Origin of the sequence: Streptomyces sp. NPDC002742, from assembly GCF_042888885.1 — a bacterium.
Classification (GTDB): Bacteria; Actinomycetota; Actinomycetes; order Streptomycetales; family Streptomycetaceae; genus Streptomyces.
Map to the genome: position 1 here is coordinate 56,111 of NZ_JBIAQF010000007.1, position 113,157 is coordinate 169,267.

Annotated in this window: 100 protein-coding genes, 2 tRNA genes and 1 riboswitch (2 of these 103 only partly in view); of the genes, 40 read left to right on the plus strand and 62 right to left on the minus strand. The window is 71.0% G+C overall.

The genetic code is table 11. The features are described from left to right. Nucleotides 1–568 carry the 5' portion of a class I SAM-dependent methyltransferase gene (locus ACFYW8_RS14015; RefSeq protein WP_389072786.1) on the minus strand. 191 nt of this gene lie to the left of the window's left edge, so only the first 568 of its 759 coding nucleotides appear in the window; the start codon lies at nucleotides 566–568; its stop codon lies off the left edge, out of view. A 99-nt stretch (nucleotides 569–667) separates the two neighbouring features. Between ACFYW8_RS14015 and ACFYW8_RS14020 the strand changes: the two genes are divergently transcribed. Beyond that, a complete protein-coding gene (locus tag ACFYW8_RS14020; RefSeq protein WP_389072790.1) occupies nucleotides 668–1,297 on the plus strand; it encodes a CGNR zinc finger domain-containing protein in 630 nt (209 codons plus the stop codon). Here ACFYW8_RS14020 and sodX read toward each other — a convergent pair. After that, nucleotides 1,201–1,635, minus strand: a complete 435-nt coding sequence (gene sodX, locus ACFYW8_RS14025; protein WP_389072793.1) for a nickel-type superoxide dismutase maturation protease — start codon at nucleotides 1,633–1,635, stop codon at nucleotides 1,201–1,203. The two genes, ACFYW8_RS14020 and sodX, sit on opposite strands and share 97 nt — an antisense overlap. 145 nt (nucleotides 1,636–1,780) lie before the next feature. Between sodX and sodN the strand changes: the two genes are divergently transcribed. Then, on the plus strand, nucleotides 1,781–2,176 hold the full coding sequence (gene sodN / locus ACFYW8_RS14030; protein ID WP_389072797.1) for a superoxide dismutase, Ni: 396 nt from the start codon (nucleotides 1,781–1,783) through the stop codon (nucleotides 2,174–2,176). Between the two features lie 139 nt (nucleotides 2,177–2,315). On the opposite strand, the gene ACFYW8_RS14035 is transcribed toward sodN, so the two are convergent. Continuing rightward, on the minus strand, nucleotides 2,316–2,513 hold the full coding sequence (locus ACFYW8_RS14035; protein WP_261707949.1) for a hypothetical protein: 198 nt from the start codon (nucleotides 2,511–2,513) through the stop codon (nucleotides 2,316–2,318). Between the two features lie 326 nt (nucleotides 2,514–2,839). Between ACFYW8_RS14035 and ACFYW8_RS14040 the strand changes: the two genes are divergently transcribed. The 6 genes from ACFYW8_RS14040 (at nucleotide 2,840) to ACFYW8_RS14065 (ending at nucleotide 8,127) form a co-directional block, all read left to right on the plus strand. Then, nucleotides 2,840–4,117 carry a DUF2254 family protein gene (locus ACFYW8_RS14040; protein ID WP_389072804.1) on the plus strand — a complete coding sequence of 426 codons (1,278 nt, stop codon included), beginning with the start codon at nucleotides 2,840–2,842 and terminating at the stop codon, nucleotides 4,115–4,117. A 633-nt stretch (nucleotides 4,118–4,750) separates the two neighbouring features. Continuing rightward, complete coding sequence (locus ACFYW8_RS14045) at nucleotides 4,751–5,164, plus strand: SHOCT domain-containing protein (RefSeq protein ID WP_389072808.1); 414 nt, start codon at nucleotides 4,751–4,753, stop codon at nucleotides 5,162–5,164. Nucleotides 5,165–5,351: 187 nt separating this feature from the next. After that, the gene (locus tag ACFYW8_RS14050; protein ID WP_261708013.1) at nucleotides 5,352–5,732 is read left to right on the plus strand and encodes a helix-turn-helix transcriptional regulator; all 381 of its coding nucleotides are present in this window, start codon (nucleotides 5,352–5,354) and stop codon (nucleotides 5,730–5,732) included. 144 nt (nucleotides 5,733–5,876) lie between these two features. Further along, the gene (locus ACFYW8_RS14055) at nucleotides 5,877–6,296 is read left to right on the plus strand and encodes a VOC family protein (RefSeq protein WP_389072811.1); all 420 of its coding nucleotides are present in this window, start codon (nucleotides 5,877–5,879) and stop codon (nucleotides 6,294–6,296) included. A gap of 206 nt (nucleotides 6,297–6,502) precedes the next feature. Further along, nucleotides 6,503–7,339, plus strand: coding sequence for a hypothetical protein (locus ACFYW8_RS14060; protein ID WP_365875739.1), 837 nt, complete (start codon nucleotides 6,503–6,505; stop codon nucleotides 7,337–7,339). 32 nt (nucleotides 7,340–7,371) lie between these two features. Continuing rightward, nucleotides 7,372–8,127 carry a VOC family protein gene (locus ACFYW8_RS14065; protein ID WP_389072820.1) on the plus strand — a complete coding sequence of 252 codons (756 nt, stop codon included), beginning with the start codon at nucleotides 7,372–7,374 and terminating at the stop codon, nucleotides 8,125–8,127. Here ACFYW8_RS14065 and ACFYW8_RS14070 read toward each other — a convergent pair. The 8 genes from ACFYW8_RS14070 to ACFYW8_RS14105 form a co-directional block, all read right to left on the minus strand. Continuing rightward, entirely contained in the window at nucleotides 8,124–8,390 is a 267-nt protein-coding gene (locus ACFYW8_RS14070) for a hypothetical protein (protein ID WP_365875743.1), read from the minus strand. The genes ACFYW8_RS14065 and ACFYW8_RS14070 overlap by 4 nt on opposite strands. Beyond that, entirely contained in the window at nucleotides 8,387–8,734 is a 348-nt protein-coding gene (locus tag ACFYW8_RS14075; protein WP_365875745.1) for a DUF952 domain-containing protein, read from the minus strand. The genes ACFYW8_RS14070 and ACFYW8_RS14075 overlap by 4 nt, the downstream gene beginning before the upstream one ends. Before the next feature lie 10 nt (nucleotides 8,735–8,744). Beyond that, entirely contained in the window at nucleotides 8,745–9,971 is a 1,227-nt protein-coding gene (locus ACFYW8_RS14080; protein ID WP_389072828.1) for an RNA polymerase sigma factor, read from the minus strand. A 5-nt stretch (nucleotides 9,972–9,976) separates the two neighbouring features. Further along, nucleotides 9,977–10,390 carry a YciI family protein gene (locus ACFYW8_RS14085; protein WP_365875749.1) on the minus strand — a complete coding sequence of 138 codons (414 nt, stop codon included), beginning with the start codon at nucleotides 10,388–10,390 and terminating at the stop codon, nucleotides 9,977–9,979. Nucleotides 10,391–10,506: 116 nt separating this feature from the next. Then, nucleotides 10,507–10,767, minus strand: a complete 261-nt coding sequence (locus tag ACFYW8_RS14090; protein WP_389072832.1) for a hypothetical protein — start codon at nucleotides 10,765–10,767, stop codon at nucleotides 10,507–10,509. Between the two features lie 133 nt (nucleotides 10,768–10,900). Next, nucleotides 10,901–11,539, minus strand: coding sequence for a GNAT family N-acetyltransferase (locus tag ACFYW8_RS14095; RefSeq protein WP_389072836.1), 639 nt, complete (start codon nucleotides 11,537–11,539; stop codon nucleotides 10,901–10,903). Between the two features lie 235 nt (nucleotides 11,540–11,774). Then, complete coding sequence (locus ACFYW8_RS14100) at nucleotides 11,775–12,821, minus strand: family 2 encapsulin nanocompartment cargo protein polyprenyl transferase (protein ID WP_389072840.1); 1,047 nt, start codon at nucleotides 12,819–12,821, stop codon at nucleotides 11,775–11,777. Between the two features lie 220 nt (nucleotides 12,822–13,041). After that, a complete protein-coding gene (locus ACFYW8_RS14105) occupies nucleotides 13,042–14,448 on the minus strand; it encodes a family 2B encapsulin nanocompartment shell protein (RefSeq protein WP_365875757.1) in 1,407 nt (468 codons plus the stop codon). Nucleotides 14,449–14,679: 231 nt separating this feature from the next. Between ACFYW8_RS14105 and ACFYW8_RS14110 the strand changes: the two genes are divergently transcribed. From ACFYW8_RS14110 to ACFYW8_RS14120, 3 genes are all read left to right on the plus strand, one after another. Then, on the plus strand, nucleotides 14,680–14,913 hold the full coding sequence (locus ACFYW8_RS14110) for a hypothetical protein (RefSeq protein WP_365875901.1): 234 nt from the start codon (nucleotides 14,680–14,682) through the stop codon (nucleotides 14,911–14,913). A gap of 160 nt (nucleotides 14,914–15,073) precedes the next feature. Next, the gene (locus tag ACFYW8_RS14115; RefSeq protein WP_365875759.1) at nucleotides 15,074–15,664 is read left to right on the plus strand and encodes an N-acetylmuramoyl-L-alanine amidase; all 591 of its coding nucleotides are present in this window, start codon (nucleotides 15,074–15,076) and stop codon (nucleotides 15,662–15,664) included. A 234-nt stretch (nucleotides 15,665–15,898) separates the two neighbouring features. Continuing rightward, nucleotides 15,899–16,801 carry a 1-aminocyclopropane-1-carboxylate deaminase/D-cysteine desulfhydrase gene (locus tag ACFYW8_RS14120; protein ID WP_389073967.1) on the plus strand — a complete coding sequence of 301 codons (903 nt, stop codon included), beginning with the start codon at nucleotides 15,899–15,901 and terminating at the stop codon, nucleotides 16,799–16,801. On the opposite strand, the gene ACFYW8_RS14125 is transcribed toward ACFYW8_RS14120, so the two are convergent. Beyond that, nucleotides 16,783–18,378 (minus strand): Na+/H+ antiporter, encoded by a 1,596-nt coding sequence (locus ACFYW8_RS14125; protein ID WP_389072850.1) that lies wholly within the window; start codon nucleotides 18,376–18,378, stop codon nucleotides 16,783–16,785. The genes ACFYW8_RS14120 and ACFYW8_RS14125 overlap by 19 nt on opposite strands. A 62-nt stretch (nucleotides 18,379–18,440) precedes the next feature. Here ACFYW8_RS14125 and ACFYW8_RS14130 point away from each other — a divergent pair, with 62 nt between their 5' ends. From ACFYW8_RS14130 to ACFYW8_RS14140, 3 genes are all read left to right on the plus strand, one after another. Next, the gene (locus ACFYW8_RS14130; RefSeq protein ID WP_389072855.1) at nucleotides 18,441–18,701 is read left to right on the plus strand and encodes a UBP-type zinc finger domain-containing protein; all 261 of its coding nucleotides are present in this window, start codon (nucleotides 18,441–18,443) and stop codon (nucleotides 18,699–18,701) included. Nucleotides 18,702–19,009: 308 nt separating this feature from the next. Further along, a complete protein-coding gene (locus tag ACFYW8_RS14135; RefSeq protein ID WP_261707968.1) occupies nucleotides 19,010–19,423 on the plus strand; it encodes an anti-sigma regulatory factor in 414 nt (137 codons plus the stop codon). A 17-nt stretch (nucleotides 19,424–19,440) separates the two neighbouring features. Beyond that, entirely contained in the window at nucleotides 19,441–20,556 is a 1,116-nt protein-coding gene (locus ACFYW8_RS14140) for an RNA polymerase sigma factor SigF (protein WP_389072861.1), read from the plus strand. Between the two features lie 97 nt (nucleotides 20,557–20,653). Here ACFYW8_RS14140 and ACFYW8_RS14145 read toward each other — a convergent pair whose 3' ends face one another. Then, complete coding sequence (locus ACFYW8_RS14145; RefSeq protein WP_365875767.1) at nucleotides 20,654–21,106, minus strand: hypothetical protein; 453 nt, start codon at nucleotides 21,104–21,106, stop codon at nucleotides 20,654–20,656. 170 nt (nucleotides 21,107–21,276) lie between these two features. Here ACFYW8_RS14145 and ACFYW8_RS14150 point away from each other — a divergent pair, with 170 nt between their 5' ends. Next, the gene (locus ACFYW8_RS14150) at nucleotides 21,277–22,245 is read left to right on the plus strand and encodes a diacylglycerol kinase family protein (RefSeq protein ID WP_365875769.1); all 969 of its coding nucleotides are present in this window, start codon (nucleotides 21,277–21,279) and stop codon (nucleotides 22,243–22,245) included. 317 nt (nucleotides 22,246–22,562) lie between these two features. Beyond that, nucleotides 22,563–22,820 (plus strand): WhiB family transcriptional regulator, encoded by a 258-nt coding sequence (locus ACFYW8_RS14155; protein ID WP_006380970.1) that lies wholly within the window; start codon nucleotides 22,563–22,565, stop codon nucleotides 22,818–22,820. Nucleotides 22,821–23,088: 268 nt separating this feature from the next. On the opposite strand, the gene ACFYW8_RS14160 is transcribed toward ACFYW8_RS14155, so the two are convergent. After that, the gene (locus ACFYW8_RS14160; RefSeq protein ID WP_389072871.1) at nucleotides 23,089–24,564 is read right to left on the minus strand and encodes a PAS domain-containing sensor histidine kinase; all 1,476 of its coding nucleotides are present in this window, start codon (nucleotides 24,562–24,564) and stop codon (nucleotides 23,089–23,091) included. Nucleotides 24,565–25,152: 588 nt separating this feature from the next. Here ACFYW8_RS14160 and nagB point away from each other — a divergent pair. Continuing rightward, on the plus strand, nucleotides 25,153–25,938 hold the full coding sequence (gene nagB, locus ACFYW8_RS14165; protein WP_389072876.1) for a glucosamine-6-phosphate deaminase: 786 nt from the start codon (nucleotides 25,153–25,155) through the stop codon (nucleotides 25,936–25,938). A 107-nt stretch (nucleotides 25,939–26,045) separates the two neighbouring features. Here the strand turns inward: nagB and ACFYW8_RS14170 are convergent, their stop codons facing one another. The 4 genes from ACFYW8_RS14170 to ACFYW8_RS14185 all read right to left on the minus strand — a co-directional run bounded on the left by ACFYW8_RS14170 (nucleotide 26,046) and on the right by ACFYW8_RS14185 (nucleotide 31,167). Continuing rightward, nucleotides 26,046–27,872 carry a glycoside hydrolase family 3 protein gene (locus tag ACFYW8_RS14170; protein WP_389072878.1) on the minus strand — a complete coding sequence of 609 codons (1,827 nt, stop codon included), beginning with the start codon at nucleotides 27,870–27,872 and terminating at the stop codon, nucleotides 26,046–26,048. Nucleotides 27,873–27,881: 9 nt separating this feature from the next. Beyond that, on the minus strand, nucleotides 27,882–28,754 hold the full coding sequence (locus ACFYW8_RS14175; RefSeq protein WP_365875778.1) for a carbohydrate ABC transporter permease: 873 nt from the start codon (nucleotides 28,752–28,754) through the stop codon (nucleotides 27,882–27,884). Further along, the gene (locus tag ACFYW8_RS14180; RefSeq protein WP_365875780.1) at nucleotides 28,751–29,737 is read right to left on the minus strand and encodes a sugar ABC transporter permease; all 987 of its coding nucleotides are present in this window, start codon (nucleotides 29,735–29,737) and stop codon (nucleotides 28,751–28,753) included. The genes ACFYW8_RS14175 and ACFYW8_RS14180 overlap by 4 nt, the downstream gene beginning before the upstream one ends. Before the next feature lie 146 nt (nucleotides 29,738–29,883). Next, complete coding sequence (locus ACFYW8_RS14185; RefSeq protein ID WP_365875782.1) at nucleotides 29,884–31,167, minus strand: extracellular solute-binding protein; 1,284 nt, start codon at nucleotides 31,165–31,167, stop codon at nucleotides 29,884–29,886. A gap of 449 nt (nucleotides 31,168–31,616) precedes the next feature. On the opposite strand from ACFYW8_RS14185, the gene ACFYW8_RS14190 reads away from it, so the two are divergent. The 7 genes from ACFYW8_RS14190 (at nucleotide 31,617) to ACFYW8_RS14220 (ending at nucleotide 41,569) form a co-directional block, all read left to right on the plus strand. Next, entirely contained in the window at nucleotides 31,617–32,381 is a 765-nt protein-coding gene (locus tag ACFYW8_RS14190; protein ID WP_389072887.1) for a GntR family transcriptional regulator, read from the plus strand. A 253-nt stretch (nucleotides 32,382–32,634) separates the two neighbouring features. Next, the gene (locus tag ACFYW8_RS14195) at nucleotides 32,635–32,922 is read left to right on the plus strand and encodes a DUF3311 domain-containing protein (protein ID WP_389072892.1); all 288 of its coding nucleotides are present in this window, start codon (nucleotides 32,635–32,637) and stop codon (nucleotides 32,920–32,922) included. Next, a complete protein-coding gene (mctP, locus tag ACFYW8_RS14200) occupies nucleotides 32,919–34,529 on the plus strand; it encodes a monocarboxylate uptake permease MctP (protein ID WP_365875786.1) in 1,611 nt (536 codons plus the stop codon). Before ACFYW8_RS14195 ends, mctP begins: the two co-directional genes overlap by 4 nt. A gap of 295 nt (nucleotides 34,530–34,824) precedes the next feature. After that, nucleotides 34,825–34,970, plus strand: a riboswitch (cobalamin riboswitch). Between the two features lie 133 nt (nucleotides 34,971–35,103). Further along, nucleotides 35,104–37,485 carry a ribonucleoside-diphosphate reductase subunit alpha gene (locus ACFYW8_RS14205; protein WP_389072896.1) on the plus strand — a complete coding sequence of 794 codons (2,382 nt, stop codon included), beginning with the start codon at nucleotides 35,104–35,106 and terminating at the stop codon, nucleotides 37,483–37,485. After that, nucleotides 37,485–38,504, plus strand: a complete 1,020-nt coding sequence (locus ACFYW8_RS14210) for a ribonucleotide-diphosphate reductase subunit beta (RefSeq protein WP_389072901.1) — start codon at nucleotides 37,485–37,487, stop codon at nucleotides 38,502–38,504. The genes ACFYW8_RS14205 and ACFYW8_RS14210 overlap by 1 nt, the downstream gene beginning before the upstream one ends. A gap of 379 nt (nucleotides 38,505–38,883) precedes the next feature. Beyond that, nucleotides 38,884–40,974: a putative Ig domain-containing protein gene (locus ACFYW8_RS14215; protein ID WP_389072906.1), complete on the plus strand. Its 2,091-nt coding sequence runs from the start codon at nucleotides 38,884–38,886 to the stop codon at nucleotides 40,972–40,974. A gap of 136 nt (nucleotides 40,975–41,110) precedes the next feature. After that, nucleotides 41,111–41,569 (plus strand): hypothetical protein, encoded by a 459-nt coding sequence (locus tag ACFYW8_RS14220; protein WP_389072910.1) that lies wholly within the window; start codon nucleotides 41,111–41,113, stop codon nucleotides 41,567–41,569. A gap of 105 nt (nucleotides 41,570–41,674) precedes the next feature. Here ACFYW8_RS14220 and ACFYW8_RS14225 read toward each other — a convergent pair whose 3' ends face one another. The 10 genes from ACFYW8_RS14225 to ACFYW8_RS14270 form a co-directional block, all read right to left on the minus strand. Then, nucleotides 41,675–43,045 (minus strand): cytochrome P450, encoded by a 1,371-nt coding sequence (locus tag ACFYW8_RS14225; RefSeq protein ID WP_365875796.1) that lies wholly within the window; start codon nucleotides 43,043–43,045, stop codon nucleotides 41,675–41,677. Further along, nucleotides 43,042–44,124: an epi-isozizaene synthase gene (gene cyc1, locus ACFYW8_RS14230; protein ID WP_389072916.1), complete on the minus strand. Its 1,083-nt coding sequence runs from the start codon at nucleotides 44,122–44,124 to the stop codon at nucleotides 43,042–43,044. The genes ACFYW8_RS14225 and cyc1 overlap by 4 nt, the downstream gene beginning before the upstream one ends. 341 nt (nucleotides 44,125–44,465) lie before the next feature. Continuing rightward, nucleotides 44,466–45,116: a peptide deformylase gene (def, locus tag ACFYW8_RS14235; RefSeq protein WP_365875800.1), complete on the minus strand. Its 651-nt coding sequence runs from the start codon at nucleotides 45,114–45,116 to the stop codon at nucleotides 44,466–44,468. Nucleotides 45,117–45,175: 59 nt separating this feature from the next. Further along, the gene (locus ACFYW8_RS14240) at nucleotides 45,176–46,156 is read right to left on the minus strand and encodes a hypothetical protein (RefSeq protein WP_355844684.1); all 981 of its coding nucleotides are present in this window, start codon (nucleotides 46,154–46,156) and stop codon (nucleotides 45,176–45,178) included. A gap of 153 nt (nucleotides 46,157–46,309) precedes the next feature. Continuing rightward, nucleotides 46,310–47,617 (minus strand): HD-GYP domain-containing protein, encoded by a 1,308-nt coding sequence (locus ACFYW8_RS14245; RefSeq protein WP_389072926.1) that lies wholly within the window; start codon nucleotides 47,615–47,617, stop codon nucleotides 46,310–46,312. Beyond that, nucleotides 47,614–48,972, minus strand: coding sequence for an HD-GYP domain-containing protein (locus ACFYW8_RS14250; RefSeq protein WP_389072930.1), 1,359 nt, complete (start codon nucleotides 48,970–48,972; stop codon nucleotides 47,614–47,616). The genes ACFYW8_RS14245 and ACFYW8_RS14250 overlap by 4 nt, the downstream gene beginning before the upstream one ends. A gap of 193 nt (nucleotides 48,973–49,165) precedes the next feature. Then, entirely contained in the window at nucleotides 49,166–49,468 is a 303-nt protein-coding gene (rsrA, locus tag ACFYW8_RS14255; RefSeq protein ID WP_328448430.1) for a mycothiol system anti-sigma-R factor, read from the minus strand. Next, on the minus strand, nucleotides 49,465–50,157 hold the full coding sequence (gene sigR, locus ACFYW8_RS14260) for an RNA polymerase sigma factor SigR (RefSeq protein WP_326790805.1): 693 nt from the start codon (nucleotides 50,155–50,157) through the stop codon (nucleotides 49,465–49,467). The genes rsrA and sigR overlap by 4 nt, the downstream gene beginning before the upstream one ends. 276 nt (nucleotides 50,158–50,433) lie before the next feature. Further along, on the minus strand, nucleotides 50,434–51,078 hold the full coding sequence (locus tag ACFYW8_RS14265; RefSeq protein ID WP_389072940.1) for an alpha/beta family hydrolase: 645 nt from the start codon (nucleotides 51,076–51,078) through the stop codon (nucleotides 50,434–50,436). Nucleotide 51,079: 1 nt separating this feature from the next. Continuing rightward, the gene (locus tag ACFYW8_RS14270) at nucleotides 51,080–51,901 is read right to left on the minus strand and encodes an SOS response-associated peptidase (RefSeq protein ID WP_389072943.1); all 822 of its coding nucleotides are present in this window, start codon (nucleotides 51,899–51,901) and stop codon (nucleotides 51,080–51,082) included. A 50-nt stretch (nucleotides 51,902–51,951) separates the two neighbouring features. Between ACFYW8_RS14270 and ACFYW8_RS14275 the strand changes: the two genes are divergently transcribed. From ACFYW8_RS14275 to ACFYW8_RS14290, 4 genes are all read left to right on the plus strand, one after another. Continuing rightward, a complete protein-coding gene (locus ACFYW8_RS14275; protein WP_365875811.1) occupies nucleotides 51,952–52,683 on the plus strand; it encodes a M50 family metallopeptidase in 732 nt (243 codons plus the stop codon). A 186-nt stretch (nucleotides 52,684–52,869) separates the two neighbouring features. Beyond that, complete coding sequence (aroA, locus tag ACFYW8_RS14280) at nucleotides 52,870–54,210, plus strand: 3-phosphoshikimate 1-carboxyvinyltransferase (protein WP_389072948.1); 1,341 nt, start codon at nucleotides 52,870–52,872, stop codon at nucleotides 54,208–54,210. 16 nt (nucleotides 54,211–54,226) lie between these two features. Continuing rightward, the gene (gene rsgA / locus ACFYW8_RS14285; RefSeq protein WP_261707996.1) at nucleotides 54,227–55,240 is read left to right on the plus strand and encodes a ribosome small subunit-dependent GTPase A; all 1,014 of its coding nucleotides are present in this window, start codon (nucleotides 54,227–54,229) and stop codon (nucleotides 55,238–55,240) included. A 124-nt stretch (nucleotides 55,241–55,364) separates the two neighbouring features. Next, nucleotides 55,365–55,688 (plus strand): multidrug efflux SMR transporter, encoded by a 324-nt coding sequence (locus ACFYW8_RS14290; RefSeq protein ID WP_365875815.1) that lies wholly within the window; start codon nucleotides 55,365–55,367, stop codon nucleotides 55,686–55,688. Nucleotides 55,689–55,825: 137 nt separating this feature from the next. Here the strand turns inward: ACFYW8_RS14290 and ACFYW8_RS14295 are convergent, their stop codons facing one another. Then, on the minus strand, nucleotides 55,826–56,431 hold the full coding sequence (locus ACFYW8_RS14295) for a TetR/AcrR family transcriptional regulator (protein ID WP_389072954.1): 606 nt from the start codon (nucleotides 56,429–56,431) through the stop codon (nucleotides 55,826–55,828). Between the two features lie 620 nt (nucleotides 56,432–57,051). On the opposite strand from ACFYW8_RS14295, the gene hisN reads away from it, so the two are divergent. From hisN to ACFYW8_RS14310, 3 genes are all read left to right on the plus strand, one after another. Further along, nucleotides 57,052–57,852 (plus strand): histidinol-phosphatase, encoded by an 801-nt coding sequence (gene hisN, locus ACFYW8_RS14300; protein ID WP_365875819.1) that lies wholly within the window; start codon nucleotides 57,052–57,054, stop codon nucleotides 57,850–57,852. A gap of 207 nt (nucleotides 57,853–58,059) precedes the next feature. Next, complete coding sequence (locus ACFYW8_RS14305; protein WP_365875821.1) at nucleotides 58,060–58,452, plus strand: CBS domain-containing protein; 393 nt, start codon at nucleotides 58,060–58,062, stop codon at nucleotides 58,450–58,452. Nucleotides 58,453–58,661: 209 nt separating this feature from the next. Further along, the gene (locus ACFYW8_RS14310; RefSeq protein WP_365875823.1) at nucleotides 58,662–59,084 is read left to right on the plus strand and encodes a Fur family transcriptional regulator; all 423 of its coding nucleotides are present in this window, start codon (nucleotides 58,662–58,664) and stop codon (nucleotides 59,082–59,084) included. A 193-nt stretch (nucleotides 59,085–59,277) separates the two neighbouring features. On the opposite strand, the gene ACFYW8_RS14315 is transcribed toward ACFYW8_RS14310, so the two are convergent. The 4 genes from ACFYW8_RS14315 to ACFYW8_RS14330 form a co-directional block, all read right to left on the minus strand. Then, nucleotides 59,278–59,351, minus strand: a tRNA-Met gene (locus ACFYW8_RS14315). Between the two features lie 202 nt (nucleotides 59,352–59,553). Further along, on the minus strand, nucleotides 59,554–61,404 hold the full coding sequence (locus tag ACFYW8_RS14320) for a sel1 repeat family protein (RefSeq protein ID WP_389072964.1): 1,851 nt from the start codon (nucleotides 61,402–61,404) through the stop codon (nucleotides 59,554–59,556). Between the two features lie 229 nt (nucleotides 61,405–61,633). Continuing rightward, nucleotides 61,634–61,707: transfer RNA gene (locus ACFYW8_RS14325), tRNA-Met, on the minus strand. 42 nt (nucleotides 61,708–61,749) lie between these two features. Beyond that, entirely contained in the window at nucleotides 61,750–64,731 is a 2,982-nt protein-coding gene (locus ACFYW8_RS14330) for a UPF0182 family protein (RefSeq protein WP_389073970.1), read from the minus strand. Between the two features lie 163 nt (nucleotides 64,732–64,894). On the opposite strand from ACFYW8_RS14330, the gene ACFYW8_RS14335 reads away from it, so the two are divergent. Then, nucleotides 64,895–65,437: a PPA1309 family protein gene (locus tag ACFYW8_RS14335; RefSeq protein WP_389072967.1), complete on the plus strand. Its 543-nt coding sequence runs from the start codon at nucleotides 64,895–64,897 to the stop codon at nucleotides 65,435–65,437. A 70-nt stretch (nucleotides 65,438–65,507) separates the two neighbouring features. Here the strand turns inward: ACFYW8_RS14335 and ACFYW8_RS14340 are convergent, their stop codons facing one another. The 4 genes from ACFYW8_RS14340 to ACFYW8_RS14355 form a co-directional block, all read right to left on the minus strand. Next, a complete protein-coding gene (locus ACFYW8_RS14340; protein ID WP_365875829.1) occupies nucleotides 65,508–66,605 on the minus strand; it encodes a PDZ domain-containing protein in 1,098 nt (365 codons plus the stop codon). Nucleotides 66,606–66,806: 201 nt separating this feature from the next. Next, on the minus strand, nucleotides 66,807–66,992 hold the full coding sequence (locus ACFYW8_RS14345; RefSeq protein WP_365875831.1) for a hypothetical protein: 186 nt from the start codon (nucleotides 66,990–66,992) through the stop codon (nucleotides 66,807–66,809). Between the two features lie 149 nt (nucleotides 66,993–67,141). After that, complete coding sequence (locus tag ACFYW8_RS14350) at nucleotides 67,142–67,603, minus strand: molybdenum cofactor biosynthesis protein MoaE (protein WP_365875833.1); 462 nt, start codon at nucleotides 67,601–67,603, stop codon at nucleotides 67,142–67,144. 241 nt (nucleotides 67,604–67,844) lie between these two features. Then, nucleotides 67,845–68,960: an SDR family oxidoreductase gene (locus ACFYW8_RS14355; protein WP_365875835.1), complete on the minus strand. Its 1,116-nt coding sequence runs from the start codon at nucleotides 68,958–68,960 to the stop codon at nucleotides 67,845–67,847. A 190-nt stretch (nucleotides 68,961–69,150) separates the two neighbouring features. On the opposite strand from ACFYW8_RS14355, the gene ACFYW8_RS14360 reads away from it, so the two are divergent. Together ACFYW8_RS14360 and ACFYW8_RS14365 are read left to right on the plus strand one after the other, a co-directional pair. Then, nucleotides 69,151–70,605, plus strand: coding sequence for a zinc-dependent metalloprotease (locus ACFYW8_RS14360; RefSeq protein ID WP_389072981.1), 1,455 nt, complete (start codon nucleotides 69,151–69,153; stop codon nucleotides 70,603–70,605). Beyond that, complete coding sequence (locus ACFYW8_RS14365; RefSeq protein ID WP_389072985.1) at nucleotides 70,602–71,123, plus strand: NUDIX hydrolase; 522 nt, start codon at nucleotides 70,602–70,604, stop codon at nucleotides 71,121–71,123. The genes ACFYW8_RS14360 and ACFYW8_RS14365 overlap by 4 nt, the downstream gene beginning before the upstream one ends. 105 nt (nucleotides 71,124–71,228) lie before the next feature. Here the strand turns inward: ACFYW8_RS14365 and ACFYW8_RS14370 are convergent, their stop codons facing one another. The 4 genes from ACFYW8_RS14370 to ACFYW8_RS14385 all read right to left on the minus strand — a co-directional run bounded on the left by ACFYW8_RS14370 (nucleotide 71,229) and on the right by ACFYW8_RS14385 (nucleotide 75,097). Further along, a complete protein-coding gene (locus ACFYW8_RS14370) occupies nucleotides 71,229–71,984 on the minus strand; it encodes an AIM24 family protein (protein ID WP_365875841.1) in 756 nt (251 codons plus the stop codon). A gap of 16 nt (nucleotides 71,985–72,000) precedes the next feature. After that, on the minus strand, nucleotides 72,001–72,681 hold the full coding sequence (locus ACFYW8_RS14375) for an AIM24 family protein (protein WP_365875843.1): 681 nt from the start codon (nucleotides 72,679–72,681) through the stop codon (nucleotides 72,001–72,003). Nucleotides 72,682–72,692: 11 nt separating this feature from the next. Beyond that, nucleotides 72,693–74,375, minus strand: coding sequence for a TerD family protein (locus tag ACFYW8_RS14380; RefSeq protein WP_389072993.1), 1,683 nt, complete (start codon nucleotides 74,373–74,375; stop codon nucleotides 72,693–72,695). Between the two features lie 125 nt (nucleotides 74,376–74,500). Then, nucleotides 74,501–75,097: a M48 family metallopeptidase gene (locus ACFYW8_RS14385; RefSeq protein WP_365875847.1), complete on the minus strand. Its 597-nt coding sequence runs from the start codon at nucleotides 75,095–75,097 to the stop codon at nucleotides 74,501–74,503. 209 nt (nucleotides 75,098–75,306) lie between these two features. Here ACFYW8_RS14385 and ACFYW8_RS14390 point away from each other — a divergent pair, with 209 nt between their 5' ends. Both ACFYW8_RS14390 and ACFYW8_RS14395 read left to right on the plus strand, forming a co-directional pair. After that, nucleotides 75,307–76,497 (plus strand): TOMM precursor leader peptide-binding protein, encoded by a 1,191-nt coding sequence (locus ACFYW8_RS14390; RefSeq protein WP_389073000.1) that lies wholly within the window; start codon nucleotides 75,307–75,309, stop codon nucleotides 76,495–76,497. Next, the gene (locus ACFYW8_RS14395) at nucleotides 76,490–77,866 is read left to right on the plus strand and encodes an ABC1 kinase family protein (protein ID WP_389073004.1); all 1,377 of its coding nucleotides are present in this window, start codon (nucleotides 76,490–76,492) and stop codon (nucleotides 77,864–77,866) included. Before ACFYW8_RS14390 ends, ACFYW8_RS14395 begins: the two co-directional genes overlap by 8 nt. A gap of 118 nt (nucleotides 77,867–77,984) precedes the next feature. Here the strand turns inward: ACFYW8_RS14395 and ACFYW8_RS14400 are convergent, their stop codons facing one another. The 5 genes from ACFYW8_RS14400 to ACFYW8_RS14420 form a co-directional block, all read right to left on the minus strand. After that, on the minus strand, nucleotides 77,985–78,209 hold the full coding sequence (locus ACFYW8_RS14400) for a hypothetical protein (RefSeq protein ID WP_389073007.1): 225 nt from the start codon (nucleotides 78,207–78,209) through the stop codon (nucleotides 77,985–77,987). A gap of 139 nt (nucleotides 78,210–78,348) precedes the next feature. Continuing rightward, nucleotides 78,349–78,672: a hypothetical protein gene (locus ACFYW8_RS14405; RefSeq protein ID WP_365875853.1), complete on the minus strand. Its 324-nt coding sequence runs from the start codon at nucleotides 78,670–78,672 to the stop codon at nucleotides 78,349–78,351. Beyond that, a complete protein-coding gene (locus ACFYW8_RS14410; RefSeq protein WP_028802016.1) occupies nucleotides 78,669–79,037 on the minus strand; it encodes a WhiB family transcriptional regulator in 369 nt (122 codons plus the stop codon). The genes ACFYW8_RS14405 and ACFYW8_RS14410 overlap by 4 nt, the downstream gene beginning before the upstream one ends. A 175-nt stretch (nucleotides 79,038–79,212) precedes the next feature. Next, complete coding sequence (locus ACFYW8_RS14415; RefSeq protein WP_365875855.1) at nucleotides 79,213–79,539, minus strand: hypothetical protein; 327 nt, start codon at nucleotides 79,537–79,539, stop codon at nucleotides 79,213–79,215. Between the two features lie 165 nt (nucleotides 79,540–79,704). Continuing rightward, a complete protein-coding gene (locus ACFYW8_RS14420; RefSeq protein WP_389073020.1) occupies nucleotides 79,705–81,900 on the minus strand; it encodes an ATP-dependent DNA helicase UvrD2 in 2,196 nt (731 codons plus the stop codon). A gap of 336 nt (nucleotides 81,901–82,236) precedes the next feature. Here ACFYW8_RS14420 and ACFYW8_RS14425 point away from each other — a divergent pair, with 336 nt between their 5' ends. Further along, the gene (locus ACFYW8_RS14425) at nucleotides 82,237–82,494 is read left to right on the plus strand and encodes a mycoredoxin (RefSeq protein ID WP_365875859.1); all 258 of its coding nucleotides are present in this window, start codon (nucleotides 82,237–82,239) and stop codon (nucleotides 82,492–82,494) included. 151 nt (nucleotides 82,495–82,645) lie between these two features. Here ACFYW8_RS14425 and nudC read toward each other — a convergent pair whose 3' ends face one another. The 5 genes from nudC to ACFYW8_RS14450 form a co-directional block, all read right to left on the minus strand. After that, entirely contained in the window at nucleotides 82,646–83,593 is a 948-nt protein-coding gene (nudC, locus tag ACFYW8_RS14430; RefSeq protein WP_365875861.1) for an NAD(+) diphosphatase, read from the minus strand. A 95-nt stretch (nucleotides 83,594–83,688) separates the two neighbouring features. Then, nucleotides 83,689–85,101 carry a dipeptidase gene (locus ACFYW8_RS14435; RefSeq protein WP_365875863.1) on the minus strand — a complete coding sequence of 471 codons (1,413 nt, stop codon included), beginning with the start codon at nucleotides 85,099–85,101 and terminating at the stop codon, nucleotides 83,689–83,691. 10 nt (nucleotides 85,102–85,111) lie between these two features. Next, entirely contained in the window at nucleotides 85,112–88,744 is a 3,633-nt protein-coding gene (locus ACFYW8_RS14440) for a UvrD-helicase domain-containing protein (protein WP_389073032.1), read from the minus strand. A 273-nt stretch (nucleotides 88,745–89,017) separates the two neighbouring features. Continuing rightward, a complete protein-coding gene (locus ACFYW8_RS14445; protein ID WP_389073035.1) occupies nucleotides 89,018–92,431 on the minus strand; it encodes an ATP-dependent helicase in 3,414 nt (1,137 codons plus the stop codon). A 248-nt stretch (nucleotides 92,432–92,679) separates the two neighbouring features. Next, nucleotides 92,680–93,045, minus strand: a complete 366-nt coding sequence (locus tag ACFYW8_RS14450) for an MGMT family protein (RefSeq protein ID WP_389073040.1) — start codon at nucleotides 93,043–93,045, stop codon at nucleotides 92,680–92,682. Nucleotides 93,046–93,230: 185 nt separating this feature from the next. Between ACFYW8_RS14450 and ACFYW8_RS14455 the strand changes: the two genes are divergently transcribed. The 3 genes from ACFYW8_RS14455 (at nucleotide 93,231) to ACFYW8_RS14465 (ending at nucleotide 99,492) form a co-directional block, all read left to right on the plus strand. After that, the gene (locus tag ACFYW8_RS14455; RefSeq protein ID WP_389073044.1) at nucleotides 93,231–96,083 is read left to right on the plus strand and encodes a YbhN family protein; all 2,853 of its coding nucleotides are present in this window, start codon (nucleotides 93,231–93,233) and stop codon (nucleotides 96,081–96,083) included. Nucleotides 96,084–96,278: 195 nt separating this feature from the next. Beyond that, nucleotides 96,279–97,823 (plus strand): alpha/beta hydrolase, encoded by a 1,545-nt coding sequence (locus tag ACFYW8_RS14460; RefSeq protein WP_365875873.1) that lies wholly within the window; start codon nucleotides 96,279–96,281, stop codon nucleotides 97,821–97,823. A gap of 115 nt (nucleotides 97,824–97,938) precedes the next feature. Continuing rightward, nucleotides 97,939–99,492, plus strand: coding sequence for an alpha/beta hydrolase (locus ACFYW8_RS14465; RefSeq protein ID WP_389073052.1), 1,554 nt, complete (start codon nucleotides 97,939–97,941; stop codon nucleotides 99,490–99,492). Between the two features lie 80 nt (nucleotides 99,493–99,572). On the opposite strand, the gene moeZ is transcribed toward ACFYW8_RS14465, so the two are convergent. The 11 genes from moeZ to ACFYW8_RS14520 form a co-directional block, all read right to left on the minus strand. Then, on the minus strand, nucleotides 99,573–100,751 hold the full coding sequence (gene moeZ / locus ACFYW8_RS14470) for an adenylyltransferase/sulfurtransferase MoeZ (protein WP_389073055.1): 1,179 nt from the start codon (nucleotides 100,749–100,751) through the stop codon (nucleotides 99,573–99,575). 63 nt (nucleotides 100,752–100,814) lie between these two features. Continuing rightward, nucleotides 100,815–101,564, minus strand: coding sequence for a spherulation-specific family 4 protein (locus ACFYW8_RS14475; protein WP_365875879.1), 750 nt, complete (start codon nucleotides 101,562–101,564; stop codon nucleotides 100,815–100,817). Then, entirely contained in the window at nucleotides 101,552–102,514 is a 963-nt protein-coding gene (locus ACFYW8_RS14480) for an NAD-dependent epimerase/dehydratase family protein (protein WP_389073061.1), read from the minus strand. Before ACFYW8_RS14480 ends, ACFYW8_RS14475 begins: the two co-directional genes overlap by 13 nt. Before the next feature lie 278 nt (nucleotides 102,515–102,792). Next, nucleotides 102,793–104,073, minus strand: coding sequence for a hypothetical protein (locus tag ACFYW8_RS14485; protein ID WP_389073066.1), 1,281 nt, complete (start codon nucleotides 104,071–104,073; stop codon nucleotides 102,793–102,795). Continuing rightward, nucleotides 104,070–105,842, minus strand: a complete 1,773-nt coding sequence (locus ACFYW8_RS14490) for a DUF3492 domain-containing protein (RefSeq protein WP_389073976.1) — start codon at nucleotides 105,840–105,842, stop codon at nucleotides 104,070–104,072. The genes ACFYW8_RS14485 and ACFYW8_RS14490 overlap by 4 nt, the downstream gene beginning before the upstream one ends. A gap of 210 nt (nucleotides 105,843–106,052) precedes the next feature. After that, the gene (locus tag ACFYW8_RS14495; protein WP_389073069.1) at nucleotides 106,053–107,915 is read right to left on the minus strand and encodes a dipeptide ABC transporter ATP-binding protein; all 1,863 of its coding nucleotides are present in this window, start codon (nucleotides 107,913–107,915) and stop codon (nucleotides 106,053–106,055) included. Next, a complete protein-coding gene (locus tag ACFYW8_RS14500) occupies nucleotides 107,912–108,910 on the minus strand; it encodes an ABC transporter permease (protein ID WP_389073073.1) in 999 nt (332 codons plus the stop codon). The genes ACFYW8_RS14495 and ACFYW8_RS14500 overlap by 4 nt, the downstream gene beginning before the upstream one ends. After that, on the minus strand, nucleotides 108,907–110,070 hold the full coding sequence (locus tag ACFYW8_RS14505) for an ABC transporter permease (RefSeq protein ID WP_389073078.1): 1,164 nt from the start codon (nucleotides 110,068–110,070) through the stop codon (nucleotides 108,907–108,909). Before ACFYW8_RS14505 ends, ACFYW8_RS14500 begins: the two co-directional genes overlap by 4 nt. Nucleotides 110,071–110,074: 4 nt before the next feature. Continuing rightward, nucleotides 110,075–111,793, minus strand: a complete 1,719-nt coding sequence (locus ACFYW8_RS14510; protein ID WP_389073083.1) for an ABC transporter substrate-binding protein — start codon at nucleotides 111,791–111,793, stop codon at nucleotides 110,075–110,077. Nucleotides 111,794–111,993: 200 nt separating this feature from the next. After that, entirely contained in the window at nucleotides 111,994–112,086 is a 93-nt protein-coding gene (locus ACFYW8_RS14515) for an Ms4533A family Cys-rich leader peptide (RefSeq protein ID WP_365874487.1), read from the minus strand. Nucleotides 112,087–112,142: 56 nt separating this feature from the next. Continuing rightward, nucleotides 112,143–113,157: the 3' portion of a DUF3152 domain-containing protein gene (locus ACFYW8_RS14520; protein ID WP_389073090.1), read on the minus strand. 665 nt of this gene lie beyond the right edge of the window; only the last 1,015 of its 1,680 coding nucleotides appear in the window; its start codon lies beyond the right edge, outside the window — the gene reads right to left on this strand; it ends in the stop codon at nucleotides 112,143–112,145.

Here is a 113,157-nt window from a genome sequence, read left to right on the forward strand (position 1 = left end):
ACCATTCGGCCCAGTCGAGGGCGCCGTCCTTCCTGGCCCGGTCCATGCGGGCGTGCCGCTGGGCGCGCTCGGCCGCGTTGATCCGGGGGGTCGTCTCGTCGATCATGTGGTCGGCGTTCATGAACACACCGCCGTCGCGGACGATTTGGGCGATCTGACCGTAGAGGACGGCGAGGGGTTCGCGGTGCAGCCAGTGCAGGGCCGTGGCGGTCAGCACGGCGTCGTACGTGTCGTACGGCAGCGAGGCGCGCCACCGCGGGTCCTTGAGGTCGGCCGTGACGAAGGCGACCCGGTCGTCGCCGGCGAAGGTGCCCTCGGCGATGGCGAGGAGGGCGGGGTCGAGGTCGACGCCCGTGCTGGTGGCTCCGGGGAGGCGGGCGAGCAGCCGGGCGGTGACGGTGCCGGTGCCGCAGGCGAGGTCGAGGACGCGGGGCGCGGGTCCGACGAGGGCCTCGACCATGTCGAGCATCACCCGGAAGCGGTCCTCGCGGTCCGGCATGTACCACTCCTGCTGCCGGTCCCAGCTCCGCTGCCAGGCGTTCCAGTCGGTTCCGGTGCCGATGGCCATGAAGCCCCTCCTCCAGTCGACCACGTAATACCCTGTAAGCGCGATCGTCTGTTACCTGACCGCCGTCCCGACGATAGAGCGCCTCCGTAAGGACTACAAGTGGAACTGGCCTATTACTCGGACTATGCCGTCCGCCTCGTCAACACCGAGGAACCGGCCCGGGGCAAGGACTCGTTGACCTCCGTCGAGGCCGTCCGTGACCTGTTCGGGGGCAACTCCTCGGCGGCCCGCCGCGCCGCGGAGGCGGACGTCACCCGCTTCCGTTCGGTACGGGGGCGGCTGCGCGCGGTCTTCGAGGCGGCGGACGGCGGCGAGGAGACCCTCGCGGTGGACCTGCTGAACTCGCTGCTCCTCGAGTTCCCGGTGAGCCCGCAGATCTCGGGGCACGACCACCGTGACGACGACGGCCGCCCGCTGTGGCACATGCACCTGGCGGACCACCCGTCGAACGCGACCGCGGGCTACGCGGCGATCGCGGCGATGGGCCTCGCCTTCCATCTGACCGAGTACGGCGTGGACCGCCTCGGCCTGTGCGAGGCAGCCCCGTGCCGCAACGCCTACCTGGACACCTCGACCAACCGCTCCCGGCGCTACTGCTCGGACCGCTGCGCGACCCGCGCCAACGTCGCCGCCTACCGCGCGCGCAAACGCCTGGCGGCGGACCGCACGGGAAGCACCGGCCTGGCCGCCACCAGCGCCCAGCGGACGACGGCGAACGGCGAACGCTGACCCGCCTTCGGCGGCCTGAACCGGAACCGCACCTTCCCGAGGACCAGTTCCTCGGGAACGGTTCCGTAGTCGGTGCTGTCCCCGCCCGCGAACGCGTTGTCCCCGAGCACCCACCAGCCGCCCTCACGCCGCTCCGCGATCCGCTTCACGACGAGCAGGTCCTGCTGGAAAGGATGCCGCAGGACGACGACATCGCCCGGCCCCACCCGCGCGCCCCACTGAACGACGAGCCGATCCCCGTGCTGGAGTGTGGGCACCATCGAAGGGCCCGTCACCTCCGCCGCCCCGAACGGCAGCAGAGCCTTCCCCCGCTCGGTCTCCTGCGACAGCTCCGGCATCACCGGCACCTCCCCGGTCCTATCCTCCACCAGTCCCAGTTTCACCCCGGACTTTTGTCCTAAGCCCATGGGGGCACTCGCGAAAACGCCTCTCCTACGGAGTAATGTCCCACCTGAGAAGACGATCACGAGGAAGGACAGCTCAATGCTCTCCCGCCTGTTTGCCCCCAAGGTCAAGGTCAGCGCGCACTGCGACCTGCCCTGCGGCGTGTACGACCCTGCCCAGGCCCGCATCGAGGCGGAGTCGGTGAAGGCCGTCCAGGACAAGATGGCCGGCAACGACGACCCGCTTTTCCAGGCTCGCGCCACCGTCATCAAGGAGCAGCGCGCCGAGCTCGCCAAGCACCACGTGTCGGTGCTCTGGAGCGACTACTTCAAGCCCCCGCACTTCGAGAAGTACCCGGAGCTGCACCAGCTGGTCAACGACGCGCTCAAGGCCCTCTCGGCCGCGAAGGCGTCCACCGACCCGGCGACGGGCCAGAAGGCGCTGGACTACATCGCCCAGATCGACAAGATCTTCTGGGAGACCAAGAAGGCCTGACCTTCGTCCGGGCCGTCCGAACCGCGCTTGCGCGGATCGCGTCGCCCGCTTGTCCGCACCCGGCCCGTCGGGCCGCCGTTCTCGGCGTCCCGACGGGCCGGGTGCGGACTGCTTTCCTGGGGCCGTCGGTGTATCTCGGTCACACGGGCAGTTGGCGCATCTCGATCACACGCAGGCCCAGTGCCTGGAAGCGGGTGAGCAGTCCATACAGATGGGCGTCGTCGATCACGGTTCCGAAGAACAGGGTCTGTTCCTTCGTACGTACCCTGTCGAGTTCGGCGAAGGCCGAGGCGAGCGTGTCCGAAACAAGGCCGGCGATGCGGAATTCATAGCGCATACGAGCACTTCCCTCGGGGCCGGGGCGCGGGGTCCGCTGCGATCCCCTGCCATCGTCGGTCCCGCGCACCGATGTGGCATCCCCCGGTGCGGGCGACATCCGCCCAGCTCGGAACGCTCCCGCTCACACCCTCGCCCCTCCACCTTCCACCCATGCCCCGGCGCCTCGCCCTCCGGGCGGGGAAAAAGACCGAAAAAGGGTGAGCGGGCGGCCCCCGGCGCGGGGCCCTCACCTTCGGCGGGTGATGCGGGTGATCGCTCGGGCGGCGAACCTTGAGGGGCGGGTCCGCGTTCCGCCGGCCCCGGGACCGCCTCGGAGGATGTCCGATGAACGCTCTCGCGGCAGCCGGCCGAGGCGTCTCCGTGCGCACCGGCCGTGCCGCGTTCCGCCGTCGGCGGCGATTGCGCGCGGGCCTCCTCCAACTGGTGTTCATCGCCGTCGGACTGGGCCTCGGTCTGGTCGTCCCGGAGTTCACCCGGGGGCCCGTGCTGCCGTCCCGCCAAGTGTCCGAGATGCTGCTCGCGACCGGTTTCGGGGTGCTCGGCGCGGCCACCGTCATCTTCTCCGTGCTGTTCCTGGTGGTTCAGTGGGCGGCCACCACCTTCACGCCACGGCTCACCCTGTTCCGGGACGCGCCGATCGTGTGGCGGACGTTCGCCTTCGCCGTCGGGACGACCGTCTTCTGTGCCACCGCGGCCCTGACCGTCGCCGACCGGAACAAGGTCTCGGTGGTCGTGCCCGTCAGTGCGGGCGTCCTGCTGCTCCTGTTGCTGACGCTGCTGCGCAACCTCCTGCTGCAGGCCGTCGCCGCGATCCAGCTGGCCCCGGTGCTCGGCTCCATCTCCGAACGGGGCGGGCACAACCTCGACGTCCTCTACGCGAGCGGGCCGGGAGATACCGGAGATCCGGGAGATCCCGCCGCTCCGGACCGGCTGCGGTCGACGGTCAGCTGGCCGGAGGCGGGCGCCGTGCTGCAACGCGTGAACGTGGGTGTGCTGGCGCGCGCGGCCCGTGCGGCGAACGCGGTCGTCGTACTGCGGGTGACCCCCGGCACCACCCTGCGGTACGGCACCACCGTCGCCGAGGTGTACGACGGCGAACTGCCCTCCTCCGCCGTGCTGCGCGGCCTGGAGACCGGCGCCGAGCGGGTCTTCGACCAGGACGCCGGACTCGCCTTCCGGCTGCTCGCCGACATCGCCCTCAGGGCCCTGTCCCCCGCGGTCAACGACCCCGCCACGGCGGTGCAGGCGCTGGACGCCATGGAGGATCTGCTGCGCAGGCCGGTTCCCGCGCGGGCCCGGCCGCGTACGGTCGCCGACCGTACGGGCACCTTGCGCGTCGTCGTGCCGCTGCCTGGGTGGGAGGACTTCCTGCGGACCGCCCTCGACGACGTGATCCCGGCGGCCCGGAACTCCCCGATGGTCCTCATCCGCCTCCGGACACTGCTGAAGGACCTGCGCGACGGGGGCCACGACCACGCCGACGCGCCGCTCAGCCGCCGCCTGGCCTGGGTGGACGAAGAACTCGGCGCCCGTTTCTCCCGGCTGCGGGACGCCCTCGCGGAGGAGCGCGAGGAGCACGAGAAGCACCCGGACGGCGGATGAGCGGGGCGCCGAGCGGGCCGGGGACCCGACCGGCCCCCTCGCCCGGAAGCCCGTGGCGGCGGATCCGCGAGCTCACCCGCGAAGGGTGATCCGGCGGGGCGGGGGGTGACCGCACTCTGGAGCCGAAGCAAGACGCCACGCGTCAGAGAGGGCACCGCTCATGGCCTGCATCCAGCGGCAGATCCGGCCCGTGCCGGGCGTGCCGCGCCCCGGGCCCGTCCGCCACGGCCCGGAGGACCCCGAACGGTCCTTCGCGTCGCCCTGGCCCCCGGGACCCGCGCGGCGCACGCCGTCGACGCAGCCCCTGCCGCCCCCGGACGACGCCGGGAACGTCGCACCGATCACGCCGATCACACCGGACGACGTCGTCACGACGCGCCCCGTGTGTTCGGGGGGCCCTGCTCGCCCCCCGCCTTCGAGCGTCTGTCCGCCGACGGACCGCGCACCACCGTCCGGCACACCACCGCGCTCTGCGCACCGAACCGCCAGGCCCTGCTGACCGGCCGCAACCCCCCGCCGGCCGGGCCCGGGCGGAATCCCCGAGATCGCGACCCGGCGCCCGGCGACAGTTCGATCCGCCCGACACCAAGGCAACGCTCGCGGAGATGTCGCACAACCGACAGGAGTTCGACCATGAACGGCTCGACGCTCGATCTGGCAGCGGACTACCCCCTGCTGAACGTCTTCTGGACCACGATGTGGTTCTTCCTCTGGATCCTCTGGTTCATGCTGCTCTTCCGGGTCATCGGGGACATCTTCCGCGATGACGCGCTGAGCGGCTGGGGCAAGGCGGGCTGGTGCGTCTTCGTCGTCATCCTGCCCTTCCTGGGCATCTTCGTGTACCTGATCGCGCGGGGCCGCGGTATGGGCGAGCGCGAGATGAAGCGCGTCCAGAGGAGCCAGGAAGACATGAATTCCTACATCCGTGAGACCGCCGGGACCACCGGCAAGGCCGACGAACTGGCGAAGCTCGCGGACCTCAAGAGCCACGGTCACATCACGGCCGAGGAGTTCGAACAGGCCAAGGCCAAGGTCCTCGCCGCCTGACGGCACGGACACCCCCGCGCACGCACGACCGCCGCCGTCCCCCGGGCCAGTGATCCCCCGGGGGACGGCGGGCCGTGTGCCCGGAAAGGTTCGGGGCCCTGCTGTCGGTGGCGCGTGCCATTCTGGGGATGTGGGAAATCCCGGACGCCTCGAAGACCTGGTCCGGTTGCGGCAGGCGCGCGACCGGATGAACCGCGAGTACGCGGAGCCGTGGGACATGGCCACGCTCGCGCGCACCGCGCTGATGTCGCCCGGACACTTCCAGCGGAGCTTCAGGGAGGCCTTCGGCGAGACGCCGTACACCTATCTGATGACCCGCCGGATCGAGCGCGCGAAGGCTCTGCTGCGGCGCGGCGACCTCACGGTGACCGAGGTGTGCTTCGCCGTGGGCTGTACCTCGCTCGGTTCGTTCAGCTCGCGGTTCACGGAGCTGGTGGGCGAGACCCCGAGCGCGTACCGGGCGCGCCCGCACGACCACGGCGCCCCCATTCCGTCCTGCGTGACCCGCCGGCTGACCCGCCCGGCCCGCCACCGCAACCCGGAGGCGGAACCCGGCACGCGTCTTTAGGGGCTGCCGTCCGGCTCAGCGCGCCCACCGCGCTCGCGACCCCCCGCGTCCTTCGGCGCTGCGTCCGGTGCGAGCGTCCTTCGGTGCTGCGTCCGGTACACGCGGCGGACGCCTGAGCCGCCGGACAGCCCTTAGGTTGGACGCATGGATCTGAAACTCTCCCAGTGCTTCATCTCCGTCGACGACCACGACAAGGCGCTCGCCTTCTACCGTGACGTGCTGGGCCTGGAGGTCCGGGGCGACGTCGGGTTCGAGGGAATGCGGTGGGTCACCGTGGGCTCACCGCTCCAGCCGGACGTGGAGATCGTCCTGGAACCCCCGGCGGCGGACCCTGACGCGTCTCCCGCGGACAAGCAGGCCATGGCCGAGCTGCTGGCCAAGGGGATGCTGCGCGGTGTGATCTTCTCGACGAGCGACTGCGACGAGCTCTTCGAGCGCGTCCGCGCCTCGGGCGCCGACGTCCTCCAGGAGCCCGTGGACCAGCCCTACGGCCTGCGGGACTGCGCCTTCCGCGACCCGGCGGGCAACCTCCTGCGCTTCGCGGAGAAACGAGCCACCGCCTGACCGGACCACCCCGACGACTCGGCGCGACACCGGCACCGGCACCGGCACCGGCACCGGTCGGCCCCCGCCTGCACCGGGGGCCCGGGGCAGCCGGGACCGGGGCGGCGGGAGGCCGGGATCTCGCGGGAGTGACACTACGTCCGTGTGCTCCGCCGGCCCGATCCGCCCGCGGAGCGAACCGTCCGAACGCCTTCGAGGAGTCACCCGTGCCGTCTGCGCGCCCCCGCGTCCTGTTCGTCAGCGACCTGGCCTATCCGGCCAAGGGGCGGCGGTACTGCGACGAGGACATCGTCCTGACCTCGCGGCTGCGCGAGGAGTTCGACATCGCCGTGTGCCACCCGCTGGACGCCGCCGCGCTGATGACCGGCTTCGACGCCGTGGTCGTACGCAACAGCGGACCGGTCCTGCACTACCAGGCCGCGTACGACGCCTTCCGGGAACGGGCGCTCGCGGAGGGCGTCCGGGTCTACAACCAGCTTTCGGGCAAGGGGGACATGGCCGGCAAGGGGTACCTGCTGGAGCTGACCGCCGCCGGGTTCCCGGTCATCCCCACCGTCGACCGCGCACCGGACCTGGACCGGCTGCCCGAGGCCGACATGTATGTCGTGAAGCCGAAGCAGGGCGCGGACTCCATCGGCCTGGAGTTCGTGACGCGGGAGAACCTCGCCGGGCTGCCGTTCGGCGACATCCTCGTCCAGCCGCGCATCGACTTCCGGTACGAGGTGTCGTTCTACTTCGTCGACCACACCCTCCAGTACTCCCTCCACGCGCCCGACCCGGAGCGGCGGTGGGCCCTGGAGCCGTACGAACCGACCGCCGAGGACCGGGAGTTCGCACAGCGTTTCGTCGAGTGGAACGACATCGCCCACGGCATCCAGCGCGTGGACGCCTGCCGGGCCCCCGGCGGCGAGCTCCTCCTCGTCGAGCTGGAGGACCTCAACCCGTATCTCTCCCTGGACGTCCTTTCCCCCGAGGCCCGGGACGCCTTCGTCGCGCGGATGAAGACGTCGTTGCGCGCCCTGATCACCCAGGAAACGGTATGAGCCGTACCGACCGTCCGGCGGGGAGAGTGCCGATGCCCGAACGACCGGTCATCCGGTGGACCCACGTCTTCGTCGACCGGCCGGCGGCGGATCTCTCGGCGGCCCTCGGCTTCTGGACGTCGGTCACCGCCACGAAGCTGTCCGAACCGCGCGGCGACCGAGGCGAGTTCGTAACGCTGCTGCCTGGCGAAGGGGACGCGTTCCTGAAGGCGCAGGGCGTCCGGGAGGGCGCCGGGGGCGCTCATCTGGACCTGTCCGTGGAGGACGTACCGGCGCTGGTGGAGTCGTCCCTGCGGCTGGGTGCCGAGGTCGTCGCGGAGCACGAAGGGTGGGCCGTACTGCGCTCACCCGGCGGGCAGTTGTTCTGCGCGGTGCCCTGGCAAGGGCAGTCCGCGCGGCCGCCGGTGGTCGAGGGACCGGGCGGTACGACGAGCCGGCTCGACCAGGTGAGCATCGACCTGGCGCCGGGCGCGTACGACGCCGAGATCGCCTTCTGGAGCGAGCTCACCGGATGGGAGTCCCACCCCGGCGCGCTCCCGGAGTTCCACCTGGTCAGGCCGCCCGCCGGGCTGCCGCTGCGCATCCTGCTGCAACGCCTCGGCACCGACCGCCCCACCGCCGCCCATCTGGACCTCGCCTGCTCGGACGTAGAAGGCGTCCGGGCGCAGCACGAAGCCCTCGGGGCGACGGCGGTCGGCCGGGGCGCGCGCTGGACGGTCATGCGGGACCCGGTCGGCGGTGTCTACTGCCTGACCGGCCGCGATCCAGCGACGGGCAGCCTGCCCTAGGGGCGGGTCGCGACCACGCAGAGGACGGGCCCCCCGCGCGCCGCCTCGGGGCAGGGCCACGCCGAGACCTGGGCGGAGATCAGCGGGGCCGGGGTGTCGCGGCCGTCACGGCCGTCCTGCTCGGAGGTGTACCAGCCGGTGGGCGGTGCCGGCTCCGAAGAGGCCTGGAGCCAGAGCGTGAGGGCGCCGGCGCCGGCCACGGTGACCGCCCACACCACCAGGACCCGGCGCCATATCCGGCGTCGCTCATCGTCCGCGCTCACGCCGAAGCCGCCCCGCCCCGGACCCAGACCTCCGTGTCCACGACGGCCTCCACCGGGATCGGCCCGTAGATGTGCGGGAACTCCTCGCCGCCGGGTGCCATCGCCTCGAAGCGGACCGGCACCGTGAGCCGTTCGGCGTCGACGACGAGGACCACGAGTTCGTCGGGGCCGGCGTAGGAGCCGTACACCATGGCTGCCACGGCGGGGAGTTGGTGGCGCAGCGAGCAGTGGATGAAGCCCTCCTCCTGGAGGGTCCGGCCGCGGGTGGACATCTCGAAGACGCCGGACGCGCGGGCCGCGTCCCACACGGAGCGCTCGGTCAGGTGCAACAGGGGTTCGGACATACGGCGAACGCTACGACCTCAGCCGGGCCGCGCGCGCCTCCAAATAGCGCCGTTCGGGGAGGCTGAGGGTCTTGGCGGCCGCCGACGCGTAGGAGTCCCGGGCGCCGGCCGGGTCACCCGCGCGCTCCAGCAGATGACCGCGGACCGCGTCCAGCCGGTGACCGGCGGCCGACGCGCCCTCCAGCCGGTCGAGTTCGGCGAGGGCGTCGCGCGGCCCGTGCACCATGGCCACGGCGACCGCGCGGTTGAGGCGTTCGACGGGGCCGGGGACCCGGCGGACGAGGACGTCGTAGAGCCCAAGGATCTCGGTCCAGTCCGTCGCCTCCGGCGAGGCCGCCTCGTCGTGGACCGCGGCGATCGCGGCCCGGAGCCCGTAGGGGCCCGCCGGCCCCCGTGCGAGCGCCTTGGTCACCAGGGCCACGCCCTCCTCGACGGCCGCCCTGTCCCAGCGGGTGCGGTCCTGTTCGTCGAGGGGGACGAGTTCCCCGTGCGGCCCGGTCCGCGCGGCCCGCCGGGCGTCGGTCAGCAGCATCAGCGCGAGCAGGCCGGTCACCTCGCCGTCGTCGGGCAGCAGCCGGTGCACCGTGCGGGTCAACCGGATGGCCTCGCGGGCGAGTTCGGCCCGTTGGAGTGCCGTGCCGGAGGTCGCCGTATAACCCTCGTTGAAGATCAGGTAGAGGGTGTGCAGGACGGCGGGGAGCCGTTCCTCCCAGTGGTCGGGGCGGCCGAAACCGACACCCCGCACCCGCTGCTTGGCCCGGCTGATGCGCTGGGCCATGGTGGCCTCGGGCACCAGGTACGCCCGCGCGATCTCCGCCGTGGTCAGTCCGCCGACCGCGCGCAGGGTGAGCGCGATCTGTCCGGCCGGGGGCAGATCGGGGTGGCAGCACAGGAAGAGGAGGGAGAGCGTGTCGTCCTCCGACGGGGCGCGGTCCGCACCCGGGGGCGGCGCCGTGAACGCGTCCCGCGGCGTCAGCGCCGCCGCCTTCTCCTCCCGCAGCCGCCGCGCCTCCTCCGCGCGCAGGGCGTCGACGAGCCGCCGCGAGGCGACCTTGATGAGCCAGCCGCGCGGGTTGTCCGGAACACCCCTCACGGGCCACTGTCCGGCGGCCGCGAGCAGCGCCTCCTGCGTGGCGTCCTCGGCCGCGTCGAAATGCCCGTAGCGGCGGACGAGCGCGCCGAGGACCTGCGGCGCGTGGCGGCGCAGCAGGTCCTCGGCCCCGGTCGTCCCTCTCATCCCGCTCAGATGTCCCCGGCACCGTCCTGGATGCGCCGGATGACCACCGGGTACTCGGTGAGACCCTCGGGACCCGGGCAGCGGGTGACCCGTTCGGCGATCTCCGTGACCCTCTCCAGGCTCGCGCAGTCGACCACCCAGTAGCCGGCCATCAGTTCCTTGGTCTCGCTGTACGGGCCGTCGGTGATCACGGCCTTGCCGTCGGGTCCCCTGCTCACCAGGCGGGCCTGCGCGGGTTCGGTCAGCCCCTGCGCGTCGACCAGTTCACCCGATTCGGAGAGGTCGTCGCTGATCGCGCCCATGTAGGCGTACATGGCCCGCAGTTCCTGCTCGTTCCAGGCCGGCGCATGCGCGGACGCCGTGCCCCGCATGCTCTCGTAGTCGGCCTGTGTGCCCTGCACCATCACCAGGTACTTCATGAGTCCGCTCCTTCGGCTTCCTCGGCTCGGACCACCCGTGGCGGGCGGCTCTCACAGGGGACGTCGGAGCCGGCCCTCGCTTCTCTACACATCTCGACCCGGCGGCGTCCGGTGCGTCAGGATTTCTCCGCGGCGGGCTCCTCCGGCAGATCCTGTCCCTCTCCGTCTCCGTGTCCCTGGCCGTGCCCCGGCCCCCGGCCCCGTTCCTGCCCCTGGCCCTGTCCGCGTCCGGGCCGGTCGGCGTACGCCGCGCACTTCGGGTTCCGGCAGGGTCCGGGGCCCCATCTGGGCACCCAGGCCCCCAGGGTCTTGTACCGGTGCACCATCGTGGCGACCGGCTGCCCGCATTCGGGACATACATGCTCATCGGTGCCCATGCACTCAGGGTAGGGCGGCGGACCCACCGCTTCCTGTTGTACGTCCCGGACCTGGACCCGGCAGGGTTCCGGGGCCGGGGCCGGAGCCGGCCCCGGGTCCAGCCCCGGCCTGGCCCCGGGCCAGGCCGGGGCTCTAGTCCTCGGCCCGGACCTGTCGCCCCGGTCGCGGCTCGCGCCACATCGGCCACATCCGCGGACCTTCCGGCAGGTCGAGGGGACGGCCCGTGAGTGCGAAACCGAGCCGTTCGTACAGTGCGCGGCTGCGGGCGTTGCTCGCCTCCAGATAGGCGGCCAGGCCCTCGCGGTCGCAGCGGTCGAGGACCGACTCGATCAGCGCGCCGCCGAGCCCCTCGCCCTGGCGCTCCGGCGCCACCCCGATCATCCACAGGTACGCGTGGGCGCGCCCCTCGGGGTGGATGTCCGCCGTCAGCCGGCCGATCAGCTCGACCCGCTCGTTGTCCGGGTCGACAGCCGCGCGCAGCCGCGCCGGACCGTCCTCGTCCGCGCCGCCATCCTCGCCCTCGCCCTCATGCTTCCCGGCGGGGACGGACAGCCACAGGGCGCACGCCGAACCGTCCTCGGCCAGATCGATCCGCCCCTCGGCGAGCACGACATCGGTGAACGCCGCCATCAGCCCGGGGTGCGTCGCGCGGCGGTGCGCCGGGTCCGGGAAGACCCAGTTGCTCACCGGATCGTCCTGAAAAGCGTCGTCCAGCAGCCGGACGACCAGCTCCCGGTCCGCCTCGCCCGCCACCCGGATCGCCACACCCATGACCAGCCCCGCCCTTCGCCCCAACCAGCCTCGACCGTAAGGCGGTTGAGCCTATTACGCCCAAGAGACGGCCCACCGCCCACCGGGGGGGTGCCCGAGGGCCGTGGGCAAGGGTGCGGGCCCCGCGCGCCGTGGGGACGCGCGGGGCCCGCCCTCCGGAGCCGGGCTCCGTACGGATGTCAGGTTCCGTGCGGTGCCCGGGGTTCCGGGGTCGCCGACCGGCCCCCGGGGCCGGTCAGTTGCTGCGCCGGGTGACGAACTCGGCCAGTGCGAGAAGGCCGCCCGCCGCCTCGGGTGCGGGCACCGCACGGGACAGTTCGTGCATCGCCCGGGACATCCGGTCGGCCGCCTGGGCCTGTGCCCAGTCGCGCCCGCCCGCCCGCTCGACGGCCAGCGCCGTACGCTCCAACTCCCCTTCCCGGTACGGCGCCGCGTACAGCTCGGCCAGCTCCGTGGCCGCCTCGGTGCCCGAGGTGAGCGCGGCGACCACGGGCAGCGACTTCTTGCGGACGGCGAGGTCCGCCCCGGCCGGTTTGCCGGTGCGGCCCGGGTCACCCCAGATCCCGATCACGTCGTCGATCAACTGGAAGGCGAGACCCGCCTCCCGGCCGAACGCGTCGAGCGCCTCGACGTCCTCGGCGTCCGCCCCCGCGTACAGCCCCCCGATGGCGCAGGCGCTGCCGAGCAGGGCCCCCGTCTTCGCCTCGGCCATGGCGAGGCACTCGTCGAGGGTGACCTCGTCCGGGCCGAGCTTCTCCATGGCCGTGTCCGTGTGCTGTCCGGCGCACAGTTCGACGACGCAGCCCGCGAGCCGCGCGGCGGCCGCCGAGGACGCGCGGTGCGGGTCCTCGGCGAGCAGCCGCATGGCCAGTGCCTGCAAGGCGTCCCCGGCGAGGATCGCGTCGGCGTCGCCGAACACGGTCCAGGCGGTGGGGCGGTGTCTGCGGGTGGCGTCCCGGTCCATCACGTCGTCGTGCAGGAGGGTGAAGTTGTGGATCAGCTCCACCGCGGCGGCCGCCCGTACGGCCGTCTCATGCTGTCCGCCGAGCGCCTGGACCGCGGTCAGGACCAGCGCGGGCCGGATGGCCTTGCCGGCGTTCCCCGCCGCCGGGGTGCCGTCCGCCTGTTCCCAGCCGAAGTGGTACAGCGCGACGCGGCGCATCGAGCCCGGCAGCGAGTCGACGGCCCGGCGCAGCTCGGGGTCGACCCACGCCCGTGCCCGCTCCAGGATGACCGCGGCCTCGGGCGCGTCGGGCGGGTTCGGCGCACCCCCTCTCTCCATGGACCTCCCGCCGTGGCTTCGCCGGTCCGGGGTTCCCGGCGGGCGCCGTCTGCCGGGAATTCCCGCCGGACCCTGCTGCGTCTCCGTCGTCATGCGGTCACCCGCGCGATCTCACCGGAGAGCCGGCTGACGACGGCGCCTGAACGAACACGGGGTGCGCACCCCCGGCGTGGTCCCGCCCCGAGGGACAGGACCACGCCGGACTCCGCTTCGCGGATCGTCACCGCCACCGGCCGATCTCGACGTTCTCCAGGATGCCGAGGGCGTCCGGCACGAGCACCGCGGCCGAGTAGTACGCCGTCACCAGATAGGAGATGACCGCCTGTTCGTTGATTCCCATGAAGCGCACCGACAGGCTCGGCTCGATCTCGTCCGGGATGCCCGCCTGCTGGAGCCCGACCACGCCCTGTTCGGCCTCGCCGGTGCGCATGGCGATGATCGAGGTCGTACGGGCGTCACTGACCGGGATCTTGTTGCACGGGAAGATCGGCACCCCGCGCCAGGTCGGGATGCGGTTGCCGGCCATCTCGATGCTCTCGGGGACGAGTCCGCGCTTGTTCAGCTCGCGGCCGAACGCCGAGATGGCGCGCGGATGGGCGAGGAACAGCTTGGTTCCGCGCCGTCGGCTCAGCAGCTCGTCCATGTCGTCCGGGCTCGGTACGCCGTCGTGCGGCTGGAGCCGCTGGTCGTACTCGCAGTTGTTGAGCATGCCGAACTCGCGGTTGTTGATGAGCTCGTGCTCCTGGCGCTCCTTCAACGCCTCCACGGTGAGCCGCAACTGCTGCTCGGTCTGGTTCATCGGCTGGTTGTAGAGGTCGGCCACGCGCGTGTGCAGGCGCAGGACCGTCTGGGCGATGCTCAGTTCGTACTCGCGCGGGGTGGCCTCGTAGTCCACGAACGTGCCCGGGATGTCCTGCTCCCCGGTGTGGCCGGCCGCGAGGTCGATCTCCTTCTCGCCGTACTTGTTGGTGCGCTGCGACGGAATCGCGCGCAGTTCCTGGAGATGCTCGCGCAGGGACTCGGCGCGCTCCGCCACCTGTTCGAGGTCCTGGCGGGGCAGCGTGAGCACGGTCACCGCCGTCACCGCGCGGGCCGTGTATTCCCAGATGGCCTCCGGGTCGATGAGCGCCTGCTCCCCGAAGTACGCGCCGTCGGCGAGGACGCCGAGCACCGCGTCGTCCCCGTAGGGACCGGTGCCGATCTTCTCCACCTTGCCGTGGGCCAGGAGGAAGACCTCCTCGGCCCGGCTGCCGAACGAGGCCAGCACCTCCCCCGGCGCGAACTCCCGCTGCTGGCACCGCTGGGCGAGCTCGCCCAGCACCTCTTGGTCCTCGTACGACCGCAGCACGGACAGTTCCCCGAGCTCCGCGGGGATGACCTGGACACGGTCGCCGGTCTTGACGAACGTCACCCGGCCGTCGCCGACGGAGTAGCTGAGCCGCCGGTTCACGCGGTACGTGCCACCCTGCACGTTCACCCACGGAAGCATGCGCAGCAGCCACCGCGAGCTGATCTCCTGCATCTGTGGCGCGGACTTGGTGGTGGTGGCCAGGTTCCGCGCGGCGGATGTGCCGAGACTCTGCTGCGGACGGTTCTGCTCCGCGCGGACCTCTTCGCCTACCGACATGAAAATTGCCCTCCCGGTCGTGCACTGATCTTCGGGAGCAAGCCTTCCATCACGGAGTGCGCTGGTGCCATTACACGAATGAGGGGGAATGGATCACTCCGGACCTGGGCACAGGGGGTGATTCCGCCGGCCGCCCCGCCCGTCGGCCAGGGGAACTCCGAGATCCGGCCGTCCGTTCGCCCCCTCGACGGACCATGACGGACCATGACGGACCAACGACGGGAGACAGCAGTGGCAGGCTTCCTGGACCGCGCGAAGGAGCAGGCGCAGCGCGGCCTCACGCAGGGCAAGCAGAAGCTGGACGACGTGCAGGCACAGCGAGCGGGCGGCGATCTCCTGAAGAGGCTCGGCTCCGCGTACTACGCGGAGCGGCGGGGCAGCGGCTCCCCCGAGGCGACCCGGCAGGCTCTCCAGGCGCTGGAGAGCCATATCGCCACCCACGGGGACGCTTTCCTCCGGCCCTGACCGGTTCCTCCTCCTCCGCTTCCGACCGGTTCCTCCCGGGCTGACCGGATCGGCTCGCACGCTGTGCGAACGAGTGGGTCCGGCGGCCCGGTCGGCTATAGAAGCTGCGGTACTAGACGGCCACGACAGGTGGCCGACGTACAGCGCGAAGGAGTCGGCCATGGCATCGCCCATGTCCGCGGGCAGTTTCCTGGACCGGATCAGGGAGGAAGGCGTCCATGTCGTCGAGGTCGGCGACTGGGAGCATCACAACCGCAATCACAAGGGCCCCTGGGGCCCGGTGCACGGGGTGATGATCCACCACACGGTGACCTCGGGCACCGAGCTCACGGTCGGGCTCTGCCGCGAGGGCCGCGAGGATCTGCCCGGACCGCTGTGCCACGGCGTCATCACCAAGGACGGCGTCCTCCACCTGGTCGGCTACGGCCGGGCCAACCACGCCGGTCTCGGCGACGACGACGTGCTGCGCGCGGTGATCGCCGAGAAGGCGCTGCCGCACGACAACGAGGCGAACACCGACGGCAACCGCCACTTCTACGGCTTCGAGTGCGAGAACCTCGGCAACGGCAAGGACCCGTGGCCCGAGGCCCAGCTGGACGCCATCGCCAGGGTCTCCGCCGCGATCTGCCGGTTCCACGGCTGGACGGAGCGCTCGGTCATCGGCCACCTGGAGTGGCAGCCGGGCAAGGTGGACCCGCGGGGATTCACGATGAGCTTCCTGCGGGGGCGCGTCCGCGAGCTGCTGAAGTGAGCTGAGGCATCGGGGACCGCCGGGGACGGCCGGTATCGCGGGCCCCCGCGTCCGGCCGCCCCCGGACAGGTGTCCGACAATGAGGGGGTGCCCAGCCCCGCCACCCCGGACAACGCCGCTCCCGACGCCTCGGACAGTGCCGCCAGAGCCGTCCCCGGGCCGCCCGGAGCCCCCGGGCCGCCCGGAGCCCAGGCCCCGGCCGGCCCGGCCGACCCGCTCGGGCTCCGGCCGCGCATACCGTCGCCGCTCCGGGAGATCGTGGACGCGCGGTTCGCGCGTCACGGCGTAGGGCTGGCGCTGAAGCGGGACGATCTGATCCACCCGCTGCTGATCGGCAACAAGTGGCGCAAGCTGACGCCGAACCTCGAAGCGGCGGCGGGCCGCACGCTGGTCACCTTCGGCGGGGCGTACTCGAACCATCTGCGCGCCACCGCCGCCGCGGGCCGCCTGCTGGGCCTGCCCACCCTCGGTGTGGTCCGCGGCCAGGAACTGGCCGACCGCCCCCTGAACCCGTCGCTCGCCCGCTGCGCGGCCGACGGCATGCGCCTCCACTTCGTCGACAGATCGACGTACCGCCACAAGACGGAGCCGCGAACGCTGGCCGGGATCCTGCGCGCGACGGACACCGAGGACGCGTACGTGGTGCCCGAGGGCGGCAGCAACGCACTCGCCGTACGCGGCTGCCGGGCCCTCGGCGAGGAGTTGCGCGGCCACGGCGGCATCGACGTGGCCGTCCTCGCCTGCGGCACCGGCGGCACCCTCGCGGGAATGGCCGCGGGTCTCGCCCCCGGCCAGCGCGCCCTCGGCATCCCCGTCCTGCGAGGCGGGTTCCTGGACGCCGGGACGACCGCCCTGCAGACAGCCGCGTTCGGCGCCCGGCGCGGCACCTGGTCCCTCGACGAACGCTTCCACTTCGGCGGCTACGCCCGCACCACTGACGAACTCGACGCCTTCGCCGAGGACTTCGAGCAGCGTCACGGGCTGCCCGTCGAACGTCTCTATGTCGCCAAGATGCTCTACGGACTTGTCGTCCTCGCCGAGGAGGGCGTGTTCCCGCGCGGCACGACGGTGGCGGCGGTGATCACGGGGGCACCGTTCCCCGCGGCCGAGAGCGGGCCTCAGGCCGCCTCCCGGTAGGCCGCCGCCTCCTCCAGGTCCAGCCGGCGCAGCAGCGTGCGCAGCATCTCGTCGTCGATGTAGCGGTGGTCGCGCAGCTTGACGAAGACATCGCGCTCGGTGCCGATCATCTCGCGGGACAGGCGGCGGTAGGTGTCGTCCGCGGTCTCGCCGGTGACCGGGTTGACCGCGCCGAGCCGCTCCCAGACCGCGTTGCGGCGCCGCTCCATGACCGTGCGCAGACGCTCCGCGAGCGGCGGGGGCAGGGCGTTGCGCTCGTCGGCGAGGAGTTCGTCGAGGCGCTCCTCCGCGGCACGGGAGGCCTGTGCCTGGGCGTTGGCCTCCGCGAGCGTCTCGGCCTGTGTGTCGCGTCCGGGCAGTTTCAGCAGCCGGATCAGCGGGGGCAGGGTCAGGCCCTGCACGACCAGGGTGCCGATGACGGTGGTGAAGGTCAGGAAGAGGATCAGGTTGCGATCGGGGAAGGCGCCGCCGCCGTGCACGGTGAGCGGGATGGAGAAGGCGACGGCGAGCGAGACGACTCCGCGCATACCGGCCCAGCCGATGATGAACGGCCCCTTCCAGGTGGGGTTGTCCTCGCGTTCGCGGATGCGCGCCGACAGGAGGCGGGGCAGGAACGTGGCGGGGAACACCCACACGAAGCGGGTCGCCACGACGACGAGGAAGAGGACGAGGGCGTACCAGGCGGCGCTCGTGCCCTCGTCGGCGCCGAGACCCTTCAGGACGACGGGCAGTTGGAGTCCGATCAGCGCGAACACCGCGGACTCCAGGACGAACGCGACCATCTTCCACACCGCCTCCTCTTGGAGCCGGGTCGCGAAGTCCACCTCCCAGGAGCGGTGTCCGAGGTAGAGCGCGACGACGACCACCGCGAGCACCCCGGAGGCGTTCAGCTGCTCGGCGATGCCGTAGGCGACGAAGGGGATCAGCAGGGAGAGGGTGTTCTGCAGGAGCGCTTCGTTCATGTGGGTGCGCAGCCAGTGGATGGGGATCATCAGGACGAGCCCGACGACCACCCCGCCGCCCGCCGCGAGCAGGAATTCACGGATGCCGCCCGCCCAGGTCGCGCCCTCGCCGACGGCCGCGGCGAGCGCCACCTTGTAGGCGGTGATCGCGGTCGCGTCGTTCACCAGCGACTCGCCCTGCAGGATCGTGGTGATCCGTGAGGGCAGCCCCACCCGGCGCGCCACGGCCGTGGCGGCCACCGCGTCCGGCGGGGCGACCACGGCGCCGAGCACCAGCGCCGCGGGCAGCGGCAGGCCCGGTACGAGCAGATAGGCGGCCCAGCCGACCACGAGGGTCGCGAAGAGGACGTACCCGACCGACAGCAGCGCGACGGGCCTCAAGTGGGCCCTCAGGTCAAGGTAGGAGCTGTCGGTTGCCGCCGTGTACAGCAGCGGGGGCAGCACCAGCGGGAGCACGATGTCGGGGTCGAGTTCGTACGCGGGCACCCCGGGGACGTACGAGACCATCAGGGCCACGGCGACGATCAGCAGAGGTGCCGGGACCGGGGTGCGGCGGGCGGCCCCGGCGACCGCCGCGCTCCCCGCGACCAGCAACAGCAGTGGCAGCACATCCATCGTCTTTTGCCCGCCCTCTTTTTTCGCGCGGCATCCCGCACGCCCGACGTAACCTGGCCATCATGAAACAGTGCACGCACGCCGAAGCGCTGCCGCAGCCCGAACCCGAGCCCGGGAGCGAGACCTGCCTGGAGTGCGTGGCCGCCGGCACCCACCCGGTGCAGCTTCGGCTGTGTCTGGAGTGCGGGCATCTCGCCTGTTGCGACTCCTCACCGCTGCGGCACGCCTCGGAGCACCACAAGGACACCGGACATCCGATCATGCGCACGTTCGAGCAGGGGGAGAACTGGCGTTGGTGTTTCGTGGACCACGTACTCGTCTGAGCCATGGACCACGTACTCGTCCGAGCCGTGGATCACGTACGCGCGTGACTCACGATCCGGACGGTTCGACCGTCTGACGTCTGGGTACGTCAACCCGGCGCGCGCTCTTCCTATTTGGGGCCGCAGACCTCTAGCCACTGTCCGTACTCATGGGCTTACTATGAGTGACAGCAAGGGGCGGGGTCCCCAGGACAGGAAAGTCCGGAGCGCGGTAGCGTCACCGCTGAACGACGTAGCGCGTTACCCCGGGGGGCGACCCTCGGCCCCCGAAAGAGCTCGAATGAGCTTGTACCACCATGGAGGTGAGGGTGTCCCAGATCGCAGGCGAGCCCGCGACGAAGGACTTCGTGGAAGTCCGGCTGCCGGCCGCGGGTGCCTACCTGTCGGTACTGCGCACGGCCACGGCCGGGCTGGCGGCCCGTTTGGACTTCACCCTCGACGAGATCGAGGATCTGCGCATCGCGGTGGACGAGGCCTGCGCGATCCTGCTGCAGCAGGCCGTCCCCGGTTCGGTGCTCAGCTGTGTCTTCCGGCTGATCGACGACTCACTGGAGGTCACGGTCTCGGCTCCGACCACCGACGGTCACGCTCCGTCACGTGACACCTTCGCGTGGACCGTCCTGTCGGCGCTCGCGGGCAAGGTCGAGTCCACCGTCGCCGAGGACAAGACCGTGACGATCAGCCTCTACAAACAGCGCGGCGCGGGACCCGGGCCGGCGTGAGGAACGGGGACGGGCCGGTGCGGGACGAAGAGCGCGGCACACGGGAGCCTCCCGCGGAGCGCGCCGACGGCCCGGACGGGCCGCGGCACACGGCGGACGGCATCGACGGCATCCCCGAACAGGCCCGGCCGCATCCGGAGATCGACGTCTCCTCGGCGGCAGCGGCGCAGCCGGAGGTCCTCCCCGGACGGGGGGGTTCTCCCGGCTGGAGCGCGGCCGAGGACACGGGGGAAGAGCCGCGAGCTCGGGGAATGGTGACGGGCGGGACTATGAGCGAGCACGAGCGAAACGCGGAGCAGAACGCGCAGGGCGCGCAGCACGAGCCGAGCGCCCAGCACATCCAGCACGGGCCCAGCGCCCAGCACGTCCGGCACGACCCGCAGGACCGCAGCGGGGCGCGGGCGATGTTCATCGAGCTGCGCAAACTGCAGGACGGCAGCACCGAGTACGCGGAGCTGCGCAACCAGCTGGTCCGCATGCACCTGCCGCTCGTCGAGCACCTCGCGCGCCGCTTCCGCAACCGCGGTGAGCCGCTGGACGACCTCACCCAGGTCGCGACCATCGGGCTGATCAAGTCCGTCGACCGGTTCGACCCGGAGCGCGGCGTCGAGTTCTCGACGTACGCGACCCCGACGGTGGTCGGCGAGATCAAGCGGCACTTCCGCGACAAGGGCTGGGCGGTGCGCGTCCCGCGGCGCCTCCAGGAGCTGCGGCTGGCGCTGACCACGGCGACCGCCGAACTCTCCCAGCTGCACGGCCGCTCCCCGACGGTCCACGAGCTGGCCGAGAAACTGGCCATCTCCGAGGAGGAGGTCCTGGAGGGCCTGGAGTCCGCCAACGCGTACTCCACGCTGTCGCTGGACGTCCCCGACACGGACGACGAGTCCCCGGCGGTCGCCGACACCCTGGGCGCCGAGGACGAGGCGCTGGAGGGCGTCGAGTACCGGGAGTCGCTGAAACCGCTCCTTGAGGACCTGCCGCCGCGGGAGAAGCGGATCCTACTGCTCCGCTTCTTCGGCAACATGACGCAGTCGCAGATCGCGCAGGAGGTCGGCATCTCGCAGATGCACGTCTCGCGACTGCTGGCCCGCACGCTCGCCCAGTTGCGGGAGAAGCTCCTCGTCGAGGAGTGAGACCGCGAAATGGGCCCGCGGAGTGCGCCCGAGAAAAGGGCCCGAGGAGTGAGTCGAGGACTGAGCCTGGGGCGGGAGCCCGAGGCGTGAACCCCGACTACTTCTCCTCGCGTACGTCACCGCCGGGCCCTCGGATTCCGAGGGCCCGTGTCGTCGCCGGGTTCACCAGCAGCACCAGGGCCGCCACCGCGACGGCCGCGAGGGCGATGCCGACGGGGATCGCGACGCTGTCGGCCTGGAGCAGGGTGTAGGCCACGGGCAGCGCCAGGATCTGGGTGATGAGGGCCGGCCCCCGGCTCCAGCTGCGGCGCAGCAGCAGTCCCCGCGCGGCCAGCAGCGGCAGCAGGGCGAGCACGATCAGCGTCACGCCTCCGGTGACGGCCTGCTGCCGGCTGTCGGGGTCGCCCGTGAGACCGAGCACGAGGACGCACACGCCGCCCGCCACCAGGGCGGCCCCTTCCAGCGCGGCCAGCGCCGCCGCGGCTGTCAGCCGCCCGGGACGGGGGTCGAGGAGGGGGGCGTCGGGGGTGGGATTCTGCTCACGGCTCACCCCCGAAGAGTAGCCGTCGGCCCCGGACCGCGGAGCGCCCCGGGGCCGGACACCGCTCGGCTCCGGGGCTCGCACCGGTCCGTCGCCGCACCCCCGGCGCACCCCTGCACTCTTACTGGATCCCTACCTCGGTCTGGGACGAGTACCACCCAGTAGGTACGCTGCATCGCATGCGTGCACTTCTCGTGGTCAATCCGGCAGCAACCACCACAAGTGCGCGCACGCGCGACGTCTTGATCCACGCATTGGCCAGTGAGATGAAACTGGAAGTGGTCACCACCGAGTACCGCGGCCATGCCCGGGACCTCGGCCGGCAGGCCGCGGACAGCGACGACATAGACCTGGTCGTGGCCCTCGGCGGGGACGGCACGGTCAACGAGGTCGTGAACGGTCTTCTGCACCGGGGCCCCGACCCGCAGCGCCTCCCCCGCCTCGCCGTGGTCCCCGGCGGCTCCACCAATGTCTTCGCCCGTGCCCTCGGCCTGCCGAACGACGCCGTGGAGGCGACCGGCGCCCTGCTGGACGCGCTGCGCGAGGAGCGCGAGCGCACGGTCGGCCTCGGTCTGGCCGCCGGGACTCCGGGCACCGAGGACGAGTCCGTGCCCTCCCGCTGGTTCACCTTCTGCGCCGGCCTCGGCTTCGACGCGGGGGTGGTGGGCCGGGTCGAACAGCAGCGCGAGCTCGGCCGGCGCTCCACTCATGCGCTGTATCTCCGCCAAGTGGCACGCCAGTTTTGGGACGAACCTCATCGCCGGCACGGAATGATCACCCTGGAGCGCCCCGGCGCGGCCCCGGTCACCGATCTGGTCCTGTCCATCATCTGCAACACCTCGCCGTGGACGTTTCTCGGCAATCGTCCGGTGTACGCGACACCTAAGGCCTCGTTCGATACCGGACTCGACGTACTCGCCCTCAGCCGCATGTCGACGGCCTCGGCCGCCCGGTATGCCACTCAGTTGCTCACTTCGTCCCCCGAGCGTGGACCCCAGGGCAAGCACGCCGTCACTCTGCATGACCTGACGGACTTCACCTTGCATTCGAAGGTTCCACTGCCCCTTCAGATGGACGGCGACCATCTGGGACTGCGTACAAGCGTGACGTTCACAGGCGTACGCCGTGCACTGCGTGTGATTGTGTGAGCGGAAGGGGCCAAACTCCTTTCACTCGAACGTTTAGACCAGGGTCCACCCCATGGAAGTACGGCTGTGACTCAGCCGACACCGAGGAATCAAAAAAAACTTTCCTGAAGGGGTTGTATCCGCCGCTGAGGTTTGCGAGTCTCTACGTGGCGCTCGGGACGGCCCGCACCATCGGCCCCCAGAGCACCGGAACCCCTCCTCAAATCACAGGACCACACCAGTCCGTCTGGCTGTCGGCCCTTCACTTGTTGAGGGATTCGTGAAAGCGTTCACATTCACAAGCAACGTGCATGTAATACCAAGGAGAGGTAGCAGCCATGGACTGGCGTCACAACGCCGTTTGCCGCGAGGAAGACCCCGAGCTCTTCTTCCCCATCGGCAACACCGGTCCTGCGCTGCTGCAGATCGAGGAAGCCAAGGCCGTCTGCCGCCGCTGCCCCGTCATGGAGCAGTGCCTGCAGTGGGCGCTCGAGTCCGGCCAGGACTCCGGCGTCTGGGGTGGCCTCAGCGAGGACGAGCGCCGCGCAATGAAGCGCCGTGCTGCCCGCAACCGAGCTCGTCAGGCCACCGCCTGACGTTCCACCCCGCACGAGCCTGAGCTTGGCGGCGCGTACAGCGAGTACGCAACTCCCGCCCCCGAGCCGCAGCGCGCAGTACCCCGATGCGCTTAAATGCAACGAGCTTTCAGCCCCGGACCACCTGGTGGTCCGGGGCTCATTGCTGTTCACGCCCAGGGCCGGTCACAATGAGTGACGGGCCCCCGTGGCGCCGATTTCCCCTGTCCACAGGCCACTTGTGCCCATGGCTGTCCCGTGGCCGCAGGCGTCTCGTCGCGCGGCCCGGCTACTTCGGCACGATCACCGGGATGTCCAGGAGCACCTGTGTGCCGCGCCCCGGAGCGGCCACCATGTCGAAGGTGCCGCCCAACTCGCCCTCCACCAGCGTCCGTACGATCTGCAGGCCGAGGTTGCCCGAGCGGTGCGGGTCGAAGCCCTCGGGCAGTCCGACCCCGTCGTCCGTCACGGTGACCAGCAGCCGGGCGTCCTTGGAGGTACCGCCGCGCACGGCGGAGACCTCCACGGCCCCCCGGTCGCCCTCGCGGAAGCCGTGCTCCAGCGCGTTCTGCAGGATCTCGGTGAGGACCATCGAGAGCGGGGTCGCGACCTCGGCGTCCAGGATGCCGAAGCGTCCGGTGCGCCGGCCGGTGACCTTTCCGGGCGAGATCTCGGCGACCATGGCGAGCACCCTGTCGGCGATCTCGTCGAACTCGACCCGCTCGTCCAGGTTCTGGGAGAGCGTCTCGTGCACGATCGCGATGGAACCGACCCGGCGCACGGCCTCCTCCAGAGCCTCCCGGCCGCGTTCGGAGTCGATACGGCGGGCCTGCAGCCGCAGCAGGGCCGCCACCGTCTGGAGGTTGTTCTTCACCCGGTGATGGATCTCCCGGATGGTGGCGTCCTTCGTGATCAATTCGCGCTCACGGCGGCGCAGTTCGGTGACATCGCGGAGCAGGACCAGGGAACCGACACGGGTGCCCTTGGGCTTGAGCGGGATCGCCCGCAGCTGGATCACGCCCTCGGCGCTCTCGATCTCGAACTCGCGGGGCGCCCAGCCGCTGGCGACCTTGGACAGCGCCTCGTCCACCGGGCCCCGGGACGGGGCGAGTTCGGCGGTCGTGGAACCGAGGTTGCAGCCCACCAGGTCGGCGGCCAGGCCGAGGCGGTGGTACGCGGAGAGCGCGTTCGGTGAGGCGTACTGGACGACGCCGTCCGCGTCGAGGCGGATCAGTCCGTCGCCGACCCTCGGCGAGGCGTCCATGTCGACCTGCTGGTCGGGGAACGGGAAGGTGCCCGCCGCGATCATCTGAGCGAGGTCGGAGGCGCTCTGCAGATACGTCAGTTCGAGGCGGCTCGGGGTGCGCACGGTGAGCAGGTTGGTGTTGCGGGCGATCACACCGAGGACGCGGCCCTCGCGTCGTACGGGAATGGACTCGACCCGGACCGGCACCTCCTCGCGCCATTCGGGATCGCCTTCGCGCACGATCCGGCCCTCGTCGAGCGCCGCGTCCAGCAGGGGGCGGCGGCCGCGCGGGACCAGATGGCCGACCATGTCGTCCTGGTACGAGGTGGGCCCCGTGTTGGGGCGCATCTGGGCGACCGAGACGTAGCGGGTGCCGTCGCGCGTGGGAACCCACAGGACGAGATCGGCGAAGGAGAGGTCGGAGAGCAACTGCCACTCCGAGACCAGCAGATGCAGCCACTCGAGATCGGAGTCACCGAGAGCGGTGTGCTGGCGTACGAGGTCGTTCATGGAGGGCACGAGTGCGAGCGTACCCGGCGGATCCGACAGGTCCCGAAATCGGCCACCCGCGCGGGGCTCCCAGCGGCATCCCAGGGGCGTCACAGGGCCCCGGAAACACCCGCGGGCCGCGGCGCCTGGGAGGGACCCTCGACCCTCCCGGCACCGCAGCCCGGAGCAACAACGGCCGTGGGGTGTGCGGTCCCGGTCGGCCGAAGAGAGGAGCCGGAGCAGTCAGGGCAGAGAGCGCCGGTTCCTCGGTCCGTCTTCCTGTGCGGGGAAGACGGAGGCTCGTTCAGTTTCTCAAAGCAATTGTGGACTAGACCATGGTCCTGCGTCCATGTGTCCGCAGCCCGTACGCCCGCCGATGTTCTTTGTTGTCCGCTTATCCAACACCAGGAGCGCCCGTCAGACTATCCCGCTTCGGTTCATGAACGGGAGGGGTTGCCGGATGAACGGGGCCGAGCGGCTCCGGGCGGCGGCCCCGGGATACGGCGCGTTCCGGGGCGACGCAAGGGTGACGCTCTGCTAGATTGGTCTATACCACATGTGTCCCCCTTCGGATTCGGTTGAGTTCCTGAGTCCCCTCTCCAGATCGGCAGGCCCAGCGTGGAAGTTGTCATCGTCCCGGACGCCAAGGCGGGCGGCGAGCTGATCGCCGAGGCCATGGCCGAACTGCTCAGGCGCAAGCCCGACGCACTGCTCGGCGTGGCCACCGGCTCGACGCCGCTGCCCATCTACGCGGCGCTGGCTGCCCGAGTGGGTTCCGGTGCCGTGGACGCCTCGGGCGCGCGCGTCGCGCAGCTCGACGAGTACGTGGGGCTGCCGGCCGAGCACCCCGAGTCCTACCGTTCCGTGCTGCGGCGCGAGGTGCTGGAGCCGCTGGGCCTCGGCATGGACGCGTTCATGGGGCCGGACGGCACCGCGGCTGACGTCCAGACCGCGTGCGAGGCGTACGACAAGGCACTGGCCGCGGCCGGCGGGGTCGACCTCCAGCTGCTGGGGATCGGGACGGACGGGCACATCGGCTTCAACGAGCCGTGCTCCTCGCTCGCCTCGCGGACCCGGATCAAGACGCTGACCGAGCAGACCCGGGTGGACAACGCGCGGTTCTTCGACGGCGACATCGAACAGGTGCCGCACCACGTCATCACGCAGGGCATCGGCACGATCCTGGAGGCACGGCACCTGGTGCTGCTCGCGACCGGCGAGGGCAAGGCGGACGCCGTGGCGGCGACGGTCGAGGGGCCGGTCGCGGCGGTCTGCCCGGCGTCGGCGCTGCAGCTGCACCCGCACGCGACGGTGGTCGTCGACGACGCCGCCGCGTCCAAGCTGAAGCTCGCGGACTACTTCCGGCACACGTTCGCCGCCAAGCCGGACTGGCAGGGCATCTAGAAACCGGGGTCGCGGCCACCGCGCGGGCCGAACGGAACAGACAGGTGCCGGGCCTCCCGAGGGAGGCCCGGCACCTGTCTGTTCCGTTCGGCCCGGGGGCCGGTCGGCTACTCCCCCGCGATGACCTCCGCCGCCGCCCGACCGCAGACCCGCGCCGCGCCGTGGGTGGCGACGTGCAGGGCGCCCCGGGGCACCGACTGCGGGACGCCCATCTCGACCACGACGGTGTCGGGGCGGGAGGCGAGCAGGGTGTCGAGGGCGGTCGCCATCCAGGGGTGCCGGTGTTCGTCGCGGACGACGGCCACCAGGGGCCTCGCCCCCGCGGCGGCGAGGGCCGAGGAGCCCGCGTCCTCGCCGGTGAAGCTGCCGGTCTCGGTGCCGGGAAGCAGCCGCGCCAGCTCCGCGGCCACGCCCCAGGGGGTCTCGTCACCGACGGCAATGTTCGCGACCGGGGTGAGCGCGGCGACGTAGGGGGCCTCGGTGAGCGGGGTGTACGACGCGGAGCGGGTCACGGTCAGCGCGCGCCGGGCGGCCACCAGGCCCACGTCGACGGCTTCGCCGGTACCGCCGGTGCGGTCCGGAGCGCCCGTGCGGTCCGATGCACCCGTACCGCACGTACCGTCGGTGCCGCCCGTACCGCCCGAGCTGCTTGCACCGTCCGAGCTGTCCGAGCTGTCCGTACCGCCTGTACCGCCAGTACCGTTGAGCCCGCCCGTACCTGCTGTACCGCCCGTAGCATTCACGCCACCCGTACCGCTCGTACCGTCCGTACCGCCAAGGCCGTTCGAATCGTTCGAGCCGTTCAAGCCATTTGTGTGCTGCGTGCCGGAGCCGATGACGCTCCCACCCGTGACCACGGCCGCCGAGCCGGAGCCGGCCTGGGATGCCTTCGGGGTCGCGGCGGCCGCGGCCGTCCACTCGGCCAGCGCGCGCACCCGGTTCGCCGCGTCCGCGAGGCGTTCCTCGGGGAGCTCGCCGGCTCGGACGGCGGAGACCAGGGCGTCGCGGAGGCGGCGCACGGTGTCGTCGTCCGCCAGTCCGCCGCCGACGCAGATCGCGTCCGCGCCGGCCGCGATGGCGAGCACGCTGCCCCGCTCGATGCCGTACGTCGCCGCGATGGCCTGCATCTCCATGCCGTCGGTGACGATCAGGCCGTCGTAGCCGAGTTCCTCGCGCAGCAGCCCGGTGAGGATGCGCCGGGAGAGGGTGGCCGGGCGGTCCGGGTCCAGGGCCGGGACGAGGATGTGCGCGCTCATCACGGCACGGCTGCCCGCGGCGATCGCGGCCCGGAAGGGGACGAGTTCGCGGGACTGGAGGACCGACAGGTCCGCGTCGATGCGGGGCAGGGCGTGGTGGGAGTCGACCGCGGTGTCCCCGTGGCCCGGGAAGTGCTTGGTGCAGGCCGCGACGCCGGCGGCCTGGAGGCCGGTGACGTAGGCGGCCGTGTGCCGGGCGACCAGGTCGGTGTCGGCACCGAAGGAACGTACGCCGATGACCGGGTTGGCGGGGTTGGAGTTCACGTCGGCGGACGGCGCCCAGTTGAGGTTCACTCCGCACGCGGCCAGCCGACGGCCGAGTTCGAGGGCGACGGCCTCGGTGAGCGCCACGTCGTCGACGGCGCCCAGCGCGTGGTTGCCCGGGAAGGACGACCCGGTGCGCACCTCCAGGCGGGTGACGTCGCCGCCCTCCTCGTCGATGGCGACCAGGACGTCGTCGCGTTCGACGCGCAACTGGGCGGTCAGGGCGGCCAGCTGATCGGGTGAGGCGATATTGCGGCCGAACAGGCCGACGGAGGCGAGCCCTTCACCGAGGCGGCGCAGCAGCCAGTCCGGAGCCGTGGTCCCGGTGAAGCCGGGCTGGAGCACGGTCAGGGCGTCGCGCGTCAGGCCGTCCTTTGAATTGGACGCAGTGGTACCACTGGCGAATGTCGTCATCGGGAGGCGTTATCCCTTCACGGCGCCCGCGGTCAGACCCGCGGCCATCTTGCGCTGGACGAGGAGGAACAGGACGACGATCGGCACGGCCATCATGGTGGATCCGGCCATCATCGGGGCGTACTCGGTGCCGTGCTTGGTGGTGAAGTTGCCGAGCCAGACGGTGGCGGTCTGATTCTGCTGGCTCAGCAGCATGAGGGCGTAGAGATATTCGTTCCACGCCTGGATGAAGGCGTAGACGGACGTCGCGACCATGCCGGGGGCCAGCAGCGGGAAGACCACGCGGATGAAGGCGCCCGTGCGGCTGCATCCGTCGACCATCGCCGCCTCCTCCAGCTCCTTCGGGATGTTGACGATGAAGCCGCGCAGCGTCCACACCGTGAAGGGGAGGATGAAGGTCAGATACGTGATGATCAGACCGGAGAGCTTGTCGTACTGCCCGAGGTCGTTCAGCAGCAGGAAGATCGGGATGATCATGGCGACCAGCGGGACCATCTGGACCGCGAGGATGCCGACGATCACCACCTTGCGGCCGCGGAAGGCGAAGCGGGAGATGGCCAGCGCGGCCAGCATCCCCACCACGATGCCGATCACGACCACCGAGAGCGACACGATCAGGCTGCGGCCGACCGGGCCCCAGAAGTCGGCGATATTCAGCGCGCGGCGGAAGTTGTCGAGCGTGAACCCCGTGGGGAACAGGCTCGGATCGGGGTCGATGGCGTCCTTGGCCGGCTTGATGGCCGTGTTGAGCATCCAGTAGACCGGGAAGCCCGCGACGACGAAGACGAGCAGGCCGAGGACGTTCCAGCCGAGCTTGGACTTGCGGGGCCGCCGGGTGTTCCCCGAGCCGCCCATGTTCGCGACGGCGTCCGTGATGGTCATTCGACCTCTCCGATCTGCAGCATCTGACGCATGTACACGGCGACCACGCCGAGAAGCAGCAGCACGGTCAGCACGGCGATCGCCGACCCCTGCGAGTAGTCGTTGACGACGAAGGCGCGGTCGTACGAGTACGTGGTGAGCAGTTGGAACTCCGCCTCGGGGTGGCCGCCCCGCATGACGAAGACCTGCGGGAAGACGCCCATGTCCCAGATGACGGAGAGGGTCGTGAGCATCACGATGATCGGCTTGAGGATCGGCAGCGTGACATGGCGGAAGACGCCCCAGGCGCCCGCGCCGTCGAGCCGTGCGGCCTCCTCCAGCTCGGCGGGCACCTGGGTGAGCCCCGCGCTGAGCGTGATGACGACGAACGGCACCGCGCCCCAGACGACCAGGAGCATGATCACGCTCAGGCCCTGGGGGCCGCTCGCGAACCAGTTGTGGCCGATCATGTCGACACCGGGAAGCTTGCTGAGCAGCGCGTTGAAGACGCCGTAGTCGGAGTCGAAGAGCCACTTGAAGACCGTGGTGGCCACGATGATGGGCATGCCCCAGCTGGCCACCAGCACGATGTTGACGAGGGTCTTCACCCAGCCGGAGACCCGCTGCAGGAGCAGCGCGATCAGCATGCCGACGACCATCGTGAAGACGACGGCCCCGCCGGCGAACAGGACGGTCCGGACGACCACCGCCCAGAACTCGCCGTCCGAGAGCACATGGGCGAAGTTGTCGAAGCCGACCGACTCGGCCGGCTGGAAGCCCCAGAGCTGGGACTGCCCGAACTTCTGGAAGGAGAGCGTGACCAGGCGCACCAGCGGGTAGCCGAGGACCAGCGCGAGGATCAGCAGGCACGGGGCGAGCAGGACCCAGGGGGCCGCCGCCGCACCCGAGGTCCGCCTGGTGCGTGGCACCTCGGCGACGGCCGGTGGCGGTGCCTGCCGCGGCGGCGGCACCTTGGCGGGGGTGGTCGTGTCTGCGGCACTCATCGCGCGCTCCTCAGCGGTCCCTCATGTCGTACGAAGGCAAAGTCCCGCACGGCCGGGCGCTGCGGGGGCGAGCCCCTGGCCGGGCCGTGCGGGAGGCAGGACCCCGTCCCTCCGTGAAGGAGGACCGACGGGGCCCTGCTCTCAGGTCACTTGGTGTTGATGACCTTGTCGATGGCGGCGTCCGCTTCCTTCGCGGCGTCCGCGACCGACTTCTTGCCGGTACCGATGTTCTGCAGCATGGTCTGCAGGACCTGGGCCTTCTCGACCTGACCCCAGCCCGACGCCATCGGGACGAACCAGCTCGACTCGGCCGCGGTGGCCGGGACGGCCGTCGCCGGGTCGTTCTTCAGGGTGGCGAGGTCGGTCTTGTTGTTGGGCAGGTTGCCCTTGGCCATCAGGCCCTTCTGGCCCTTGGCTCCGGTGAACGCGTTGATCCACTCGGCGGCGACCGCCTGCGCCTTCGACTTCACCGGGACGGCGAGGTCGGAGCCGCCCAGGAAGACCGGGAGGTTCTTGCCGGACGGGCCGGGCATCACGAAGTTCTCGAGGTTGCCCTTGAGCTTGCCGGTCTTGTCGCTCTCCGGGGCCTCGGCGGTCGCGCCCTCCCAGGCGGCACCGAAGATCATGCCGGACTTGCCCTGGCCGTAGACGATGTAACGGTCGGACTCGTCCTTGGTCTTGTCGCCGTGCATGTACTTGTCGACGATGGTCTTGAACTCGGTGAGGCCCTTGACCGACTCGGGCGAGGAGAGGTTGGCCTTCCACTGGCCGCCCTCCTGCTTCGCGATGGAGCCGCCGGCGTCGTAGACGAACGACATGGCCGCGTACCAGTCGCGGGTGGGCTGGTACCAGGCACTGAACTTGCTGCCCCCCTTCTTCTGGATCTTGTCCAGATCGGAGGTGAGCTCCTGGTACGTCTTCGGCGGGGTCTTCACACCGGCCGAGGCGGCGACATCCTTGCGCCAGTTGCCGACGCGGCCACCGGCGTAGTACGGCACACCGTAGGTCTTGCCGTCGTAGGTGACGGAGGTCTTGAGGCCGTCCAGCCAGGCGTCCGAGTTCTCGAACTTCGACGCGTCGAGGGGAGCGAAGGCACCCTTGACCATGTAGCCGAGCATCTCGGAGTTGCCCATCTCGACCACGTCCGGCGCCTTGTCGGTGGCGAGGACCGCGTCGAACTTGGTGTTCTTGTCCGGCCAGCCGTAGTACTCGTGCTTGATCTTGATACCGGGGTGCTTGGCCTTGATCGCCGCGTCGGCCGCCGTGACCAGCTGGGGCCAGTTGTTCTGCGCGTCGACCGTGAGCCAGACCGTCAGCTCCTTGGCGTCCGCACCCTTGTCCGACCCCCCGGACTTGCTGTCGTTCCCGCACGCCGCGACGGAGAAGATCATGCCCGCGATACCGATCGCGGCTACCAGCTTGCGCTTCACGCCACCCTCCTCAGGGATGCCACAAACCCCCCTGCTCCCCGCGGTGACATACGCCGTGTACCGCCCGTGGGGCCGGGACTGGACCAATGGTGTAGACCAGTACGGGGAGCTTGGCCTAGACCTAGAGGGGTGTCAAGGGTGCGTAAGCCCGTCCAGTCGTCCGTTATGGGACCTACATATGCAAGGACCTTTAAGTAGGTAAGTGACATAAATAGCGGGCCTGTTCAGGACCTGCGAGGGAACCACCCCCGGGCCGTCCGCGCGCCCGGCCCCACCGCCTCGCGCACCACCGTCTGCGCGCGATGGACTAGACCAACAGGTACGCCGACGGTATATAGAGGGGATCACGGAGCGTGCGGGGGCCACTCGCGCGGAAAGCCGTGCCACGATGTGAGCCGTGGCCGTCGATATGTCGGTCGCTTCGGCATCCGGAGCCGGGAAGGCAGAGCATGAGCACCGACGTCAGCAGTGCGGAGAACGAGGGTGGGGCGCCCATCCGTACCGCGCGCGTGCCCAAGTACTACCGCCTCAAGAAGCACCTGCTCGACATGACGGAGACACTGCCGCCCGGTACGCCGGTACCGCCCGAGCGGACCCTCGCCGCCGAGTTCGACACCTCGCGCACCACGGTGCGGCAGGCCCTTCAGGAGCTGGTCGTCGAGGGCCGTCTCGAACGCATCCAGGGCAAGGGCACCTTCGTCGCCAAGCCGAAGGTCTCCCAGGCGCTCCAACTGACCTCGTACACCGAGGACATGCGCGCCCAGGGCCTCGAACCCACCTCGCAGCTGCTGGACATCGGCTACATCACGGCGGACGACGCCCTCGCAGGCCTGCTCGACATCTCGGCCGGCGGCCGGGTGCTGCGCATCGAGCGGCTGCGCCTCGCGAGCGGCGAGCCGATGGCCATCGAGACGACCCACCTCTCCGCCAAGCGCTTCCCCGCCCTGCGCAGGTCGCTCGTCAAGTACACCTCTCTCTACACCGCGCTCGCCGAGGTGTACAACGTCCACCTCGCCGAGGCGGAGGAGACCATCGAGACCTCGCTGGCGACCCCGCGCGAGGCCGGACTGCTCGGCACCGACGTGGGCCTGCCCATGCTGATGCTCTCCCGCCACTCGCTCGACCGTCAGGGCGAGCCGGTGGAATGGGTGCGGTCGGTGTACCGGGGCGACCGGTACAAGTTCGTCGCCCGCCTCAAGCGCCCGCAGGACTGATCCGTATGGCCTAACGCGCGGGTACGGGGCGCACGCTCCCGCACCCGCGCGTCGCGCCGCACGTTCCGGGCCGACCCGGGCGGACCGTCAGGCGCCTTACCCGCCCGAGGCGTTCGCCGGCCGCCGGGGAAACCGTGCGCGCCGACACGAACCCTCCACAGCCGCCGTCCGAGCAGGGGTTCCCTGGAGCGGAACCATCCCCTAGATTGCCTGCGCGTTACCCAGGTGATCGATGAGGGGACGGAGTCGCCCTATGTCAGACCTGCCCGAAGTGAAACCACCGGTGGTGACACCGGTACGTACGGTGATCGCCCTCTGTCTGCTCGCGCCCTTCGTGGCGATGCTGTGGGTCGGCTCCTACACGAAGACCGACCCGGCGTTCATCGGCATCCCGTTCTTCTACTGGTACCAGTTGCTGTGGGTGCCCCTCTCCACGCTGCTGACCGTGACCGCGTACCTGCTGTGGCGGCATGACCAGCGAGGCCGCACCTCCACCCCAGCTTCCGCCTCCGTCTCCGCGAAGGGAGGTGACGGCGCGTGAACGACGGTGTGAACGGCGTCGCCCTCGGCGTCTTCGTCTTCTTCTTCCTCGCCGTCACGGCCATGGGCTTCCTGGCCGCTCGCTGGCGCAGAGCCGCCGACGAGCACAGCCTCGACGAATGGGGCCTGGGCGGGCGGTCGTTCGGTACCTGGGTGACCTGGTTCCTGCTCGGCGGCGACCTCTACACCGCGTACACCTTCGTCGCCGTGCCCGCGGCGGTCTACGCGGCCGGCGCGGCCGGCTTCTTCGCCGTGCCGTACACGATCCTGGTCTACCCGCTGATCTTCACGTTCCTGCCCCGCCTGTGGTCGGTCTCCCACAAGCACGGCTATGTGACGACCTCGGACTTCGTGCGCGGCCGCTTCGGCTCCAAGAGCCTGTCCCTCGCCGTGGCGGTCACCGGCATCCTGGCCACCATGCCGTACATCGCGCTCCAACTCGTCGGCATCCAGGCCGTACTCGACGTGATGGGCGTGGGCGGCGGGGAGAGCAGCAACTGGTTCGTCAAGGACCTGCCGCTCCTCATCGCCTTCGGCGTGCTGGCCGCGTACACCTACTCCTCGGGCCTGCGGGCCCCCGCCCTGATCGCGTTCGTGAAGGACACCCTGATCTACATCGTGATCGCGGTGGCCATCATCTACATCCCGATCAAGCTGGGCGGCTTCGACGAGATCTTCAAGGCGGCGAGCGCCAAGTACACGGCCGCGGGTGCCGGGGGGCTCGTCCCCGCCGAGGCGGGGCAGTGGACGTACGCCACCCTCGCGCTCGGCTCGGCGCTGGCGCTGTTCATGTATCCGCACTCGGTCACCGCGACGCTGTCCGGCCGCAGCCGGGAGGTGATCCGCCGCAACACCACGATCCTGCCGCTGTACTCGCTGATGCTGGGCCTGCTCGCCCTGCTCGGGTTCATGGCGATCGCGGCCGGCGTGAAGGTCACCAACGGCCAGCTCGCCATCCCCCAGCTCTTCGAGAACATGTTCCCCGACTGGTTCGCGGGGGTGGCCTTCGCCGCGATCGGCATCGGCGCGCTCGTCCCGGCGGCCATCATGTCGATCGCGGCCGCGAATCTGTTCACCCGCAACATCTACAAGGACTTCATCAACCCGGCCGCCACCCCGCGGCAGGAGACCAAGGTCTCCAAGCTGGTCTCGCTGCTGGTGAAGGTGGGCGCGCTGGTCTTCGTCCTGACCATGGACAAGACCGTCGCGATCAACTTCCAGCTGCTGGGCGGCATCTGGATCCTGCAGACCTTCCCGTCGCTGGTCGGCGGGCTGTTCACCCGCTGGTTCCACCGCTGGGCGCTGCTGGGCGGCTGGGCGGTCGGCATGCTCTACGGCACGATCGCCGCCTACGGTGTGGCCTCGCCGACCCAGAAGCACTTCGGCGGCAGCTCGAAGGAGATCCCGGGCATCGGGGAGATCGGCTACATCGGCCTGACCGCGTTCGTCCTGAACGTGACCGTGGCCGTCGTCCTCACGTTCGCCCTCAGGGCGTTCAAGGCGCCGGACGGCATCGACGAGACCTCGCCCGGGGACTACACGGCCGACGCGGGAGACCCGGGCGTCGAGACGGAGCTCCCGCCCGCCACGGCGGACGCGAGCCACTAGCCACCAGGCACCAGGCACCAGGCACCAGGCACCAGGCACGAACGACGCCACAGCGCCGTAGGACGGGCCGCCGGACGAAAACCGGCGGCCCGTCGCCGTACGAGGCACCCGGCAGGGGAGGCTCTCGTGTACGAGCGCGTAGGTTTCACCCGCGCCCCCGACCGCGACTGGTGCCCGTTTCCGGAGCTCGACGACATCCGGCTGCTCACCTACGAGTTGGCGATCCGGCACGCTCCGTAGTACTCCCGGACACCGACCCGACACAACATGTGGGGGCACTCCCGGAGCCCGGCACAAGATGTATGCTCATGTCGCTGTCACCGCAGGGGAATCCGGTGCGAATCCGGAACTGTCCCGCAACGGTGTACTTGTATGTGTTCGCGTCTTCGTGTGCCCGTACTCGCGTCAGTCCGAGGACCTGCCGACAGCGCGCCCCGGCCGTCCGGCCCGGGTGCCGACGACGTCCGGGCCTCGCGGAATGGGCCGGTGGACGCGGTGCGTGCTGCCCTGAAGCGCTCCCGTGTGCCCCGCTCCTCCCCCGCCGGGCCCCGTGCCGAGCGAGGGAGATCCCCACGTGACCATCGCGCCAGCCGATCCGGCTTCAGTGACCGCGCAGCAGGCCCGGGTGGAGACCGAAGGTCCCGGAGCCGCGCTGCTGCGGACCCTGACGGACCTCACCGCCGACCTCACCGACGCCGACCCCGGCCGGGTCGCCGCCGCGGCGCTGCGCGGCCGGTCCGCCCGCGCCGACGAGGCCGAGCTGCGCGAACTGGCCACGGAGGCGGCCGCGGGGCTCATCTCCGAGGACCCCGCCTACTCCCGGCTGGCCGCCCGCCTGCTCACGGTGAGCATCGCCGCGGAGGCCGCGTCCCAGGGCGTCACGACCTTCTCCGAGTCGGTCGCCGTCGGCCACCAGGAGGGTCTGATCGCCGACCGCACGGCCGCGTTCGTCCGGCTGCACACGGCCCGCCTCGACGCGCTCATCGACTCCGAGGGCGACGACCGCTTCGGCTACTTCGGGCTGCGCACGCTGCACAGCCGCTATCTGCTCCGGCACCCGATCACCCGCAAGGTCGTCGAGACGCCCCAGCACTTCATGCTCCGGGTGGCCTCCGGTCTCGCCGAGGACGACACGGCCCGTTCCGTGGACGAAGTCGCCGCGCTCTACCGGCTCATGAGCCGCCTCGACTACCTCCCGTCCTCCCCCACGCTCTTCAACTCCGGTACGCGGCACCCGCAGATGTCGTCCTGCTACCTCCTCGACTCCCCACTGGACGAGCTGGACTCCATCTACGACCGCTACCACCAGGTGGCCCGCCTGTCGAAGCACGCGGGCGGCATCGGACTGTCGTACTCCCGCATCCGGTCGCGCGGTTCACTGATCCGCGGCACCAACGGACACTCCAACGGCATCGTCCCGTTCCTGAAGACCCTCGACGCCTCGGTCGCCGCGGTGAACCAGGGCGGCCGGCGCAAGGGCGCGGCCGCGGTCTACCTGGAGACCTGGCACTCCGACATCGAGGAGTTCCTGGAGCTGCGCGACAACACCGGTGAGGACGCCCGGCGTACGCACAACCTGAACCTGGCGCACTGGATCCCGGACGAGTTCATGCGCCGGGTGAACGAGGACGGCGTCTGGTCGCTCTTCTCCCCCGCGGACGTGCCGGAACTGGTCGACCTGTGGGGCGACGAGTTCGATGCCGCCTACCGCAAGGCCGAGGAGGCGGGCCTCGCCAGGAAGACCATCCCGGCCCGCGACCTGTACGGCCGCATGATGCGCACCCTCGCGCAGACCGGCAACGGCTGGATGACCTTCAAGGACGCCGCCAACCGCACCGCCAACCAGACGGCGGAGCCGGGCCACACCGTCCACTCCTCGAACCTGTGCACCGAGATCCTGGAGGTCACGGACGACGGGGAGACCGCGGTCTGCAACCTGGGCTCGGTCAACCTGGGCGCGTTCGTGGTCGGCCAGGACATCGACTGGGAGCGGCTCGACGAGACCGTGCGCACCGCGGTGACCTTCCTCGACCGCGTCGTCGACATCAACTTCTACCCGACCGAGCAGGCGGGCCGCTCCAACGCCAAGTGGCGTCCGGTCGGCCTCGGCGCGATGGGCCTCCAGGACGTCTTCTTCAAGCTGCGGCTGCCCTTCGACTCGCCCGAGGCCCGCGCGCTGTCCACCCGGATCGCCGAGCGCATCATGCTCGCCTCCTACGAGGCCTCCGCGGACCTCGCCGAGCGCAACGGCCCGCTCCCCGCCTGGGAGAAGACCCGCACCGCCCGTGGCGTGCTGCACCCGGACCACTTCGACGTCGAGCTGAACTGGCCGGAGCGCTGGGCCGCCCTGCGGCAGCGGATCGCCGCGGTCGGCATGCGCAACTCGCTGCTGCTCGCCATCGCGCCGACCGCGACCATCGCGTCCATCGCGGGCGTGTACGAGTGCATCGAGCCGCAGGTGTCGAACCTGTTCAAGCGCGAGACGCTCTCCGGCGAGTTCCTCCAGGTCAACTCCTACCTGGTGGCCGAGCTGAAGCAGCTCGGCGTGTGGGACGCGCAGACCCGTGAGGCGCTGCGTGAGTCCAGCGGCTCGGTGCAGGGCTTCACCTGGGTCCCGCAGGACGTCCGCGACCTGTACCGCACGGCGTGGGAGATCCCGCAGCGCGGCCTGATCGACATGGCCGCCGCCCGGACCCCGTTCCTCGACCAGGCCCAGTCGTTGAACCTGTTCCTGGAGACGCCGACCATCGGCAAGCTCTCCTCGATGTACTCGTACGCCTGGAAGTCGGGCCTGAAGACGACGTACTACCTGCGTTCCCGCCCGGCGACGCGCATCGCCCGCGCGGCCCAGGCGCAGGCGCGGCCCGAGAAGACCATCCCCCTCCAGCAGGCGGCCGACCCCGACGCCGTCGCCTGCTCCCTTGAGAACCCCGAGTCCTGCGAGGCCTGCCAGTAATGTCCGACACGAACACCGAGAAGAACCTCCTCGACCCGGGCTTCGAACTGACCCTGCGTCCCATGCGCTACCCGGACTTCTACGAGCGCTACCGGGACGCGATCAAGAACACCTGGACCGTCGAGGAGGTCGACCTCCACTCGGACGTCGCCGACCTCGCGAAGCTGACGCCGGGTGAGCAGCACATGATCGGCCGGCTGGTCGCGTTCTTCGCGACGGGCGACTCGATCGTGGCGAACAACCTGGTGCTGACGCTGTACAAGCACATCAACTCCCCCGAGGCGCGGCTCTATCTGAGCCGTCAGCTCTTCGAGGAGGCCGTGCACGTCCAGTTCTATCTGACGCTGCTGGACACCTATCTGCCCGACCCGGAGGACCGCACGGCGGCCTTCGCGGCGGTCGAGAGCATCCCCTCCATCCGCGAGAAGGCCCAGTTCTGCTTCAAGTGGATGGACTCGGTGGAGAAGCTGGACCGGCTGGAGACCCAGGCCGACCGCCGCCGCTTCCTGCTGAACCTCATCTGCTTCGCCGCGTGCATCGAGGGGCTCTTCTTCTACGGGGCCTTCGCGTACGTCTACTGGTTCCGCAGCCGGGGTCTGCTGCACGGCCTGGCCACCGGCACCAACTGGGTGTTCCGCGACGAGACGATGCACATGAGCTTCGCCTTCGAGGTCGTCGACACCGTCCGCAAGGAGGAGCCGGAGCTCTTCGACGACCGGCTCCAGGAGCAGGTGACCGACATGCTGCGCGAGGCCGTCGAGGCCGAGCTGCAGTTCGGACGCGACCTCTGCGGTGAGGGTCTGCCGGGCATGAACACCGACTCGATGCGCCAGTACCTGGAGTGCGTCGCCGACCAGCGCCTGCAGCGGCTGGGCTTCGCGCCGGTGTACGGCTCGGAGAACCCGTTCTCCTTCATGGAGCTCCAGGGTGTCCAGGAGCTGACCAACTTCTTCGAGCGCCGGCCGTCGGCGTACCAGGTCGCGGTGGAGGGCACGGTCGACTTCGACGAGGACTTCTGACCGGTTCTCATATTCTGACCGTTCGTCACCAACGTTAGCCGGGCCGCCTGTTGGGGCCCGGCTTTCGTCACGTACTGCCCCCGCGCCTCCAATCACCGGGCCAATCCCCGTCCATGGAGCGGCAAAGTTCTTCCGGCACGGCTGTTCGCGCGCCGTTCACCCCGGCTAGGTTCTGGCCGTCCCGTCATGCCGCGCACCACGGCACGCCAGGACGACTGAATTGGCATGCCCATGACGTGTCTCTCCACGGTTCGCGCTACGCGCGTCACGGGCCTGCCCGTCCAGAGCGCCGAGAACCCCACTTCCGGCCATGGCGTCGCGAACGGCCCTACCCCGGCCCGAGCGGCACCGGCCTCGAACCGATGGAGGCGACACCCCCATGCGTTCCCAGCGCCCGATACCCTCCGGCAGACCCGCCCGGAGCCTGCGAAGACTCCTCACCGCCGCCCTCCCCGCCCTGGCCCTCGGCCTCGCCGGGTTCGCCGCGGCCCCTCCCGCCGACGCCCAGCCCGCGCCTGCCCCCCACGTCTCCCGGGCCACCCAGAACGCCGGGGCCCTCACCGACCCCTCCCGGCAGACGGTCCACGCGACCGGCCGGGCGGGCCAGAAGGTCGCGACCAAGCACCTGTGCGCCGAGGCGACGAAGCCCGGCCAGATGTCGTGCTTCGCGCAGCGCCGCACCGACATCGCGCAGAAACTCGCGGCGAAGGTCTCCCCCGACGCCGCCGCCGCGGTGTCCGGCCTCAGCCCGGCCAACCTGCACAGCGCCTACAACCTGCCCTCGACGGGCGGCTCCGGCCTGACGGTCGCCGTGGTCGACGCCTACAACGACCCCAACGCCGCCTCCGACCTGGCCACTTACCGCTCGCAGTTCGGCCTGTCCGCCTGCACGGTGGCCAACGGCTGCTTCAAGCAGGTCAGCCAGACGGGCTCGACCACCTCGCTGCCGACGAACGACACCGGCTGGGCGGGTGAGGAGGCGCTCGACATCGACATGGTCAGCGCCGTCTGTCCCAACTGCAACATCATCCTCGTCGAGGCCAGCTCCGCGAACGACTCCGACCTCGGCATCGCGGAGAACGAAGCCGTCACGCTGGGCGCGAAGTTCGTCTCCAACAGCTGGGGCGGCTCCGAGTCCTCCTCGCAGACCAGCGAGGACACCTCGTACTTCAAGCACCCGGGTGTCGCCATCACCGTCTCCTCCGGTGACTCCGCCTACGGCGCCGAGTACCCGGCGACCTCCCAGTACGTGACCGCCGTCGGCGGTACCGCGCTGAGCACCTCCTCCGGCACCCGCGGCTGGACCGAGTCGGTCTGGAAGACCAGCAGCACCGAGGGCACCGGCTCCGGCTGCTCCGCCTACGACGCCAAGCCCACCTGGCAGACCGACACCGGCTGCACCAAGCGCATGGAGGCCGACGTCTCCGCGGTCGCCGACCCCGCCACCGGCGTGGCGGTCTACGACACCTACGGCGGCTCCGGCTGGGCGGTCTACGGCGGCACAAGCGCCTCGTCGCCCATCATCGCGGGCGTGTACGCGCTGGCCGGCACCCCGGGTTCCGCCGACTACCCGGCGAAGTACCCCTACTCCCACACCTCGAACCTGTACGACGTGACGAGCGGCAACAACGGCTCCTGCTCCCCGTCGTACTTCTGCACCGCGGCCACCGGCTACGACGGCCCGACCGGCTGGGGCACCCCCAACGGCACGGCCGCCTTCACCTCGGGCACCAGCACCGGCAACACCGTGACCGTCACCAACCCGGGCAGCCAGTCCACGGCCACCGGCGGCTCGGCGAGCCTCCAGATCTCGGCGAGCGACAGCGCGGGCGCGACCCTCACGTACAGCGCGACCGGCCTGCCGACCGGGCTGTCGATCAGCAGCTCGACCGGACTGATCTCCGGCACCGCGAGCACCGCGGGCACCTACTCGGTGACCGTCACGGCGAAGGACAGCACGGGCGCCTCCGGTTCGGCCTCCTTCACCTGGACCGTCAGCACATCGGGCGGCGGCACCTGCACCTCGGCGCAGCTGCTCGGCAACCAGGGCTTCGAGTCGGGCGCCACCGTGTGGAGCGAGACGAGCGGCGTCATCACCAATGACACCGGTGAGGCCACGCACGGCGGCTCGTACGACGCCTGGCTCGACGGCTACGGCTCGACCCACACCGACACGCTGTCCCAGTCGGTGACCGTCCCGTCCGGCTGCAAGGCCACCCTCACCTTCTACCTCCACGTCGACACGGCCGAGACCACCACCACCTCGGCCTACGACAAGCTCACCGTCACCGCGGGCTCCACCACGCTCGCGACCTACTCCAACCTCAACAAGGCCACCGGGTACGCCCAGAAGACCTTCGACCTGTCCTCCTTCGCCGGTTCGACCGTCACGCTGAAGTTCAGCGGCGTCGAGGACTCCTCGCTCCAGACCAGCTTCGTCGTGGACGACACCGCCCTGACGACCAGCTGACCCGCGACAGGGGACCGGCCGCCTCGGCGGCCCGACCCGGAGCAGGGCCCCGGCCGCCTCGGCGGCCGGGGCCCTGTCACGCGTGGGATGGATCCTGATCCACCGGTGGCACGTCCAACCTGCAAGGAGGCCACCCATGCGCCGAACGACCCACACCCGGACCATCGCCCTCGCCGCTCTGACCCTGCTCCTCGCGGGCTGCGGTGCGCAGAGCGGAGGCGACGCGGGCGGCAGCGGCACGGTGTCGCCGTCCCCCACCTCGTCCCGCCCGAGCTGTGCCACGGTGAAGGGGGAGCTGGGGGCCGCCGACAGCGGCCACACGTACTGTCTGGCGCCCGGCGAGACGATCCGCGTCTCCCTGGACGGCACGACCCGCCGGCCCTGGACGCCAGTGAAGAGCTCCGGAACCGGGCTGGAGGCCACCAACAGCGGGATCGTCCTCCAGCCGGGGGACGCGTCCGCCGCCTACCGGGCGGTCTCGGCGGGAACGGTCCGGCTGACATCGTCGCGCCCGCTGTGTCCGAGCGATCCGGCCCGGGTCTCCTGCGACGGACTTCAGGAATGGACGGTCACCGTGGTCGTGCCGAAGGCGTGAGACCCCGGCGCACGTCCAGGGGCCCGAGGGCGGCCTGAACGTGCGCCTGTGGACGTGCGGGCCGGACACCGGCCGGGCGCCCGGCCACCCGGCCGTCCGAGAGGCTTACCGCGGACGGGCCTTCAGCCGCAGCTCGTGGGGCCGCAGCGTGATGCCGACGCGGGTCGCGTCGTTGGACCCGGACACCTGCTCGAAGCGCCACCCGGACGCCACGGTCGCGGTGATCAGGGAGAGCAGGGCCATCGAGAAGTGGTCGCTCGGGCATTTACGGTTGCCCACGCTGAAGGGGCGCATCGCGTACTTCGGGATGTCCTTGGAGCGTTCCGGAAGCCAGCGGTCGGGATCGAAATCCAGATGCTTCTGGTACGACCGGTGGTCGCGCTGGATCGCGTACGGGCTGTAGACGATGTCGGCCCCGGCCGGAATGCGATAGCCGCCCAGCTCGGTTTCGGCCACCACGCGCCGCGTCAATATCCATACGGCGGGGCGTAAACGCATCGCCTCGACGACGACATTGTTCGTGTGCGACAGCTTCCGGACGTCGTCGAATCCGACGGGTCGGTCTCCCGCGACGGACCGGACCTCTGCGGCCACTTTGTCCGCCTGTTCCGGATGTTCCGTCAGCACTTGGAGCAGCCACATGATCGTGGATGCGATGGTTTCGCTGCCGGGCGTGAGTATCGCGACGACTTGGTCGTGGATCTCCTGTTCGTCTATGGGGTCGCCGTCGTCGTTCTTCGCTTCCAGCAATGCCGTCAGCAAATCGTCCGGCTTTTGACCAGATGCGCGTCGCTCGTCGATGATCTCGTCGACCAGCGCATGCAAATCGGCCAATGCGCGGTCGAATGCCCGTATCGAGGGAAGCGGGAGCCTGTAGAGGGGCCCCGCGGGTATGACCATGCGCCGGTACATGCCGCGGAACACGGTGGCGAGCGCGAGGCTCAGCCGCTCGGCGCGCTCGTCCATGAACCGGCCGCGCAGCAGACAGCGGGCGGCTACGCGGACGGCGACGCGGAACGATTCGGAGGTGCAGTCGACGACCGCGCCCCGCTCCCAGCGTGCCGTGAACGCCCGCGCCTCCTCCTCCATGATCGGGCCGTACTCGGGAATGATGTCGGCCCGGAACGCGGGCTGGATGGTCCGCCGCTGGCGGCGGTGCAGCGGCCCGTTGGCCGTGGCCACACCCTGCTTGCCCAGCAGCCCTTCGAGCGACTCCCACAGGGGGCCGCCGATCTCGTAGTCGGGGCTGAGCGCCAGCGCCCCGGTGAGCGCGGGGGTGGTGACGGCGTACACCGTCTTGGGGCCCATCCTGAGCCGGACGACATCGCCGTGATCGCGCAGCTGGGCGAGGAAGCCCAGCGGGTCGCGGACCAGTTTCCAGCCGTGCCCGAGAACGGGCACCCCGCCTCCGGCGAGGGGCGGGACGGACAGCTCCCGCGCCTCGGACACCTCGGGCCGTACCGACTCGACGGTCATTTCTCACCTGCCGCTTCATTGTTGACGTACGGGGGTGTGGAGCGGTCGTCCCAGCTGTCGACCATGTACCGGCCCGACTCATGGTGGAACCAGTACACGGAGCTGAACCAGTTCCGCATGTTCCCGAGGCACGCCCTCACGGCGGCGCTCGTCTCTTTGCCCCGGACAGTGCCGCCGTCGGCGAGTAATTCGGCGAGCCGCAGTACATCCTTCTCGGCGACGAGGAATTGCTCGATGCATTCCTCGACCCGCCGCCTCACTTCGGTGACGGCTTCTTCGAGCGTCAGCCCCTCGTGGTGAATGAGACTGATTCCGAGATTATGGAGCTCGTCGCCCGCTATTTCCTTCGGCAGCGAACAGAGGTCGTTGTACCAGGCGGCGAATTCCTGGCTGAGCAGCGCCGCCCGGTGAAATGCGGGATGCTGTCGCACCGTGGCCGGCAATTCATGACCCGCACTCGGTTCCAGAAGGTCGGTCCAGATCCAGTGAGCGAAAGTGAGCCGCCGGAGTTCGAGGTATTCCGCGACCGTGGGCACAGTGCCGGCGGTGCGGTTCCTGAACTCCCGGTCGTACGCCTCGATCACGGCGTGGAAGTGGAGCCCGAACCGCTTGTTCCAGTTCTCGCCGAGGAACGAGTACAACCGCACCATGCTGTCCGCGAACCCCGCGACCAGGGGATCCCGGTGGTGCAGATGGTCCCTGGGGGCATCGAGGGCCGCGTGGAGCCGGAACCTGAGCCTTCGCCAGGCGTCCGCCCGGCCGTGGATGACATCGCGGTCATGCCGGTCGTCCCAGACGAAGAACCACGCGCTGTAGTCCGCTATCGCCTGCATGACCTCGTCGGGGGCGCCTATGTAGTAGCCCGCCATGAGGTCCGTGTAGCACAGACCGTCGGCGTACTCCTCGACCTTGTCCGCGGGCATCAGCCGTTTTTCGAGGAGCCAGGTCCTGGTGTTCTCCTGGAGCCTGGGCCAATACGGATGCAGTTGACGGGGAAACTCGGACTCGATCACCGGAAGAGAGAGCGCCGGTGGTACCGCGAGCGCTGTCGATGAAGAGCCGTATGAGAAAGCATGCACGAACAAACCCCTCTCAGCCGCCTGTTGACGTCACACCCCTCCACCCGTGCCGGGCGCGCGCCGTTGCGTATCCCCGCACTTCCCATTCAGCACTACAACTGACCGTTCTGGGAACGGATTTGGCCCACTGACTACCCGGCCATGCCGAGAACATCCCCTTGCGTGACTGAATCCGGATCACTGATGGAGCACAAGGGATCGAACATACGACGTACATGCGAACGGTGCCTGGTCAGCAGGATCGCCTGCCCAGACACCGTTCGAGTGGACCCACGGAAGACCGCGCGTCACGCCGGTCAATTTATGTCACAGGCGTGCGGGGCGCCCGGCGAAGCGGTGGCTCAGTCGTTCGCCACGATCGCGTAGCGGGGCTCGTTCTCCGCCATCTGCCGCAGCGCGTCCTTGCGGTCGCGCTTGGAGAGCCGGTCGATGTACAGGTACCCGTACAGGTGGTCCGTCTCGTGCTGGAGGCAGCGGGCGAAGTAGCCCGTACCGCGCACCCTGACCGGGTTGCCCTTCTCGTCCTGCCCGGTGACCTCGGCGTAGTCGGGGCGGGCGAGCGGCGCGTAGGCGGTCGGCACGGAGAGGCACCCCTCGTTGCTCTCGTCCAGCTGGCGCCGGTCGGCGGGCAGGTCGACGAGCTTCGGGTTGCAGACCACACCGACGTGCCGGTCGCCCTGATCGTCCTGGCAGTCGTATACGAAGACCTTCAGGTCGACGCCGATCTGGTTGGCGGCCAGGCCCACGCCCTCCGCGGTGCGCTGGCTCGCGAACATGTCGGCGACCAGCTGGTCCAGCTCGTCCCCGAAGTCGGTGACGTCCTTGCACTCCTTGTGCAGCACCGGGTTCCCCACCACCGTGATCGGCCGCGAGGTGCCGCGCTCGCGGTAGGCCGCCTCGCGCTCCTCGCCGTCCTCGGTGTCGATGACGAAGCCGTCGTCGTCCACGGGGAGCACGCCCGCGTGCTGCTGATCGGTGTCCTGCTGCGCCATGACGACGTACGCCTTCCTCAGACCTCGGTAAATTCTGCGAGTACAGCCTAAAGGCGTACTCAGCAGACCTCTTCCAGATCCCGCCAGTCCCGGGAGTCCGGACTGTCCGCGACCCAGCCGTCGAGCAGGCCGCGCACCAGCGAGGCGGGCGCCGCGAGCCCGCACTCCCGCTCGGGCACCCACAGCTGTCCGTCGGTGCGATGGCCGAGCGGACCCGGGTGCCCCGGCTCACTGTGGTCGTGCGGGTCGAGGTGCTCCTCGTCGCCCTCGTCCGACGGCATCCGGGACTCGGAACACATCCGGCACAGCAGTCGCACCGACGACGACCAGTCCTCCGCGGCGAAGCCGGCGTCGGCGGCGAGCTGCTCCAGCGCGTTCCGGTCGTCCTCGGTGGCCGCTTCCAGGAGGACGACCCAGGTGGGCACCGGCGAGGGAGCCCACAGCTCGATCTCGTCGAAGACCGGGTAGGCGTGCCCCGCCGCGGTGGTCCGCTCACCGTGCGGAACGCCGTCGTGCAGCACGACCTCGCCCCAGCGGCGTCCGGAGGACGGCAGCGGGATCGACAGCACCTCGACCCGGGCGGGGTCCAGCCTGCGCCCCCAAACCACTTCGGCCTCGCCCTCGGGCGACAGCCGGACGGCCGCGCTGCCGAGGTCCATGCCCACCGGCTCGCCGGAGACCGCGGCGCCGCCGGGCACCCGCAGCCCGTACGCCTGCCAGGAACGGCGGGCCAGCGGCCAGTCCTGCAAGGCGGTGGCCGCGATCCCCACATTCCACCAGTCCGGTGCGCCGGTCTCCCGGTCGAGCAGCGCGACGGCCCGCAGCCCCGCCGCCCGCGCCTGCTCCCAGTCGTGCCGGAACTTGTGCAGCAGGGCCAGGTTGAACCAGGACTCGGACAGCCAGGGCTCCAGGTCCGCGGCCCGCGTCAGCAGCGCTCCCGCGTCCTCGTACCGGCCGTCGCCGATCAGCGTGAACGCACGATCGGTGGCCTGCCGCCATGAGGCGGAGGGCCGGTGTCGTCCCTTGCCGAAGATCCTCACGATTCCCGCCTGCCAGTTCCTTGCGTTCCCCGCCTGCCGGTCCTTTGAAGAGTCCCTTGAAGGCAGTGCAGCCCCGGGCTGGCCCGTGCCCCCTGACACCCTCTTCCTCGCATCCAACCACGTACCTTCGGACGGCCGCTCATTACCCATGGGTTACCCAGCCCACGGCAAGGTCAGACCGGGTCGGGACAGGACCCGGGCCAGTGACTCCACGACCTCGGGCTGATGGTCGCGGGCGGTGCCCAGCCGCAGCTTCTCCAGGGCGGTCAGCGGCCCTGTGGGCCCTGCTTCCCGGGCCATCTCCTCGTACGCGTTCACTGTCCGGACGATGCGCGCGGTCACCGGCTGGTCCCGGTAGGGGTCCGCCTGCCGCTCCACCACCACGGCGACCCCGGCGTCCACCCCGGTCTGCCTGACGACGGCGCCGCCGAGCAGCGCGATCCGCCGCTGCTCCTCCGCCGGGAGCGCGGCGGTGGCTCCGGCCGGTACCGGGTCGACCAGGCTGAGCTGTCCGATGTCGTGCATCAGCGCCGCGTACTCCAGGACCGTGAGATCGGGCTCGGACAGGCCCAGCTCACGGCCGACGGCCCGGCTGAGGGCGGCCACCCGCCGGGCGTGCCCGGCCGGCGTGTACCCGGCGATCTCGGTGGCACGCGCGAGTGAGGCGATCGTCTGCCGGTAGGTGACCCGCACGGCCGCGTACCGCCCGAAGGACAGCTGGGTGAGCAGCAGCGGCAGCGAGAAGACGGGCAGCGCCCACAGTCCGGCCACCGCGACCGCGAGCGCCATGACGGCCCCGGTCGCGCACACGGCCGAACCGATCCCGAGGGTGGCCCGCAGTTCGTCGCGCAGCAGCGGCCCGAACGGCCATCGGGTCCGCGCGTGGGCCGTCGCCGCCGCGAGCACGGCGTCGCACAGGGTGGTGAGGACCAGCAGCGCGACGAGCAGCAGGGCCTGCGCGGGGCCGCCCCACCTCAGCAACCTGCCCTGGTCGTAAAGGGGTTGGAAGCAGACTGCGGCGAAGGCGACGGTGAGGACCCGGCGGGCGAGGTGGTCGAGCGTCGGCCCGTGCCCCTGTGCCACGTGCGGGACGCAGCCGATCAGCGCCGCCGCCACGACGACGGCGACGACCTGGAGGACGCCGTGGTCGGTGCGGTGCCCGGCGTTCTCGCCGAGCAGGGCGTACGCGAGGGCTCCGGCGGCCCCGAGGGGCGCGGACTCCCGCTCCTCGGACCCGCTCCACCGGGCGAGTTCGCCGACCGCGATGAGAACGCCGAAGGCCAGCGCTGTGCCGCGTTCGTCGATCCCGTTCCAGAGGGTGGCGCCGAGGGCGAGGGCCGCGAGGAGAAGGGCGAGGGCGCGCACCGCGGAGAGAGTGGCCGGGGCCCTCCCGGCCGACGGGAGACGGGCGGAACGGTCGGAGCGGGCGGGAACTCCGCGCCGCGGGGCGGCGGTGCTCACGGCGCGCTCCGCCCGACGGTGTCGGACGGACGCGCCGGCGGCATGCCGGTTTCGGCGGCCGAGGCAAGGTCCGCGGTCACCGCGGGATGCCAGCCGTGCCGGCCGAGCGCCCGCGTCAGCGCCCCCACCATCCGGGGGTCGAACTGCGCCCCCGCGCAACGCGCCAGCTCCTCCAGCGCCGTCGGCACCGGGCGGGCCCTGCGGTAGGACCGGGTCGACGTCATGGCGTCGAACGCGTCGGCGACGGCCACCACCCGGGCGAACTCCGGGATCTGCGAACCGGTCAGCCCGTACGGGTATCCGCTCCCGTCCAGCCGCTCGTGGTGGTGCAGGATCGCCGAGCGGGCCTCGCCGAGGAACCCGATTCCGCGGACCATCTCGTGCCCGTACTCGGGATGCAGTTCGATGATCCGCCGCTCCTCGGGGGTCAGCGGTCCGTCCTTGCGCAGCAGCCGCGTGGGGACACCGAGCTTGCCGACGTCGTGCAGGATTCCGGCGAACCGGAGCACCTCGACGCGCTCGTCGCGCATGCCCAGCTCGCGGGCGATCATCACGGACGCCTGGCCGACCCGCTCGCTGTGCCCGCGGGTGTAACCGTCCTTGATGTCGACGGCCTGGACGAGGGCGCGGATGGTGGCCTGGTGGGCGGCCCTTTCGCGGTGGTACTGGGCGAAGACCCAGCAGGACACGTACATCGGCAGCAGGACGAGCAGCGCGGCGACGGGCCCGTACGGGCTGCGCCAGAGCACCGCCATCATCAGCCCGGCGAGACCGTGCACGGCCACGGGCGCCAGCGAACGCGCGAAGAGGCCGCGCCAGGCACCGCGCACCGGCGCACGCTCGGCCAGCACCAGGATTCCGCCGTCGAGGACGGTGAGTACGGCGCAGAAGGTGAGCACGGCGGCCCCGGCGGGCACCAGCGCGTACGGGAAGTCGGGCGTGACCAGCGCCTCCCGGCCGCCGAGGGCTCCGTACATCCGGGAGGCCGCCCAGACGGCGACGGCGAGCTGGGCCGCGCGCCAGGTCCGGCGCGGACCGCGCGGGCGCTGTTCGACCCGGGCGAGCAACGCACCGGGCAGCGCGACGAGGGCGGCGGCCGGCGGCGGCAGCAGAAAGGCCCCGGCCAGCAGTAGGGGGAGGAAGGTGCCCATCCCGTGGGTGGTCTCGCCGCCGGGCACACCGGCGACGCGCGGCCGGGGCGGCAGCGTGACGCGCTCGCAGCCCGCGTACAGCACGGCGAGCAGCGCGACGATCCCCCAGGGAACGCGGAGGTGCGGCAGGGGGGCGAGGCAGACCAGCGCCAGGAGAGCGACACAGGCCACGTACGCACGGGCCCACGCCGGAACCGAACCCATCTCCTCGTACCTCCCCCGTACCTCCCCCGATCTCAGGCTGGGAGCCTAGGACGGGAGGCAGGGGGCGGGGACGGGTATGAACGAATCCGCGGGCTCTGAGCCCGCGGATTAGCACGTTCGGGTGATATACGGAGGGTCTTCGCCGGAGACGGAGACCGGCTCTCACGCCGGAGGGCCCGGGTGCAGCCGGCGGTCAGGACTCCTGGGCCGTCGCGGTCACGTCGTGCTCGGGGACGGCCTGACCGGAGCGGATCAGATCGATGCGGCCCATGACCTTGGCCCGCAGATCGGTCGGCACGTCGTCATGGCCGCAGCAGCGCTTGACCAGCTTCTTGACGGCCTGTTCGAGACCGTACTTCTCAAGACACGGGGAGCACTCTTCGAAGTGGACCTCGAACTTGGTGCAGTCCGCGTCCGGCATCTCATGATCGAGGAACTCGTACAGATGGTCGAGTACCTCACTGCAATCCGTCTCGTGCGGCTCTCCGCAGCTCATGAGCCCGAGCCTTTCGCTTCGTTCGACTCGCCTGCGCCGGCGGGAACCAGCCCGCGGTCACGGGCGTAGTCCTCCAGCATGCCGCGCAGTTGGCGACGGCCCCGGTGCAGCCGGGACATCACCGTACCGATGGGTGTCCCCATGATGTCCGCGATCTCCTTGTACGCAAAGCCCTCTACGTCCGCGAGATAGACGGCGATGCGGAATTCCTCGGGGATCGCCTGCAGCGCTTCCTTGACGTCCGAGTCGGGCAGGTGGTCGAGCGCCTGCGACTCGGCGGAACGCAGCCCGGTGGACATGTGCGACTCGGCACGCGCCAGCTGCCAGTCCTCGATCTCCTCGGCCGCGCTGCGCTGGGGTTCGCGCTGCTTCTTGCGGTACGAGTTGATGAAGGTGTTGGTGAGAATGCGGTACAGCCACGCCTTGAGGTTGGTGCCCTCGCGGAACTGGTGGAAGGACGCGTACGCCTTGGCGTACGTCTCCTGCACCAGGTCCTCGGCGTCGGCCGGGTTGCGCGTCATGCGGAGCGCGGCCGAATACATCTGGTCGAGGAATTCGAGCGCGTCCCGCTCGAAGCGCGCGGTGCGCTCGGCGGACGTTTCCGCCGTCGCGTCGCTCGTGCCCTGGCCCTCGGGCTGCTCCGCCTGGCCGTTTTCGGTCCCTGCGTCGGTCCCAGTGACCGGACCCACCTCCTCCAGCGACGTAGCGAGACCGAGACCGGTCCCACTGGATTCGGAGGATAGACGACCTTCGGTCGGGGAGGGATGTACATCTTGTCCGCCCGCCGTCCGAATCGGGGCGTTCTTGCCCGCGTGCAGCACCGTCCAGTCCAGGTCAGCGCGGCTGCTGCGGCTCGGGCAGAAGATCGAACCCATGCGGCGGACTTCCTCTCGTACGAACGGTGCAGCACGCTGCGTGCTGTCTGCTCGGCACAACAGAAGTCCGTCACTCTGCATTCCCGGCTGTCACCCGAGTGACGCGGCCCACCTCAGGACGCCGTCCGTCACGACCTCCAGTGCCTGCTCCTGGCCGAGCGGGGCCCGCTTCGGAACGGTGAAGCCGTGATCTCCGTAGGGCACTTCGACCAGTTCGTACGAGCCCGGCGGGAACTCCTCCGGCCTGCCGAACGGGTCGTTGCCGCCCTGCACGACGAGTGTGGGCACTCCCGCGCCGAGCAGTTCGGCGGCGCGGGACTTCTCGGGCTTGCCCGGGGGATGCAGCGGGAAGCTCAGCGCGAGGACGGCGGCGGCGCCGAGTTCGGTCGCGGTCCGGCACGCGACGCGGGCACCGGCGCTGCGGCCCCCGGAGACCACGGGGAGTCCGGGCTTCGCCAGCGCCGGCCACACCCCCCGCCAGCCCACGTCCAGCGTCCTGGGCGCCGGGGCCACCTTCTTCCCGGCGACCCGCCAGGGCTGTTCGACGAGCGCGACGCTCACCCCGTGCGGGGGCAGCGCCTCGGCGAGCGCCTTCAGGTCCCGGGCCTCGATACCGCCGCCCGCGCCATGGCTGGCGGCGAGGACGAGCCGCGCCTTCGCCGCGGGGTGCCAGGTGACACGGGCCGTACCGGCGTCGGTCTCGATGGTCTCGCTCGCACTGCTGATCTCGGTCACGTCAGAAGAGTGTGCCCTCCTCGGGCCCCTCCAGCTCCTTCAGCAGCTCGGCTCCGTTGTTGCGGACGTTGCTGACCGCGGTGGAGACGGGGTACGCGCGCATCAGTCCGGTGGGCGGCGGCGCGAGCAGGTCACGGAGTTCGTCGGGGTCCGTGCGGGACGGGTCGAGCCAGCTGTCCCAGCGGTCGGGGGTGAGCATCAGGGGCATCCGGGGGTGGATGTCGGCCAGCGCCCGCGGGCCCTCGGCGGGGGCCACCGCGAGCGGTGCCGTCTCCGCCTCGGTCGTGATGACCGAACAGGTCGCCCACCAGGCCAGCGGATGCTCGTCCGGCAGCGTCCGGTCCCGCCAGAACTCGTACAGTCCCGCCATCGCGAAGACCGATCCGTCCGCGGGCGTCACGAAGTACGGCTGCTTGCGCGGCCGCTTCTTCCTGCCCTGGACCTCCAGATCGCGCTCGGCGCCACCGGTGACCCACTCGTAGTAGCCGTCGGCGGGAATGACGCAGCGCCGGGCTGCGAACGCGCGGCGGTACGAGGGCTTCTCGTGCACGGTCTCCGCGCGCGCGTTGATCATCCGGGCGGCGCCCTCGGGTGTCCTGGCCCAGGACGGGACGAGTCCCCACTTGAGTCTGCGGAGCTGGCGAACCGGCCTCGGGCTGTCCGCGTCCTTCACAGGGCGGTCGAGGACGACGTAGACCTCCTTCGTCGGGGCCACGTTGTAGTCCGGGGCCAGGGTCTCCTCGGGATCCCGGTCCCACTTCTCGATCTCAAAGACTCCTGCGAGATCCTCGGGTCCACGACTGGCCGCATACCGTCCGCACATACGTGCAACACTGCCAGATTCCGCGTCACAAAAGGGAGCCACCGCCGACAATGGACAGCACCGCATCCTCCTCGCTGGCCTCGCTCACCTCCCTCTGGGACCAGGTCTTCGGCACACAGCCCGACCCCGACCTGTGGGTGGTGATCGCCACCATGGTCGCGGCGCTCGCGGCGATCGTCCCGCACGGCGTCTGGCGCGTCTCCCGCAACACCATCACCATCGCGCACGAGGGCGGCCACGGCCTGGTCGCCCTGCTCACCGGCCGCAGCCTCAGCGGTATCCGGCTGCACTCCGACACCAGCGGTCTCACGGTCAGCCGCGGCAAGCCGACCGGCCTCGGCATGATCCTGACGGCGGCGGCGGGCTACACCGCTCCCCCGCTGCTCGGCCTCGGCGGCGCCGCGCTGCTCGGCGCGGGCCACATCACCCTGCTGCTGTGGGCGGCCACGGCCCTGCTGATAGCCATGCTGGTGATGATCCGCAACGCGTACGGCGCGCTCACCGTGATCCTCACCGGCGGCACCTTCCTGCTGGTCTCCTGGCTCGCCGGACCCCAGGTCCAGGCCGCGTTCGCGTACGCCGTGGTGTGGTTCCTGCTCCTCGGCGGCGTCCGCCCGGCGTTCGAACTCCAGGCAAAGCGGATGCGGGGCGGCGCGGGCGACTCGGACGCGGACCAGCTCTCGCGGCTGACACACGTACCGGCCGGGCTGTGGCTGTTCCTCTTCCACGCCGTGTCGCTGTGCTCGCTGATGGGCGGCGGCCGCTGGCTGCTGGGACTGTGAACCGCAGGTCACCGACCGGCGGGACCTGAACCGCGTCATGGCCCTTCGACCGGACCGAAGGGACCTGAACCGCGTCGCGCGCCCCTTCGGCGGACCACGCAGGATGCCGTGCCCGGTTCCCCGCCGGACGCCACCGACGGTGACGGACCCGCGGCCGTCCGGCGCCCTGCCACTAAAGTGGGGCGCATGACCGTGAACCCCGCCCACACCGCCCTCTGGCCAGCCCCGCACGCAAGCGGAGCCGTCGACGCGACGGTTCACGTGCCGGGGTCCAAGTCGGTCACCAACCGCGCTCTCGTCCTGGCCTCGCTGGCCTCCGAGCCGGGCTGGCTGCGCCGCCCGCTGCGTTCCCGCGACACCCTGCTGATGGCCGGCGCGCTCCGCGCGATGGGCGTGGGCATCGAGGAGACGGTCGCCTCCAGCTCCACGGTCGCGGGGGGCCCGGAAGCCTCCGGCGAGGCCTGGCGGGTCATCCCCTCGGGCCTGCGCGGCCCGGCCACGGTCGACGTCGGCAACGCGGGCACCGTGATGCGCTTCCTGCCCCCCGTCGCCGCGCTCGCCAACGGCCCCATCCGATTCGACGGCGACCCGCGGTCGTACGAGCGTCCGCTGCACGGCGTGATCGACGCGCTGCGCCTGCTCGGCGCCCGGATCGACGACGACGCCCGCGGCGCGCTGCCGCTGACGGTGCACGGCGGCGGCGCCCTGGACGGCGGCCCGGTGGAGATCGACGCCTCGTCGTCCTCCCAGTTCGTGTCCGCCCTGCTGCTCTCCGGCCCGCGTTTCAACCAGGGCGTCGAGGTCCGGCACACCGGCTCGAAGCTCCCGTCCATGCCGCACATCCGGATGACCGTGGACATGCTGCGCGCGGTCGGTGCCCAGGTGGACACCCCGGAGTCGGGCGGCGAGCCGAACGTCTGGCGGGTGACGCCGGGCGCGCTGCTCGGCCGCGACCTGATCATCGAACCGGATCTGTCGAACGCCCAGCCGTTCCTCGCGGCGGCCCTGGTGACCGGCGGCACGGTCGTCGTCCCCGACTGGCCGGCGCACACCACCCAGCCCGGCGACCGGCTGCGGGAGATCTTCACCGAGATGGGTGGTTCCTGCGAACTGACCGAGAGCGGCCTTGAGTTCACCGGTTCGGGTGCGATTCACGGTATCGATGCGGACCTGGGCGAGGTCGGTGAGCTGACCCCCGGTATCGCGGCGGTCGCGGCGCTCGCCGACTCTCCCTCCACCCTGCGGGGTGTGGCCCATCTGCGGCTGCACGAGACGGACCGGCTGGCCGCGCTCACCAAGGAGATCAACGGGCTCGGCGGCGATGTGACCGAGACCGCCGACGGTCTGCACATCCGGCCGCGTCGACTGCACGGCGGCATCTTCCACACGTACGACGACCACCGCATGGCGACGGCCGGCGCGATCATCGGGCTGGCGGTGGAGGGCGTCCAGATCGAGAACGTGGCGACGACGGCGAAGACCCTGCCCGACTTCCCCGACATGTGGACCGGGATGCTCGGGAACTGACGGGCGGATCTGGATCATGCGCCGTTACGGCAAGAACACCGACGAGGACGACATCCGCCAGCGCCCGAACCGCAAGGGCAACCGTCCGCGTACGAACATCCGACCCAAGCACGAGGAGGCCGTCTCGGGCATGGTCCTCACGGTCGACCGCGGCCGGCTGACCTGCCTCGTCGAGGACCGCGTCGTGATGGCGATGAAGGCCCGCGAACTGGGCCGCAAGGCCGCGGTCGTGGGCGACCGGGTCGCCATCGTCGGCGATCTGTCCGGCGAGAAGGACACCCTCGCCCGCATCGTCCGCATCGAGCCGCGCGGCTCGGTGCTGCGCCGCACGGCCGACGACGACGATCCGTACGAGCGCGTGGTCGTCGCCAACGCCGACCAGCTCGCCATCGTCACCGCGCTCGCCGACCCCGAGCCGCGCCCCCGCCTGATCGACCGCTGTCTGGTGGCGGCCTTCGACGGCGGCCTGACCCCGCTTCTCGTGCTCACGAAGTCGGACCTCGCCCCGCCGGACAAGTTCCTGGAGCTGTACGGCGCGTTGGACATCCCGTACGTGGTGACCAGCCGCGAGGAACTGCGGAGCGAAGCCGTCGCCGACCGGGTGCGCGAACAACTGGACGGCAGGATCACGGCGTTCGTCGGTCACTCGGGCGTCGGCAAGACGACGCTGGTGAACGCGCTGGTGCCGCCCGAGCAGCGCCGGACCACCGGGCACGTCAACGCGGTCACGGGCCGCGGCCGGCACACGACCACCTCGGCGCTGGCCCTGCCGCTGGCGGGCAGCGCCGGGGGCTGGCTCGTCGACACCCCGGGCGTCCGTTCCTTCGGGCTGAACCACGTCGACCCGTCCCGGGTCATCAACGCCTTCCCCGATCTCCAACCCGGCACCGAGGGCTGCCCCCGCGCGTGCAGCCACGACGAACCGGACTGCGCGCTCGACCAGTGGGTGGCCGACGGCCACGCGGACCCGCAGCGGCTGTACTCGCTGCGCCGGCTGCTGGCCACACGGGAGCGCCGCGAGGGCGACTGACGTCCCCGTGTTTGCGTGCGCCCGCCGTCGGTAAGGGCTTCTCCGGGTCGGTGAATGCATAATCGCACCGACCCGGATCCGGGCCGGCCGAAGCAGTCGACGTGCGGATGTGGGAGGACAAGACATGGCGTGGCTGCTGGTCGTTGTGGCGGGGCTGCTCGAAACCGGCTTCGCCGTCTGCCTGAAGCTCTCGCACGGCTTCACCAGACTCTGGCCCACCGTGGCCTTCTGCGTCTTCGCCCTCGGCAGTTTCGGTCTGCTGACCCTTTCCCTGAAGAAGCTCGACGTCGGTCCGGCCTACGCGGTGTGGACCGGCATCGGCGCGGCGGGCACCGCCATCTACGGCATGATCTTCCTCGACGACCTGGTCTCCATCCTCAAGATCGTCTCGATCTCCCTGGTCATCATCGGCGTCATCGGGCTCCAGTTGTCGGGGTCGGCGCGCTGAGGACACACCCTCGGGCCCGCTGAGCGGGCGCCCTCGGCCGCACTCGGTACGCGCCCCCTGGCCTGCCTCCGTGCACGCCCTTGTGCCCGAACTCCTGGCACGCCCTTGTGCCTGCCTCAGCGCGCGCACCGGGCCCTTCAGACCCCGAGCCGGTGGGACGGTGCCAGCGCGGTCCTGACCAGTTCCGTGACTCCGCCCCGGGCGGGCGGCGCCACGACCCACGACAGCGCGAGCCTGACCGCCAGTTCACACACCCCCGTGACCTCGGGGGTGTCCGCCCTGGGCAGGGCGAGCGCGGCGACCGCACGGTCGCGGACGAGCGCCACGAAGTCGGCGGGCGAGGGCAACGGCCCGTCGGCGCGCCGCTGCGCGGGCACCGCGGACGACGAGGGCACGGCGGACAGCGCGGGCGAGGGCAGCCGCTCGCTCCAGCATCCGGTCAGCATCGCCCGCACCAGCGCGTTGTTGCGCGCCGCCGAGGCGGTCCACTCGGCGGCCGCGACCAGCCGCTCCCGCGCGTCCGTGTGAGTGGCCAGGGCCCGGTCGATCCCGGCGAGATAGGCATCGGCCTCCCGCCGTACGAGGGCACGCGCGAGTCCTTCCTTGCTCCCGAACTCGTTGTAGAGCGTCTGGCGTGACACCCCGGCCACGGCGGCCACATCGACCATCCGCACAGCGGACCACGCCCGGCGCGTGAGCGCCGTATAGGCGGCGTCCAAGAGGGACTCGCGCGCTGCGGGCATCATCGCCTCCCTGGGGCGAGCGGCTCTGCAGCCAGATTTGACGCGTGCGGAGGCACTGTCAAGGGGTCGCGGTACCCCCGCGGGGCGCACGTCCGAAGCCGCACGCGTCCGGGACCGGGCACGAGCCCCCGAAACCGTCCCTCCGGGCGCGCCCGGCGCGGCCCCGGCCACCTCCGGCGGACAGGCCCGGCGGGGGCCGGCGGAACGGGTCCTGCGGGGGCCGGCGGAACGGGTCCTGCGGGGCCTACGAGGAGGGCCGGCAAGACGCCGCTGCGGCACCGCCCCGGCACCGGGAACGATCGGGAACGGCACCGACCCGGGTGCCGTCAGTCCGCCGGGGACGCTCGGGATGCGACACCCGCCAGGACCTCAAGCCCGCCGGAGACCCTCGGACTCGACGCCCCGGAAGGTTCCCCGCCCGTCGGGACACTCGGACCCGACACCCGCCGGGACGGATCGGGCACGACACCCGCCGGGAGCCTCCCCGCCCACCAGGCCGGTCGGGAGCGACACCCGCCGAACACCAGCCGCCGCCGGGGCCGGTGCGGCACCGGTCGGGCGTCGCGATCATCCTCCGTCCTGTGTAGCCCCGTCCCGACACGGGCAGATACGGTTCACCCATGCCCGACTATCGCGATGACCTGCGCCTCGCCCATGTCCTGGCGGACGCCGCCGACGCCGCGACGATGGACCGGTTCAAGGCGCTCGACCTGAAGGTCGAGACCAAGCCGGACATGACACCGGTGAGCGAGGCGGACAAGGCCGCCGAAGAACTCATCCGCGGCCACCTCCAGCGGGCCAGGCCGCGCGACGCGATCCTCGGCGAGGAGTACGGCATCGAGGGCACGGGCCCGCGCCGCTGGGTCGTCGACCCGATCGACGGCACCAAGAACTACGTCCGCGGTGTGCCCGTCTGGGCCACGCTGATCTCCCTGATGGAGATGGGCGAGGGCGGCTACCAGCCGGTCGTCGGCGTCGTCTCCGCCCCCGCGCTGGGCCGTCGCTGGTGGGCGGCGAAGGGGCACGGCGCCTTCAGCGGCCGCAGCCTGTCCTCCGCGACCCGCCTGCGGGTCTCCAGCGTCCCGCGGATGGCCGACGCGTCCTTCGCGTACTCGTCGCTGTCCGGCTGGGAGGACCAGGGCCGCCTCGACGGTTTCCTCGACCTCACGAAGGCGGTCTGGCGCACCCGCGGTTACGGCGACTTCTGGCCGTACATGATGGTCGCCGAGGGCTCGGTGGACATCTGCGCCGAACCCGAACTGTCGCTCTGGGACATGGCGGCGAACGCGATCATCGTGACCGAGGCGGGCGGCTCCTTCACCGGCCTCGACGGGCGCCCCGGCCCGCACAGCGGCAACGCGGCCGCGTCGAACGGCCTCCTCCACGACGAGATGCTCGGCTACCTCAACCAGCGTTACTGAGCGCGCTTTCTGTGCAGCCCCGGTCGGCCCGGGGCTGCTGAGCAACCCTCGGGCGCCCCCCAACTCACGGCACGCGCCCTCTTGTTGACCCTCCCTTTAACTGCGACCCTGAGAGCTCCCCCACTTGTGAACTTGTGAACCGCTTCTCTTTGCGCTCCGTCGAGGAGCCGGGGAGTCCGCGGCTCACCAAGGAGGTGGCTCCAGCCCATGCTCGTCCGCGACGCCATGAGCACGGTGGTCCTCACCATCGGCCCGGCACACACCCTCCGGCAGGCGGCCCGCTTGATGTCCGCGCGCCACGTCGGCGCGGCGGTGGTCCTCGACGAGGACTCCTCCGGCCTCGGCATCCTCACCGAGCGCGACATCCTCAACTCCCTCGCCCTCGGCCAGAACCCGGACTCGGAGACCGCAGGAACCCACACCACCACCGACGTCGTCTTCGCGGCGCCCACCTGGACCTTGGACGAGGCCGCGTCCGCGATGTCGCACGGCGGCTTCCGGCATCTGATCGTGCTCGACGGCAGCGGGCCGGTCGGCATCGTCTCGGTCCGCGACATCATCCGGTGCTGGGCGCCCGCCCGGCAGCACGTACCGGCCTGACCGTACGAGCGGGCCGGAACCCCCGGGGGCGCCCCCGGGGGTTCCGGCCCACCACGCAGAACCATGCACAACCACACACGACCACGCACAACAGGGCCTTCCCGTGCCGTGCTCACCGCGACCGAGATGGTAGACATCATCTAAGTCAGGTCTACTTCTAAAGTCACATCCATTCAGGATCTAGTTCACCTGCTGTTACCCTGACCTGTATGAGTGACCTGCTGGAACGACTGCGCGGACGTGGATGGCGGATGACCGCGCAGCGACGTGTCGTGGCCGAGGTCCTCGACGGCGACCACGTCCATCTGACGGCCGACGAGGTGCACGCACGGGCCGTGGCGAAGCTGCCCGAGATCTCCCGGGCGACCGTCTACAACACGCTGGGCGAGCTGGTCTCGCTCGGCGAGGTGCTGGAAGTCGCCACGGACAAGCGCGCCAAGCGGTACGACCCGAACGCGCACCGCCCGCACCACCACCTGGTCTGCGCCCGGTGCGGCGCGATCCGCGACGTCCACCCGCTCGGCGACCCGCTCACGGACCTCCCCGACTCGGAGCGCTTCGGCTTCACGGTCTCGGACGTCGAGGTGACGTACCGGGGCGTCTGCCCGAACTGCGCCGCCGTACAGGCGTAGCGGCACTCACCCGAAAGCCCCGGCACGCGACGCGCGCTGGGGCTTTCCGCACTCCGCGCTTCAGCCGGTCCGCAGCGAACCACTCACCACTGTTCGCTGTTCGCTGTTCGCTGTTCGCAGCAGCGTTTTCGCACTTGGGTCCGGAAACGACCGAGGGCCGGAACCCTTTCGGATTCCGGCCCTCGGCCTTCAGTAGCGGGGACAGGATTTGAACCTGCGACCTCTGGGTTATGAGCCCAGCGAGCTACCGAGCTGCTCCACCCCGCGTCGATGAACTGAACAGTACGTCAACTCCGTGGCCAGCGCAAATCCCTTTTCGAGCGCTCCGACGGCAGCCCTCCGCCCCGGCCGACCAGGGCCGTTCCCCGGGTCCGGACGGAACCCGGGCCGCCCGGACCGAAGCACTCCTCGGCGCACCGGGGCCGAGGCGGGGAAGGCCCAAGCCGCGTCCCGGGACCCGGGCCGCCCCTCACGCGGACAGCTCCTCCCGCAAAGCGTCCCGCAGCCGCGCCGCCCGCTCGGAGACCTCCGCCGGCCCCAGCGACACGGCCCGGTCGGCCCACCGCTGCCCTTCAGCCAGTTCCCCGCGCCGCGCGTACACGAGCGCCAGCCGAAGCGCCGCCCGTCCGTGCCCCGCGTCGGCCGCACGGGTCCACCACAGCGCCGCCTCCGGCTCGCTCCCCTCACGGGCCAGCAGCAGCCCGAGATTGAACGCGCCGTTGCGCGACCCGGCCTCGGCGGCCTCGCGGTACCAGCGCGCCGCCTCCACCACGTCGCCCCGCGCCGCGGCGAGCATCCCGACCCGCACCTGCGCACGCCGGTGCCCCTGGGACGCCGCCCGCTCGTACCACTCCTCGCACTCGCTCTTCTCCTGTGCGGGCTCCCCGAGTTCGTGCGCGGGCGCCGGTGGCCGCCGGGCGTCGAGCACGGCGGCGAGCCGGTAGGCGGCCTCGGCGCTGCCCCCTCCCGCGGCGCACCGCAGATGCCGTTCGGCGGCCGGCTCATCGCCCTCCCGCAACCGCGCGATGCCCACCTGGAGCGCCGCCTCCGTGTGTCCGGCGGCGGCCGCCCGCTCGTACCACCGCAGCGCGGCGGCGTCCTCGCTGTCGGTGGCGCGTCCGGCGTGCAGGATGCCGAGGTTGAACGCGGCGTCCACGCTCCCGGCCTCCGCGGCCTTGGAGAACCACGGCTCGGCTCCGGCCGCGTCGCCGACCTGGAGCAGCAGGATCGCCAGGGCGTTGGCGGCCTCGCGGTGACCGGCGTACGCGGCCCTGCGGTACCACTGCTCGGCCTGCGCGGTCCGCCCCTGTTCGGCGCAGAGCAGTCCGAGGTTGTACGCGCCGTTCACGTCGCCCGCGTCCATCGCGGCCCGGTACCACCGCTCGGCGGTCTGCGTCTCACCGCGCTCGGCGTGCAGTGCGCCCAGCGCGTTGGCGGCGTTCCCGTCCCCGTCCTGGGCCGCCCGCAGCCACCAGACGGCGGCGCTCTCGGGGTCCCCGGCGTCGCGCAGCAGGAATCCGAGGGCGCACGCGGCACGCGCCTCCCCGTCCTTGGCGGACGTCAGATACCAGCGCCCGGCCTCCTTGAGATCGCCCCGCTTCTCCAGGATCGCCCCGAGGTGCAGCGCGGCCCGACGGTGCCCGCGCGCGGCGGCCTGCCGGTACCACTGTTCGGCGGCCTGCCCCGCGGCACCGATGACACCGTTGTCACCCACGGCCTCACCCGAGTCCAGGGCTTTGCGGTCAAGCGTGCGCGCCAGTCGGTACGCGGCCTCGCGGTGCCCTCGCTCCGCGGCGGCCCGCATCCACTGTTCGGCACCCACGTCGCTGCGATGCTCCAGCAGATCGGCGAGGGCGTACGCGCCCAGGGCATGGCCCTGCTCGGCGGACTGGCGCAGCCAGTACTCGGCGGCGGGCTCGTCGCCGCGCTCGCGGTGGTGCCGGCCGAGCGCGTGCGCGGCGGCCGCGCTGCCGGCGACGGCGGCGATCCGCCACCATCCGGCGGCCTCTTCGGCGTATCCGCGCTGGTACAGGAGGACACCCAGGTTGTTGGCGGCCGCACGGTCACCGGCGGCGGTGGCGGCGCGGAGGTGGGGCTCGGCCGCGCCGAGATCGCCGCGGCGCAGCAGCATGGCTCCGAGGACGCTCATCGCCTCGACGTCGCCGGCTTCGGCGGCCGACCACTGGCGCGCCTCCTCGGCAGCCTCGCCGGTCTCGTCCCGGTCGGAAGGCTGCGTGAGATCCGCAGGCTGCTCAAAGTCGGCAGGCTGCGCAAACCGCCCTGTATCCAACAGAGTTGCCTTGTCCCCCATAACGTCCATCGTCGCACCACCTGCAAACTGGGTACACCTGGTATACCGCAGCCAGTTAGGTCACTTCAGCGTTTTGTCGACATGCCCACAGAGAGACAAGTCAAACACAGATCGCCCAACTGCCCTCGCATGTCGCGCCACTTCACACGAGTGGCCAGGTCACCGGGGACACTCCGGCGTGGCGCCACACACGTCGAAGGCCCGGATCCATGAACTGGATCCGGGCCTTCGACTTCAGTAGCGGGGACAGGATTTGAACCTGCGACCTCTGGGTTATGAGCCCAGCGAGCTACCGAGCTGCTCCACCCCGCGCCGTTGTGTTGCAACCGTACCACGGCGCGGGGTGGCTCCTGATCAGCCGCTTCCTGTGCTCTTCTCGCTGCTCGGACTGCTGCTGGGACTGCTGCTGGGACTGCTGCTCGGGCCGCCGCTCTTGTCGGTGCCCTTGCCGGCCGTCTTGTCGGCGCCGGAGCTGCCGCTCTTGTCCGCCTTGGCCTGTGCGTTCTCGGCCCGCTTCAGCGCGTCCTCCAGATTCTTCTGCGCTTCGCCGTACGCCTTCCAGTCGCCCTTCTTGAGGGCTTCCTGCCCCTGGTCGAAGGCCTTCTGTGCGTCGTTGAGCGCTTCCTGGACCGTCGGGTTGGTCGACGTGGGCGGATTCGTGGTGCCCTCGTCGGCCGGCGGCGTAGTCGAACTCTCCGCCCCGAAGACCACGTTGAGCGCCTTGCCCAGCGTGTCCTCGAACGCGGTGCTGCCTCCGTAGGTCACCAACACCTTGCGCAACAGCGGGTACTTGAGATCGCCACCGCGGACGTAGACCGGTTCCACGTAGAGCAGTCCGCCGTCGAGCGGCACGGTCAGCAGGTTGCCGTACTCGACCTCCGAGTCGCCGCCTCTGAGGAGTCTGATGGACTCGGCGATGGACGGCTCGGAGTTGAACTGGCTCTGTACCCGCTTGGGTCCGTCGACCGTTCTGCCGGTCGGCAGTTTCAGGACGCTGATCTTGCCGTAACCGGGCGTTCCCGCCTCGGCGTTGACCGAGACGAAGGCACTCAGGTTGTCACGGCCGTTCGGCGTCATCGTCGTCGTCAGCGAGAACGCCTGCGAGGTGTCCCCCGGCAGCTTCATGCTCAGGTAGTACGGCGGCACCGCGTTGCCCGACTTGTTGGTCGGGTCGTCCGGGACCTGCCACACCTCGCTGCCGCTCAGGAACGTCTGGGCGTCCTTCACGTGGTAGCGGGTGAGCAGTTCGCGCTGGACCTTGAACAGGTCCTGCGGATACCGCAGATGGGCCATCAGCTCCGGCGAGATCGACTTCTTCGCCCGCACCGTGTCCGGGAACGCCTTCATCCAGGTCTTCAGGACCGGGTCCTCGGTGTCCCACTGGTAGAGCTTGACCGCGCCGGTGTACGCGTCGACGGTCGCCTTCACCGAGTTGCGGATGTAGTTGACCTGGTTCTGCTGGGCCACCACCGCGCGCTGGTTGTTGGCCGCCGTCAACGAGTCCGCCGTGGTGTCGCCGAGCGTGGTGCGCGACGCGTACGGATAGCCGTTGGTGGTGGTGTACGCGTCGACGATCCACTGGATCTTCCCGTCGACGACCGCCGGGTAGGCGTCACCGTCGATGGTCAGCCAGGGGGCCACCGCCTCGACCCGTTCCTTGGGCGTGCGGTTGTAGAGAATCCGCGAACCCTCGCCGATCGCGCCCGAGTACATGATCTGCGGCTCGCCGAACGCCACCGCGTACGCGGCCCGGTTGACCGGGCTGGCGAGGCTGACCCCGCTCTTGCCCTGGTAGCTGGTGGTCTTCTCACCGCTGTCGTCGGAGTAGTCGATCTCCTTCTGGGGACCGCCGACGATCGAGTACTGGGTGGTCTTCTCACCGTAGTAGATCTGCTGCTGGTACGTGCCCAGGTCGCCCTTGGACGGCAGGTTGTACTCGGTGAAGACCGGGCGGCCCTCGCTGTCGGCCGTGGTTCCCTTGGCCGCGACGACGCCGTATCCGTGCGTGTACCGGAAGTGGTCGTTGATCCAGTTGTTCTTCGGGATGCCCGCGAGGTTCAGCTCACGCAGACCGAGGACCGTGTCCTGTTCCTTGCCGTCCTTGCTGTACCGGTCGACGTCCAGGTTCGACGGGAAGCCGTAGTAGTTCCGCACCTGCTGGAGCTGCTGGAAGGTCGGCGACACGATGTTCGGGTCCATCAGCCGGATGCTCGCGATGGTGTCGGCGTCGTCACGGAGCTTGGACTTGTCCTTGGTGTCGCTCGACCCCGGGTAGTCCTGCACATCGGTGCCGGCGATCCCGTACGCCTCGCGGGTCGCCTTGAGGTTCTTCTCGACGTACGGCGCTTCCTTGGCCTGCTCGTTGGGCTCGACCTGGAACTTCTGGACGATCGCCGGGTACAGGCCGCCGATGAGGATCGCGGAGAGCACCATCAGGCCGAAGCCGATCACGGGAAGCTGCCAGGTGCGCCGCCACAGGGTCGCGAAGAAGAGCAGCGCGCAGATGACGGCGATGCAGAACAGGATCGTCTTGGCGGGCAGATAGGCGTTCGCGTCGACGTACCTCAGGCCCGTCCAGTTGCCGGTCGCCTTGAAGTCACTGGACTTCACCGCGAGCCCGTACCGGTCGAGCCAGTAGGCGACCGCCTTCAGGGCGACGAAAACGCCGAGGAGCACCGAGAGGTGCCCGGTCGCCGCGGCCGTGGCACGCGCTCCCGGACTGGTGATCCGCAGACCGCCGTACAGGTAGTGCGTGAGCGCGGCGGCGATCAGCGAGAGCACGGCGGCGGCGAATCCGAAGCCGAGGAGGAAGCGGTACCAGGGCAGGTCGAAGGCGTAGAACGAGACGTCGAGGTGGAACTGGGGGTCCTTCTGGTGGAAGGGCACTCCGTTCACCCACATCAGCCACGTGCGCCACTGGCCCGAGGCGGACGCGCCGGCGATCAGCCCCACGAGGGAGGTGATCGCGAGCAGCAGCCACCGCTTGTAGGGCGCGATGCCCATGCGGTACCGGTCGAGGTTCTGCTGCTCCATCGACATGGCGCTGAGCGGCGGCCGCAGCCGGTGCGCCAGCCAGATGTTGAAGCCCACCGCGGCCGCCATCAGCAGACCGAAGACGAAGAAGAGCCCGATCTTGGTCCACAGCGTGGTGGTGAAGACCGACGAGTAGTGAACCGAGCGGTACCAGAGCCAGTCCGTCCAGAACCCCGCGAACATGACGAAGGCCATGGCCAGCACGGCCAGCACGCCCAGTGTCATGAGCAGGGTCCGGACACGCCGGGACGGCCGGCCCACTCTGATCCGTGACCCCGTCGGGCCTCCGCCGCGGTCCGGCATCTGGAAAGCCAAGGTGCGCACCTCGAAGTCGCTGTTGATCCGTCAGGCCCCCGTGTTGGTGGACCGTCCGTAAGACTCCGTGATCGAGGAGCCTCATCTATGCAACTTACTCACGCTTTACTCGGTTCCCGATTCCGGTCACGAACGAGGCAGGATTGTGACCATGTCCAACACTCCCATGGCAGCGAGCCCACTCACCCGGGCCGTACTCGAGATCGACGAGTACGCCTCCGGCCTCGGCTGGGACCAGCCCGCCCGCCTCTTCGCCCTCGTAGACACCGCACGCCTGCGGGCTCAGGAACCCGGCCTCGCCGCTCAGCTCGGCCTGGAGAACGAGCAGGAGACCATCGGTCTCACCCCCATCGAGCAGGACGAGATCCCCGCCGGCAAGCCGCTGGACGAGTTCCTCGGCACCATCGCCTGGCCCGACGCCGTCGTGGGCTGCGCGCTCACCGTGGAGCGGCTGATGCTGCCGCCTTCCGCGGAGGCCTCGGTCCCGGAGGGTCTCAGCGGCAAGAAGCTCACCCAGTGGGTCGCCGCGCACCCGGACCGCCAGGAGGTACGCATGACGGTCGGCGTCCTGCGCGACGGCACCCGCGACTCGGCGCTGCGGCTGCGTGAGAAGGACGCGGCGACGGAGGTGCTCACGGGGGCGGGCCTGGTGCCGGGCCTCGCGCAGGCGCTGTCGGCGACGTTCGCGGACTGATCCGCGCACGGACGTGGCCGGGGCGCCCCGCTGTTCGCGGGGCGCCCCGGCCACGGACGAGCGGTGTCCGTCAGCCCTTGGCGGTGCACTTCGGCAGGTCGGAGGTCCGGCCCGCGCTGATGTCCTTCAGGGCCTTCATCGCGTCGTCGATGGTGCCGACCTTGACGAGCGTGAGCCCTCCGGGGGTGTCCTTGGCGGCGGCGGCGCAGTTGTCCTTGGGCGTCAGGAAGTACTGGGCGCCCTTGTTGCGGGCACCGACGGTCTTCATGTCGATGCCGCCGATCGGGCCGACCTTGCCGTCGTCGTCGATGGTGCCGGTACCGGCGACGAACTTGCCTCCGGTGAGGTTCCCCGGGGTGAGCTTGTCCACGATGCCGAGCGAGAACATCAGACCCGCGCTCGGTCCGCCGACGTCGGCGAGCTTGATGTCGACGGTGAACGGGAACGTGTGGTCGATCCCGGCCGAGATCCCGACGATGGCACGGTCAGTGCCGCTGTCGGCGGACTTGACCGTGGTGATCGTCACGTCCTTGGTCGCGGTCGCCGTCGTGTGCTCCTTCGTCGCGGCGGCCTGGTCCTTGGCGGGCACGATCCTGAAGACGACCTTCTCGCCGGGCTTGTGCTTGGTGACCAGCTTCGCGACGTCGTCGGGCGCCTTCACGGCCGTACCGTCGACGGCCTTGATGACGTCACCGGCGTGCAGCCGGCCTTCGGCCGGGGACCCCTTGACGACGGTGGAGACGATCACCCAGGACTTCACCGGGATACCCAGCTCCTTCAGGGCCGACACCTTGGCGCTCTCCTGGGACTGGCTGAACTCCTCGGCGTTCTCCTGCGTCGACTGCTGCTCGGTCTTGCCGTCCGGGTAGAGCGTGTCGTGCGGCACGATCTTGGCGTCGTGCGCCAGCCATCCGTACACGGCCTCGACGAGGTTCATCTTGTAGTCGGCGCTGGTGACCCGGACCGTGGTCATGTTCAGGTGCCCGGTCGTCGGATACGTCTTGCGGCCGGAGATCTGCAGCACCGGCTCGCCGTCGTGGTCACCCAGTGTGTTCACCGTGGGACCCGGTGACATCTCCGAGTACGGCACTTTGATGAACACTCCCGCGCACAGGAGCGCGATCAGGATCAGAGTGGAGGCGAGCATCGTCGCGGTGCGGCGTGGCATGGAACGACAGTACGGGACGGTGCTGTAAGCGCACCGTCGGGGCCGTCCGTACGTGGTGGGGCCGGAGCCCGCCCAAAGGGCGCGAACACCCATTTCCCGGCGGTGATCCAGAGTGTTCCGCGCGGTGCCGGCCGGGACACCGGACGTCGTCCGCCGCGCACCCGGGCGCACCGCGCGGGCGCGGGGGACGGACCCTGGATCTCACACCGCGTCCGAGTGGGACTTCTCCCGGACGTCGGTCCGCTCCATGGCCTCACGGAAGCGTGTGTATCCAGCGAGTTCGACACCGTCTCCCGCGGCCTTGCGATTCCGGCCGGCCCAACTTCCCCACAGACTGGCACCGACCGCGGCCATCAACGGAATCAGCAACCAGGCAAGCGCCGCCATGTCGACCTCCCAACCCCATGAGCGACCGCAACTGACTGATCAGCAGATTAACCATCCGCAGTGTCAACGCTCACGGCAGGGCCCCGGTTACGCAACCGGACGGCGGGTGAGAGTTCGGTCAGTCCTCGGCGCCGGGGAATTCGCCGGTCTCAGCAGGCCCCGACCCATTCCTGCGAACCGTCGGAGAACCTCTGGTGCTTCCAGATCGGCACCTCGTGCTTGAGATCGTCAATGAGCCGGCGACAGGCCTCGAAGGCCTCGCTACGGTGCGGGCACGACACGGCGACGATGACGGCCAGGTCCCCGACGCGCAGGTCGCCCACCCGGTGAACGGCCGCCAGCGCCCGCACCGGATAGGCGGCGGCCACCTTCTCGGCGACCCGGCGCATCTCCGCTTCGGCACTCGGGTGGCACGAGTACCCGAGCTCGTCGACGTCGGCGCCCGCGTCGTGGTTCCGTACGGTCCCCACGAACAGCGCGGTCCCCCCGGCGGCGTCGTCCCCCACGGCTTTGAAGACCTCGTCCAGGGAGAGCGGTTCGTCGCGGATCGCGAGCAGCCGGACCGGATCCTGCGCGGCCTGCTCACCGGGGTGGTCATAGGTAGGTGCCATGGCTCCATCGTGCCGCACTCCTCCGACACCGTGGAATACGGCTTTCACCCGGCACGCGCGCGTACCGCTCGGAGCCTCCTCCGGAACGCCCCCGACCCACTCCCTCGATCCACGAGTCCGGGCCGTGACCGGCGTGCGGGGCACATCTCCACGGCCCGGCCGGCCACACCGGCCGACGGGAACGATCTCTCACCCCGCCCGCTCGGGCCCCGCACGGGTCGGGCCCCGCACGGGTCAGGGGTCAGATCCTGCGCCGGGCCTTACGGGCCCGTCGTACCACCGCCGCCGCGCCCAGCAGGGCCACCGTCGCGCCCGCCGCGCCCGCCGCGGTCGCGTCCTTGCGGCCCAGCCGACGGCCGGCCACCGTGTGCCGCCCGGCGACCTCCTCCAGCAGCTCCGCCAGGACCTCTTCGTTGGTCCAGCGCGGCCGCCATCCGGCATCGTGCAGCCGGCTCCCGCTCACCACCCAGGGGTACATCGTGTAGGCGAGATCCCCGGCGGGCGAAGGAGTGAGCCCGATCCGGTGAAGCCGGGCGGCGGCGCCCAGCGCGACCGCCGACGGCAGCTCCATCCGCCGGATCCCGCTCAGCTCCTCCACCTCCTCCTGTTCCAGCCATCCGTCGCACCCGACGGCCAGCTCGCCCTCGACCTTCTCGACGACCGCGTACTCCAGCGCACTGCACAGATCCTCGACGTGGCAGAACTGCCAGGCGGGCCTCGAACCCGCCACGACCAGCAGCCGGGGTGACTCGAAGTACCTGGTCAGCGCCGTGTCCGAACCTCCGCCGACGAGTACCCCGGGCCGTACGACGGTCACGTTCAGCCCTGGGTGCGCCCGCGGCGCGCGGCGCGCCAGCCGCTCGATCTCCAGGAGGTCGCCGACACCCGTCGCCTCGGCCGTCGCCCGCAGTTCGGCGTCCTCGGAGAGTGGCAGTTCGTTGTCGGGCAACGCTCCGTAGACCATCGCCGACGTGCACAGCACGACCCGGTGGACCCCGGCCGCCGCGGCGGCGGTGAGCACGGTCTGCGTACCCCGGACGTTGTACGCGGTCCGGGCCGCCGCGTCCGTCTCCAGATCGAGGTCGAGCGCCAGATGGACCACGACGTCCGCTCCGCGCAGCTTTTCGGCGATCGCCGGATCCCGGACGTCCAGGATGTGCCACTGGGCGTCGGCGCACTCGCCGCGCCGCTCGTCGATGGCGACGACCTGCTTGATCTCCTCGTTGGCGGCCAGCCGCTCGGTGAGCAGCGCGCCCACACCGGCCGCGGCGCCGGTGACCGCGACGACGGGGCCGCGCGAGGCTGGGCTGGTTGAGTGGTTTCGCGCTGCGCGAACCTGCGGATCTGGGGAACTCACCGGGCGTCTCCAGCGGTTGTCTTCAGTAATGGACGCGTGTGACGCGCCCCTACCAGGTGGCATCCATCCTGCCGCAGGCGACGAGTCGGCGAAGCACCGAGGCCCGATCGGGTTCAGGTGTCTACGCTGGGTGGTGTTGTGGGCAGCCGCCGTCGGAACGAACCGGCGGCCTTACCAGCCGAGGAATCCCGTGAGTGACACCCCATTCGGATTCGGCCTTCCGCCGGAGGAGCCGGAGAACGGCGACGAGGGCAAGGAGAAGGACCAGCAGAGCGGTGGTGGTCAGGGGCCGTTCGGTTTCGGGCTGCCCGGAGCCGGCGGCCCCGGAGCCGACAATCCGCTCGCAGCCATGTTCGGCTCGATGAACCCCAATGACCTGGGCGCCGCGTTCCAGCAACTGGGCCAGATGCTCTCGTACGAGGGCGGTCCGGTGAATTGGGACATGGCCAAGCAGATCGCCCGGCAGACGGTCGCCCAGGGCACCTCTGACGGCACCAAGGACGCGAGCGTCGGCCCCGCCGAGCGGATCGCGGTCCAGGAGGCCGTCCGTCTGGCCGATCACTGGCTGGACGACGCGACGTCCCTGCCGTCCGGTGCCGCCTCCGCGCTCGCGTGGAGCCGCGCGGAGTGGGTCGAGGCGACCCTGCCCGTGTGGAAGGAGCTCGTCGACCCCGTCGCCGAGCGCGTCGGCGCGGCCATGGGCGATGTGCTGCCCGAGGAGATGCAGGCCATGGCGGGCCCGCTGATCGGCATGATGCGCTCCATGGGCGGCGCCATGTTCGGTACGCAGATCGGGCAGGCCGTCGGCGTGCTCGCGGGCGAGGTCGTCGGCTCGACCGACATCGGCCTGCCGCTCGGCCCGGTCGGCAAGGCCGCGCTGCTGCCGCTGAACATCGAGTCGTTCGGGAAGGACCTGAGCGTCCCCCAGGAGGAGGTGCGGCTCTACCTCGCCCTGCGCGAGGCCGCCCACCAGCGCCTCTTCGCGCACGTGCCGTGGCTGCGCTCACACCTGTTCGGCGCTGTCGAGGGATACGCGCGCGGGATCAAGGTCGACACCGCGAAGCTGGAGGACGTGGTCGGCCAGTTCGACCCGCAGAACCCGGAGGAGCTGCAGCAGGCACTCCAGCAGGGCATGTTCCAGCCGGAGGACACGCCGGAGCAGAAGGCGGCGCTGGCCCGCTTGGAGACGGCGCTCGCTCTGGTCGAGGGCTGGGTGGACGCGGTCGTCCACTCGGCGGCCAAGCCGCGCCTCTCGTCGGCGGACGCGCTGCGCGAGACGCTGCGCCGCCGCCGCGCCACGGGCGGTCCCGCCGAGCAGACGTTCGCCACGCTGATCGGTCTGGAGCTGCGCCCGCGCCGGCTGCGGGACGCCTCGCGCCTGTGGGCCTCCCTCACCGACGCGCGCGGTGTGGACGGCCGGGACGGCCTGTGGGCCCACCCGGACATGCTGCCGACGGCGTCCGACCTGGACGACCCGGACGGCTTCGTGCACCGCGAGCACATGGACTTCTCCGAGCTCGACAAGATGCTCGGCGAGGCCGCGAGCGGCACCGCGCAGAAGCCGAACCTGGAGAAGGACGACGACTCCGACGGCGACTCCAAGGACTCCGACAAGGACGACAGCAAGGGCGACGGCACCGAGTGAGCCTGTACGACGACGCGGTCCTCGTCCTGAAGAGCCACGAGGACCAGGAAGAGCTGAGCAGGACCTATCTGGATCACCTGTCCGCGCACCCGGACGGGATGTGGAAGTCGTGTCACGCCGGGCACCTCACGGCGAGCGCTCTGGTGATCGACCCGTCGCGCGGCCGCGTCCTGCTGACGCTGCACCGCAAGCTCCGGATGTGGCTGCAGATGGGCGGGCACTGCGAGCAGGGCGACTCGACCCTGGCCGACGCGGCTCTGCGCGAGGCGACCGAGGAATCGGGCATCGAGGGGCTGACCCTCCTGCCGGGCGGTCCCGTGACACTGGACCGGCACGCCATCCCGGCGCCCTGCCACTGGCATCTGGACGTCCAGTACGCCGCTCTCGCCCCGGCCGACGCCGTCGAGGCCATCAGCGACGAGTCCCTCGACCTGCGCTGGTTCGCCTACGACGAGGTCGCCGACGTGGCCGACGACTCGGTCGTACGAATCCTGGAAGCGGCCCGCGCACGGCTGTGACCGGCGCGGAGGGGACCGTTGGGTCCAGCGCGTAAGGGGCGACCGCTCAGGCGATCGCCCCTTACATCCGCTCGCTGCGACCGTCGCTTCCCGGACGGTCGGGCGTCAGCTCCAGGCGTTGCCCTGGTTCTGCGCGTGCACGCCCTGCTGGCCCATGCCGTACTGGGCGCGCAGCCCCTGGCCGATCGCCGCGTTCTGCGGCGGCAGCAGTTCACTGGGCTGCACGAGCGCGTAACCGCTGCCCATGAAGCTGAGTTCCCAGCCCTCACCGGTGTTGCCGCGGCGGCGCCACACTCCGGAGGAGTGGGTCTGGGCCTGCATCTGCACGCGCAGGCCCGTGGACCACGCGACGATCGCGTCGGCATCGCAGTTGACGTACCGGTCCGGGGTGACCTGCATCATCAGCGGCACCCCGGAGGTCACCAGCGCGACCTTGCCGCGCCCGGTGATGTTGAGCTGGTACTTCCCGGAGCCGGAGATGCCGTACTGGCTGTCCACGGCGATGACCTCGTGGTGCAGCCCGGAGTCCATCGCCAGCACGTAGCTGCTGTCGACGGTGAGGCCGTCCTGGTCGACGTCGAGGATGTGCACGTGCTGGCCGAGGTTGGCGAGGTAGACCGTGCCCTGCCCGTGGCAGCGCATCAGGTCGAGGCCCTCACCGGTGTACGCACGCGCCCGGTGCTGGCTGTTGTTCTGGTACTCGGCGTCGAACTCGACGAGACCCTGGTACGCGACCATGGTGCCCTTGCGGGCGAGGATGTCGTCGTGACCTTCCAGGACGACGCGCAGCATCTGCGAGTTCTGCAGGCTGTAGCGTTCCTGGGTCTGCTGCTCGTTGTAGCCGAAAAGCGGGCTCTGCATGATGTCCTGCTCCCCCTCAGCCCCGGACTCGGAGGCGGTCGGTGCTGTCCTCGCTGGGCTGGACGACGACGATGCCCTGCCCGGAGAACGCCATCTGGAAGGCCTCGCCGCTGCCGCGTCCGATCAGCGACTGCGCCTTGAAGCTGCGCTTGCCCTTCACCTTGAGGTTCGGCGACCAGGCGACGAGCGCGTCGGGGTCGACGTACGTCTCGTCCTCACCGCCGCCGCAGTCGACGACGATCGGCTTGCCCCGGGACGTCAGCGCGACCCAGCCCTGACCGGAGATCTTGGTGTTCCACAGACCCTGTCCGGCGAACTTGGCGAGCCCCTTCACCCGCTCGACGCCCCAGGTGAGATGGGCGTCGAAGGCGAGCAGGTTCGTCGCGTTGACGGAGATCGCGTCCCCGTTGAGGTTGATGACGACGACGTTGGCCCCGTAGTCGGCGAGGTAGAGCAGACCGTCGCCGGAGCACTTCATGAGGGGCGCGCCCTCGCCGGTCATCCAGTCGCGTGCGATCTGGCGTACGGCGGGCGGGTTGGGCTCGTACTGGACGAACCCTTCGTAGGCGACCATCGATCCCACGCGCGCGAGGAGGTCGTTTCCGGTCTGCATGGCGACCTTCAGCATGTGACTGCCGTGGTTCTCCATGCGCGCGGTGACGGGTGCCGGGGCAAAGCCCGCGAGTTGCTGGTTCATGTCGGGCTCCCTCAGACCTCGTACGGCTGGACGACGACGAAATTGCCTGGCGCGGCACGGAACTGGAGGTTCACGCTCTCGCCGGTGTCGCCGGCGTAGGCGTTCCGGCGCATCCTCACCTGGCTGGAGACGATCACCTGAGCGGCCGCGGACCAGGCGACGACGGCGTTGCAGTCGGCGAACGTCGTGGGGGTCACCGGCAGGACGACAGGGGCACCGTGCGTCTTGACGACGATGGTGCCCGTCCCCTGGAACTGCATGGTGAACAGCGCGCCTCCGGGGATGCCGTGACCCTCGATACGACGGACCTCGTACTGGAGGGACTCGTCGAAGGCGAGGACGTTCTCCGCGGAGACGCAGATCGCGTCCCCCTGGAGCTCGATCGGGTGCACGTGGGTGGCGTTCTCGGCGAAGAACACCTGGCCCTGACCGGTGCAGCGCATCAACTGCATCTCCTGGCCGGTCGCGCTGCCCACGAGCCGGCCGGCGAACCCGGCGCCCTTGTAGCTGAAGTCGACCTTGCCCTGGTACAGCACCATGCTGCCCTGGCGGGCCAGTACGGGCTGACCGCCGACGCCGAGATCGACGCGGATGAGCTTCTTGTTCTGCGGAGTCCACCGCTGACCGGTGGGCGTCTCCTTGAAGGCCCCCAGCGCGGCGGCGACCCCGGCCCCGCCCTGCGGGGCACCCTGGGGTGCCCCGTACGGGGAGGGCGCGCCGGGCTGACCCGGGAACTGCCCGGGTGCCTGGCCCGGGATCTGTCCGTACTGCGGCTGCTGACCGTATCCGGGGGGCGCCGTCGGTGCCTGCTGGCCGTAGCCGGGCGGCATCTGAGCCGTCTGGCCGGGCTGCTGGTGGCCGTAACCGGGCGGCGGACCGGGCGGACCGGGCGGGCCGGGCGGCTGCGCGTACGGCGCGGGGCCCGGCGGCGGGACCGTGCCGCCCGGCGGAATGTGCAGCGGCCCCACGAGGGTGGGGGCCGCGTGCACGGGAGGCGCGGGCGCCGGAGCGTGCGGCGCGGCACCGGGGGGCGGCGCGAAGCCCTGCGGGGCGGGTGCCGGAACGGGCGCCGCCGGCGCGCCGAACGTGGGCGCGGCGGTGGCCTGGGCCGGCGGGGCGAAGGTCGGTGCGGCGCCGGACTGCGGCTGCGGGGTGGCCGGCTCCTCCTCGGCGACCTCGCCGCCGAAGTTCTTCAGCAGCGCGTCGAGGCCGCCGTCGAAGCCCTGTCCCACGGCGGCGAACCGCCAGACGTCCTTGAGGTAGAAGTCACCCAGCATCACGGCACGTTCGGTGGAGAATTCGGCACCGCTGAACGCGTACCGGGCCACTTCCTCGCCGCCCGCGACGACGCGGAGGTATCCAGGGGCTATCTGCGACATCTGTCCGGCGCCGTCGATCGTCGCCGTGAAGGACAGCTTCTGGATCCGCGCCGGGATCCGGTCGAGGGTGACCCGGAAGGACTCCGTGTCACCCGACTGCGCGCCGAGCAGCTGGATGGACTCCTCGGGGGACTTCGGCTGGTTGAAGAAGACGAAGTACCGGTCGTCCGAAAGCCGTTCGTCGGCGTCCAGACCGAAGCAGCTGATGTCGAAGGTGAGTCCGGGGCCGGTGATCTGCACACCTACGTACAGATCGGTGCCCGCGGTGAGGTCACTGATCTTGGCCTTGTGGCCGCGTTGGAATTCCCTGGCCATGCGTAACGACCGTCCCCCATCCCGAATGCGAGTGCGTCGCGTCAGGCTAACGGCAAAGTCCGGAAGTGGACGAAGCCGGTACAGACCCGGTACAGAATCACCCTCGCGGAGGGACCGGACCGCCCCTACTCCTCGCGGCCTGCCGGAGGGTGGGGAAGCCGGTCGGCTGCGACGACGCCTTCGAGATAGCCGCGAGCGCGCTCGGTACGCGGATAGGCCTCCAGGAGCCGCCAGAAGCGCGGCCCGTGGCCGGGTACCAGCAGATGGGCGAGTTCGTGGAGGAGGACATAGTCGACGACGTACTCGGGCATGCCCTGCAACCGGTGCGACAGACGGATGCTGCCCTCGGCGGGGGTGCAGGAGCCCCAGCGGGTGTTCTGGTTGGTGACCCAGCGCACCGACGAGGGCCGCGCACGCCCGTCGAAGTAGTGGGCCGACAGCCGCTCGGCCCGTTCGGCCAGCTCGGTGTCACCGAGCACCCGTTTGCTCTCCTGGGCGGCCAGTTTGTCGAGCATGACGGTCACCCAGCGCTGCTCCTCCGCCTCGGACATGCGGGCCGGGATGAGCACAACGGTGCGATCGCCCTCACGGTACGCGGAGACCGTTCTGCGCCGTCGGGCACTCCTGCGGACCTCGATCGCGCTCGCCCCCGAACCGCTCGGCGGCGGGCTCGTCGTGCTGCGCTGTGAAGTTGCGGCGCTGTGCAGTGGGTCGGCGGGCACGCCCCGACGTTACCTGCTGCACCTGGGGGAAGTCCCGCCCCCGGGACGGTTCGATGCCGATCCGCGCTCTGCGCGTTTGATTTGTACGACGAACGATGCCACCTGTGGACAACTTTCGGCGGGGTCCGGCGGGGAGGGGCATGCTGGCATTCGGTCCGCGCTGCGGGAGTGCACCGCGGACATACGGGGACGTACTACGGGGGTAGGTCATGCATCCGATCGTGAAGCCCGCTCTGCGGCGCGGCTGGCGGGATCTCAACACCGTGCAGTTCGGAATGGCACCGGCGCACGCGATGGTGCTGGGCCCGATGGACACGGCGACGGGCAGCTTCCTCGAACTGCTCGACGGGACACGCGGAATGCCGCTGTTGCGCGAACAGGGACGTGAGATGGGGCTGCCCGACGGCCACGTCGACGGGCTGGTGGACCGGCTGGCCCGGTCGGGCCTGCTGGACGACACGACCGGAGGCGGTCCGGCCGCGGACGCGTTGCGTGAGAGGAAGGAGGTCATGGACCGGCTGCGGTCCGACCTCGCCTCCCTCTCCCTCGTCGCCCCCGAGCCCGGCGGGGCGGTCAAGCGTCTGGCCGCCCGCCGCTGCCTGCGCGTACAGGTGCGGGGCGCCGGCCGGGTCGGGGTCGTGCTGGCCGCGCTGCTCGCGGGCGCCGGCGTGGGCGACGTCGAGGTGCGGGACCTGGGCCGTGTCGAGCCGTGGGACGTGGCGCCGGGCGGGCTTCCCGTCGAATCCATCGGCGAGCGCCGGGAGGACGCCGCGCGCCGGGCGGTGCGCCGGGCCGCTCCGGACCGTCCGCCCCGCGCCTCCGCCAAGGAGGGAGAGGGGGAAGAGACGCGTGGGCTGTCCCTCGTGATCCTCGCTCCCCGTGACGGTCTCGCCGTCCACGTGCCGGACCCCGCGTCGGCCGAGAGCCTGATCGTCTCGGGGACGCCCCACCTCTACGCGGGGGTCGTCGAGGCGACCGGGGTCGTGGGCCCGCTGGTCCTGCCTGGCGACACCGGCTGCGCGGGCTGTCTGGACCGGTGGCGCACCGACCGGGATCCGACCTGGCCACGCCTGGTCGCGCAGTGGCGCTCCGGGCAGCGGCGCCTGGTGACCGCGTGCGACCTCGCCCTGGCCGCGGCGGTCGCCGGACTCGCCGCGAGCCACGCGCTCGCCTTCCTGGACGGAGATCCGCCCGCCGGCGCGGCGGCCCGCTGGGAGGCGTCGCTCCCCGGATGCCACTGGCATGCGACGCCGGTCTGGGGGCACCCCGCCTGCCCTTGTGGCACCGCGGAGAAAACAAAAGGTGAGCAGACCCCCGAGGACGGCGAAGTGCACGAGACAATGGCAGGGCAACAGCCGCACGCGGCACAGCTTGCCGGCACCTGGAGGGCGCATGTCTGATCTTCCCCGGAAGGCAGTCACCCGTACTGCCAAACTGGCCGCGCTACCGCTCGGCTTCGCCGGGCGTGCGACCTGGGGACTCGGGAAGCGGATCGGCGGGAAGTCGGCGGAGATCGTGGGCCGCGAGCTTCAGCAGCGCACGGCCGAACAGCTCTTCAAGGTGCTCGGGGAGCTGAAGGGCGGTGCGATGAAGTTCGGGCAGGCACTGTCCGTATTCGAGTCGGCACTGCCGGAGGAGGTCGCCGGTCCCTATCGGGCGGCGCTGACGAAGCTCCAGGACGCGGCACCCCCGATGCCGACCCGCACGGTCCACTCCGTGCTGGAGGAGCGGCTCGGCGCGGACTGGACCGAGCTGTTCGTGGAGTTCGAGGACAAGCCGTCGGCGGCGGCCTCGATCGGCCAGGTGCACCGGGCGGTGTGGCACGACGGCCGTGAAGTCGCCGTCAAGGTGCAGTATCCGGGGGCGGGCGAGGCCCTCCTGTCCGACCTGACCCAACTCGGCAGATTCGCACGGCTCCTGGGCCCCCTGATCCCCGGTATGGACATCAAGCCGCTCATCGCGGAGCTGCGTGACCGGGTCTCCGAGGAGCTCGACTACGGCCTGGAGGCACAGGCGCAGGCAGCGCACGCCGAGGAGTTCGCGGGCGACCCGGACGTCCTGGTGCCGGCGGTGGTCCATCAGTGCGAGCAGGTACTGGTGACCGAGTGGATCGACGGGGTTCCTCTGTCGGAGGTGATCACCGGCGGCTCGCAGGAGCAGCGGGACCGTGCCGGCCAGTTGCTGGCCCGCTTCCTCTTCTCGGGCCCCGCCCGCACCGGCCTGCTGCACGCCGATCCGCACCCGGGCAATTTCCGTCTCCTGCCGGACGAGAAGAGCGGCTGGCGCCTCGGGGTCCTGGACTTCGGGACGGTGGACCGGCTGCCCGGCGGCCTGCCCCAGCCGATCGGCGACTCCCTCCGCATGACGCTGGACGGTGACGCCGAGGCGGTCTACGAACTGCTCCGTGAGGAGGGTTTCGTCAAGGATTCGATAGACCTCGAACCCGACGCGGTCCTGGACTACCTGCTGCCGATCATCGAACCCGCCGAAGCGGACGAGTTCACCTTCAGCCGGGGCTGGATGCGCAGCCAGGCCGCCCGCATCGCCGACCCGCGTTCCCCCGCCCACCAGTTGGGCAGGCAGTTGAACCTGCCGCCTGCCTACCTCCTCATACACCGGGTGACGCTCAGCACGATAGGTGTCCTGTGCCAGCTCGGCGCGACGGTCCGCCTGCGCGACGAACTGGAGGAGTGGTTGCCGGGGTTCGTGTCGGAGGATGAGCTGGAGGACGAGGAGCTGGGCGAAAAGGTGTCGGCCGCCGAGGCGTGAGCCGGCGCGACGGACGCGGCACGCGGGTTCGGCGCTCGTCGCACCGGGAGGTGGGCCGGCAGCGCCGATTCGGGTGACGCGTCGGCCGCTGCCGAACAGGGTCCATGTCGAACCGGGTCTACCACCAGGCCGAGTCGAGGCGGCCCTCGATCGCTCTGAGGTTGCCGCGGGCGCAGTTGTCGCAGAAGTAGTGGCGGGTGCCGTTCTCGACGGAACAGGTCCACATCGGCCGAGGACCGGGGGCCGGTGTGCCGCAGTGGGCGCACACGATCTTCGGGGCGTCGCCCGCGTCGGACGTCGGTGTGGAGCGGGCGCTGTCACTGTCTTCGGGAAGACTCGTCACTCGGGCGACGATATCTCCGCGATCGGCGGTTCGCCCGCTACAACGCACCACAGGGGCCGGTCCGTTCGGACCGGCCCCCGCCAGATTCAATTCCTGTGACTGCTGCGACTGCAACGGCTGCTACGACGACATGCGTCGATTACTGCATGACCGCCATGGCCAGCGCGCGCCGGGCTCGCATCGAAGCGCGCTCGGCCCTGCGCTGCATGCGGCGAGCGGAGGCCAGGCGCACAGCCTGGCGTTCCCCCTCGGCCTGGTGCAGTCGCTCGTGCATATGCGCACGAGCCAAGGCTTCTGGGATGAGTTGCATCTCTCGGGTCCTGTTCTGACGCGAGTCGTTCGCGCCGCTGGTGGTGAAGTCTGGGGTCGCGGAGCCTGCGGGCTCGCTCGTGGACGGCGTCATCGGGGCCTGTTTCTTGGGGTCGTGCGTCAGGGGGCGGTCGATCGTTCCTCGGATGTTCATGCCGCGACCGGGTTCTTGCGCGGGCGGCCACGCGGCCGCTTGCGGGCCACGACAACACCCTGGACGAAGAGCTCGCCACCCCAGACGCCCCAGGGCTCACGCCGCTCCTTGGCGCCGGCGAGGCAGGCCTCCATCAGCGGGCAGGTGCGGCAGAGCGACTTGGCGTACTCGACATCGGCCGGAGACTCGGCGAAGAAGACCTCCGGGTCGTAGGAACGGCAGGGGACGGGTACGCCGAGGTTCTCGATGGCGTCGTCGAGCGCGGTGAGCGCAGTGAGCGGGATCAAGGTGGAGTCCTCCGTGAGGCCGGGCGGGGGGATCGTTTCGGAAGGCGGTACGGACGGGGCGTGCGCTTCGAGTTGCACGGTTCGTCTTCCTCGTCTGGTCGTGCCGGCCGGGTCGGCCGGTTGGCGGCTGGTACCGGGTTCATTTCTTGTCCCGAGGCCCCTTCGCTCCGTCGTCCCCGGTCGGGGACAAACAGAAGGGCCGCGGATCCCGGGTGGGGTTCCGCGGCCCTGAAGGCGCCGGCCTGATGGTGGATCAGGCTGGATCACTCCAGGGTTCAGGCCCACGGAAGGCCCACATCGTGTGGTGCTGCTGCGTCTGCTTCAGGGATCCGGCACCGGCTGCCGCAAAGGCATAGGCATGTGCCTGTGCCGCTACTGCAGCTTCCAGTGCCTGGGTCGGTCGTTCGATGCGCTCACTGACGGGAAGACCCGCGAGAGACACGGAGGACGCCGGCCGGACGGCGGGAATGCCGGACAGACCGGTGCCCAGGTTCGAGACGCCGAGCTTGCACGTGGAGACGACGACCGAGCGATCGGTCATTTTCACGGTGTTGATGAAGCTGGTGTTGATGCTGATCACGGGGAATCGCCTCCTCTCGGCGTCTTGGGGGACCGGTGCGAACCGGTCCGACGGTTATTAAGTACAGCACGGAACCAGGGCCTTGGAGAAGACCGCCGCTGCCGTGGTTAAGAACCTATGGGGATTGCTGGGGCATGCGCAAACTATTTTCTCGACGAGTTTGAATCAATCGCCCTCGCTGTCTCCTCCGACCTCTCGACCTGCGCAGATGGCCAGAACGTCGGCTCCGAAGCGGTTGAGTTTGCGCACACCGACCCCGGGGATCCGGGCGAGCTCGCCCTCGTCGTCCGGCGAGGTCTCCGCGATCGCCATCAGCGTCTTGTCGGTGAAGACGCAGAACGCGGGCTGCCCGCTGCGCTGCGCCTGCACCGCCCGCCACTCGCGCAGCCGCTCGTAGAGACCTTCGTCCATGTCGGAGGGGCAGCCCTCGCAGCGCATCAGCTTCATCTCACCGGCGTCGGTGAGGGTGCGACCGCAGACCCGGCAGCGCGCGGGGCTGCGGCTCGTGCGTCGGACGGCGGTCACTCCGCTGCTTCCGGCGCCGCGCTCGATGCCTCCCGAGGCGCCGCCACCGCCACGGCCCGCCGTGGCGACGGAACCGGGACGCAGCCCGTCGAGGAACCGGCTGGGGCGTCGGCCGGCACGGCCGCCGGGTGAGCGGGCGAGTGCCCAGGAGACGAAGAGATGCTCTCTGGCGCGGGTGACGCCGACGTAGAGGAGGCGGCGCTCCTCCTCGATCTGTTCGTCGGTCTTCGCGTAAGTGATCGGCATCATGCCCTCGGCCACACCGACCAGGAAGACGACGTCCCACTCCAGTCCCTTGGCGGAGTGCAGGGAGGCGAGGGTGACGCCCTGCACGGTCGGGGCGTGCTGGGCGCCGGCGCGCTCGTCGAGCTCGGCCACCAGATCGCCGAGCGTCGCGTCGGGCTTGGCGGTCGCGAAGTCCCGCGCGAGGTGCACCAGGGCGGCCAGCGACTCCCAGCGCTCTCTGACGGCGCCGGAGCCGGCCGGGGGATTGCTGGTCCAGCCCTCGCCCGACAGCACCGCCCGGACCTGCGAGGGCAGGTCGACGACGTCATCGAGCAGCGAGTCGTTGCCGCCGAAGCGGGCCGCGGCGCGGAGGGCCGCGCCCGCCTTGCGCACCTCGGGGCGGTCGAAGAACCGCTCGGCGCCGCGCAGCTGGTAGGGCACACCGGCGTCGGCGAGCGCCTGTTCGTAGATCTCGGACTGGGAGTTGGTGCGGAACAGAATCGCGATCTCACCGGCGGGGACGCCGGAGGCGACGAGGTCGCGGATGCGGCGGGCGGCGCCCTCTGCCTCGGCGGGCTCGTCCGTGTACTCGGCGTAGACGGGCTCGGCACCCGCGGGCCGCTGGGAGATCAGTTCGAGGCGGTGCTCGGCGGCCCTGCCGCGGGCCTGGGAGAGCAGGCCGTTGGCCAGGTGGACGACCTGGGGCGAGGAGCGGTAGTCGCGGACGAGCTTGACGACGGTGGCTCCGGGATGGCGGGTGCGGAAGTCGAGCAGGTGGTCGGGGGTTGCACCCGTGAACGAGTAGATCGTCTGGCTGGCGTCCCCGACCACGCAGAGGTTGTCCCGCTCGCCGAGCCACAGCTCCAGAAGGCGTTGCTGGAGCGGGCTGACGTCCTGGTACTCGTCGACGACGAAGTGCTGGTACTGGGAGCGGACCTGCTCGGCGATGTCGTGCCGGTCCTGCAGGATGGCGACCGTCAGCAGCAGGACGTCCTCGAAGTCGATGACCCCGCGGTCACGCTTGAGGTCCTCGTACACCGAATAGATCTTGGCGGTCTCCGCCGGGTCCCGGGGGGCCTCGCGGCCCGCGCGGGCGGCGGCCGCGGCATAGTCGGCGGGGATGGTCTGGGTGACCTTGCACCACTCGATCTCGCCGGTGACGTCCCGCAGCTCTCCTCGATCGAGGCGGATGCGGCAGGCTGCCGCCGCGTCCGCGACGAGCTGGATCTTGCGGTCCACGAGCCGGGGCAGGCTGCCACCGACCGCTTTCGGCCAGAAGTACTGGAGCTGGCGCAGCGCGGCGGAGTGGAAGGTGCGGGCCTGGACTCCGCCGGCGCCGAGCTGGCGCAGCCGGCCGCGCATCTCGCCTGCGGCCCGGTTGGTGAAGGTGACCGCGAGCACGCTGGAGGGCTGGAGGATCCCCGCGCGCACCCCGTATGCGATGCGGTGGGTGATCGCCCGTGTCTTGCCCGTGCCGGCGCCCGCCAGGACGCACACCGGACCGTGCAGGGCGGTGGCGACCTCGCGCTGCTCGGGGTCGAGCCCGTCGAGCACCGCGTCGGCCGTGTCCGGAACCTGCGGGAAGAGGGTGGAGTGCGTTGCTGCTGTCACCCTGCCATGCTGCCAGGTCGGGGGAGACGGGTGAGCCGGTTGTCCACAGGGAGGCGCCTGCGGTCGTACGAATGCGGCAGGCGTCACGTCGGCCGCGCGTCAGGGTCGCATCTCGGCCATGCCCCGAGCGTCACGCCCCTCCCCCGCCGGGCCCGTCTCGTCTCGTCTCGTCTCGTCTCGTCTCGTCTACGGTGCGGTGCGGTGCGGTGCGGTGCGGTGCGGCGAGCATCACGTCTCGGCGGGCACCCCGATACCCCCCACGGGAATGGCGACCGGGCGGCCTGCGTTCCACTTGCAGCGACCACGCACCCGAAGCCGTGAAGGAGCGCATGAGACATGCAGGGCACTGTGACGATGTACAGCACCACGTGGTGCGGCTACTGCCGTCGGCTCAAGAGCCAGATGGACCGTGAGGGCATCGCGTACAACGAGATCAACATCGAGCAGGACCCGCAGTCCGCGGCGTTCGTCGAGAAGGCCAACGGCGGGAACCAGACGGTTCCGACCGTTCTGGTGGTTCCCTCCAACGGTGGCGAGAACATCGTCATGACGAACCCGAGCCTGGCCCAGGTGAAGCAGGCTCTCGCGGTCTGACGCTCCCACGCGCGACGCCCCCTCCGGCCGAGGTCACCGGAGGGGGCGTCGCCGCGTACGGCCGTGCCGAGCTGTTCAAACGATCTGGGCGCCGCCGCCCGGGGAGAGCAACCCCGCCGACGTCCGGGCAGAGATCGGCGTCCGGCCGACGTCAGGCGGTGTTCCCCCGCGTCGGCAGGGGCTTGCCGTACCAGAGCTCGATCAGGCGGGCCGCGATCGAGATTCCGTAGGGAGGCACCACCTCCCCGGACTCGAAGGCGGCTCGCAGGTCCTCCCGGGAGAACCAGCGGGCTTCGTGGATCTCCTCGCCGTCGACGTTGATCTCCGACGAGGTGGCGCGGGCCATGAAGCCCAGCATCAGGCTGGAGGGGAACGGCCAGGGCTGGCTGGCGACGTAGTCGACCGCGCCGACCGTGACTCCCGCCTCTTCGAAGACCTCACGGCGTACGGACTGCTCGATCGACTCGCCGGGTTCGACGAACCCCGCGAGCGTGGAGAAGCGGCCTTCGGGCCAGTGCACCTGGCGGCCGAGCAGGATGCGGTCCTCGTCGTCCGTGACGGCCATGATCACTGCCGGGTCGGTGCGCGGGTAGTGCTCGGCGCCGCACGCGGGGCAGCGGCGGATGTGGCCTGCGGCGGCGATGACCGTGCGCTCGCCGCAGCGGGAGCAGAAGCGGTGCAGTCGCTGCCAGTTCTCCAGGGCGACCGCGTGGACCATCAGGCCTGCGTCGCGCGGTGACAGCAGGAGACCTGCCTCCCGCAGGCCCGCCGGGCGGGCGGACTGGTCGATCCGGCCGGGAAGCGCGTCCTTCTGGAGTGCGAAGTAGCTCACCCCGTCGTCGTCCGTGCCCAGGAAGTAGCGGTGTGCCTCGGTGAGAGGGGCCTCGAAGGAGGGCGTCATCAGCAGTGCGGTGGTGCCGTCGGCCATCTCGTCGATGAGCACCTGACCGCCGGAGACCACGAAGGCGCGGGTCGTGGGGTGGCTCCAGGCCGCCGCGAGCCAGGCCTCGTCGAGCCGGTGGTGGGCGGCCCGGTCGATGCCGCTCGGAGCGGTGAGCGAGATGGGACGGTCGGCGCTGTGGTCGGTCCAGGTGGTCACGGGTGCTTCCAACTCCCCCGGTGGAACGGTTATTTCGGCGGGCGGTTCAGCAGGACGGGCGTGCGGTGCGCTCTTGAGGGTGTGAATCGGCTTGTTCAGGGTGTCTCGCGCCAGTTCTCGGCCAGGTCGCCCCACAGGTAGGCGGTCGTTTCGACACCCTTCATGAGGAGGTCGAGTTCGACCTTCTCGTTGGGGGCGTGCCAGCCGTCGGAGGGAACGGAGATGCCCAGGAAGAGCACCGGGGCACCGAGGACTTCCTGGAGGTCGGCCGCGGGTCCGGAGCCACCCTCGCGCGTGTAGCGGATCGGCTGCTCGAAGGCGCGGCCCATGGCGCGTACGACGGACTGCAGGGCGGGGTGGTCCAGCGGCGTCAGGCACGGGCGCGTGGCCGCGCCGAACGTGATCTCGTACCGGATGCCGTCGGGTACCTGCCCGGCCGCCCAGGCGCGTACGGCCTTCTCGATGTGGTCCGGGTCCTGCCCGGCGACCAGCCGGAAGGAGAGCTTCACCAGGGCCGAGGACGGAATGATCGTCTTGCTGCCGGCTCCCTGGTAGCCGCCGCCGATGCCGTTGACCTCGGCGGTCGGGCGGGCCCAGACGCGCTCCAGAGTGGTGTGCCCGGCCTCTCCGTGGGTGGCCGTCGACCTGGCCGTGCGCAGCCACCGCTCCTCGTCGAAGGGCAGTTCGGCGAAGAGAGCGCGCTCGCGGTCGGTGAGTTCGGTGATGCCTTCGTAGAAGCCGGGTACGGCCACGCGTGCGTGCTCGTCGTGCAGGGCGGCGACCAGACGGGCGGCCGCGGTGGCCGGATTGGGCACGGCGCCGCCGAACGATCCGGAGTGGATGTCCTGCTCGGGCCCGTACAGCTCGATCTCGCACTCGGCGAGGCCCCGCATGCCCGTGCAGACCGTGGGGGTGTCCTCGGACCACATGCCGGTGTCGGAGACGATCACGGCGTCGGCCGCGAGCCGCTCCGCCCGCTTTTCGACGAGGTCGCGGAAGTGCGGGGAGCCGGACTCCTCCTCGCCCTCGATCAGCAGCTTGAGGTGCACGGCCGGGGTGGTGCGCCCGGCTGCGGCGAGGTGCGCCCGGACGCCGAGTGTGTGAAAGAACACCTGGCCCTTGTCGTCGGCTGCCCCGCGCGCGTGGAGGCGGTTTCCGCGGATCACCGGCTCGAAGGGTTCCGTGTCCCAGCCGTCCTCGCGGGCGGCCGGCTGCACGTCGTGGTGCCCGTAGACGAGGACCGTGGGCGCGTCGGGGTCCTCGGAGGGCCACTCGGCGAAGACGGCCGGGGCGCCCGCGGTCGGCCAGACCTCACTGGTCGGGAAGCCGGTCTCCCGGAGCTTGGCGGCGAGCCAGTCGGCGCTGCGTGCCACGTCCGCGGCGTGGTCGGGCTGAGCCGAGACCGAGGGGATGCGCAGCCACTCCGCGAGGTCGTCCAGGAAGGCGGCGCGGTGGGTCTCGATGTACGTACGGACGGTGCTGACGGCGTTGTCAACGGGCTTGCTCATGTTCCTGAGCCTATCCGCCCACAGAGGCGTGTTCGTCCGGCGGTTCGCCGGAGGCCTCGTCCTCAGGGCCCGGCGGGTCCTCGGTGAGCAGTCGCTCCAGTGCGGCACGGTCCGGGAGACCGTCCGGTCGTACGACCTCGCCGTCGCGGACGTACAGGAACGCGGCCGTGACGGACTCCAGGGGCACACCCTGCCGCTCGGCCCAGCCCAGGCGGTACAGCGCGAGCTGGAGCGGATCCGCGGTGCGACCGTGGCCGGTCTTCCAGTCGACGATCTCGTACGTCGTCCCGTCGCCGTCGTCGTTCCTGTAGACGGCGTCGATCCGGCCGCGGACGACCCGGCCGGCGATCGCGAACTGGAAGGGCACCTCGACGCGGTACGGGGTGCGGTTCGCGTAGGGAGTGCGTTCGAAGGCGTCCTTCAGGGCTTCCAGGTCACGCTCGTCGGCGATCTCCGCCTCGCGGCCGGGCAGCTCCTCCGGGTCCAGCATCGGCAGCCGCAGCTCTTCGAAGCGGGACTCCATCCAGGCGTGGAAGCGCGTTCCCCGGCGTGCGGCGGGCTGCGGGGGGCGTGGCATGGGACGCGCGAGTTCCTGTGCGAAGCCGTCCGGGTCGGCGGCCAGACGCAGCAGCTGGGAGGCGGTGAGCGAGGCAGGCAGGGGTACGTGGGTGACGGTCGCGCGGGCGCGCAGGAGCTCTCCGGTCAGCGCGTCCAGGTCGCGGTCCCAGGAGGCGAGGGTGCGGGCCTCTTCGGGCGTGAGGCGCTCGCTCACGGTCTCCTGGGGGTGCGGGCGGGCGGCGAGAGCGGGGCCCTGGGCCTGGTGCGGCACCATGGGTCGGCCGTCCGGCCGGCGGGCCGGGCGCTGTCCCGGTCGTTCCGTCGTCCAGGAGTCCCAGTCGGAGTCGTCGCCCTCGGGCAGGGCGGTCTCCGCGAGGTCGCCCTCCGGGAAATGCTCCTCCGGGAAGTGGTCCTCGGGAAGGCCGCCTTCGGAGAACGCGTCCGCGGGGAGGTCGTCCTCGTCCTGGGGCGGGATGTCGTCCTCCGACGGAGGCGGCCACTCCGGGTCGTCGTACGAGGCGGGGTCATGGGCCGCCGCCCGCCGGTGTCCGTCGGCTCCGGGGTGGGCCTCGTCGTGGGACGCGACCCGCTCCAGGTGGGCGAGCACGGTCTCCGCCGCCGCGCGCCGCCGGGCGAGGGCCGTGTCGTCGAGCGGGAGCGGCCAGGCATGGTCGGCGGCCCCCTCGCGCAGGGCCGGGTTCTCCTCGTCCTGCGCCGGTTCGTCCGCCCAGACCTCGATCTCGCCGTGTCCGGCGGCGCAGTGGTCGTGGAGGGCGTGCAGGAAGTCCGAGGGGCCGCGCGGCCGCTTCTGGGAGGGGCCCCACCAGTGGCCGGAGCCGAGCAGGAGCGAACGGGGGCGGGTGAACGTGACATAGCCGAGGCGCAGTTCCTCGGTGTGCTGGTGGTCCTTCATGGCCTCGTGGAAGGCCTTGATGCCCTTGGCGTCCCAGGCCTCGACGTCGGGCAGCGTGTCCGCGTCGCCGCGCAGCCGGTGCGGCAGGACCTTGCCCTGGGCGGTCCACTTCTCGCGGCCCTGCCCGCTGGGGAAGGTGCCGTTGACGAGGCCGGGGACGACGACCACGTCCCACTCCAGGCCCTTGGACTTGTGCGCGGTGAGCACCTTGACGGTGTTCTCGCCGCCGGGCAGGGCGTTGTCCAGGCCCTTCTCGTACTGCGCGGCGGTGCGCAGGAAGCCGAGGAAGGCCAGCAGGCTCGCCTCGCCGTCGCCGGAGGCGAAGGACGCGGCGATGTCCAGGAAGTTCGAAAGGGTCTCGCGGCGGCGTGCGGCCAGGGCGTGCGGGGACGCGGAGAGCTCGACCTCGAGACCGGTGACGGCGAGGACCCGGTGCAGGACGTCCATCAGGGGGTCGGCGAGCGAGCGGCGCAGGTCGCGCAGCTCGGCGGCGAGCCGCGCGAAGCGCACGCGCGCGTCCGGCGAGAAGGGCAGTCCGTCGTCGTCCCCCGAGACCCCGACGGGCGACTCCAGGAACGTGTCGAGGGCGTCGGCGAGCGATATCACCTCGGCCGGGTCGACCCCCTCGACGGCTGCGGCGAGCCTGCGGTCCGGGTCCTCGTCGGCCCCCGCGCGCGCGTGCGACACGAGCAGTCGCGCACGGCGCCCGAGGAGGGCGAGGTCGCGCGGGCCGATCCGCCAACGCGGGCCGGTGAGCAGCCGGACGAGGGAGGCGTTCGCCCCCGGGTCCTGGAGGACCTCGCAGACGGCCACGAGGTCGGCCACCTCGGGCAGGTGCAGCAGACCGGAGAGGCCCACCACCTCGACGGGGATGTCACGGGCGACGAGCGCGCCCTGGATCTCGGCGAAGTCGGTGGCGGTGCGGCACAGGACCGCGATCTCGGCGGGTGCCTTTCCGGTGCGTACGAGATGGGCGATCGAATCGGCGAGCCAGTCGATCTCCTCGGCGTGGGTGCGCAGCAGCGCGCAGCGCACCAGGCCGTCCCGCTCGGCTCCGGGGGCGGGCCGCAGTGCCTCCACGCCCGCGTGCATGGCGCGCAGCGGCTCCGCGAGGCCGTTGGCGAGGTCGAGGAGGCGGCCGCCGCTGCGGCGGTTCTCGCTGAGCGACTGGCGGGTCGCGGGCCGGCCGTCGGGGCGCGCGAAGTGCTCGGGGAAGTCGTCGAGGTTGGCCACGGAGGCGCCGCGCCAGCCGTAGATCGCCTGGCAGGGGTCGCCGACCGCCGTGACGGGGTGCCCCGTGCCGCCGCCGAACAGCCCGGCGAGCAGGATGCGCTGGGCCACCGACGTGTCCTGGTACTCGTCCAGCAGGACCACCCGGAACTCGTCGCGCAGGATCTCTCCGACCTCGGGGCGGGTGCCGGCCAGGGTGGCCGAGAGGGCGATCTGGTCGCCGAAGTCGAGGAGGTCGCGCTCGCGTTTCGCCGCCCGGTAGCGGCCCACCAGCTCGGCGAGTTCACGCCGGGCGGCGGCGGCCTCGGGGACCTTGCGCAGATCCGCGTTGGTGAGTTTGGCGCTCTCCAGGGCGCGCAGCAGTTCCGCGTCGTGGGCGCGCAGGTCCTCCGCCCGTACGAGGTGTTCGGAGAGCTCGGAGTCGAGTGTCAGGAGGTCTCCGACCAGGTCCGGGAAGGAACGGGTCAGCGCCGGATACGGGCCCGGCGCCTCGCGCAGCACACGCGCGGCGAGCTGGTAGCGGGTGGCGTCGGCGAGCAGCCGGGACGTCGGTTCGAGCCCGATGCGCAGGCCGTGGTCGGTGAGCAGGCGGCCCGCGAAGGCGTGGTACGTGGAGATGACCGGCTCGCCCGGCGGGTTGTCGGGGTCGATGACGTCCGGGTCGGTGACGCCCGCCTTGACGAGCGCCTTGCGCACGCGTTCGGCGAGTTCGCCCGCCGCCTTGTTGGTGAACGTCAGGCCGAGGACCTGCTCCGGGGCCACCTGTCCGGTGCCGACCAGCCACACCACGCGTGCCGCCATCACCGTGGTCTTGCCCGAACCCGCTCCGGCCACGATCACCTGCGGGGCCGGCTCCGCGGTGATGCAGTCCGTCTGTTCCGGGGTGAACGGGATACCGAGGAGCTCCTTGAGCTGTTCGGGGTCGGTGATGCGGGCGGGCATGTCGCAGAGGCTAGCGGCGTCCACTGACAGCGGTGGCCACATCGGCGGCCGTGGCGAAAGAACCGCAGGTCAGCACATGTGGTGCCGTACGTCACTCGCCGACGTCGCATCCCTTGGCCCACCCGAACCGGCTACCTGGCACGCGCACGGGACCCGGAATTCCACCACCTGGTGTGCGCTGTGTACACCGGCTCGCTCGGCGGCCGGTACTCGCCTCCGATCAACCGAGCCGAGGGCCCGTCCGCCCCCTGCCCGGAGCAGCCGCGGGATCCGTCACTCGACCACCTGCCGGCCCTCCGACCGGGCACTGCAGGACGCCTGGAACGAGCAGTGCGTGCAGTGTTGTCCCGTTGTCGGCGAGAACCGTTCGTCGAGGACCTTGCCGGCGGCGTTCGCCAGGAGGTCGCCGACCCACTCGCCCTCGAGCGGCTCCTGCGCCTGCACCTTGGGCAGGGTCTCGCCGCCGTTCTTCTTGGCGGCGCCCTGGCGGAGCTGGACGAGTTCGGCACCGCCCGCTTCTGGGCGTACACCGTCGAAGACGCCGTCGACCGCGCCTTCGCCGACGGCCAGCTGGTAGACGGCGAGCTGCGGGTGGTGGGTCACCTCGGCGGCGCTCGGCGCGTGCTTGCCCGTCTTGAAGTCGACCACGTAGGCGCGCCCCTCGGTGTCGGCCTCGACGCGGTCCATGGAGCCACGGATGCGCACTTCGTAGGAGCCGGCTTCGAGGGTCACGTCGAAGTCGTGCTCGCTGGCCACCGGCGTACGGCCGGTGCGGTCCATGACGTGCCACTTCAGGAAGCGTTCGAGCGCCACGCGCGCGTGCTCCTTCTCCTGCGCGGACTTCCAGGGCGCGTCGAAGGCGAGCGCGTTCCACACGGAGTCGAGCCGCTCCATGAGGACGTCGAGGTCGGCGGGGGTGCGTCCGGACGCGACCTCGTCGGCGAGGACGTGCACCACGTTGCCGAAGCCCTGGGCGGCCGTCGCGGGCGCGTCGGCCTTCACCTCCCGCCCCAGGAACCACTGCAGGGCGCAGGTGTTGGCGAGTTGGTCGAGGGCGCTGCCGGAGAGCACGACGGGCTGGTCGCGGTCGCGCAACGGGACCTTGCTCTCCGTCGGCTCGTACATGCCCCACCAGCGGTAGGGGTGCGCGGAGGGGACCAGCGGGCGGCCGTCCTCGTCGGCGAGCGCGGCGAGCCGGGCGAGCCGGCGGGCCGCGGCCTGCCTGAGGCCGTCCGAGACGCGCGGGTCGACGGTGGTGGCGCGCAGCTCGGCGACCAGCGCGGCGACGGCCAGGGGGCGGCGCGGGCGGCCGGTCACCTCCTTGGGTTCGACGCCGAGTTCGGTGAGGAACCGCGAGGGCTGGTCGCCGTCGTCGGCCGGAGCCTTCACAGCGGTCACGACGAGACGTTCACGCGCGCGCGTGGCGGCCACGTAGAACAGCCGGCGTTCCTCCGAGAGGAGCGCGCCGGGTGTGAGGGGCTCCGCCAGTCCGTCCCGTCCGATGCGGTCGGCCTCCAGCAGGGAACCGCGGCGGCGCAGGTCGGGCCACAGGCCCTCCTGGACGCCCGCGACGACGACGAGCCGCCACTCCAGGCCCTTGGAGCGGTGTGCCGTCATCAGGCGTACGGCGTCGGGGCGGACGGCCCTGCGGGTGAGCGTGTCGGCGGCGATGTCCTCGGCGTCGATCTCCTCCAGGAAGTTCAGGGCGCCGCGGCCTCCCGTGCGCTCCTCCGCGCGCCCGGCGGTCGCGAAGAGCGCGCAGACGGCGTCGAGGTCCCGGTCGGCGTTGCGTCCGGCCGCGCCGCCGCGCCGGGCGGCCCGCTCCAGGCGCTGCGGCCACGGTGTGCCGTCCCACAGGTCCCAGAGGGCCTCCTCGGCCGTTCCGCCGCCCGCGAGACGCGCACGCGCCCTGCGCAGCAGCGCGCCGAGGCGCTGGGCCCCTCGGGCGTACGCGGGATCGTGCGCGACGAGCCGCTCCGGCTCGGCCAGCGCGCGGGCGAGCAGGACGTCGGACGGCGGGGGTACGAGGTTTCCGCCGGCGCGCTCCTCCTCCCGCAGCGCTCGGCCCAGGCGCCGCAGATCGGCGGCGTCCATGCTCGCGAGAGGCGAGGCGAGGAGGGTGAGCGCGGTCTCGGTGTCGAGCCAGGACGCGGCGCGGACATCGGCGGTGTCCTCACGCGGGTCGGTGTTCTCACGCGGGTGGGTGTCGGCAGCCGGGTCGGTGTCCGTACGCGGGCCGGTGCCGCTGCTTGTATCGGCGGCGGCACCGGACACCCGGTCCGCAGCCGGCTCCGACTCCGCCCGGGCCACCGCCCGCAGCGCGGTCAGCAGCGGCGCGACGGCGGGTTCGTGCCGCAGGGGCAGGTCGTCGCCGTCGATGTCGAGGGGCACGCCGGCCGAGGTGAGCGCCCGTCGGATCGTGGGGATCGTCCGGGATCCGGCGCGCACCAGGACGGCCATCTCACCCCAGGGAACACCGTCCTCCAGGTGGGCGCGGCGCAGGATGTCCGCGATGTTGTCGAGCTCCGTACCGGACGTCGGGTACGTGTAGACCTCGATCTGTCCGCCGTCCCGCACCGGGGACAGCTCGCGATGGGCACGCACCTTGTGGGCCGGCAGACGGGTCAGCGGCATCCGCTGGGTGAGCCGGCGGGTGGCTGCCAGCAGGCCGGCGCCCGAGCGGCGGGACGTCCCTAGGACCTCGACCGGAGCCGGACGGCCGTCCGCGCGCGGGAAGGCGTCGGGGAAGTCCAGGATGCCGTTCACGTCGGCGCCGCGGAAGGCGTAGATCGACTGATCGGGGTCGCCGAAGGCGACGAGGGTGCGCCCACCGCCGGCGAGGCCGCGCAACAGCCGCACCTGCGCGGGGTCGGTGTCCTGGTACTCGTCCACATAGACGGCGTCGTACTGCGCCGCGAGCCGCTCGGCGACCTCGGGGCGCCGGCCGAGGAGCACCGCGCGATGGACCAGTTCCGCGTAGTCCAGGACTCCTTGCATGTCGAGGACGTCGAGGTACTCGGCGAGGAAGGCGGCCGCCGCGCCCCAGTCCGGGCGGCCGATGCGCCGCGCGAAGGCCTCCAGGGCGTCGGGGCCGAGCCCGAGTTCCCGGCTCCGGGCGAGGACCGCGCGGACCTCGTCGGCGAAGCCGCGCGTGGTCAGGCACGCGCGCAGTTCGTCCGGCCAGCGCACATGGGCGAGGCCCAGCCGCTCCAGGTCGGGCTGGCCCGCGAGCAGCTCGCGCACGGCGACGTCCTGCTCGGGGCCGGACAGCAGCCGCAGGGGCTCCGCGAACAGGTCGCTGTCCTGGTGGGCGCGGACCAGGGCGTAGCAGAAGGAGTGGAAGGTGGTGGCCCGGGGGGCACGGGCTGCCCCTATGCGCAGCGCCATACGGTCGCGCAGCTCCACGGCCGCCTTGCGGCTGAACGTGAGCACCAGGATCCGTTCCGGGTCCCCACCCCGTTCGATCCGGGCGGCCACGGATTCGACGAGCGTGGTCGTCTTGCCCGTACCGGGACCCGCGAGCACGAGCAGCGGACCGCTGCCGTGGTCAACCACGGCGCGTTGCGCTGCGTCAAGACGAGGGGGGTCCACCCGGGCCGGCAGGGTGCGCACCAGACGGTACGCACCACGAGCCCCCTGGCGCCCCGATGGGTGCGTCAGGCGTCCGGTGGAGGAAGTGGAGCTCACGTGGTTCGCCGGTCCTGGTGGTCGTACTGGTTGGCGGAGCTACCGCGCGTGGCGGGCGGTGACCGCGGGGTGAGGGGGACGCGTGCCGACGACGCTACGCCGGTGCGGTCACGGAAGGAGGGCTTCCGATTCTTCCCTCATGCCACGTGCGTCCCGTCCTTCACGAACGTACGGCATGTCACGGATGTGCCTCGTTTCCCTCATACGGACCTCAGTTTCCCCTTCGGCCCCGTGAATGCCGGAAGCTGTCAGGTGTGAGCTTCAGCGCGTTCGCCGCCGTCCCATCGGGCCCGTCTCATGTCGACGCGTGGCAGATGCCCCTCGGAGGTCCGGCTCGCCTCCTTCAGAGGCGTTCCCTCGGCGCGGTAATGGGCCAGCGCGTCCAGTTCGTGGCCGGGGAGCAGCGCACCGTCGGCCCGTATGACACGCCACCACGGAACCGCTCCTCCGTAGAGGGCCAGCACCCGGCCCACCTGGCGCGGCCCGCCCTCTTCCAGCCATTCGGCGATGTCGCCGTACGTCATGACGCGGCCGGGCGGGATCAGCTCGGCGACGTCGAGGACCCGCTCCGCGTACTCCGGCAGGGCGTCCGCCGGAAGGCTCTCCTCGCTCATCCGCCCCATCCTGCCCCACCCCACCGACAACGTGCCGCGGCGGGGACTGTGCGTATTCCCCGCCACGGAGTGACGCTTGTAGCAGATTGCGCGCCCCGCATTTGCACCCTGATGCCCCCGTGTGTCGGTCGGGCATGCCACCATCGTGCGGGCGGTGACTGGTGATACGAGATCAAGAAGAGACCATGAGGCAGCAGGGCGTGCACCCCGAAGACGCGGAGGGCACCTCCGCCGCGTCGGCACGCCCGGACACCGGTCGCGCCGACGAGAAGGACACGGACGGCAGGGCGAGCGAGTCCCCCTCCGTGACGAGCACGGGCTCGGACGACGCCGAGGAGTCCACTCCCAGCGCCCCTGAAACCCCTTCTCGGACCTACGGGGACGAGAAGCGGCAGGCCAAGCGGGACGCCGAATGCGCCGACGAGGTCCATGCCGACGAGGTCGAAGGCGACGAACCGCTGCTTCCCGCGCGCGTGCACCGCCCGTCCGACCTGATGCGGCTCCTGGTCGGAGTTCTCGCGATCGTGGTGCTGCTCGCCATCGCCGCGTTCGCGCACGGCACCACCTCGGGTCTCGAACAGGACATCAACAAGGGCACCGGGCAGGCACCCGATCTGCTGATCAAGATCGCGGGGCTGGCGTCGAGCATCGCGATCCTCCTGGTGCCGGTCGCTTTCGCCATCGAGCGGCTGATCAAACGGGACGGGCTGCGCATCGCCGACGGCGTCCTGGCCGCGGTCCTCGCCCACGGAGTGACCCTCGCCACGGACCTCTGGGTCGCCAAGGGCGCCCCGGGCTCCATCCAGGAGGCGCTCACCCAGCCCTCGCCGGGTGACATCCACGCCCTCACCGACCCAGTGCACGGCTATCTCGCACCGGTCATCGCCTACATGACGGCCGTCGGCATGTCCCGCAGACCGCGCTGGCGCGGGGTGCTCTGGGTCGTGCTGCTCCTCGACGCCTTCTCCATGCTGGTGACCGGCTACACGACCCCGTTCTCGATCATCCTGACGGTGCTGATCGGCTGGACCGTCGCCTACGGAACGCTGTACGCGGTCGGTTCGCCGAACGTGCGGCCGACCGGACGGACACTGATGGCAGGCCTTCGCCATGTCGGCTTCCACCCGGTCAGCGCGGCCCGCGAGGAGATGCCGGAGACCGCGGAGAGCGGCGACCGCGGCCGACGCTACTTCGTCACCCTGGAGGACGGCCGGCCGCTGGACGTCACGGTCGTGGACCGCGAGCAGCAGGCACAGGGCTTCTTCTACCGCGTCTGGCGCCGTCTGACGCTGCGCGGCATCACCACGCGCCGCAGCCTCCAGTCACTGCGCCAGGCCCTGGAGCAGGAAGCCCTCCTCGCGTACGCGGCCATCGCGGCCGGGGCCAACGCGCCCAAGCTGATCGCGACCTCAGAGCTGGGCCCGGACGCCGTGATGCTCGTCTACGAGCACACCGGCGGTCACACCCTCGACTCGCTGCCCGACGAACTGATCACCGACGAACTGCTGCGCGACACCTGGCACCAGGTGCAGGCGCTGCAGTCCCGGCGCATCGCGCACCGCCGGCTCGCCGGCGACGCGATCCTGGTGGATCGTTCCGGCACCGTGATCCTCACCGATCTGCGCGGTGGCGAGATCGCGGCGGGCGATCTGCTGCTGCGCATGGACATCGCCCAGCTGGTGACCACTCTCGGGCTGCGCGTGGGCGCCGAGCGCGCGGTGGCGTCCGCGGTCGGCGTGCTCGGCCCGGACGCCGTCGCCGACTGCCTGCCCATGCTCCAGCCGATCGCGTTGACGCGCTCCACGCGCGCGACCCTGCGCAAACTTGCCCGGGAGCGCTCGCAGCGCGAACGCGAGGCCGTGCTGGAGGCCTCACGGCAGGCCAGGCTCGCCCGTGCCGAGGAAGCGGCCGAGGAAACCACCGACACAGCCGCACCCGTCCCGGAGAAATCCGGGAAGAAGGCCGTACGCGCCGAGCAGCGCGCCGAGAAGCGGGCGATCGACGAGGCCCTGGACGAGGCGCGTGAGGAGGATCTGCTCACCCAGATCCGCCACCAGGTACTGCTGATCAGGCCGCAGGCGCCCGTCGAGCCGGCCCGCCTTGAGCGGATCAAGCCCCGCACGCTGATCAGTTTCATCGCCGGAGCGATCGGCGCCTACTTCCTGCTGACCCAGCTCACCCACATCGAGTTCAGGACCCTCTTCGACAGCGCCCAGTGGGGCTGGGTCGCGGCGGCCGCTCTGTTCTCCGCTCTGAGCTACTTCGCGGCGGCGATGAGCCTGCTCGGCTTCGTGCCCGAGCGGGTGCCGTTCCTGCGGACCGCGGCGGCGCAGGTCGCCGGCTCGTTCGTGAAGATCGTGGCGCCCGCCGCGGTCGGCGGCGTCGCCCTCAACACACGCTTCCTGCAGCGTGCCGGGGTGCGGCCGGGACTCGCGGTGGCGAGTGTCGGAGCGTCCCAGCTGTTCGGACTCGGCTGCCACATCCTGATGCTGCTGTCCTTCGGCTATCTGACCGGCACGGAGAAGACGCCGTCCCTGTCGCCGTCCCGTACGGTCATCGCGGGTCTGCTGACGGTCGCGGTGTTCATCCTCGTGGTGACGTCGGTGCCGCTGCTGCGCAAGTTCGTCTCCACGCGCGTGAGGTCGCTGTTCGCGGGCGTCGTCCCGCGCATGCTCGACGTGCTGCAGCGGCCGCAGAAGCTCGTGACCGGCATCGGAGGCATGCTGCTGCTGACGGCCTGCTTCGTGATGTGCCTGGACGCGTCGATCCGGGCGTTCGGCAACGAACAGACGACCTCGCTCAGCCTCGCCAGTGTCGCCGTCGTCTTCCTCGCCGGTAACGCGCTGGGTTCGGCGGCGCCGACCCCGGGTGGTGTCGGCGCGGTCGAGGCGACCCTCACCGTCGGTCTGATCGCCGTGGGTCTCCCCAAGGAGGTCGCGGCGCCCGCGGTCCTGCTGTACCGGCTGCTCACCCTGTGGATTCCGGTGCTGCCGGGATGGCTGTTCTTCAACCATCTGACACGCAAGGGCGCACTCTAGGGTCGGCGGGGTCGGCGGGGTCGGCGGGGTCGGCGGGGTCGGCGGGCGGACGATGCCGTACGCGCCTCGGCCCACCCGCGTGCGGAGGGTCTGGTCCATGCCCCGCGCCCGCAGCGTGCGGGCCCCGTGGTGTGCCCTCACCCACACGGCTCGTGCCCCGAGCGCACCACCTCGCCCGCCCGCAGGATGGGGAGCATGCCGAACCCGTCCCGGCGGCGCGCCGCCGCCCTGGCCTTCACCGCCGTCCTGCTGGCCTCGTGGGTGTCCGGCTGCAGCGGTGACTCCAAGGACGAGGATCTGACGGCACAGAAGCTGAGCTGGAAGGCGTGCCCGGCACCGTCCGAGGCGGAGGGCGGCGGCAACGCTCCTTCACCCCTGCCGGGCGGCGCGGAGTGGCAGTGCGCCACCTTGAGAGTGCCCCTCGACTGGTCCGACCCCAAGGGCGACACGATCGGGCTCGCACTGATCCGCGCGAAGACGAGCGGCGACCCGGGCAAGCGCATCGGCTCGCTCATCTTCAACTTCGGCGGCCCCGGCGGGTCGGGCGTCACCGCCTTGCCCGCCTTCGGACAGGACTACGCGGCCCTGCGCACCCGCTACGACCTGGTGAGTTTCGACCCGCGTGGCGTCGGCCGCAGCGCGGGTGTGAAGTGCGAGAGCGACCAACAGCTCGACAGGTTCTTCCAGCAGGACGCCACGCCGGACGACGCCGCCGAACAGCAGGAACTCCTGCGGAACACCAGGATGTTCAACGCCGCGTGCGAGAAGAACTCCGGCAAGGTCCTCCCCCACGTGCGCACGACGGACGCCGCTCGCGACATGGACCTGATGCGGCAGGTTCTCGGCGACGACAAGATGCACTACTTCGGCATCTCGTACGGCACCGAACTCGGCGGCGTCTACGCCCACTTGTTCCCCAGGAACGTGGGCCGCGCCGTCTTCGACGGAGTGGTCGACCCGACGCAGAACGCGGAACAGAGCTCCCTCGGGCAGGCCAAGGGCTTCCAGCTCGCGCTGGACAACTTCGCGGCGGACTGCACCTCGAAGGTCGAGGGCTGCCCCATCGGTGACACCCCGCAGGACGTCAAGGACCGCATCGCCAAACTGCTCAAGGATCTGGAGACGAAGCCGATCCCCGGTGTCTTCCCGCGCCGGCTCACCCAGACCGCCGCGACCAACGGCATCGCGCAGTCGCTGTACTCCAAGGACTTCTGGCAGTACCTGACGGAGGGACTTCAGCAGGCGTACGACGGCGACGGCCAGGTGTTGATGCTGCTGTCGGACTCGTTGAACGGGCGCAGCGAGAACGGTCAGTACAGCAACATCACCCCGGCGAACATCTCCATCAACTGCGCCGACGACAAGCCGCGTTACACCGCGGACCATGTGCAGTCGAAGATTCCGGAGTTCCGGGCCGCCTCGCCGCTGTTCGGTGACTATCTGGCCTGGGGCCTGGTCAGCTGCACCGACTGGGCCGTGCCGGGAGCCGCCGAGCACCCGGACGTCAGCGCCCCCGGCGCGGCGCCGATCCTCGTGGTCGGCAACACCGGCGACCCCGCCACGCCGTACGAGGGCGCCCGGGCGATGGTGAACGCGCTCGGCAAGGGTGTCGGAGTCGAGCTGACCTACAAGGGCCAGGGGCACGGGGCGTACGACAGCAAGAACAAGTGCGTGCAAGGCGCGGTGAACGGCTATCTGCTGCAGGGCACCGTGCCGCCGACCGGCACCGTTTGTTCCTAGAAAACAGCAGGTCAGAGCGTTATCCACAGGCCTCGACGGCGGCGTGCGGCCGACGCCTACTATGGCCTGCATGTGATCCGCGACTTCGGGCGGACCACGGGCGAGGGGGACACTCATGACACGTTTCGGACGGTGGACGGCAACGGCCGCCGCCGCGTTGCTGCTGGCCGGCTGCGGCGGGGGCTCGTCGCCCGACGGCGAGGACGAGGGGAAGAACGGTGACGGGCCGTCGGCCACCGCGCCGTCTTCCGGCGGGCCCTCGGCCCTGCCCGCCTCGCTCACCTCGCAGAAGCTCGACTGGGGCCGCTGCAAAGGCACTTCGGACTCCCCCGCGCCCGGAAGCGGCTGGCAGTGCGCGACGCTCAAGGTGCCGCTGGACTACGCGAGGCCGGGCGGCACGACGATCGGCCTCGCGCTCATCCGTTCGAAGGCGACCGGCGGTCAGGGCAGGCGCATCGGCTCACTGCTGTTCAACTTCGGTGGCCCCGGCGGCTCGGGCGTCGCCACGATGCCGTCGTACGAGAGCGTCGTCGGTCCGCTCCACGAACGCTACGACCTGGTGAGCTGGGACCCGCGTGGTGTGGCCGCCAGCGAAGGTGTGCGGTGCCGGGGGGACAAGGCGATCCAGGCCTCCGAGTCGGTGGACGCCACACCGGACGACGCGGCCGAGGAAGCGGCTTACTTCAAGGACGCCGCGGACTTCGGCAAGGGCTGCGCGAAGGCCGCCGGAAAACTGATGTCCCATGTCTCGACGACCGATACCGCTCGCGACATGGACCTGATGCGCGAGGTCCTCGGCGACCGCCGGATGCACTACTTGGGCTTCTCCTACGGGACCGAACTGGGCGGCGTGTACGCGCACTTGTTCCCCAAGAACGTGGGACGTCTGGTGCTGGACGCGGTCGTCGACCCGAGCGCCGACACCGTGGGCCACGCCAAGAACCAGACGCTGGGATTCCAGCGCGCCCTGGACGACTACCTCAGGTCCACCGGCCAGGACCCGAAGCAGGGCTCCCGGAAGATCGCGGACCTGCTGAAGCGGATCGACGCGAAGCCTCTGCCCACCGCGAGCGGGCGCAGGCTCGGCCAGACACTGGCCCTCACCGGCATCGTGCTGCCGCTCTACAGCAAGGAGAGCTGGCCGCGCCTCACCGAAGCCCTGAAGGACGCCGAGGGCGGGGACGGTTCGGCCCTGCTGACGCTCGCCGACGGGTACAACGAACGCGACGCCTCGGGGCACTACGGCACGACGACGCATTCCCAACGGGTCATATCGTGCTTGGACGACAAGGAGCGGCCGACTCCCGAGGAGACGAGGAAGCGGCTGCCCGAGTTCGAGAAGATCTCGCCCGTCTTCGGGGACTTCATGGGCTGGGACACGGCGGGCTGGTGCCACGACTGGCCGGTGGCCGGTCAGTACGACAACCCCGAGGTCGATGCGCCGGGAGCCGGACCCGTACTGGTCGTCGGCAACACCGGGGACCCGGCGACACCCTACGAGGGCGCCCGCAGGATGGCGGACGAGCTCGGCAAGGGCGTGGGCGTGGAACTCACCTGGAAGGGCGAGGGTCATGGCGCCTACGGGAGTGGCAGCGACTGTGTCGACTCGACCGTGAACAGCTATCTGCTGGACGCGACGGTGCCGAAGGACGGCAAGGTCTGCTCATGACGAAGGCGGGGGTCTCGAGGACACCTGGTCCGCGAAACCCCCGCCGTCGAAGCCATCGACGGAGCGGGCGAAGCCTCCGGTCAGTACACCGGCTTCTCTGGCTCGATCTGGTGGACCCAGCCGATCACCCCGCCGCCGACGTGCACCGCGTCGGAGAAACCGGCGGACTTCAGGACGGCGAGGACCTCCGCACTGCGGACACCCGTCTTGCAGTGCAGGACGATCTTCTTGTCCTGCGGCAGGGTCGCGAGGGCGGTTCCCATGAGGAACTCGTTCTTCGGGATCAGCTTGGCGCCGGGGATCGAGACGATCTCGTACTCGTTGATCTCGCGGACATCGATGATCTCGATGTTCTCGCCGTCGTCGATCCACTCCTTGAGCTGCTTGGGAGTGATCGTCGAGCCAGCGGCCGCCTCCTGCGCCTCCTCGGACACGACGCCGCAGAAGGCCTCGTAGTCGATGAGCTCGGTGACGGTGGGGTTCTCACTGCAGACCGCACAGTTCGGGTCCTTGCGGACCTTGACCTGGCGGTACTGCATCTCCAGGGCGTCGTAGATCATCAGGCGGCCGACAAGCGGCTCGCCGATGCCCGCGAGAAGCTTGATCGCCTCGTTGACCTGGATGGAACCGATGGACGCGCACAGCACACCGAGGACACCACCCTCGGCGCAGGAGGGGACCATGCCCGGCGGCGGGGGCTCCGGGTAGAGGCAGCGGTAGCAGGGACCGTGCTCGGACCAGAAGACGGAGGCCTGTCCGTCGAAGCGGTAGATCGAGCCCCACACGTACGGCTTGTTGAGCAGCACGCACGCGTCGTTGACCAGGTAGCGGGTCGCGAAGTTGTCCGTGCCGTCGACGATCAGGTCGTACTGGCTGAAGATGTCCATCACGTTCTCGGCCTCGAGCCGCACTTCGTGAAGGACCACGTTCACGTACGGGTTGATGCCCAGTACGGAATCGCGCGCGGACTGGGCCTTGGAGCGGCCGATGTCCGCCTGGCTGTGGATGATCTGGCGCTGCAGGTTCGACTCGTCGACCTCGTCGAACTCCACGATGCCGAGCGTGCCGACGCCCGCCGCGGCCAGGTACATCAGCGCCGGCGATCCGAGGCCGCCGGCGCCCACACAGAGCACCTTGGCGTTCTTCAGCCGCTTCTGCCCGTCCATACCCACATCGGGGATGATCAGGTGGCGGGAGTACCTGCGGACCTCGTCTACGGTGAGCTCAGAGGCTGGCTCGACCAGGGGTGGCAGCGACACGGGGACTCCGTTGGTCGGTCAATCACTACGGTTGTTCTCCCCGTAACACTGCCACGCCCTTCTTCATTCCGAGACACCCGTTCCGATCCGCGAGACGATCTCGTCCCAGTAGCCGGGCATCGTCTCCCAGGGGTCGGCCTGCCCGCCGTGATCCGAGCGGTCGGTGAAGTAGATCGTCGAGGCACCCTGCCAGCGGGCGATGCGCAGTGCCTCGTCCAGGTGGCCGCGCGGCACACCGTGAACGAAATGGCAGAAGCGCTCGGGGGGGTAGTCGGCGGTCCATTCGGCGACCTGCGACCAGCGGTATTCGGTCCATGGGCCCGAGAAGGTCACCAGTTGGTCGGCGTTCTCGGCGTATCCCGGGTGGGGGTGGGTGCCGTGGCCCAGCACGATGTGGGCGCCGTCGCAAAGGGCGCGCAGGGCGCCGACCGTACGGCGGGTCTCGGGGAGCGCGGCACGTTCGGTGGGACAGCGGTCGAGGAGGAATCCGTCGGCCTGGTACCAGTCGAGATGGCGGCGCGCGTCGGCCATCGTTTCGCCGAAGGGGCGTACGCCATGGGCGGCGTCGAGAAGTCCCAGCACCCGGACGCCCGCGTTGCGCAGCCGTCCGGTGGCCTCCAGGCAGCGCGGGTCGGGTCGCTCGCCGGGACCGTTGTCCACGTTCAGGACGACCCAGTGCAAGGGGGTGCCGGGGCGCGTGAGTTCGTCCCATTCCACGGGAGCGACAAGGGGGTGCGCATAACCGGGGATGCCGAAGCCGAGTCCTAAGTCAGTGCTCGCACTGCCGGTCGCGACGCTGGTCAGATACGACATGCCGCCTCCATCCAGATGTCGGCGAGGGATTCCTCGAGATTGATCCGGGGACGCCAGCCGAGCCGGTCGCGTGCGGTGCGCACATCGGCCTGCTGCCAGCTGCCGCAGCCGTCCGGGTAGGGGTACGCGACCGGGGTCACGTGGTCGGGTTCGGGGCGGGGGTGGCCGATGGACGACCGCATGGACGGGCCGGGCGGGCCGTCGAGTTCATGCAGGGTGCCGCTGTAGCCGGCCACGCGTGCGAGGACGGCGGCGGCGTCGCGGAGGCGTACGGCACGGCCCGAGCCGATGTTGATCACGCCCTGTGCGGCGGACAGGGAGGCGGCGTGGACGGCGCGGGCGACATCACGGACGTCGATGAAGTCGCGTTGGACGCCCAGGCCGCCGAGTTTGAGTTCGCCGTCGCTGGCCTGCATGGCGCGCCGCAGGGCTTCGGCGAGCCGGCCGAGGGGGGATCCGGCGGGTGTGCCGGGTCCCGCTGGGGAGAAGACGCGGAGCACGACGGCGTCCAGTCCGGAGCCGAGGACGAGTTCGGTCGCGGCGAGTTTGCTCACTCCGTACGGGCCGCCCGGACGTGGCACGGCGTCCTCGGCGGTGGAGGAGCCGGGCTGGCTGGGCCCGTACTCGGCACCGCAGCCGATCTGGACGAGCCTGGCCCCGCAGCCGCTGCGGCGCAGGGCCTCGCAGACCGTGGCGACGGCGACGGTGTTGTGCCGGGTCAGGTCGCGGGCGCCGCCGCGGGTGGCGCCCGCGCAGTTGATGACGACTCCGGGGTGCACCGCGTCCAGGAAGCGGGTGAGCGCGCCGGGGCTGCCCGAGGCGAGGTCGAACCGTACGTCGGCGTCGTCGCCCCGGCCGAGGGCGGTGAGCTGCACGGCCGGGTCGGCGAGCAGTCTGTCGGCGACGAAACGGCCGAGGTAGCCGTTGGCTCCGATCAGCAGGACCCTCATCGGGCGGCTCCCGGGGCGGATTCTCCGGTTCGGGAGGTGATCATCTGACTGTCTCCTTCGAGGTGGTGCCATAGGTCGTGGAGAGGGCCCGCGGTGTCGGCCCCGCGGGAGAAAGAGGGCCCGGATCCGGGACGCAGCCCGGTCGCCGGGGAGGAGGGTTCACGGCGGTGGGGGTGTCGTGGGCCGGTTTCGGGCGGCCTCGGGCCACCGGGCAGGCGGGCGCGGTGTGACGGGGCGCGGTGTGGCGGGGCGCGGTGTGGCGGGGCGCGGATGATGGCTCACGGGGCCTCGCAGGGCAGGGCGTGGGCCGAGGCGCGGGTGAGGGTGCGGGTGGCCTGGACGAGGAGGACGAGGGCGCCCGCCCCGCAGGCCAGGGCGGGTACGGCGCCGGGTCCCGCTGCCCCGATCAGGTTGTCGACGGGGATGGCCAGGAACGAGCAGCCGGGCAGGCGCGCGGCGAAGGCCGTGGCGAGGGCGGTGGCCTCCGTCGCGCCCGCGCCGGCGAGCGCGCGGCCCGGGGCGTGGGTGAAGCCCCGTGCGGTCAGCAGCCGTGCGAGCAGGAGCAGTGCGCCCAGGGCGCCGGCTCCGGCGAAGCCGGGTGATTCGTCCAGTGCCGTCGCTGACAGCGCGAGAAGCCCGCCCAGCGCGCACAGGAAGAGGGTGAACGCTCCGAGGAGCAGGGGGCGTGCGGACGCGGCGAACTCCTCCAGGCCGCGGCTCGCGCTCAGCCGACGACGGGCGCGGGCGGCGAAGAGGTGGGCGCACCAGGCCGCCGGCGCGCAGGCCAGGGAGAGGGCCAGCACGGGCGCGGTGGCCACGGGCCAGGGGCCGTCGGGGCCGCCGTCCCGCCCGGCGCTCAGCAGTCCGTCACCGACAAGGGTGTAGACGACGAGCCAGCAGGTCCACGCGCGTGCGGCGTTCGTCGTGCGGTGCCGGGTGCTCAGAGGGCCTCGGCGGAGGGCGACGTGCAGGCCCGACACCATGGCCAGGGCACCGAAGGCGGCGACCGCGAGACGCTGGTTCCCGTCGGTGAGCCGCAGCCCGACGACGACGGCCGAACCGAGGGCGCCCGGCACCAGGGCGAGCACCGCCCAGTAGGCGCGCGCGACGGGGTGTCCCGGAGTCTCGGTGCGGGGCGCGGACTCCCCGTCGCGTGCCGCGCGGGCGTACATCTCCTCGGCGAGCGAGAAGACGTCCCGGTGCCTGAACCGCGCGGCGGTCCGGTCGGTCACGCCGTGCGCCTCCAGACCCGCCGCGATCTCCAGCGGGTCCACGGCCCGCTCGCAGAGCTCGCGGTGCCGGTGCATCAGGGCTTTCACGGGGTCCACCGCGCCGCGGCGCCCGGCGGGCCCGCGCCCGCCCGGGGAGCTGTCAGGTGCCGGGGCACCGTCCCGGAGTGAACCGGTGTCGCGCGCTGCACGCTCGTCCCAGGTGCCGGGGCTCGCCACTGTCGCGGGCCTGTCCGGTTCACCCGGGCCGTCGAGCCCGCTCGGGGCGCCGGGTCCGCTCGGGGCACCGGGTCCGCTCGGGGCGCCGGGTCCGGCGCTGTCGATCGTCACGCGCCCTCCCCCACGGAGACTGGTACCGGCAGGGGCAGGGGCACGGGCGAGGGCGCGGTGGCTCGTACCGGTGCCCCCTCCGCCCAGCGCGGTCGGCCGGCGGTCATGAGGTGCGGCGCGGTCCAGCGAGCGGGCGCATGGGCCTCGGCCGGGACTCCGAAGGGGAGCGGCTCCCCCTCGTCGTCCACGATGACCCGACGCACCGGGGAGTGCGAGACGATCTCCAGGTAAATGCCGTGAAATGCCGTGATGTTCTGCTCGACGGTGAAGAGTTCGAGGGCGCGGGCACGGGCGGCCGCGCCCAGACGCTCACGGCGCTCGGGGTCGCGCAGCAGTGCCACGCACGCTTCCGCGAGCGCCCGTGGATTGCGCGGCGGGACCACCAGCCCGGTGCCGCCGATGACCTCGACGACCGCTCCCACGTCCGTGGAGACGGTGGCCCGGCCGCAGAGCATGGCCTCGACGAGACTGACCGGGAAGCCCTCGACGACGCTGGACAGGACGATCAGGGCTCCGCAGGCGTAGGCCTCCGCGAGGCTCGGGATCTCCGGGCCGCCGATCTCCTCGAAGGAGACCGGGTTGTCGCCGACCGCGTGCGCACCTTCCGCCTCGTCGGGGAAGAGCTGAGCGGCCAGCGCCTTGCAATGAGCCAGATAGGTAGCGCCGTCCGGTCCCTCGGCCGGGGTGCCGACGATCCGCAGCCGGGTCTTCGGCTCGGCGCTGCGGATCTCGGCGAAGGCGTGCAGTAAGGAGATCAGGTCCTTGGCCGGTTCGACGCGGCCGACCCACACCAGCGTGCCGGGGTCCGCGCACCGGCTGCCCCGCACAGCCTCCCCGACGTCCGCGAAGCGCGCGGCCTCCATGCCGGGGTGGACGGTGCGCAGCTTGGCGCGGTCGGCACCGCAGCGCTCCTGCCAGCGGCGGGCGTGCGCGTTCCCGGGCGTGATGAGCGCGGCGGCGCGGTACACCTCGGTGGCGAGCCGGCCGTGGAACGCGGCGAGCAGCGCCCGGACGGCGGGGGCCTCTTCGAGGGTCGCGGCGGCCAGGTAGTGCGCCCGCAGTTGCACGCCGTACTCGGTGACCAGCAGCGGGACCCCGAGGAAGTGCCGGGCGAGGAGACCGGGCAGCGCCGCGGTTCCGCCGGCCGCGGCGTGGCAGAGGTCGGCCGAACCGAGCGCGTCGTCCTCGTACCAGTCCAGCGAGAGGGGGCGCAGGGCGCGCTCGATGTGCGCGGCGACGGTGAGCAGATCGGGTACGCGCGCGGTGCGGGCCGTGCGGAGTGCTCCGGGTGCGCGACAGGCGTGTTCCAGGGCACGTACCGCGTTCTCGGAGCGCAGGGCGCCGGCCAGTCCGCCCTCGTCCCGGGCGAGTTCGGCCAGTCCGTACAGGGCGTTGGCGAAACGGTCCGCCTCGGCGCCGACCGAGTCCGCCGGGTCCCCGGGGACTTCAGTGAATACTTCCGCGCCCGCGGCTTCCGGGCCTGCGCACACCACCGCCGCCAGCTCGCCGTACGCCTCGGCGAACCGGCGCCGGGCCCGGCGCCCGTACACCACCCCGTCGCTGTGCGCCGTCCACAGCGGTGCCGTGCGTACGCGTCCGACCTGGGGCGGCAGCTGGATCCAGCCCTGGTCCTCCTGGCGCTCGGTGCGGCTGAGCGCGTAGATGTCGAACTCGTGCCGCCCGAGCCCACGCACGAGCCGGTCGCACCAGAGCCCGGCGTCACCGCTCACATACGGATAGCCACCCTCTGTCAGCAGTCCGATCCGCACGAGCACACCCCCGATCTCCCGTATGGGGAGCCGCCGTTGACCCGGCGGCTCGCAGCGGGACGAACGTATGCGGACAAGGCGGTGGTGCGGCGGACGGTTGTCCGCCACACCACCAAAAGGGGTGAACGGCCGTAACTTTCCCGCGCAGGCCGCGTTTCGTCGCGCTACGAGATCAAACAGGCGCGTATTCGCCGGGCCCGGGGGCGCGGGTCACGCCGGGAACAACTCCTTGCGCTCGGCGCGGCGCCGTGCCGCGATCTCCGGGTCCAGTGCCGGTACGGCGGCCAGCAGTTGCCGGGTGTACGGGTCCCGCGGGCTCTCGTAGACCTCGTCGGCGGGACCGTACTCGACGATCCGGCCGCGCCGCATCACCGCCACCCGGTCGCTGACCTGGCGTACGACCGCCAGATCGTGTGCCACGAACACCAGCGCGAGCCCGAGTTCCCGCTGCAACTCGCCGAGCAGGGCGACCACCTGGGCCTGTGTGGTGACGTCGAGCGCGGAGACCGGCTCGTCGCACACGATGGCGTGCGGCTCGGCGGCGAGTGCCCGCGCGATGCCGACGCGCTGGCGCTGCCCGCCGCTGAACTCGTGCGGGTAGCGGTCGTAGTGCGCCCCTTCGAGCCCCACGCGCTCCAGCAGTTCCCGTACGCGTCCTCGAATGCGCCCCTCGTCCCTCCCCCGCTCCCGGCTTCGCCCGAGCGGAGGGACCCCCGCCACGCGTGCCCGCAGCGGATCGGCGATGGACTCGCCCACGCTCCGGCGGGGGTTGAGGGACGACACCGGGTCCTGGAAGACCATCTGCACCGAGGGGTGGACGCCGGACTGTTCGCGCCCCTCGTGGCGGACCACGCCGGCCGTGGGCTCCAGGAGCCCGACCAGCATCCTTCCGAGGGTCGTCTTCCCGCTGCCGCTCTCGCCGACGATGCCGAGGGTCTCGCCCCGGCGGACGTTCAGCGACACGTCGTCGACGGCCGCGAACCGCCGCTTCCCGCGCCCGAACTCCCGCCGGAGCCCGATCGCTTCGAGGACGACGTCGTCCGAGCGGAGGCCCTCGGCCCGGCTGGTTTCCCCGGCCGGGCCGGTCCCCGCGGCCGGGGAAACCGGCCGGGCCTGTGAGGCGCCCTCGCCGGACCGTGCGCCGCCGTCCGGTCCTGTGCCGATCACGACGGACCGTGCGCCGTCGTCCGGTCCGGCGCCTTCGTGGCCGACCCGCTCGACCACGCGAGGTGTGTCCACGCGGGGGACGGCGCCGAGGAGTTCGCGGGTGTACGGCTCCCGGGGTGCGCCGAGGACGGCGGCGACCGGCCCGTGCTCGACCGCGCGTCCGTGACGCATCACCAGGATCTCGTCGACGCTCTCGGCCGCTACCCCGACGTCATGGGTGACCAGCAGCAGCCCGGTCCCCGTCTCCTCCCGCAGGGTGTGCAGGAGGTCGAGGATCTGGGCCTGGACGGTCACGTCGAGGGCCGTGGTCGGCTCGTCGGCGATCAGGAGCTCGGGTTCGCAGGCCAGGGCCATGGCGATGAGAGCGCGCTGGCGCATTCCGCCGCTGAACTCGTGCGGGCGCGAGCGGGACCGGCGGACCGCGTCGGGGATGCCGACGTGGTCCAGCACCCGCACCGCACGCGCGCGTGCCGCTCGCCGGGACGCCTTGGTGTGCACCCGGTACACCTCGGCGATCTGGTCGCCGACCGCGTAGTACGGGTCGAGGGAGGACAACGGGTCCTGGAAGACCATGGCGGCCTTCGCGCCGCGCAGCCGGCGCAGTTCGTCGTCGGACGCCCGCTGGACGTCCACCCCGGCCACCCGGACCGTGCCGCCGACGTGCGCTCCGGTGCCCCGGTGCAGCGCCAGCAGGGCCGACGCCACGGTGGACTTGCCCGAGCCGGACTCGCCGACCAGTCCCAGCGCCGCGCCCTTCTCCAGCCGGAAGGAGAGCCCGTCGACGGCGCGCAGGTCCCCGAAGTCGACGACGAGGTCGCTCACTTCTACCAGCGCCGAAGGGGCCGGAGAGGCCAGAGGGACTGGAGAGGCCGAAGCGGAGGAGGGGGGCAGGGAGGAGTCGCTCATGTCAGCACCACCCGTCGGTCGGCCATCGCGTAGAGCACGTCCGCGACGGCGTTGGCGACGACCACGAAGAAGCCGATGACCAGGACCATGCCGACGACCACGGGAAGGTCGACGACGTTCACCGCGTGCACCAGTTCCTGGCCGATGCCGGGCAGTCCGAAGAGTGTCTCGGTGAGCACCGCGCCGCCGACCGCCGACCCCAAGGTGTTGGCGTTCAGCGCGATGATCGAGGCGAGCGCTCCCCTGACGGCATGCCGCCCGATGATCGACCGCTCGCCCACGCCGTAGGCGCGGAAGGTCCGGATGTGGTCCTCGGCCAGCGTCTCCAGCATCGAGGACCTGGTCAGCCGTGCGAACGCGGCGGCTTCGACAAGGGCGAGCGAGAGCCAGGGGAGCACCAGGTTCCACGCCCACTGTTCGGGGTCGTCGGAGAAGTTCACGTACTGCGGGAAGGGCAGCAGTTCCAGCTGGCCGCAGACGACGATCATCAGGATCAGGCCGATGACGAACACGGGCGTCGCCGTGCCGGCGAGGGTGACGGCGGTCAGCGCCCGCTCGCTGAGCCGGCCGCGCCGCCAGGCGGAGAGCACGCCGGTGCCGACGCCGAGAACCAGCCATACGACCATCGCGCCGAACACCAGTGACAGGCTGACCGGCAGCTTCGTCAGGATCAGCCGCGTGACCTGCTGGTCGGTCTGGTACGACAGCCCGAGGCAGGGCGCCGGGCAGTGCTCGACGGAGGTGCCCGTCGAGTAGTCCTGGCCGACGAGGATCCCCTCCAGGAAGTGCCAGTAGCGCACGTACAGCGGGTCTCCGAGATGCAGCTGCCCGGCGACCTGGTGCACCTGGAGGGGTGAGCAGCGCGGGCCGCAGGTGATCTGGGCGACGTTGCCCGGGGTGGCGTAGAAGACGACGTAGATGATCACCGAGATGGCGAGGAGGGTGACCGCGGTCCCGAGCGCACGGCGCAGGACGAATCCGCCGAAGCCGCTCATGCGGTGGCCTCCTCGGTCTCGTCGGCGGATGCGTCCGGCCGGGGTACACCCGCACCCTGCGGCGATGTTCCGGCGTCCTGCCGGGGTACACCCGCACCCTGCGGCGATGTTCCGGCGTCCTGCCGGGGCAGGCCCGTGCCGCCGCCGACGGGTACGCCCGCGCTCGCGTCGGCCCTGGCCTCGCGTCTGCGGCCCGTGCCGACGCGCAGGCGGGAAGCCGCACGGGGGTCGAGGGCGACGCGCACGCCGTCGCCGAGCACGGTCAGGGCCAGGACGGTGACGAACAGCGCGCCGGCGGGCAGCAGCAGGTACTGCGGCGCGGCCTGGTACCAGACGTCGGCGGCGGTCAGCATCTGTCCCCAGGACGGCGTCGGGGGCTTCACACCGACGCCGAGGAACGACAGGGCCGCCTCGACACCGATGTTCATCGGCACGAGGAGCGCGGAGTACGTGATGAGCGGGGCTGCGAGGCCCGGCAGCAGCTCGCGTCGGGCGATGCGCCAGGTGCCCCAGCCGCTGAGCCGGGCCGCGGCGACGTAGTCGAGCTGCTTGAGCGTGAGCGTCTGCGCGCGCACGATCTTCGCGAGGGTGCCCCAGGCGATCAGCCCGATGACGAGGGCGACCAGTACGGGACGCGGAAAGCTGCTGGGCACGATGGCCAGCAGTGCCAGCGACATGATCATCAGCGGCAGGGCGACGATGATCTCCGTGATGCGGCTCAACAGTTGATCGACCCATCGGCTCCCGAGCGCGGCCGCCACGCCCACGACGACGGCGATGAGGACCTGGACCAGGGTCGCCGCGAGGGCGACGCCGAGGGAGACCCGGGCGCCGTAGACGAGGCGTGCGAAGAGGTCGCGGCCGGTCTGGGGTTCGACGCCGAGCCAGTGGTCGGCGCCGATGCCGCCGAGCGGGCCGACGGGGACGCCGCCGCGCGCGGAGTCCACCAGCGAGGGGTGGTAGGTGGTGGGGTCCTGGCCCTCGATCGCCGTGAGCAGCGGTGCGGCGAGCGCGACCAGGACGAGCAGTGCGACGACGGCCGCCGCGACGAGGGCGGCGCGCTGCGCACGCAGCCGCCGCCAGAACTGACGGGCCTCCTCGGCCCCCGTGACGGACACGTCCGTCACGGGGGCCGAGGAGGCGACAAGTGCCTCGCTCACGGTGCTACTTCACCGCGACCTGGGAGATGTCCAGAACGCCGGTCCAGTCGCTGATCACGATGTTCTTGACGCCCTCGCCGTACAGGCGCTTGTAGACGGGGTGGAACAGCGGCACGGTCAGCGCCTGCTCACCGATCTTCTTGTCCAGTGCGCCCCAGCGCTTGGCGGCCTCGTCGAGATCGGTCAGCTTGTTGATCGCGTCGATCTCGTCATTGACCGACTTGTCATCGAGGAAGCCGGAGTTGAAGTTGGCTCCGTCCTTGACGATCTGCCGGCCGTCGAAGATCGGGGCCAGGAAGGGGCCGCCGGAGGGCCAGTCGGCACCCCAGTGCGCGAGGAAGAAGCCGGGCTCGTTCTTCACGCTGTGGATCTTGTCGCTGTAGTCGTTCTCCTCCAGCCCCTGGAGCTTGACGGTGATGCCGGCCTTCTTGAGCGCGTCCTGGACGGCGGTCGCGATCTCCGGGCTGGTCTCGAAGTCCTTGCCGTTGGAATGGGTGAGCGTGATGGTCAGGCCGTTCTTGTGGCCCGCCTGCGCCAGCAGTTCCTTGGCCTTGGCCGCGTTGCCGGACGCGCCCGCCGGGAACAGGTCGTACGGCGTGTAGCCGAAGGACTTCTGGTTCGGCAGGTACGTCGTCGCGGGCTCGGCGAGCGACGAGCCGCCCGCTGCGTTGATCACGGAGCTGCGGTCGATGGCGTACGAGATCGCCTGGCGCACCTTCGGGTCGTCGAAAGGCTTCACCTTCGGGTTGAAGGCGAGGTAGTTGGTGTAGCCGAAGTGCCCGGTGCCGACGCGCGAGGCCAGCTCCTTGTCCCCGGTCACCTTGGCGAGCTCGGCCGGGCCGAGGTTGGTGTCCGTGGTGACGGCGGAGGCGTCCGCGCCCTGGGACGAGGACAGCCGCTGGTTGATCACGGCGGAGTCCAGGCCGGACCGTACGTCGATCCTGTCCGGGTAGGCCTTGCGCTCGGCGTCGGTCGACGCGGACCAGTACGTGTTGCGCTCCAGGGTGAGGCGCTCGCCGTCGTTCTCGTTCCTGACGACCTTGTACGGGCCCGAGGAGACCGGGTGCTCCTCGTACTTCGTGCCGGTGTCCTTGGCCTTCGGGACGGGCGTGAACTGCGTCTGCGTGCCCAGGTAGGGGAACTCGCCCTCGGGCTTGTTCAGGTGGAAGACGATGGTCAGCGCGTCCGGCGTCTCGATCGAGTCGAGGCCCTTCTTGTCCTTGTAGGGCCCCTGGTAGCCGGCCCCGCCGATCAGCCAGTCCCGCAGGTAGGGCGCGCCCCCGGAGAGCTCGGCGGCGAAGGAGCGTTCGATGCCGTACTTGACGTCGGCGGAGGTGATCGGCGTGCCGTCCTCGAACTTGAGGCCCTTCTTCAGGGTGTACGTCCACACGGTCGCGTTCTCGCTCGGGCGGCCGGTGTCCGTGGCGAGGTCGGGGACGACCTCGGCACCGGCGGCCCCGTTCTCGCGGTTGCGGGTGGTGAGCGTACGGAAGACGAGCGAGGGCACGTTGCCGCCGCCGGAGGTGTAGAGCCTCGCGGGGTCGAAGTCCGACTGCGGATTGGAGTTCAGGACGGTGAGCGTGCCGCCCTTGTGAGGCCGGGAGTCGCCACCGGAGCTCTTGGCATCGTTGTCCTTCGGCCCGCAGGCGGCGGCGCCCGCTGCCACGACCAGGCTGACGGATGCCGCGGCCACGCGGCGCGCTATGACGGACGGTTGACGCATCGGAAGACGACCTCTCGGATGACTCGGATACTGAGACGGAATGACGCGGAGTGGGACGGAAGAGCGCAGGGCTCGCCCAGGGCGTCAGGCGTCGGAGTCCGACCGGCCCGAAAGAGGCACGGGCGCGCGGAACCTGAGAGGTTCGACGGCGCACGGAGACAGGACGGGAAAGAAAGCGACGCACTCGCCGGGGGCGGGCGTCAGCAACAGTGAATGTCGGCCACGCAGAGCGCGGTCACGCCGAACAGCGCCAGCTCAAGGGCGGCGCGAACGGAGGCGTGACGGGATGACATGCGAAAAAATATGAACGATCTTTCGGCGCGTGTCAACGCGGCCCGGCCATTCCCCGTCAACTCCCGGGATAGGGCCAGGGGTTGGGCAGACAGTGGATTCCGTCGTGGTCGAGGAACTTGGTCTGCTGCTGCATGACCGGGGCGAGATCGCCGTCCTTGTCGCACGTGACGTGCCCGTATCCGAGCCGGTGGCCGACCTCGTGGTTGATCAGCATCTGCCGGTAGGCGTGAATCTTGTCACCGAAGCCGTAGGTCTTGGAGCCCTGGGCCCAGCGGTACGCGTTGATCATGACGCGCTCGGTGGACGCCGAGTCGCACGACACGTTGTCCTCCGTGGTGTCGAGCCCCGACTTGGCGCACCACTCGGCGGTGGTACCCGGGCTCGCCAGTGTGATGACGAAGTCCGGCTTCCCGGAGTCGACCCGCTCGAAGGTGCGGGCGCCGCCGTGGGCCCAGCTCCGCCCGTCGTTCAGGGTCTTCTGCACGGCGTCGGCGAAGAGCGCGCCGTCGAGACCGAGGCCCTGCTCGATGTCGACGCGGTAGGTGTACTTGTGCCCCTTGCCGGGCGCCTTCGCGACTCCGGGTACCGCGTCGAACTTCCCTGACGCCTTGAGCTTCGCGCCGAGCGGGTACGTCCTGGCCATCTGCTGGTCGTACGTCAGGGGCGCCGCGGCCACGGTCGGCCGGCCCGACTGGGTCGGCCGGTCGTCCCCGCGCGAGGCGGAGTCCTGGGTCACCCGGCCGCCGCCGTCGCCGGCGGACTCCGTCCGCGTGCCGGTGTCGTGCTGTCCCGAAGTCATCTGCCCGGCCACGACGACGGCCAGCACGGTGGTGACGGCGGCCGCCGCGATCCCGGTGAACGCCCACCCCTTGCGCGCCTTGCCCTCGGCCTGCTCGGCGGTGTCCGGCGGCGGCCGCTCACCGGTCCCGGTGGACCGGGCGTTCCGGTCGGCGGCGGAGCCGTGGGGGTCCGCTGCCCGGGGGCCGGTCGTCCGCCCCGCCGTGCCGCCGCGAGGCGCGGGAAGGTCGCCGCCCTCCTGCGTTTCGAGGTCGAACGCGTCGACGTACGCC

Bases quoted from the DNA above. Each gene is read 5' to 3' on its own strand.
- ACFYW8_RS14195 (WP_389072892.1), top strand. From the start codon at position 32,635: ATGTCAGACCTGCCCGAAGTGAAACCACCGGTGGTGACACCGGTACGT.
- ACFYW8_RS14345 (WP_365875831.1), bottom strand. From the start codon at position 66,992: ATGGCGGCGCTTGCCTGGTTGCTGATTCCGTTGATGGCCGCGGTCGGT.
- ACFYW8_RS14500 (WP_389073073.1), bottom strand. From the start codon at position 108,910: ATGAGCGGCTTCGGCGGATTCGTCCTGCGCCGTGCGCTCGGGACCGCG.
- ACFYW8_RS14290 (WP_365875815.1), top strand. From the start codon at position 55,365: ATGGCGTGGCTGCTGGTCGTTGTGGCGGGGCTGCTCGAAACCGGCTTC.
- ACFYW8_RS14150 (WP_365875769.1), top strand. From the start codon at position 21,277: ATGCGTGCACTTCTCGTGGTCAATCCGGCAGCAACCACCACAAGTGCG.
- ACFYW8_RS14305 (WP_365875821.1), top strand. From the start codon at position 58,060: ATGCTCGTCCGCGACGCCATGAGCACGGTGGTCCTCACCATCGGCCCG.
- ACFYW8_RS14215 (WP_389072906.1), top strand. From the start codon at position 38,884: ATGCGTTCCCAGCGCCCGATACCCTCCGGCAGACCCGCCCGGAGCCTG.
- rsgA (WP_261707996.1), top strand. From the start codon at position 54,227: ATGCGCCGTTACGGCAAGAACACCGACGAGGACGACATCCGCCAGCGC.
- ACFYW8_RS14440 (WP_389073032.1), bottom strand. From the start codon at position 88,744: ATGCCCGCCCGCATCACCGACCCCGAACAGCTCAAGGAGCTCCTCGGT.
- hisN (WP_365875819.1), top strand. From the start codon at position 57,052: ATGCCCGACTATCGCGATGACCTGCGCCTCGCCCATGTCCTGGCGGAC.
- ACFYW8_RS14375 (WP_365875843.1), bottom strand. From the start codon at position 72,681: ATGAACCAGCAACTCGCGGGCTTTGCCCCGGCACCCGTCACCGCGCGC.
- ACFYW8_RS14455 (WP_389073044.1), top strand. From the start codon at position 93,231: ATGAGGCAGCAGGGCGTGCACCCCGAAGACGCGGAGGGCACCTCCGCC.
- ACFYW8_RS14095 (WP_389072836.1), bottom strand. From the start codon at position 11,539: ATGGGTGTGGCGATCCGGGTGGCGGGCGAGGCGGACCGGGAGCTGGTC.
- ACFYW8_RS14130 (WP_389072855.1), top strand. From the start codon at position 18,441: ATGAAACAGTGCACGCACGCCGAAGCGCTGCCGCAGCCCGAACCCGAG.
- ACFYW8_RS14180 (WP_365875780.1), bottom strand. From the start codon at position 29,737: ATGAGTGCCGCAGACACGACCACCCCCGCCAAGGTGCCGCCGCCGCGG.
- ACFYW8_RS14350 (WP_365875833.1), bottom strand. From the start codon at position 67,603: ATGGCACCTACCTATGACCACCCCGGTGAGCAGGCCGCGCAGGATCCG.
- aroA (WP_389072948.1), top strand. From the start codon at position 52,870: ATGACCGTGAACCCCGCCCACACCGCCCTCTGGCCAGCCCCGCACGCA.
- ACFYW8_RS14170 (WP_389072878.1), bottom strand. From the start codon at position 27,872: ATGACGACATTCGCCAGTGGTACCACTGCGTCCAATTCAAAGGACGGC.
- ACFYW8_RS14320 (WP_389072964.1), bottom strand. From the start codon at position 61,404: ATGGACGTTATGGGGGACAAGGCAACTCTGTTGGATACAGGGCGGTTT.
- ACFYW8_RS14515 (WP_365874487.1), bottom strand. From the start codon at position 112,086: ATGTCATCCCGTCACGCCTCCGTTCGCGCCGCCCTTGAGCTGGCGCTG.
- ACFYW8_RS14370 (WP_365875841.1), bottom strand. From the start codon at position 71,984: ATGCAGAGCCCGCTTTTCGGCTACAACGAGCAGCAGACCCAGGAACGC.
- ACFYW8_RS14450 (WP_389073040.1), bottom strand. From the start codon at position 93,045: ATGAGCGAGGAGAGCCTTCCGGCGGACGCCCTGCCGGAGTACGCGGAG.
- ACFYW8_RS14055 (WP_389072811.1), top strand. From the start codon at position 5,877: ATGGATCTGAAACTCTCCCAGTGCTTCATCTCCGTCGACGACCACGAC.
- ACFYW8_RS14270 (WP_389072943.1), bottom strand. From the start codon at position 51,901: ATGTGCGGACGGTATGCGGCCAGTCGTGGACCCGAGGATCTCGCAGGA.
- ACFYW8_RS14100 (WP_389072840.1), bottom strand. From the start codon at position 12,821: ATGGAGAGAGGGGGTGCGCCGAACCCGCCCGACGCGCCCGAGGCCGCG.
- ACFYW8_RS14115 (WP_365875759.1), top strand. From the start codon at position 15,074: ATGGCATCGCCCATGTCCGCGGGCAGTTTCCTGGACCGGATCAGGGAG.
- rsrA (WP_328448430.1), bottom strand. From the start codon at position 49,468: ATGAGCTGCGGAGAGCCGCACGAGACGGATTGCAGTGAGGTACTCGAC.
- ACFYW8_RS14190 (WP_389072887.1), top strand. From the start codon at position 31,617: ATGAGCACCGACGTCAGCAGTGCGGAGAACGAGGGTGGGGCGCCCATC.
- ACFYW8_RS14460 (WP_365875873.1), top strand. From the start codon at position 96,279: ATGCCGAACCCGTCCCGGCGGCGCGCCGCCGCCCTGGCCTTCACCGCC.
- ACFYW8_RS14220 (WP_389072910.1), top strand. From the start codon at position 41,111: ATGCGCCGAACGACCCACACCCGGACCATCGCCCTCGCCGCTCTGACC.
- ACFYW8_RS14080 (WP_389072828.1), bottom strand. From the start codon at position 9,971: ATGAGAGGGACGACCGGGGCCGAGGACCTGCTGCGCCGCCACGCGCCG.
- ACFYW8_RS14090 (WP_389072832.1), bottom strand. From the start codon at position 10,767: ATGGGCACCGATGAGCATGTATGTCCCGAATGCGGGCAGCCGGTCGCC.
- ACFYW8_RS14475 (WP_365875879.1), bottom strand. From the start codon at position 101,564: ATGTCGTATCTGACCAGCGTCGCGACCGGCAGTGCGAGCACTGACTTA.
- ACFYW8_RS14050 (WP_261708013.1), top strand. From the start codon at position 5,352: ATGAACCGCGAGTACGCGGAGCCGTGGGACATGGCCACGCTCGCGCGC.
- ACFYW8_RS14390 (WP_389073000.1), top strand. From the start codon at position 75,307: ATGCATCCGATCGTGAAGCCCGCTCTGCGGCGCGGCTGGCGGGATCTC.
- ACFYW8_RS14425 (WP_365875859.1), top strand. From the start codon at position 82,237: ATGCAGGGCACTGTGACGATGTACAGCACCACGTGGTGCGGCTACTGC.
- ACFYW8_RS14510 (WP_389073083.1), bottom strand. From the start codon at position 111,793: ATGCGTCAACCGTCCGTCATAGCGCGCCGCGTGGCCGCGGCATCCGTC.
- ACFYW8_RS14125 (WP_389072850.1), bottom strand. From the start codon at position 18,378: ATGGATGTGCTGCCACTGCTGTTGCTGGTCGCGGGGAGCGCGGCGGTC.
- ACFYW8_RS14085 (WP_365875749.1), bottom strand. From the start codon at position 10,390: ATGAAGTACCTGGTGATGGTGCAGGGCACACAGGCCGACTACGAGAGC.
- ACFYW8_RS14480 (WP_389073061.1), bottom strand. From the start codon at position 102,514: ATGAGGGTCCTGCTGATCGGAGCCAACGGCTACCTCGGCCGTTTCGTC.
- ACFYW8_RS14465 (WP_389073052.1), top strand. From the start codon at position 97,939: ATGACACGTTTCGGACGGTGGACGGCAACGGCCGCCGCCGCGTTGCTG.
- ACFYW8_RS14335 (WP_389072967.1), top strand. From the start codon at position 64,895: ATGTCCAACACTCCCATGGCAGCGAGCCCACTCACCCGGGCCGTACTC.
- ACFYW8_RS14250 (WP_389072930.1), bottom strand. From the start codon at position 48,972: ATGGGTTCGGTTCCGGCGTGGGCCCGTGCGTACGTGGCCTGTGTCGCT.
- ACFYW8_RS14275 (WP_365875811.1), top strand. From the start codon at position 51,952: ATGGACAGCACCGCATCCTCCTCGCTGGCCTCGCTCACCTCCCTCTGG.
- ACFYW8_RS14310 (WP_365875823.1), top strand. From the start codon at position 58,662: ATGAGTGACCTGCTGGAACGACTGCGCGGACGTGGATGGCGGATGACC.
- ACFYW8_RS14210 (WP_389072901.1), top strand. From the start codon at position 37,485: ATGTCCGACACGAACACCGAGAAGAACCTCCTCGACCCGGGCTTCGAA.
- ACFYW8_RS14045 (WP_389072808.1), top strand. From the start codon at position 4,751: ATGAACGGCTCGACGCTCGATCTGGCAGCGGACTACCCCCTGCTGAAC.
- ACFYW8_RS14330 (WP_389073970.1), bottom strand. From the start codon at position 64,731: ATGCCGGACCGCGGCGGAGGCCCGACGGGGTCACGGATCAGAGTGGGC.
- def (WP_365875800.1), bottom strand. From the start codon at position 45,116: ATGGCGCAGCAGGACACCGATCAGCAGCACGCGGGCGTGCTCCCCGTG.
- sodX (WP_389072793.1), bottom strand. From the start codon at position 1,635: ATGCCGGAGCTGTCGCAGGAGACCGAGCGGGGGAAGGCTCTGCTGCCG.
- ACFYW8_RS14075 (WP_365875745.1), bottom strand. From the start codon at position 8,734: ATGTCCGAACCCCTGTTGCACCTGACCGAGCGCTCCGTGTGGGACGCG.
- ACFYW8_RS14405 (WP_365875853.1), bottom strand. From the start codon at position 78,672: ATGAACATCCGAGGAACGATCGACCGCCCCCTGACGCACGACCCCAAG.
- ACFYW8_RS14435 (WP_365875863.1), bottom strand. From the start codon at position 85,101: ATGAGCAAGCCCGTTGACAACGCCGTCAGCACCGTCCGTACGTACATC.
- ACFYW8_RS14155 (WP_006380970.1), top strand. From the start codon at position 22,563: ATGGACTGGCGTCACAACGCCGTTTGCCGCGAGGAAGACCCCGAGCTC.
- ACFYW8_RS14105 (WP_365875757.1), bottom strand. From the start codon at position 14,448: ATGTCGGTAGGCGAAGAGGTCCGCGCGGAGCAGAACCGTCCGCAGCAG.
- ACFYW8_RS14225 (WP_365875796.1), bottom strand. From the start codon at position 43,045: ATGACCGTCGAGTCGGTACGGCCCGAGGTGTCCGAGGCGCGGGAGCTG.
- ACFYW8_RS14380 (WP_389072993.1), bottom strand. From the start codon at position 74,375: ATGGCCAGGGAATTCCAACGCGGCCACAAGGCCAAGATCAGTGACCTC.
- ACFYW8_RS14395 (WP_389073004.1), top strand. From the start codon at position 76,490: ATGTCTGATCTTCCCCGGAAGGCAGTCACCCGTACTGCCAAACTGGCC.
- ACFYW8_RS14295 (WP_389072954.1), bottom strand. From the start codon at position 56,431: ATGCCCGCAGCGCGCGAGTCCCTCTTGGACGCCGCCTATACGGCGCTC.
- sodN (WP_389072797.1), top strand. From the start codon at position 1,781: ATGCTCTCCCGCCTGTTTGCCCCCAAGGTCAAGGTCAGCGCGCACTGC.
- ACFYW8_RS14040 (WP_389072804.1), top strand. From the start codon at position 2,840: ATGAACGCTCTCGCGGCAGCCGGCCGAGGCGTCTCCGTGCGCACCGGC.
- ACFYW8_RS14035 (WP_261707949.1), bottom strand. From the start codon at position 2,513: ATGCGCTATGAATTCCGCATCGCCGGCCTTGTTTCGGACACGCTCGCC.
- ACFYW8_RS14340 (WP_365875829.1), bottom strand. From the start codon at position 66,605: ATGCCACGCCGCACCGCGACGATGCTCGCCTCCACTCTGATCCTGATC.
- ACFYW8_RS14175 (WP_365875778.1), bottom strand. From the start codon at position 28,754: ATGACCATCACGGACGCCGTCGCGAACATGGGCGGCTCGGGGAACACC.
- ACFYW8_RS14495 (WP_389073069.1), bottom strand. From the start codon at position 107,915: ATGAGCGACTCCTCCCTGCCCCCCTCCTCCGCTTCGGCCTCTCCAGTC.
- ACFYW8_RS14065 (WP_389072820.1), top strand. From the start codon at position 7,372: ATGCCCGAACGACCGGTCATCCGGTGGACCCACGTCTTCGTCGACCGG.